The 97,301-nt window shown below is 71.6% G+C and carries 89 protein-coding genes; 43 read left to right on the top strand and 46 right to left on the bottom strand.

The features are described 5' to 3' along the window. Nucleotides 1–696: 696 nt before the first annotated feature. Together VGK78_RS07095 and VGK78_RS07090 are read right to left on the bottom strand one after the other, a co-directional pair. Nucleotides 697–1,032 carry a hypothetical protein gene (locus tag VGK78_RS07095; RefSeq protein ID WP_331526868.1) on the bottom strand — a complete coding sequence of 112 codons (336 nt, stop codon included), beginning with the start codon at nt 1,030–1,032 and terminating at the stop codon, nt 697–699. Nucleotides 1,033–1,037: 5 nt separating this feature from the next. Further along, nucleotides 1,038–1,433 carry a pyridoxamine 5'-phosphate oxidase family protein gene (locus tag VGK78_RS07090; RefSeq protein ID WP_331526866.1) on the bottom strand — a complete coding sequence of 132 codons (396 nt, stop codon included), beginning with the start codon at nt 1,431–1,433 and terminating at the stop codon, nt 1,038–1,040. Between the two features lie 88 nt (nt 1,434–1,521). Here VGK78_RS07090 and VGK78_RS07085 point away from each other — a divergent pair, with 88 nt between their 5' ends. Together VGK78_RS07085 and VGK78_RS07080 are read left to right on the top strand one after the other, a co-directional pair. Then, nucleotides 1,522–1,974: a helix-turn-helix domain-containing protein gene (locus VGK78_RS07085; RefSeq protein WP_331526863.1), complete on the top strand. Its 453-nt coding sequence runs from the start codon at nt 1,522–1,524 to the stop codon at nt 1,972–1,974. 166 nt (nt 1,975–2,140) lie between these two features. Beyond that, nucleotides 2,141–3,037 carry an LLM class flavin-dependent oxidoreductase gene (locus VGK78_RS07080; RefSeq protein WP_331526861.1) on the top strand — a complete coding sequence of 299 codons (897 nt, stop codon included), beginning with the start codon at nt 2,141–2,143 and terminating at the stop codon, nt 3,035–3,037. A 150-nt stretch (nt 3,038–3,187) separates the two neighbouring features. Here VGK78_RS07080 and VGK78_RS07075 read toward each other — a convergent pair whose 3' ends face one another. Then, nucleotides 3,188–3,598 (bottom strand): nuclear transport factor 2 family protein, encoded by a 411-nt coding sequence (locus VGK78_RS07075; protein WP_331526860.1) that lies wholly within the window; start codon nt 3,596–3,598, stop codon nt 3,188–3,190. Next, nucleotides 3,583–4,500: a 2-oxo acid dehydrogenase subunit E2 gene (locus VGK78_RS07070; protein ID WP_331526857.1), complete on the bottom strand. Its 918-nt coding sequence runs from the start codon at nt 4,498–4,500 to the stop codon at nt 3,583–3,585. Before VGK78_RS07070 ends, VGK78_RS07075 begins: the two co-directional genes overlap by 16 nt. A 278-nt stretch (nt 4,501–4,778) precedes the next feature. On the opposite strand from VGK78_RS07070, the gene VGK78_RS07065 reads away from it, so the two are divergent. Next, complete coding sequence (locus VGK78_RS07065) at nt 4,779–6,089, top strand: hypothetical protein (RefSeq protein ID WP_331526855.1); 1,311 nt, start codon at nt 4,779–4,781, stop codon at nt 6,087–6,089. Nucleotides 6,090–6,196: 107 nt separating this feature from the next. Further along, nucleotides 6,197–7,315 (top strand): Vms1/Ankzf1 family peptidyl-tRNA hydrolase, encoded by a 1,119-nt coding sequence (locus VGK78_RS07060; RefSeq protein WP_331526852.1) that lies wholly within the window; start codon nt 6,197–6,199, stop codon nt 7,313–7,315. A gap of 182 nt (nt 7,316–7,497) precedes the next feature. Here VGK78_RS07060 and VGK78_RS07055 read toward each other — a convergent pair whose 3' ends face one another. The 5 genes from VGK78_RS07055 to VGK78_RS07035 are packed head-to-tail and all read right to left on the bottom strand — an operon-like array spanning nt 7,498 to nt 11,658. Then, nucleotides 7,498–8,460, bottom strand: a complete 963-nt coding sequence (locus VGK78_RS07055; protein WP_331526849.1) for a zinc-binding alcohol dehydrogenase family protein — start codon at nt 8,458–8,460, stop codon at nt 7,498–7,500. 8 nt (nt 8,461–8,468) lie between these two features. Then, on the bottom strand, nt 8,469–8,828 hold the full coding sequence (locus VGK78_RS07050; RefSeq protein WP_331526847.1) for a hypothetical protein: 360 nt from the start codon (nt 8,826–8,828) through the stop codon (nt 8,469–8,471). Further along, entirely contained in the window at nt 8,825–9,688 is an 864-nt protein-coding gene (locus VGK78_RS07045; RefSeq protein WP_331526845.1) for a hypothetical protein, read from the bottom strand. The genes VGK78_RS07050 and VGK78_RS07045 overlap by 4 nt, the downstream gene beginning before the upstream one ends. A 3-nt stretch (nt 9,689–9,691) precedes the next feature. After that, complete coding sequence (locus VGK78_RS07040) at nt 9,692–10,495, bottom strand: citryl-CoA lyase (RefSeq protein WP_331526843.1); 804 nt, start codon at nt 10,493–10,495, stop codon at nt 9,692–9,694. Further along, complete coding sequence (locus VGK78_RS07035) at nt 10,492–11,658, bottom strand: CoA transferase (RefSeq protein ID WP_331526842.1); 1,167 nt, start codon at nt 11,656–11,658, stop codon at nt 10,492–10,494. Before VGK78_RS07035 ends, VGK78_RS07040 begins: the two co-directional genes overlap by 4 nt. Before the next feature lie 136 nt (nt 11,659–11,794). Between VGK78_RS07035 and VGK78_RS07030 the strand changes: the two genes are divergently transcribed. From VGK78_RS07030 to VGK78_RS07015, 4 genes are all read left to right on the top strand, one after another. After that, the gene (locus tag VGK78_RS07030; protein ID WP_331526840.1) at nt 11,795–13,258 is read left to right on the top strand and encodes an amidohydrolase family protein; all 1,464 of its coding nucleotides are present in this window, start codon (nt 11,795–11,797) and stop codon (nt 13,256–13,258) included. 11 nt (nt 13,259–13,269) lie between these two features. Then, nucleotides 13,270–14,097 carry an IclR family transcriptional regulator domain-containing protein gene (locus tag VGK78_RS07025; protein WP_331526838.1) on the top strand — a complete coding sequence of 276 codons (828 nt, stop codon included), beginning with the start codon at nt 13,270–13,272 and terminating at the stop codon, nt 14,095–14,097. A 119-nt stretch (nt 14,098–14,216) separates the two neighbouring features. After that, nucleotides 14,217–14,480, top strand: coding sequence for a PspC domain-containing protein (locus VGK78_RS07020; RefSeq protein WP_331526836.1), 264 nt, complete (start codon nt 14,217–14,219; stop codon nt 14,478–14,480). 203 nt (nt 14,481–14,683) lie between these two features. Further along, complete coding sequence (locus VGK78_RS07015; protein WP_331526834.1) at nt 14,684–15,187, top strand: hypothetical protein; 504 nt, start codon at nt 14,684–14,686, stop codon at nt 15,185–15,187. Here the strand turns inward: VGK78_RS07015 and VGK78_RS07010 are convergent. Then, nucleotides 15,103–16,152, bottom strand: a complete 1,050-nt coding sequence (locus VGK78_RS07010; RefSeq protein ID WP_331526832.1) for a YihY/virulence factor BrkB family protein — start codon at nt 16,150–16,152, stop codon at nt 15,103–15,105. The genes VGK78_RS07015 and VGK78_RS07010 overlap by 85 nt on opposite strands. A 139-nt stretch (nt 16,153–16,291) precedes the next feature. Next, the gene (locus tag VGK78_RS07005) at nt 16,292–16,792 is read right to left on the bottom strand and encodes a hypothetical protein (RefSeq protein WP_331526830.1); all 501 of its coding nucleotides are present in this window, start codon (nt 16,790–16,792) and stop codon (nt 16,292–16,294) included. Nucleotides 16,793–16,995: 203 nt separating this feature from the next. Between VGK78_RS07005 and VGK78_RS07000 the strand changes: the two genes are divergently transcribed. Together VGK78_RS07000 and VGK78_RS06995 are read left to right on the top strand one after the other, a co-directional pair. Next, a complete protein-coding gene (locus VGK78_RS07000; RefSeq protein ID WP_331526829.1) occupies nt 16,996–18,195 on the top strand; it encodes a sensor histidine kinase in 1,200 nt (399 codons plus the stop codon). Further along, nucleotides 18,192–18,890: a response regulator transcription factor gene (locus tag VGK78_RS06995; protein WP_331526827.1), complete on the top strand. Its 699-nt coding sequence runs from the start codon at nt 18,192–18,194 to the stop codon at nt 18,888–18,890. Before VGK78_RS07000 ends, VGK78_RS06995 begins: the two co-directional genes overlap by 4 nt. A 44-nt stretch (nt 18,891–18,934) precedes the next feature. Here the strand turns inward: VGK78_RS06995 and VGK78_RS06990 are convergent, their stop codons facing one another. After that, nucleotides 18,935–21,169 (bottom strand): MMPL family transporter, encoded by a 2,235-nt coding sequence (locus tag VGK78_RS06990; protein ID WP_331526826.1) that lies wholly within the window; start codon nt 21,167–21,169, stop codon nt 18,935–18,937. Nucleotides 21,170–21,360: 191 nt separating this feature from the next. On the opposite strand from VGK78_RS06990, the gene VGK78_RS06985 reads away from it, so the two are divergent. The 4 genes from VGK78_RS06985 (at nt 21,361) to VGK78_RS06970 (ending at nt 26,314) form a co-directional block, all read left to right on the top strand. Beyond that, nucleotides 21,361–22,572: a sensor histidine kinase gene (locus tag VGK78_RS06985; protein WP_331526825.1), complete on the top strand. Its 1,212-nt coding sequence runs from the start codon at nt 21,361–21,363 to the stop codon at nt 22,570–22,572. Next, entirely contained in the window at nt 22,569–23,249 is a 681-nt protein-coding gene (locus tag VGK78_RS06980) for a response regulator transcription factor (protein WP_331526824.1), read from the top strand. The genes VGK78_RS06985 and VGK78_RS06980 overlap by 4 nt, the downstream gene beginning before the upstream one ends. Before the next feature lie 92 nt (nt 23,250–23,341). After that, the gene (locus VGK78_RS06975) at nt 23,342–25,588 is read left to right on the top strand and encodes an MMPL family transporter (RefSeq protein WP_331526823.1); all 2,247 of its coding nucleotides are present in this window, start codon (nt 23,342–23,344) and stop codon (nt 25,586–25,588) included. 45 nt (nt 25,589–25,633) lie between these two features. Further along, nucleotides 25,634–26,314 carry a TetR/AcrR family transcriptional regulator gene (locus tag VGK78_RS06970; RefSeq protein WP_331526822.1) on the top strand — a complete coding sequence of 227 codons (681 nt, stop codon included), beginning with the start codon at nt 25,634–25,636 and terminating at the stop codon, nt 26,312–26,314. Here the strand turns inward: VGK78_RS06970 and VGK78_RS06965 are convergent. Both VGK78_RS06965 and VGK78_RS06960 read right to left on the bottom strand, forming a co-directional pair. Beyond that, on the bottom strand, nt 26,311–27,198 hold the full coding sequence (locus VGK78_RS06965) for a DUF427 domain-containing protein (RefSeq protein ID WP_331526821.1): 888 nt from the start codon (nt 27,196–27,198) through the stop codon (nt 26,311–26,313). The two genes, VGK78_RS06970 and VGK78_RS06965, sit on opposite strands and share 4 nt — an antisense overlap. 46 nt (nt 27,199–27,244) lie before the next feature. Beyond that, entirely contained in the window at nt 27,245–27,712 is a 468-nt protein-coding gene (locus VGK78_RS06960; protein ID WP_331526820.1) for a VOC family protein, read from the bottom strand. Nucleotides 27,713–27,799: 87 nt separating this feature from the next. Between VGK78_RS06960 and VGK78_RS06955 the strand changes: the two genes are divergently transcribed. The 3 genes from VGK78_RS06955 (at nt 27,800) to VGK78_RS06945 (ending at nt 32,188) form a co-directional block, all read left to right on the top strand. After that, nucleotides 27,800–28,327: a CGNR zinc finger domain-containing protein gene (locus VGK78_RS06955; protein ID WP_331526819.1), complete on the top strand. Its 528-nt coding sequence runs from the start codon at nt 27,800–27,802 to the stop codon at nt 28,325–28,327. A gap of 10 nt (nt 28,328–28,337) precedes the next feature. Further along, the gene (locus VGK78_RS06950) at nt 28,338–30,080 is read left to right on the top strand and encodes an MOSC and FAD-binding oxidoreductase domain-containing protein (RefSeq protein ID WP_331526817.1); all 1,743 of its coding nucleotides are present in this window, start codon (nt 28,338–28,340) and stop codon (nt 30,078–30,080) included. 74 nt (nt 30,081–30,154) lie between these two features. After that, nucleotides 30,155–32,188 carry a Na+/H+ antiporter NhaA gene (locus VGK78_RS06945; RefSeq protein ID WP_331526816.1) on the top strand — a complete coding sequence of 678 codons (2,034 nt, stop codon included), beginning with the start codon at nt 30,155–30,157 and terminating at the stop codon, nt 32,186–32,188. Here VGK78_RS06945 and VGK78_RS06940 read toward each other — a convergent pair. The 3 genes from VGK78_RS06940 to VGK78_RS06930 form a co-directional block, all read right to left on the bottom strand. Further along, a complete protein-coding gene (locus tag VGK78_RS06940; RefSeq protein ID WP_331526815.1) occupies nt 32,176–32,556 on the bottom strand; it encodes an ester cyclase in 381 nt (126 codons plus the stop codon). The two genes, VGK78_RS06945 and VGK78_RS06940, sit on opposite strands and share 13 nt — an antisense overlap. 14 nt (nt 32,557–32,570) lie before the next feature. After that, on the bottom strand, nt 32,571–33,005 hold the full coding sequence (locus VGK78_RS06935; RefSeq protein ID WP_331526814.1) for a hypothetical protein: 435 nt from the start codon (nt 33,003–33,005) through the stop codon (nt 32,571–32,573). Nucleotides 33,006–33,210: 205 nt separating this feature from the next. Beyond that, nucleotides 33,211–33,651, bottom strand: a complete 441-nt coding sequence (locus VGK78_RS06930) for a VOC family protein (protein ID WP_331526813.1) — start codon at nt 33,649–33,651, stop codon at nt 33,211–33,213. A 159-nt stretch (nt 33,652–33,810) separates the two neighbouring features. On the opposite strand from VGK78_RS06930, the gene VGK78_RS06925 reads away from it, so the two are divergent. From VGK78_RS06925 to VGK78_RS06915, 3 genes are read left to right on the top strand one after another with little or no spacing between them, the layout of a single operon-like run. After that, nucleotides 33,811–34,356: an ArsR/SmtB family transcription factor gene (locus VGK78_RS06925; RefSeq protein ID WP_331526812.1), complete on the top strand. Its 546-nt coding sequence runs from the start codon at nt 33,811–33,813 to the stop codon at nt 34,354–34,356. Next, nucleotides 34,353–35,597, top strand: coding sequence for an MFS transporter (locus VGK78_RS06920; protein ID WP_331526811.1), 1,245 nt, complete (start codon nt 34,353–34,355; stop codon nt 35,595–35,597). Before VGK78_RS06925 ends, VGK78_RS06920 begins: the two co-directional genes overlap by 4 nt. A gap of 44 nt (nt 35,598–35,641) precedes the next feature. Next, complete coding sequence (locus VGK78_RS06915) at nt 35,642–36,514, top strand: alpha/beta fold hydrolase (protein ID WP_331526809.1); 873 nt, start codon at nt 35,642–35,644, stop codon at nt 36,512–36,514. A gap of 11 nt (nt 36,515–36,525) precedes the next feature. Here VGK78_RS06915 and VGK78_RS06910 read toward each other — a convergent pair whose 3' ends face one another. Together VGK78_RS06910 and VGK78_RS06905 are read right to left on the bottom strand one after the other, a co-directional pair. Next, nucleotides 36,526–38,658 carry a SpoIIE family protein phosphatase gene (locus VGK78_RS06910; RefSeq protein ID WP_331526808.1) on the bottom strand — a complete coding sequence of 711 codons (2,133 nt, stop codon included), beginning with the start codon at nt 38,656–38,658 and terminating at the stop codon, nt 36,526–36,528. A gap of 82 nt (nt 38,659–38,740) precedes the next feature. Then, complete coding sequence (locus tag VGK78_RS06905) at nt 38,741–39,565, bottom strand: class I SAM-dependent methyltransferase (protein WP_331526806.1); 825 nt, start codon at nt 39,563–39,565, stop codon at nt 38,741–38,743. Nucleotides 39,566–39,734: 169 nt separating this feature from the next. On the opposite strand from VGK78_RS06905, the gene VGK78_RS06900 reads away from it, so the two are divergent. Further along, nucleotides 39,735–40,409 carry a helix-turn-helix domain-containing protein gene (locus VGK78_RS06900; protein ID WP_331526805.1) on the top strand — a complete coding sequence of 225 codons (675 nt, stop codon included), beginning with the start codon at nt 39,735–39,737 and terminating at the stop codon, nt 40,407–40,409. A 299-nt stretch (nt 40,410–40,708) separates the two neighbouring features. Here VGK78_RS06900 and VGK78_RS06895 read toward each other — a convergent pair whose 3' ends face one another. Beyond that, nucleotides 40,709–41,812: a DNA glycosylase AlkZ-like family protein gene (locus VGK78_RS06895; protein WP_331526804.1), complete on the bottom strand. Its 1,104-nt coding sequence runs from the start codon at nt 41,810–41,812 to the stop codon at nt 40,709–40,711. Between the two features lie 43 nt (nt 41,813–41,855). Next, complete coding sequence (locus VGK78_RS06890; RefSeq protein WP_331526803.1) at nt 41,856–42,314, bottom strand: hypothetical protein; 459 nt, start codon at nt 42,312–42,314, stop codon at nt 41,856–41,858. A 173-nt stretch (nt 42,315–42,487) separates the two neighbouring features. Between VGK78_RS06890 and VGK78_RS06885 the strand changes: the two genes are divergently transcribed. After that, a complete protein-coding gene (locus tag VGK78_RS06885) occupies nt 42,488–42,706 on the top strand; it encodes a hypothetical protein (protein WP_331526802.1) in 219 nt (72 codons plus the stop codon). Further along, nucleotides 42,703–42,843, top strand: coding sequence for a response regulator transcription factor (locus VGK78_RS06880; protein WP_414690641.1), 141 nt, complete (start codon nt 42,703–42,705; stop codon nt 42,841–42,843). Before VGK78_RS06885 ends, VGK78_RS06880 begins: the two co-directional genes overlap by 4 nt. A gap of 13 nt (nt 42,844–42,856) precedes the next feature. Here VGK78_RS06880 and VGK78_RS06875 read toward each other — a convergent pair whose 3' ends face one another. After that, complete coding sequence (locus VGK78_RS06875) at nt 42,857–44,368, bottom strand: MFS transporter (protein WP_331526801.1); 1,512 nt, start codon at nt 44,366–44,368, stop codon at nt 42,857–42,859. Nucleotides 44,369–44,438: 70 nt separating this feature from the next. On the opposite strand from VGK78_RS06875, the gene VGK78_RS06870 reads away from it, so the two are divergent. The 3 genes from VGK78_RS06870 to VGK78_RS06860 all read left to right on the top strand — a co-directional run bounded on the left by VGK78_RS06870 (nt 44,439) and on the right by VGK78_RS06860 (nt 48,381). Next, complete coding sequence (locus tag VGK78_RS06870) at nt 44,439–45,083, top strand: TetR family transcriptional regulator (RefSeq protein ID WP_331526875.1); 645 nt, start codon at nt 44,439–44,441, stop codon at nt 45,081–45,083. 125 nt (nt 45,084–45,208) lie between these two features. Next, on the top strand, nt 45,209–46,075 hold the full coding sequence (locus tag VGK78_RS06865) for a S1 family peptidase (protein ID WP_331526874.1): 867 nt from the start codon (nt 45,209–45,211) through the stop codon (nt 46,073–46,075). 194 nt (nt 46,076–46,269) lie between these two features. Further along, on the top strand, nt 46,270–48,381 hold the full coding sequence (locus VGK78_RS06860; RefSeq protein WP_331526800.1) for a M36 family metallopeptidase: 2,112 nt from the start codon (nt 46,270–46,272) through the stop codon (nt 48,379–48,381). Nucleotides 48,382–48,437: 56 nt separating this feature from the next. Here the strand turns inward: VGK78_RS06860 and VGK78_RS06855 are convergent, their stop codons facing one another. From VGK78_RS06855 to VGK78_RS06825, 7 genes are all read right to left on the bottom strand, one after another. Next, nucleotides 48,438–49,829 (bottom strand): serine hydrolase domain-containing protein, encoded by a 1,392-nt coding sequence (locus tag VGK78_RS06855; protein WP_331526799.1) that lies wholly within the window; start codon nt 49,827–49,829, stop codon nt 48,438–48,440. Nucleotides 49,830–49,882: 53 nt separating this feature from the next. Continuing rightward, a complete protein-coding gene (locus tag VGK78_RS06850) occupies nt 49,883–50,632 on the bottom strand; it encodes a VOC family protein (RefSeq protein WP_331526798.1) in 750 nt (249 codons plus the stop codon). After that, complete coding sequence (locus VGK78_RS06845) at nt 50,629–52,569, bottom strand: PAS domain S-box protein (RefSeq protein ID WP_331526796.1); 1,941 nt, start codon at nt 52,567–52,569, stop codon at nt 50,629–50,631. The genes VGK78_RS06850 and VGK78_RS06845 overlap by 4 nt, the downstream gene beginning before the upstream one ends. Before the next feature lie 195 nt (nt 52,570–52,764). Continuing rightward, nucleotides 52,765–52,953 (bottom strand): hypothetical protein, encoded by a 189-nt coding sequence (locus VGK78_RS06840; RefSeq protein ID WP_331526795.1) that lies wholly within the window; start codon nt 52,951–52,953, stop codon nt 52,765–52,767. 46 nt (nt 52,954–52,999) lie between these two features. Then, nucleotides 53,000–54,511 carry a hypothetical protein gene (locus VGK78_RS06835; RefSeq protein WP_331526794.1) on the bottom strand — a complete coding sequence of 504 codons (1,512 nt, stop codon included), beginning with the start codon at nt 54,509–54,511 and terminating at the stop codon, nt 53,000–53,002. 118 nt (nt 54,512–54,629) lie between these two features. Next, nucleotides 54,630–55,286, bottom strand: coding sequence for a response regulator (locus VGK78_RS06830; protein ID WP_414690642.1), 657 nt, complete (start codon nt 55,284–55,286; stop codon nt 54,630–54,632). Further along, complete coding sequence (locus VGK78_RS06825; protein WP_331526872.1) at nt 55,280–57,100, bottom strand: sensor histidine kinase; 1,821 nt, start codon at nt 57,098–57,100, stop codon at nt 55,280–55,282. The genes VGK78_RS06830 and VGK78_RS06825 overlap by 7 nt, the downstream gene beginning before the upstream one ends. 170 nt (nt 57,101–57,270) lie before the next feature. On the opposite strand from VGK78_RS06825, the gene VGK78_RS06820 reads away from it, so the two are divergent. The 3 genes from VGK78_RS06820 to VGK78_RS06810 all read left to right on the top strand — a co-directional run bounded on the left by VGK78_RS06820 (nt 57,271) and on the right by VGK78_RS06810 (nt 58,959). Further along, the gene (locus tag VGK78_RS06820) at nt 57,271–57,852 is read left to right on the top strand and encodes a hypothetical protein (RefSeq protein WP_331526792.1); all 582 of its coding nucleotides are present in this window, start codon (nt 57,271–57,273) and stop codon (nt 57,850–57,852) included. Nucleotides 57,853–57,939: 87 nt separating this feature from the next. Further along, a complete protein-coding gene (locus VGK78_RS06815) occupies nt 57,940–58,416 on the top strand; it encodes a DUF6069 family protein (RefSeq protein WP_331526791.1) in 477 nt (158 codons plus the stop codon). 24 nt (nt 58,417–58,440) lie between these two features. Then, nucleotides 58,441–58,959, top strand: a complete 519-nt coding sequence (locus VGK78_RS06810) for a pyridoxamine 5'-phosphate oxidase family protein (RefSeq protein WP_331526790.1) — start codon at nt 58,441–58,443, stop codon at nt 58,957–58,959. A 2-nt stretch (nt 58,960–58,961) separates the two neighbouring features. Here the strand turns inward: VGK78_RS06810 and VGK78_RS06805 are convergent, their stop codons facing one another. Beyond that, entirely contained in the window at nt 58,962–59,615 is a 654-nt protein-coding gene (locus VGK78_RS06805) for a hypothetical protein (RefSeq protein WP_331526789.1), read from the bottom strand. Nucleotides 59,616–59,772: 157 nt separating this feature from the next. Here VGK78_RS06805 and VGK78_RS06800 point away from each other — a divergent pair, with 157 nt between their 5' ends. The 4 genes from VGK78_RS06800 to VGK78_RS06785 all read left to right on the top strand — a co-directional run bounded on the left by VGK78_RS06800 (nt 59,773) and on the right by VGK78_RS06785 (nt 64,727). Then, nucleotides 59,773–60,399, top strand: coding sequence for a TetR/AcrR family transcriptional regulator (locus VGK78_RS06800; protein WP_331526788.1), 627 nt, complete (start codon nt 59,773–59,775; stop codon nt 60,397–60,399). Between the two features lie 257 nt (nt 60,400–60,656). Further along, complete coding sequence (locus VGK78_RS06795; protein ID WP_331526786.1) at nt 60,657–62,795, top strand: DEAD/DEAH box helicase; 2,139 nt, start codon at nt 60,657–60,659, stop codon at nt 62,793–62,795. Between the two features lie 105 nt (nt 62,796–62,900). After that, nucleotides 62,901–63,938, top strand: a complete 1,038-nt coding sequence (locus tag VGK78_RS06790; RefSeq protein ID WP_331526784.1) for a hypothetical protein — start codon at nt 62,901–62,903, stop codon at nt 63,936–63,938. A gap of 84 nt (nt 63,939–64,022) precedes the next feature. After that, entirely contained in the window at nt 64,023–64,727 is a 705-nt protein-coding gene (locus tag VGK78_RS06785) for a hypothetical protein (protein WP_331526783.1), read from the top strand. Between the two features lie 74 nt (nt 64,728–64,801). Here VGK78_RS06785 and VGK78_RS06780 read toward each other — a convergent pair whose 3' ends face one another. The 3 genes from VGK78_RS06780 to VGK78_RS06770 form a co-directional block, all read right to left on the bottom strand. Further along, a complete protein-coding gene (locus VGK78_RS06780) occupies nt 64,802–67,723 on the bottom strand; it encodes a hypothetical protein (protein ID WP_331526781.1) in 2,922 nt (973 codons plus the stop codon). Between the two features lie 113 nt (nt 67,724–67,836). Beyond that, a complete protein-coding gene (locus VGK78_RS06775) occupies nt 67,837–68,730 on the bottom strand; it encodes an intradiol ring-cleavage dioxygenase (protein WP_331526780.1) in 894 nt (297 codons plus the stop codon). A 111-nt stretch (nt 68,731–68,841) separates the two neighbouring features. Next, nucleotides 68,842–70,263, bottom strand: coding sequence for a DHA2 family efflux MFS transporter permease subunit (locus VGK78_RS06770; protein ID WP_331526778.1), 1,422 nt, complete (start codon nt 70,261–70,263; stop codon nt 68,842–68,844). 178 nt (nt 70,264–70,441) lie between these two features. On the opposite strand from VGK78_RS06770, the gene VGK78_RS06765 reads away from it, so the two are divergent. The 3 genes from VGK78_RS06765 to VGK78_RS06755 are packed head-to-tail and all read left to right on the top strand — an operon-like array spanning nt 70,442 to nt 72,234. Then, nucleotides 70,442–71,467, top strand: a complete 1,026-nt coding sequence (locus tag VGK78_RS06765; protein ID WP_331526777.1) for a sigma-70 family RNA polymerase sigma factor — start codon at nt 70,442–70,444, stop codon at nt 71,465–71,467. 24 nt (nt 71,468–71,491) lie between these two features. Continuing rightward, nucleotides 71,492–71,848: a hypothetical protein gene (locus VGK78_RS06760; protein ID WP_331526776.1), complete on the top strand. Its 357-nt coding sequence runs from the start codon at nt 71,492–71,494 to the stop codon at nt 71,846–71,848. Further along, on the top strand, nt 71,845–72,234 hold the full coding sequence (locus VGK78_RS06755; RefSeq protein ID WP_331526775.1) for a hypothetical protein: 390 nt from the start codon (nt 71,845–71,847) through the stop codon (nt 72,232–72,234). Before VGK78_RS06760 ends, VGK78_RS06755 begins: the two co-directional genes overlap by 4 nt. Nucleotides 72,235–72,347: 113 nt before the next feature. Here VGK78_RS06755 and VGK78_RS06750 read toward each other — a convergent pair whose 3' ends face one another. The 4 genes from VGK78_RS06750 to VGK78_RS06735 are packed head-to-tail and all read right to left on the bottom strand — an operon-like array spanning nt 72,348 to nt 76,198. Further along, complete coding sequence (locus VGK78_RS06750) at nt 72,348–72,842, bottom strand: VOC family protein (protein WP_331526774.1); 495 nt, start codon at nt 72,840–72,842, stop codon at nt 72,348–72,350. 28 nt (nt 72,843–72,870) lie between these two features. Continuing rightward, nucleotides 72,871–73,722, bottom strand: coding sequence for an NYN domain-containing protein (locus VGK78_RS06745; RefSeq protein WP_331526773.1), 852 nt, complete (start codon nt 73,720–73,722; stop codon nt 72,871–72,873). Next, on the bottom strand, nt 73,719–74,840 hold the full coding sequence (locus VGK78_RS06740) for a zinc-binding dehydrogenase (protein WP_331526772.1): 1,122 nt from the start codon (nt 74,838–74,840) through the stop codon (nt 73,719–73,721). The genes VGK78_RS06745 and VGK78_RS06740 overlap by 4 nt, the downstream gene beginning before the upstream one ends. A 20-nt stretch (nt 74,841–74,860) precedes the next feature. After that, complete coding sequence (locus VGK78_RS06735; RefSeq protein WP_331526770.1) at nt 74,861–76,198, bottom strand: 2-oxo acid dehydrogenase subunit E2; 1,338 nt, start codon at nt 76,196–76,198, stop codon at nt 74,861–74,863. A 210-nt stretch (nt 76,199–76,408) separates the two neighbouring features. Between VGK78_RS06735 and VGK78_RS06730 the strand changes: the two genes are divergently transcribed. Together VGK78_RS06730 and VGK78_RS06725 are read left to right on the top strand one after the other, a co-directional pair. Beyond that, nucleotides 76,409–77,722, top strand: a complete 1,314-nt coding sequence (locus VGK78_RS06730; RefSeq protein WP_331526768.1) for an aminoglycoside phosphotransferase family protein — start codon at nt 76,409–76,411, stop codon at nt 77,720–77,722. A gap of 66 nt (nt 77,723–77,788) precedes the next feature. Then, complete coding sequence (locus tag VGK78_RS06725; protein ID WP_331526767.1) at nt 77,789–79,180, top strand: amidase family protein; 1,392 nt, start codon at nt 77,789–77,791, stop codon at nt 79,178–79,180. An 82-nt stretch (nt 79,181–79,262) separates the two neighbouring features. Here VGK78_RS06725 and VGK78_RS06720 read toward each other — a convergent pair whose 3' ends face one another. From VGK78_RS06720 to VGK78_RS06710, 3 genes are all read right to left on the bottom strand, one after another. Continuing rightward, complete coding sequence (locus tag VGK78_RS06720) at nt 79,263–79,745, bottom strand: hypothetical protein (RefSeq protein ID WP_331526766.1); 483 nt, start codon at nt 79,743–79,745, stop codon at nt 79,263–79,265. Nucleotides 79,746–79,929: 184 nt separating this feature from the next. Beyond that, nucleotides 79,930–81,168 carry an acyl-CoA desaturase gene (locus VGK78_RS06715; RefSeq protein ID WP_331526765.1) on the bottom strand — a complete coding sequence of 413 codons (1,239 nt, stop codon included), beginning with the start codon at nt 81,166–81,168 and terminating at the stop codon, nt 79,930–79,932. A 65-nt stretch (nt 81,169–81,233) separates the two neighbouring features. After that, nucleotides 81,234–82,373 (bottom strand): ferredoxin reductase, encoded by a 1,140-nt coding sequence (locus VGK78_RS06710; RefSeq protein ID WP_331526764.1) that lies wholly within the window; start codon nt 82,371–82,373, stop codon nt 81,234–81,236. A gap of 104 nt (nt 82,374–82,477) precedes the next feature. Between VGK78_RS06710 and VGK78_RS06705 the strand changes: the two genes are divergently transcribed. Continuing rightward, nucleotides 82,478–83,662: a helix-turn-helix domain-containing protein gene (locus VGK78_RS06705; protein WP_331526763.1), complete on the top strand. Its 1,185-nt coding sequence runs from the start codon at nt 82,478–82,480 to the stop codon at nt 83,660–83,662. A 12-nt stretch (nt 83,663–83,674) separates the two neighbouring features. Here the strand turns inward: VGK78_RS06705 and VGK78_RS06700 are convergent, their stop codons facing one another. Both VGK78_RS06700 and VGK78_RS06695 read right to left on the bottom strand, forming a co-directional pair. Further along, a complete protein-coding gene (locus tag VGK78_RS06700; protein ID WP_331526762.1) occupies nt 83,675–85,150 on the bottom strand; it encodes an amidohydrolase in 1,476 nt (491 codons plus the stop codon). A gap of 104 nt (nt 85,151–85,254) precedes the next feature. Then, complete coding sequence (locus VGK78_RS06695) at nt 85,255–86,619, bottom strand: FAD-binding oxidoreductase (protein ID WP_331526761.1); 1,365 nt, start codon at nt 86,617–86,619, stop codon at nt 85,255–85,257. A gap of 223 nt (nt 86,620–86,842) precedes the next feature. On the opposite strand from VGK78_RS06695, the gene VGK78_RS06690 reads away from it, so the two are divergent. Next, the gene (locus VGK78_RS06690; protein WP_331526760.1) at nt 86,843–88,450 is read left to right on the top strand and encodes a LuxR C-terminal-related transcriptional regulator; all 1,608 of its coding nucleotides are present in this window, start codon (nt 86,843–86,845) and stop codon (nt 88,448–88,450) included. Here the strand turns inward: VGK78_RS06690 and paaN are convergent, their stop codons facing one another. Continuing rightward, a complete protein-coding gene (paaN, locus tag VGK78_RS06685) occupies nt 88,451–90,112 on the bottom strand; it encodes a phenylacetic acid degradation protein PaaN (RefSeq protein ID WP_331526759.1) in 1,662 nt (553 codons plus the stop codon). 80 nt (nt 90,113–90,192) lie between these two features. On the opposite strand from paaN, the gene VGK78_RS06680 reads away from it, so the two are divergent. Continuing rightward, a complete protein-coding gene (locus VGK78_RS06680) occupies nt 90,193–91,014 on the top strand; it encodes a hypothetical protein (RefSeq protein WP_331526758.1) in 822 nt (273 codons plus the stop codon). On the opposite strand, the gene VGK78_RS06675 is transcribed toward VGK78_RS06680, so the two are convergent. After that, nucleotides 91,011–92,468 carry a serine/threonine-protein kinase gene (locus VGK78_RS06675; RefSeq protein ID WP_331526870.1) on the bottom strand — a complete coding sequence of 486 codons (1,458 nt, stop codon included), beginning with the start codon at nt 92,466–92,468 and terminating at the stop codon, nt 91,011–91,013. The genes VGK78_RS06680 and VGK78_RS06675 overlap by 4 nt on opposite strands. A 95-nt stretch (nt 92,469–92,563) precedes the next feature. On the opposite strand from VGK78_RS06675, the gene VGK78_RS06670 reads away from it, so the two are divergent. Together VGK78_RS06670 and VGK78_RS06665 are read left to right on the top strand one after the other, a co-directional pair. After that, the gene (locus VGK78_RS06670; protein ID WP_331526757.1) at nt 92,564–93,118 is read left to right on the top strand and encodes an RNA polymerase sigma factor; all 555 of its coding nucleotides are present in this window, start codon (nt 92,564–92,566) and stop codon (nt 93,116–93,118) included. Further along, on the top strand, nt 93,118–94,587 hold the full coding sequence (locus VGK78_RS06665) for a M1 family metallopeptidase (protein ID WP_331526756.1): 1,470 nt from the start codon (nt 93,118–93,120) through the stop codon (nt 94,585–94,587). Before VGK78_RS06670 ends, VGK78_RS06665 begins: the two co-directional genes overlap by 1 nt. A gap of 115 nt (nt 94,588–94,702) precedes the next feature. Here the strand turns inward: VGK78_RS06665 and VGK78_RS06660 are convergent, their stop codons facing one another. Together VGK78_RS06660 and VGK78_RS06655 are read right to left on the bottom strand one after the other, a co-directional pair. Beyond that, nucleotides 94,703–96,130, bottom strand: a complete 1,428-nt coding sequence (locus VGK78_RS06660; RefSeq protein ID WP_331526755.1) for a dihydrolipoamide acetyltransferase family protein — start codon at nt 96,128–96,130, stop codon at nt 94,703–94,705. 22 nt (nt 96,131–96,152) lie between these two features. Next, nucleotides 96,153–97,151 (bottom strand): alpha-ketoacid dehydrogenase subunit beta, encoded by a 999-nt coding sequence (locus VGK78_RS06655; protein ID WP_331526753.1) that lies wholly within the window; start codon nt 97,149–97,151, stop codon nt 96,153–96,155. Between the last annotated feature and the right edge of the window lie 150 nt (nt 97,152–97,301).

The raw sequence follows: 97,301 nt of genomic DNA, 5'->3' as shown, positions 1-97,301 counted from the left end.
CTGAGCGCGGCCGCGACCCTCATTCGTTCGACGCCCATGGCGGCCGGAGCGACGCCGGAGAGCCGTGCGGTCCTGGCGATACGACGCGCATTGAGATCGCGCCGAGCTCCGGCTGATAGTGCGGTACCTACGAGTCACCAGGTGGCACACGGGTACCGCACTGGTGATCCGGACCGGGCGCCGGTTCACGTCACACCCCCCCAGGCCGAGATCTACCCACGCGGCCCGGGCGCGCGATGAAGACTCGTGTGTGAGCGTCGCTTCGACGGAGGCGGTTCTCCTTCTTCCTCGGTGTGTCAGGGACGCACTGACAGGCAGGGCTGGGCTGGGTCAGGCTTGGCTGCTTTGCCACGATGGGCTCGAACAGGCCCGAGCTCGGTGGAGGCACCATGGGGCACAACGCGGAAGCGGGAACAACCGCCATCCATGCGCCGCCGACGCCGAGACGCCCGGGTGCCGCGCAGAATCAGGCAGCACTCCTCCCGGCCGCACATACCTCCGGCTGGTATCTCTCATCGACCTGGAGCGATAACCGGAGAGTGGCTGCATGAGTAGTCGGTCGACGCGCGCCGACAGCCGGCATGACGCGTCCTCGAGAGGCACCTCATCGCGGCATAGCGCTGCCCCCGATCTCGGTAGCTCAGCGATCGGCTCCCGAGCCGGTCGCGGCGGAGCGTCTGTGCTTGCTGGATGAAGTCACCCGGGCAGGGAGTCGCCGGGGAATCCGAGGCACGGGAGCACGTCGACGGTCATCATCCCGGCCTGCACGCACGGGTCGGCGGCCATGGTTGCGCGGGCTTGCTCCACGGTCTGGGTCATGATCGCAACCCCGCAGAGTCCTTCGGAGAGGACCGGGCAGAGGACGGCGATCGTGCCCTCGGCACGTAGCGACACCATCCGGCGTTGGTGCTCACGCTCGATCGCGTCGGCGCCCGACTGGTGCCGACCCGGCGCCCAGCTCAGCTGGACCAGGCTGTAGGGCTTGCTCGTCGCGGCCAGCTCCTGGATCTGCTCGTCGGTGACGGCGTTCACGGCGCTCACATTCCCATCCGGTGGTGGTCGACCGCGATCAGGGCGACAACCCGCTCCTGGCTGCGGTCGTAGGGCGCGTGGATGTACTTCTCGGCGATCGCGTCGACGACGGCCCATCCCTCCTCGCCGGACAGCCAGGTGACGACACGGCCGCGCAGGACCACTGGGTAGAAGGGGTTGTCCGGCGGTGTCAGGGAGATCGCGACGCGTGAGTCGCCTCGGAGGTTGCGCGCCTTCTGCGAGCCCGGCCCCGTCATGATCACGACATGGCCCTCGTGGGTCCCGACCCAGACGGGCACCGAGTGCGGTGCTCCGTCGGGCAGGACGCTCGCCAGGTGGGCGATGGGGGTGCCGTCGAGCACGGAGACGAGGTCGGGGTCGAGGGCAGAGAGGGTGGTCATCGTCGTTCCTTTCGGAGTTCCCTGAAGAGACTCGATGACCGTAACATGCGAAGTTCCTTGAGGGAACCCCGACTGTTAGGCTGATCCCATGCAGCGCACGAACTTCGGCGACATGGCGTGCTCGATCGCCCGCACCCTCGCCGTGATGGGGGAGCCGTGGACGCCGCTGGTGATCCGCGATGTCTTCGTCGGGATGAATCGCTTCGAGCAGATCCAGCGGGACCTCGGCATCTCTCGCAAGGTCCTGACCGAGCGGCTGAACCACCTCGTCGAGCACGGAGTTCTCGAGCGGCGCCCCTACGACAACAGGCCCCGCTACGAGTACCACCTGACCGAGCGGGGAACCGAGCTCTTCGAGGTGCTCATGGCGATGGTCCGATGGGGCGACAAGTGGCTCGCCGGGAAGGCCGGACCGCCGGTCTTGTATCGCCACCGCGCGTGCGGCGAGATCAGCCACGTCGACCCGCGGTGCGGCCACTGCGGGGAGCCCATGCACGCCACGGACATCGACGTGCTGCCCGGGCCCGGAGCCGCAGCCTGAGGGCGCGCGGGCAGCCGACGTTCGAGCCGTCTCGCGGCGAATGGACGCGGGACGAGACCGCGCCGACTCCCGGCGGAATGCAGCTGGTCGGGATCCGAAAGCGCTAGCCACGGTCGGTTGCTCGATGCGGACTCCGAGGCAGCACCTAGATCCGTAGGGTTGCTCCATGGCGCGCCCGTGCAAGGTCGGTGTCCAGCTGCCCGAGGTGGAGAGGTTCGTGCCGTGGCCGGAGTACCTCGACCTGGCGCGGCGGGCCGAAGCGGTCGGATACGACTCGGTCTGGGTCGGCGACCACCTGATCTACGACCTGCCGGACGGATCGACGCGTGGACCTTACGAGGCGTGGACGACTCTGGCCGCCATCGCGGCTGTGACGGAGCGTGTGGAGATGGGGCCGCTCGTGGCGTCGACGAGCTTCCATGCGCCCGCGATGCTTGCCAAGCAGGCCGCCACGGTCGATGCGATCTCGCAGGGAAGGCTGATCGTCGGCCTGGGAACGGGTTGGAACCGACGGGAGTTCGACGCCTTCGGCTTCGCCTACGACCGGCGGGTGTCGCGGTTCGCTGAGGCCCTAGCGGTGATCGCCCCGTTGCTGCGCGACGGTCGGGCGAGGTTCCATGGTGAGTTCTACGACGTCGACGACTGCGTGCTCGATCCTCCGCCGGCGCGCGAGGGCGGGCCGCCGATCATGCTGGGCTCGAACAGCCCGCGCATGCTGAGCATCGGGCTGCCGGTCGTCGATGCCTGGAACGTCTGGTGGAGCATCTACGACAACTCCGTCGAGCGGTTCGTGGAGATCAAGGCCGAGGTCGATGCGGCCATGCCGGAGGGGCGGAACGTCGACGCGACCGCCGCGGTGCTGGTCACGCTCCCGGGCGGCCGGGGACGCGTGATGGGAGAGACGTACGACGCGCCGGTCACCACGGTCACGCCGGATGACCTCGGCGAGCACGTGCGAGGGCTGGGTGCTGCGGGGGTCACGCACGTGCAGCTGGTGCTGGATCCGATCACGGCAGAGTCCATCGAGACGGTCGGTAGGGTGCTGGCTGATCTGGATCGGTGAGCCGCTCAAGTATGAGGGCCGGATGGTTTCGAGACGCTCGCAGAGCTCGCTCCTCAACCACCGGCCCAGAGCTCGCTCCTCAACCAACGGCGCAGAGCTCGCTCCTCAACCAACGGCCCAGAGCTCGCTCCTCAACCAACGGCGGCGCGGTCAGGTGCGCTTGGTGTAGTACTCGGTGAACTCGCGGCAGCGGTCCTGGTCGTCGAAGCGCATCACGAAGCAGTTGTCGAAGACCTTCGTCGCCGGGCCGCCGGGGCTCTCGGTGTAGGTCGAGGTCCCGGTGGCGACGACGACATCGCCGTCGACGGCGATCGGCGTGTACGTCGCGTCGTAGGTGCCGGGCTCGTCGCGGGTGGAGCTCTGCGCATCGGTCGACTCGCCCAGCCAGCTGGCTACCACGGCCTCGCGGCCGACGACCCAGTCGGCGTGGGGGTAGTAGCGGTAGCGGACGTCCTCGCTGAAGAGCGCGGCGATGTCGGCTTCGTCGTAGGACTTCCAGGCGGCGACGTAGCGGTCGAGCCAGGCTTGGGCGCGGGCGTGGTCCATCAGTCGATCAGCCACTCCGGTCGTTCGAGGAGGGCCACCAGGACGGCCAGCCAGCGGGACGCCTGCACGTCGTCGACCCGGCCGGCGCGGATGGAGAGGGTCAGGGTCATCACCTTCCCCGGGATGACGGCGCCGGCGTCGATGACCGGCTCGTCGCGGACCGCGCCGACGGCGAGCGCCGCGGCCTCTCCGTCCGGCACCACGGCTGCGGCCTCCTCGACGCCGAACCGGCCGGGGTAGGTGACCGGGATGCCGACCTGGGCCGCCTTGTCGTCGGCGATCCGGGCGACGCCGAGCTGCGGCACCTGCCGGTGGGCGGCGACCACCGAGCGGGCGACCAGGTCGAGCACGCTGGATTCGGGCCGGTCGCGCTCGAGCCGGGAGGAGAGGGCGACGAGCCGGTCGACCCGGACTCGCGCGCGGATGTAGTGGTGCTGGAGGTCGGTCTCCGAACGGTTCGGGGGGCCCTCCTCACCCACCGAGGGACGGGCCAGGGCGCCTCCCTCGATCACCGGTGCTGCGCCCGCGTCGAGCACCGAGGTGCCGGCTTGCTGGACCAGCGGCGACACGAGGAGGGGCGGCCGCTCGGCGCGGTGGCCGCCGACCGGTGTCTCGAGCAGGGAGGAGGCCGTGACGCGCTGGCGGCGTACCAGGCCGAGCTCGGCCAGCACCTCCTCGAGGTCCGCGACCTGCTCCCCCAGCTCGCCGAGGATGCCGATGGGAGTGCCGGGCTCGACCCGGGTGCCGGGCTCGACCAGGGTCTTCAGCAACAGTCCGGGGCGCCCGGCCTCCACGCTGAACAGCTCGTCCTCGGTCTCGACGTACGCGATCGTCTGGGCAGCCTCGAACCGCGCCGACTCCTCGACGAGCCAGGAGGCGAGTACGCCCTCGCCGGAGTCGGCCGCGACATCAGGCATGCGGAGTACCCGAGGCAAACGGTGATCCCCCAAAGAGATTGCGGGCCGCACCACGCTCGGCGATGCGTGGTGCTCGAAGTCGGAAGCCAACATAGGGGAGCCCCGGTGGTGGGGCCACCCCGGGTAGGTATCGATCGGGCGTCGACGGCGGGTGCCCGCCCAACTCCCTGCCATCCGATTGCAAAGCCGGTTGCAGAGCCGGTTGCAGAGCCGATTGCAACCTCTGCGCCCGACGCCGCGTCTTGCTCCCACACACCTGAACTTCTCAAGGAGCAGCCATGACCACGCACCACCGTTCCACCCGTCTGCGAACCCCGGCCGTCGCGGCCGGCCTCGCGCTCGCCGCTGCGGCCACCACCCTGATCGGAACGGTCGATGGGGCGTACGCCGCGGCATCGCACAACGAGCAGGTCGTCCTCGTCAACGGCACCGACGCCCAGGCCGACGCGAAGAGCATGAGCAACGGCACCGCCCAGGTGGCGTCGGCCGACGGTCGCTTCGTCGTCTTCTCGACGGCGGCGGCGCTGGTGCCGCAGGACACCAACGGCCTCGACGACGTCTACCTCCGCGACACCGCCGACGGCATCACCGTCCTGGTCAGCCGCAAGGGCCGGACCGTCGGCAACGACTACAGCTTCGAGCCGACGATCTCCAACGACGGCCACTACGTCGCGTTCACCACCTACGCCACCAACCTGGTGCCGGACACCAACGGCAGCGTGCTCGACGTCGCCGTCAAGGACATGTTCACCGGCAAGCTGCGGCTGGTCTCGGCCGACAGCAAGGGACGCCAGTACAAGAGGAACAGCTTCTTCCCGGTGATCTCCGGCAACGGCAAGCGCGTCACCTTCCAGTCCTTCGCGCCGTTCGGCAAGAAGGACCAGGACCGGCGCGAGGACGTCTACGTCCACGACGTGGCCAAGGGCTGGACGGCGCAGGCGTCGCTGACGCCGAAGGGCCGCGACGTGGCGACTTCGGTCGGCGACGGTGACATCTCCGACGACGGCACGCTGGTCACCTTCGGCAACGACAACGACCTCTGGGTGCGCAACGTCGCCACCGGCAAGACCACGCGCTTCTGGCACGAGCCGGACTACGCGCCGTGCTCCGGGTTCCCCGCGGGGAGCGCCGGGCGGCCGGTGATCTCCGGTGACGGTCGGTACGTCGCGTTCTCGACCTGCTCGACCAAGATGCCCGGCGCCGACGGTAAGTTCGAGCAGGTCTACCGGATGAAGCTGGCCGACCGCTCGGTCCGCGTGGTCAGCGCCACCGGGCACGGGCCGGCGAACGCCGACTCCTACCTGCCGAGCCTCTCGCGCACGGGCCGTTTCGTCGGCTTCGGCTCCGACGCCACGGACCTCGCGCCCGACACGGACGTCGACCCGGACGCGTTCGTGGCCGACCTCCGCGGCGGCACGATCACCCGCGCCTCGCAGTCGCGGGACGGCACCGAGAGCAACAACTGGAGCGCCAGCACCGCCGCAGCGATCAGCAGCGACGGCCGGAGCCTGGTCTACGAGTCGTACGCGACCAACCTGGTCGACGGCGACCAGTACGACTGGGAAGAGGTCTTCGTCTGGAGGCGCTGACTCCGGACCTGCCCCACCGGGTCGTCCGCCTGAGAGGAAGCGATAGGTGCCTCTCAGGCGGACGACCCCTTCCGCGTGGACGGGCAGGCATCGGGTACGGACCCGGCATGGACCTGGAACGACTGCGCACCGTGTTCGAGACCCCCGGCCCCTACCTGACCCTGCACGTCGACGTGAGTCGCAACAACGAGAACGCCGCCGAGCAGGTCGAGTCGCGGTGGACCAGCATCCGGCACGAGCTGGAGCGGGCCGCCATACCCGACTCGCTGGTGCCCGAGATCGACGAGCGCATCCACGAGAACACCCACGTGCAGGGAGAGGTACGCCGCACGATCGTCGCCGCCGCGGACCGGATCCTGCTCGACGACGTCCAGGCCGGGCACAACCCGCACCCGGAGGTCGTCGACGTGGCCGACCTACCCGACCTGGCGCCGTGGATCGACATCGAGGACCAGGCCTACCCGTTCGTCCTCGCCGTCGTCGACCGGACCGGCGGCGAGGTCTCGGCGTACCGTGCGGCCTCGCAGGAGCCGGTCGACGAGGAGACCGTGACCGGCGCGACGTACTACATCACCAAGGTCCCCGAGGGTGACTGGGCGCAGAAGCAGTTCCAGCAGACCGCAGAGAACCGCTGGCACGAGAACGCCGAGCTGGTCGCCGAGGCGGTCCGGTCGGCCGCACTCGCCGATCGGGCGCGGGCCGTGCTCGTCGCCGGTGAGGTCCGCGCACGAGCCGAGGTGGTCCGGGCGGTCGAGTCGCTGGACCACGGCTTCGACGGGGTCATCGAGATCGAGTCCGGTGGACGCGCCGAGGGCGCCTCGGAGGAGGCGCTCTGGGGCGAGGTCCACGAGAAGCTCCGGCAGCTCGTCGCGGCCGAGGACGCCGACGTCGCCGCCCGGCTGGACCAGGGCCGCGGCCGCGGGGAGGGCGTCGCGACCGGGATCGACGAGGTGCTCGGCGCGCTGGTCAAGGGTCAGGTCGAGCAGCTGGTCGTCGACCTCGCCGCGTTGGCCGAGAAGAGCGTCAAACCGGGACAGTACGACGGGCTCCCGCTCCCCGCCTCGGCGGCCGACGCCGACGAGCTGCCGGCCGACCGGGTCCTGGTCGCCGCGGCGGCGCTGACCGGCGCCGATCTCACCGTGCTGCCTGCGTCGATGGCGCACGGCGGTGGCGCCTCGGCGCTGCTGCGTTGGGACGACTCAACAAAGTCCGGTTCTGAGGTGTAGACCGCCTCAGAAGTGGGTAGGACCACGGCGATAGGCCTCTGGAGCGTTCCCCGGCCCCGGCTGATGCAGATGTACGTCGCGGCGCTGCTGCCCGCCGACGCCATACCCGCCCGGCCGATGCGTACGGCCCGCCGTCATCCCCCACGGCGGGCCGTCGGGCGCTCACCCGCAGAGAACCGGGCTCAGGGGACGAAAACGTTGCGGGTGCTCGACTCGCCTCCCGCGAAGCGCGACCACACTTGCTCCACCTCGGCCAGCGGGTGGACGTCGTACTGCATCCGGATCCGCCCGGCGGCGGCGTGGGTGAGGACCGCGGTGATCGCCTCGCGCCGCTGCTCGGGCGTGATCGCGTTGTTCGTGTAGCCGAGGAGGGAGGCGGTGCGGCTGCGGAGGGCCGAGGAGGAGTACGTCGCGAGGTCGCTCGAGGAGCCGCCGAGGTTGACCAGGCGCCCGAACGCGGCCAGGTTGCGCGAGGCCGCGGTCGAGGCGTCACCGAACACCGGGTCGAGCACGACATCGAAGGGTGCGTGCTCCGCGAGCGCCGAGGTGAGCGCGTTGACATCCCCCTCGAGCGGTACGACGACGTCCGCGCCGGCCGCCGAGGCCCGTGGCACCGACGCAGGCCGTGCCACCGACACCACCGTCGAGGCGCCCAGCACCCGCGCGGCGCCGATCCCCACCTGACCGACGGCTCCGCCGCCACCCAGCACCAGCGCCCGCTCCCCGGACTGCAGCCGGGCCCGCCACGACAGCGCCATCCAGGCCGCCACCCCTGACAGTCCGAGGGCGGCCGCCATCTCGTCCGGCACCCCGGCCTCGATCGGGACCACGTCCGCGTCGGGAACGGCGCACCACTCGGCGAGCGAGCCGTCGCCGGGCTGCATCCCGGCGGTCGCCAGGAACCACACCCGGGTGCCGGCCCCGAGCGACTCCGACGACTCGACCACTCCGACGCCCTGGCCACCCGGCACGTACGGGGTGGCCGGCACGCCGAAGTAGGACTCCCCCGAGGCGCACATCAGGTCGAGCGGCACGACCGGGGCCGCCGACACCCGCACCACCGTCGCCCCCGGCGAGCTTGCCGGCGCCGGGTGCTCGCCGTACGACGGTGGCTGTCCCGGCGTGTGCAGGACGGCGGCCCTCATCGCCGGGCTCATGTGGCGATGTCCGGGTAAGGGAGGTCGAAGTGCTGCAGCCGCCGGCCGAACCCGATCTGGTACTCCAGCGGACCGTGGTCGCGCTCGAACATCGCGATGAAGAGGGTCAGGGTCAGGAACGGGTGGGCGCCGAGCTCGAACAGCCGGACGTGGTCGTGCCGGACCAGTACGTCGCGCTCCTCGTCGGTGAAGGCCAGCCAGGTCGACCGCTCGTGCGAGTGGCAGTTGAGGATCGAGTTCGCCATCTCCTCCTCCCACCAGGCGACCGTTCCGGCCGGGTCCTCGCGGTAGCGCTCGACGAGCTCCGGGTCGCGGTCGACGGTGTAGAGGAACTTGTCCAGCAGGTACTTGCTCATCGGAGGGCCCCCTCCGGGTACCAGGTGAAGTACGCCTCCATCGTGTGGAACAGGTCGAGCGAGTCGACGTAGTCCGCCTTCACGCCGTCCCCGGCGACGCCCATCATCAGCATGAAGTCCATGAAGCCGTGGGTCGCGTTGCCCGGCAGGTTCAGGCTGTCGAGGGTCACGTCGGCGCAGCAGCCCTCGATGTCGCCGTTCGCGATCCACTCGACCGCCTGCCGGTCGAACTCGGGGTCGGGCCCGTGCTCCCCGAACTGACGCGGCCCGCCGAGCTCCAGCGAGAGATGGCCGGTGCCGATGATCGCGACCCGCTTGTCGCTCTCCCACGACTCCACCATGTCCCGGATCGCCTGCCCCAGCTGGACGAACCGCTTCGGCTGCGGCATCGGCGGCGCGAAGATGTTGGTGTAGACCGGCACGATCGGCAGGTCGGCGTCCGGCCGCAGCGTGATGATCGGGCAGGTGATGCTGTGGTCGATGCGCAGCTCGTTGCTGAACGCGAGGTCGAAGTCGCGGTCGAGCCCGCCGCGCAGGAGGTGCTGCGACAGCTCCTCGTCCCCCTCGAGCCGGAACCGCGGCAGGCCGAACTCGCGCTCCTCGTTGTACCAGTTGGCGTCGTAGAACGGCGCCTTGCCGACCAGGAATTGCGGCATGTTGTCCAGCCAGAGCTGGTGGAAGTGGTCGCTCCCGACCATCACCAGCACGTCGGGCTCGGCGCGGGTCAGGGTCTCGCGGAACGCCTCGATCTTCGCCTGCCACTCGTCGGCGAACGGGGGCCGCTCGTCGCCGGTGCTCGTGCTGGCGCGGTAGTAGAAGGGATGGTGGGTCGAGGCGATGACCGCGGCGACGGTGGCCATGTCCTACTCCTCCGTTCGGGGTGACGTGGGATCGACGTAGACGGCGTTGCGGTCGACGGTGAGGTAGGCGTCCATCCCGATCGGACGGCGTGCCTCCTCGGCCAGCTGCCCGAGCAGACCGGCGGCGCGGGCGAGCAGGGCGAAGCCGCGCAGCAGCTCGACAGGCAGCCCGAGGTCGGCGAGCGCCGCGCCGCAGACACCCGCGCCGTTGAGCGGCAAACGGCGCCCGAGGACCTGCTCGTGTGTACGCCCGATCGCCTCGAACAGCCGCAGGTGCGGGCCGCGCAGCCCCTCCTCCTCGGCGATCGCGACCAGCCGCGGGGTGCGCGGATCGAGCTCCTTGTGCACGGGGTGGCCGAGGCCCGGGACGTACCGGCCGGCCTCGCGGGTACGGCGTACCGCCTCCAGGGCCAGCGCGTCCCAGCCGTCGTCGTCCGAGGGCAGCTCGGTCCGCCCCTCGAGTACGTCGTGCAGGTACTGGCCGCAGTCCTCGGTGACGCCCAGGAACCGCGAACCGCCTCCGAGCAGCCCGGAGGCCAGCGCACCCTGGAGCGAGTCGGGCGCGGACAGGTAGGTGAGCCGCGCCGCGATCGCGGTCGGGGTGAACCCGTGGTCGGCCAGTGCGACCAGCACCGCCTCGAACACCCGGACCTCCGACGGCGTCGGCCGGCGGAGCGTCACCAGCCAGAAGGCCAGCTCGCCGAACCCGACGTTGCCCATCAGGTCCTCGGTGAGGTTCTGCCCGAGCAGCCGGATCTCGTCGGGCGTCGACGTCCCGAGCGACGTCGGGAACTCCAGCTCACTCATCGGTCACCACCTCCACCGGAGAGCCAGGCCCGTATCTCCGCTCCGTGCTCGTCGAGCGCGGGGGGCGGGTAGCGGTAGTCCGCGGGCGTCTCGGAGAGCGTGATCGGATGCCGCACCGACGGCACCATCGCCTCGCCCTCGCCGACCTCGACCACCGGCTCGAGCCCGATCTCCTCGGCGAACCCGACGCCCTGGGAGACGTCGTTGATCGGCCCGCACGGCACCCCCGCCGCGATGATGTCGCGGAACCACTCCATCTTGGTGCGGGCCTTCAGTCGCTCGACCAGCAGGGGCCGGAGCTCCTCCCGGTGCGCGTTGCGCACCGCCATGCTCGTGAACCGCGGGTCGTCGGCGAGCTCGGGAGCACCGAGCACGTCGCACAGCTTGCGGAACTGCACGTCGTTGCCCGAGGTGATGATCAGCTCGCCGTCGGCGCACGGGATCGGCTCGTAGGGATAGAGGCTCGGGTGGCTGTTGCCCATCCGCTGCGGGACGACTCCGCCCGCGACGTACGCACTGGTCTGGTTGACCATCCCGGAGAGCGCTGAGGAGAGCAGGTTGACTTCGACGTGCTGGCCGCGGCAGGTCTCGTGGCGGGCGTTCAGCGCAGCCAGGATGCCGATGGTCGCGTGCATGCCGGCCATCACGTCGAAGACCGAGATCCCGGAGCGGAACGGCTCGGTGTCGGGGGCACCGGTCAGGCTCATCAGGCCGGACATCGCCTGGACGATCAGGTCGTAGCCGGGGAGCACGCGGCCCTTGTCCGTCGTACCGAAGCCGCTGATCGAGGCGTAGACGATGCCCGGGTTGCCGGCCGCCACGTCGTCGTACCCGAGCCCGAAGCGCTCGAGCCCGCCGGGCCGGAAGTTCTCGATCATCACGTCGGCGCGACCGGCCAGCTCCCGGGCCAGACCCCGATCGTGCTCGTCCTTGAGGTCGAGCGCGACCGAGCGCTTGTTCCGGTTGACCGCGAGGTAGTACGTCGAGATGCCGTCGCGCACCGGCGGGGTCCAGGCCCGGGTGTCGTCGCCGCCCGGGGCCTCGATCTTGACCACGTCCGCACCGAGGTCGGCCAGCAGCATCGTGGCGTACGGCCCGGCCAGCACCCGGGAGAAGTCGGCGACCAGGAGCCCGGAGAGCGGTCCGGTCGGACGGTCGGCCAAGGTGCGGTCCTTTACCTCAGTTCGGACAGGTGTCCGCCCGAGTCCACCAGCGCCGATCCAGCGCGTCAAGGCCTTGACACCGCGCCGGCACAGGTCGAGATTGACCGGTGAGCGGACAACTGTACGGGAGGGCCCCATGACCGACTCGATCGTCCTCCGCGGCGGCACCGTGCTGACCATGGACGACAGCCACACGATCCACCAGGCGGCCGACGTCCTGGTCGTCGGCGACAAGATCGAGGCGGTGGGCCCGAGCCTGGAAGTGCCCGACGGCACGCAGGAGGTCGACGCGTCCGGCGGCATCGTGATGCCGGGGATGATCGACACCCACCGGCACATGTGGCAGACCGCGATGCGGGCGTACGGCGCGGACTGGACGCTGACGCAGTACTTCGTCTGGTACTACCTCGAGCACGGCAAGGCGTTCCGCCCCGAGGACATCCACGCGGGCAACCTGCTCGCGGCGTGGGAGTCGCTCGAGGCAGGCGTCACCACGACCGTCGACTGGTCGCACGGCCTGCAGACGGTCGACCACGCCGACGCGGCCGTCGACGCGCTGCAGGCGACGCCGGGCAGGTTCGTGCTGGCCTACGGCAACATCCAGGCCGGGCCGTGGGAGTGGACCGCCGACCCGGAGGTCCGCAAGTTCTTCGAGCGACGGCGTACCGGCACCGGCGACATGCTCGGCTTCCAGCTGGCCTTCGACGTGACCGGCGACCCGTCGTTCCCGGAGCGGGCGGCGTTCGAGGCGGCCCGCGAGCTCGGGCTCCCGGTGACCACGCACGCCGGCGTCTGGGGCGCGACCAACGACGACGGCATCCGGCTGATCCACGAGAACGGCTTCGCCGCCCCGGAGAACATCTACGTGCACTCGGCCACCCTGACCACCGACTCCTACCAGCGGATCGCGGCGTCCGGCGGCTCGATCTCGGTGTCGACGGAGTCCGAGCAGAGCGCCGGGCAGGGCTACCCGCCGACCTGGCAGGTGCGGCAGTACGCCATCCCGGTGTCGCTGTCGCAGGACACCAGCGTGTGGTGGAGCGGCGACCTGTTCTCGGCGATGCGGAGCACCCTCGGCGCCGACCGGTCCCGCGAGCACCTCGAGGCCCACGTCAAGGGCGACACCGTCACGGCCCTGTCGCTGCGCGCCGAGCAGGTCGTCCACTGGGCGACCCGCGGCGGCGCCCACGCGCTCGGCCGCGACGACCTCGGCCGGATCACCCCCGGCGCCAAGGCCGACGTCATCCTGATCAAGAACGACGCCTCACCCGTGTCGTTCCCGCTGCTGAACCCCTACGGCCACGTCGCCTTCCAGGCGCAGCGCGGCGACGTGCACACCGTGATCGTCGACGGCCGCGTGGTGAAGGCGGACGGGAAGCTGGTGGGGTTCGACGCCGCCGCCGTACGCCGGAGCGTCGACGCCACGATCGCGCACCTGCGCTTCTCGATGGGAGAGGAGACCTGGCAGGCCGGCATGCATCCCGAGATGCCCGCGGGGAGCAAGGTGCTCGACAACCCCTACCAGTACACCGACTTCCAGTCCGAGAAGACCCACGGCGCCCGCGGATCGATGTTCGGCGAGCCGGGCTCCGGATCGTAGGGTCTGCACCCGTGGCGGGACGTGGCTCGGGACCGGACTTCGTCGAGGCGCTCGCGCGCGGTCTCGACGTACTCCGGTGCTTCGACGCGTCCCACCGCTCGATGTCGCTGGCCGACGTGGCGTCGGCGACGGGTCTGGCCCGGCCGACCGCACGACGTCTGCTTCTGACGCTGGAGGAGCTCGGCTACGTCCGGTCCGCCGACGGGGCGTTCTCGCTGACGCCGCGGTGCATCACGCTGGGCACGGCGTACGTCGCGTCGCTCGGCCTCTGGGACGTCGCCCGCCCGCACCTCGAGGCGCTGGTCCGGCAGACCGGCGAGTCCTCGTCGATGGCTCAGCTCGACGGCAGCGACATCATCTACGTCGCCCGGGTGTCGGTGCCGAAGATCATCGCCCTGCGGGTCGACATCGGCACGCTCTTCCCGGCACCGCAGACCTCGCAGGGCAAGGTGCTCCTCGCGGCCCTTCCCGCCGACGAGCTGGCCGCCGTCCTGAGCATCCCCTCGCGCTCCGGCCTCCCGCCGTACATCGGCCACGCGCGCGAGGACCTCGATGCCGAGCTCACGCAGATCCGGGCCCGCGGGTGGGCACTGGCCGACGAGGAGCTCGCTCCCGGCGTCCGTTCGGTCGCCGTCCCCGTCCGCGACGGCACCGGCGCCGTCCGCGCCGCCATGAACGTCACCGTCCACGCCGCCGAGACCTCGACCGAGCACCTCCTCGAGCACCACCTGCCCCGGCTCCTGCGCACCGCCGGGGACATAAGCGCCGACTGGGCGACCTGGCAGTCGCGCCCGCATCACGAGGTGCCGGCGGCCTCCGAGAGACGCGCGACGAGCTGACCCCGAGTCCCCCTGGTCGAGAGGCGCGGGTCGGCTCAGGGGGCCACCGGATGTGGCGGTCCCGTCGTACGACGCAGAGTGGAGGCAGCAGGGAAACGCCCTGCGTGAAAGGCTTCATCGTGAACGACATCCGCCAGACCTTCGCCCGACACGGACTCGTCCGGACGCGCGACCGACGAGTCCTCGGCGGCGTGGCTGCCGGTCTCGGTCGCCGGTTCGGCCTCGAGCCCTGGACCGCCCGCGTCCTCTTCGTGCTGCTGCTCCTGGTGATCCCGGGCAGCCAGTTCCTGGTCTACCCGGTCCTGTGGATCCTGATGCCGTCCGAGGAGACCGTCGACGCATCCGTCCACCACCCGGCACCCAGGCCGACGCCCACGGCCTGAGAGAAGGGGCCGCCGTATCGCGGCGGCCTTGGACTCTTCATCGCGAGACTCACGCGGGTTCGGAGGCTCCCCGGTGCCGGGCTCCCGCAGGCCGCGCGTGTCATGCCGACGAACTCGCATGGGTTCGGGACCAGCCGCTGGGCGGACGACACACCGGCCGCGGGACGACTACCGTGCACTGGCCCGGGAAGGGTGGGTGGGCCGTGAAGATGTCCGTGACGCCGGGCCGCACCGAGATCGAGCAATCGTCGGCGGACGTGCTGGGTCTGCCGATCCTGGGCGGCATCGTGCTGGTCGCGATCGTCGTCAGCCTCTCCCGGTCCGAGTCCGGTCGTCATGTGGGTCTGTGCCGGGGGGCGGTGCTGGACGTCTGGCTCGCCTTCCACCTCCTGCAGCGTGACCGGGCGACGTTCGTCGTGACCGCGGACGACATCGCCTTCAGCCGCGGCCCCGACAGCAGGAGCACCCACGTCATCCAGCGCACGCCCGACAGCAAGCTGAGCTTCCGCCTGCAGTCCAACGGGTTCGTCGGAGGTCAGTCCCAGTTCCTGCTCAATCTGCGCGACGACGCGACGAGCTCGGACGCAGGGCTGGACGTTCTCGTGAGCGTCGCCGACGGTGTTCACTCCGGGTCGGGCGGGTCCTCGAAGGTGACCTGGATCCGCTCGAACCCCTTGTGCCGCTGGGCTTTCGCGTACTCCCGGTAGACCTTCCGGTCGGCGTCGGTGAGCTGTACGGAGTCCGTGAACGGTGTCAGCAGCGCCCGCGGATACAGGTGCTTGCCGAGGACGACGTTCGTCTCCAGGCCGAGCATCGCCATCACGCTGGCGATGTAGAGCAGCGCCACCAGTCCGAGGACGACCGCGAACACGCCGTTCATGTCGCCGGCGTTCGCGATCACGTGGGAGACGTACACGCCGCCGACCAGCTGCAGGACCTGCCACAGCACGGCGATCACGACCGCGCCCGGGAGCACGTCGGGGAGGCGGTCCTTCTGCGGTGTCGACAGCCGCATCATCAGGGCGAGGACCGCCGCATCGACCACGACGGTGGCGGCCACGACCAGCCACTGCAGGCCGGCGCTCGCGTCGGCGCCCAGGATCTCGACATGGCTGGTGACGCTGCTGAGCACGGCGATGAACATCAGGGCGAGCCCGGCCAGCACGAGCCAGACCAGGCTCCGGAGCCTGCTCACCACGGGGTTCAGTCGACTGTTGCGGGGGATCGCCCACACGACGCTGACGGCGTTCTGCGCGGCCTGCCCGAGACCGATCGCGCCGTACGTCGACGCCACGGCGCCGATCGCCACCGCCCACCCGCTGCCCTGGAGCCCGCCGGGCTGTCCGATCTGGCTGCCCACGATCGGGAACTGCGCCAGCGCGGAGGTCAGGATCTGCTGCTGGAGGTCGGGATGACCCTGCAGCACGAAGCCCAGCACCGACGAGGCGATCAGCAGCAGCGGCAGGATCGCGACGAACGCGTAGTGGGTCACCACGGCCGCGAGGTAGCCGCCCTGGTCGTCGAAGAACTTGTAGACGATCGCGATCGGGATCCCGACGACCGGACGCCGTCGCTGGAAGGAGTCCACCCGGTCGACGACCTCGGAGACCGACCTGCGCCCGCGCTCGGACGCACCCTCCCGGAGGGGCGGCACCTGCGGCTTGGTGGTCATCGGTCCCCGTTCCGTCCTTCGGAACGTACCCCGGACGCCTTTCCTCCACGCTCGGCACGCCGCCGACCGGAGACGCCCGACCTCCCCGCGGCCGGACCTGCGGGGCCGACGGGGAGGTCGCCGAGGGCTCAGCCCTCGATCAGCTGAGCGAGACCTGGATCGGGAACGACCCGCCGCTGGACGAGCTCACGGCGATCTGACCGCCGGCGCCCAGGTACCGACCGGTGCCGCCCAGGATCGGCAGCGCGAACGTGCCGGGGCCGGACCGTCCCGCACGCAGGGCGCCGGACGCGGTGATCTGGCCCCGCCCCAGGTGGAGGACGAACTCGCACAGCTGGTCGGCGGTCGTCGCGACGCGCACGGTCGTGCAGTTGCCGACCAGGCGACCGACGTGGTGCCCGCCCCGGGTGAGCGGGGCGACGACCAGGTCCTCGTCCCCGGCGCTGAAGCCACTCCTACCGAGGTCGATGTCGGTGCCGGCGCCGCGGTGGACCCGGACCGTGAACGACGTGGCCGACGACCGTGCGGACGACGCCACCGTGCCGGCGGACGCCGTACCGGTCGAGACCAGGACGGCCGTCGCTCCAGCGCCCGCGGCGACGACGGTGACACCGGTGATGAGATTGCGGATCGTGCTCATGACGGTTACCCCTTCGTGTGCGCCGCGACCGTCGCGGCTGCCGGAGAACCTAGGAACGACGGCCGGTCGCGCGCCTCGGTCCAGGGTCGAGATCCGTGCGGCGGGAGACGGATTCGACGACGCCGCCGATCCGGCGCGAGGCGGAACGACGACCCGTCCCCAGGAGGACGCGGAGCGATCCGGCCCGGGGCTACCGTGCCGCCATGGACCGACGTGACCTCGCCCTCCGGCTGCGCCGCATCGCGCTGGACTGGGTGGCGCCGCTCACGATCCTGGGGATCGGCATCGTCAACCTGTCCTCGTCACCGCACTCCACGGCCTACCCAGGCCCGCCGGTCCGCCACCTCGCCTTCCTGGTGGTCGCGGTGGCGGCGCTCGGCCTCCGGCGCCGGGCGCCGCTCCTGGCGCCGTGTGTCGTCATCGTGGTGTCGACGTGGTGGAGCGCGCTGTGGCCCGACCAGAGCCAGGGCCCGTTCGAGGGGTTCCTGCTCCTGGTCGGCGCCGCCTACTGCCTGGGATCGGTCAAGGGCCGGCGCCGGCTCGCCATCGGCGCCGGCGTGGTCGCCGTGTGGTTCCTCCTCGGGCTGCTCGTCGGTCTGGTCGGCGGCCGGGCCGGGGACGTCGCGCCGATCGCGGTCTGGCTGGCCGTCGGTTTCGCGGTCGGCTACCTGATCAGTCGCCGCACCGAGCAGGCCCAGCAGGCCTGGGCGGCCCATCGAATCCTGGCCGCCGAGCAGGAGCGGCAGACGGCCCGGGCGATCGAGGACGAGCGGGCCCGGATCGCTCGCGAGCTGCACGACGTGGTCGCCCACGGGCTCTCGGTGATCGTGGTGCAGGCGGCGGCGGAACGCCGATCCCTGCACGAGCCGGAGCTCGACGCGACCTCCGTCGACGCGGTCCTCGGCGCGATCGAGCGCACCGGCCGGGAGGCGTTGGTGGACCTACGCCGCCTGCTCGGGCTGCTCCGGCGCACCGACGACGCCGTGGCCCTGGCCCCACAACCGGGACTGGCCCAGCTCGACGACCTGCTGACGTCGGTGCGGGAGGCGGGCCTCCAGGTCAACGTCGACGTCTCCGGTGACAACCAGGAGCTGCCGCCGGGCCTGGACCTCACGGCGTACCGCATCGTGCAGGAGGCGCTGACCAACGTGCTCAAGCACGCCGACGCCACTCACGTGCGCGTCGGCATCGGGTTCCAGCGCAACCACCTCGAGCTGGAGGTGAGCGACGACGGCAGGTCCGGCAAACGGGGTGGGCTCTCCACCGCCGGTGCGGGCCACGGCCTGATCGGGATGCGGGAGCGGGTCGCCGTCTTCGGAGGCACCATCAGCACGGGTACGGCGAGTGGTGGCGGCTGGAGCGTGCACGCCCGGCTCCCGGTCGCGGCGGTGGCGGTCGGATGAACACCGAGGACCCCGATCCCGGTGTCGATCTCAGCGTCGTGATCGCCGACGACCAGCTCCTGCTGCGCGCCGGCTTCCGCAAGCTCCTCGATGGCGAGGACGGCCTGACCGTGGTCGGCGACGCCGCCGACGGGCAGGAGGCACTCGTCCTCGTCGAGCGGCTGCGGCCGAGCGTCGTCCTGATGGACATCCGGATGCCCGTGCTCGACGGGATCGAGGCGACCCGCCAGATCAGCCGTCGGTTCCCCGGCACGGCGGTGCTCGTGCTGACGACGTACGACCTCGACGAGTACGTGTTCGCGGCGCTGGACGCCGGCGCCAGTGGCTTCCTGCTCAAGGACTGCCCGCCCGACGAGCTCACCGCGGCCATCCGGGTGGTCGCCCGTGGTGACGCGCTGATCGCTCCCTCGATCACGCGTCGCCTGATCGCCGAGTTCGCCGGCCGCGCCTCTCGCACCGGACTGCGCGAGCTGCCTCCCATCTCCGACCGTGAGCGGGAGGTGCTGGTCGGCGTCGCCCGCGGGCTCAGCAACAGCGAGCTCTCCGCCCAGCTGTTCATCGGCGAGGCCACGGTCAAGTCCCACGTCAGCAGCCTGCTCACCAAGCTCGGCTGCCGCGACCGGGTCCAGCTGGTCGTCGCCGCCTACGAGGCCGGCCTGGTCACGCCGGGCGTCAACGACCCACAGGGGGCTTGAGACCACCCGCGACATCAGGACGTCGGGGAGGCAGCAGGTCGGGGCTAGGGAGTGGCCGGCAGGAACGCCTCGGAGCGTCCTTCCACGTGCAGGTGCGGGATCCACCGGTCAAGCGGACCTGGCAGCCACCAGTTGCGGCGGCCGAGGAGCCGCATCACGGCGGGCACCAACAGCATCCGGACGAGGGTGGCGTCCACCAGGATCGCCGCGACCATACCGACCCCGAACGACTTGAACGTCACGTCGGGGAGGGCGATCAAAGATGCGAAGACCACGATCATGATAGCCGCAGCGGCGGTGATCACCCGGCCGGTCCCGGCCAGTCCGGAGAGGATGGCGCGGTCGTTGTCGCGGGTGCGCACCCAGGTCTCGCTCATCCGGCTGATCAGGAACACCTCGTAGTCCATCGAGAGCCCGAACAGCAGGGCGAACATGATCACCGGCACGTAGCCGGCCATCGGCGCGGGCGCGTCGATGCCGATCAGCTGTCCGGCCCAGCCGCCCTCGAGGAAGAGCGCCAGGACGCCGTACGCCGCCCCGACGGAGAGCAGGTTCATCAGCGCGGCGGTGAGTGCGATCACCACGCTCCGGAACGCCACGAGCAGCAGCAGCATCGACACCAGGACGACCCCGCCGATGAGGTAGGGCAGCCGATCGACGATGGAGGAGTTGAGGTCGATCGTCGTGGCGGTCCGTCCGCCGACGTGCGCCTCCACGCCCGTGCCGGCGAGCGCCTCCGGGATCACGTCGTCGCGGACCGAGCGCACCAGGTCCACCGTCGCATCGTCCTGCGACGACGTGGTGGGGACGACCGTGATCAGCGCGGTGTCCCCGGCCGGGTTCACCTGTGGCGGCGAGACCGTGGCGACGCCGGGTGTCCGCTCGAGGTCGGAGTCGAGTCGCGCGAGGGCGCCGGCACCGTCCGACCGGCCGAGGTCCGCGACCACCAGCAGCGGTCCGCCGGCGCCCGGCCCGAAGCCCTCGGCCAGCATGTCGTAGCCCCTCCGGTTGGAGGAGTCCGCCGGGTCGTTGCCGGCGTCCGGGATCGCGAACCGGACGCCGAGGAACGGCACGGCGAGCGCGACCAGCACGATCACGGCTCCGACCGCGGCGAAGGCGCTGCGGCGCTCCACGAACCGGCTCCAACGCACCCATGCGGCCGGCGGCACCAGGTGGCCGTCGGGCGACACGGCCGCGGTGGTACGGCGTCGCAGCGGCAGCCGCAACCGGTCGATCCGGCTGCCGGCGTACCCGAGCAGCGCGGGGAAGAGCGTGAGCGCGGCCAGCAGCACGACCAGCACGGCCACCATCGTGACGACCGCCGTGCCGTCCATGATCGACAAGCCCATCGCGAACAGTCCCGCCATGCTCACGATCACCGTTCCTCCCGCGACGAGGACGGCACGGCCGGCGGTGTCGAGGGTGGCCACGGTCGCGGTCTCGGGATCGAGTCCCACGGCGCGCCACTCACGGAACCGGGTCACCATCAGCAGCGCGTAGTCGATGGCGACCGCGATGCCGAGCATCGCGCCGATCAGTGGCGCGAAGGTGGGCACGTCCACCACGGCCGCCATCAGTCCGACCAGGCTCGAGCTCACCATCAGCCCGCCGATCGCGACGGCCAGGGGCAGCCCCGCGGCCACCACCGAGCCGAACGTGAACAGCAGGATCACCGCGGCCGCGAGCAGCCCCAGCATCTCGGCGGTCCCGGTGCGCGGCTCCTCGGCGAGCTTCACGGCCTGGCCGGTCAACGCGACCTCCAGACCGTCGCCGTCGGACGCGTCGGCCGCATCCAGCAACCGCTGGGTGTCCGCGACCGGCATGTCGTTGGGGTTGGCGACGTCGAGGTAGGCCCGCGCCACCAGCGTCCGGTGGTCGGGTGAGATCGCCGACCCCGCGGCGTACGGGTCCGCCACCTCGGCGACGTGGGGAAGCCCCCGGATCTCCCTCAGCAGCCCGTCGACCCTCGCGCGTACGTCGCCGTCGCGCACGTCCGCGGCGTGCACCACCACGTCGATGCGGTCCCCGGCCTGCGCCGGGAAGCGACTGTCCAGCAAGGTCTGTGCCCGCTCCGAGTCCGAGCCGGGCAGTGTTGCGCCATTGACCTTCTCCCCGCCGAACGCGGCGGACAGCCCGATCGCGAGACCAAGACCGAGGAGCCACGCCAGCAGCACCACCCCACGGCGTCGGAAGGAGAGCCCGGCCAGGCGCCCCAACGGGCCCGGCGGGATCGGCCCGGCGCCGGTGGCGCGGTCGTCGGTCAGGAAGGTCTCGGACATGGCGGCCCCTTTCGTCGATGAGCTGACCCGTCCGATGGTGGGGTCGACGACCGGGTCGGGGCCTCGGCCGGGCGGCGTCACGTCGTACGACGTCCGGCGCGGCGATCCCGCGGCCGACCGCGCTCCTCGACGTAGGCCGCTACGCCCGTCGACGGAGTCGGGGGGACGCGGCGCGAACCTATGATCTCGTCATGAAAGCCCGCGCACGGTGGTCACAGGTGCCCGCGGTCGCGCTCGACGTGCTCCTCGCGCTCTTCATCACGGTCATGCAGGTGCAGGGCACCGTCTCGCGGGCGACGGGCGAGCCCACGGCTGTGCTGCGGCCGCTCGCGGACCTCGGGCACCTCGGCTACGTCCTGCTGATCGTCAGCGGCGTGGCCATCGCGGTCCGGCGCCGGTTCCCGGTCACGGTCTTCGCGATCGCGGCAGCCGCCAGCCTCACCTACTACGTCCTGGACTACCCGGACGGGCCCGGCTGGCTGGCGCTCTTCGTCGCCCTCTACACCCTCACGGCGTACGGCGACGGGCGGCGCTCGGTGCTGATCGCCGGCGTCGGCATCACGGTGCTGACCGTCGCCTGGCTGGCCTCCGCGACCGACATCGAGCCGCGCGCGGCCATCGGCTGGGTGTTCTTCCGGATCGGTGCATCGGTGATGAGCGCGGCGCTCGGCGAGTCGGTGCGCAGCCGGCGTGTCATCGCCGCCGACGCGCTGGAGCGAGCCGAGCTGGCCGAACGGACCCGCGAGGAGGAGGCACGGGCCCGTGTCGACGCGGAGCGGCTCAGGATCGCGCGCGAGGTGCACGACACGGTCGCGCACGCCATCGCCGTCATCAACGTCCAGTCCGGAGTCACCGCGCACCTGCTGGACAAGCGTCCTGAAGGGACCCGAGCGGCGCTCCGGACGATCGAGGAGACCAGCTCCCATGCGCTGCGCGAGATGCGGTCCATCCTCGGCGTGCTCCGCGAATCCGAGGACGCGATCGCTCCGCACCCGAGCCTGGGGCAGCTCGACGAGCTGGTCGCGAGCTCGCGTGAGGCAGGGCTCGACATCGTCCTCGAGACCGCCGCGCCGACGGCGACGCTGCCCAGCGCCGTGGACAGCGCGGCGTACCGGATCCTCCAGGAGTCGCTGACGAACGTCATCCGCCACGCGGGCCCGACCCGGGTGACGGTCGGCCTCGACTACGGCGTCGACTCCCTGCGGCTGCACGTCACCAACGAGTGCAGCGGCATGGGTCGCGGCGTTACGTCGTCACCGGCCGACCCCGGACGCGGGATCGCCGGCATGCGCGAGCGGTGCCGGCTCCTCGGCGGCCAGCTCGACGCGCGGCCGACCGACGGCGGCGGCTTCGCGGTGACGGCTCGCCTGCCCCTCGCGCCGGTGGGCGGGACGGCCCTGTGACCGGGTCGTGCGACGGCGTACCGATCAAGGTCCTGCTCGTCGACGACGAGGTCCTGGTGCGGTCGGGCTTCCGGTCGCTGCTGGAGGCGGAGGACGACGTCGAGGTCGTCGGCGAGGCCGCCCACGGTGGGCAGGGGGTCGAGCAGGCGCGGGCCACCCGACCCGACGTCGTCCTGATGGACATCCGGATGCCGACCATGGACGGCATCGCGGCCACCCGGGAGATCGCCGCGACACCGGGACTGCAGCACGTGCACATCCTGATCCTGACCACCTACGACACGGACTCCTACGTCTTCGAGGGGCTCGAGGCCGGCGCCAGCGGCTTCCTGCTCAAGGACGCCGGCCCGGCCGAGCTGCTGCACGGCATCCGGGTGGTCGCCGCGGGTGAGTCCCTGCTGGCGCCTCGGATCACCCGCCGCCTGATCGCCCAGTTCACGACGCAGCGCACCGCCGACCGGGCCGCGCGGGAGCGGCTGTCGGTGCTGACCGATCGTGAGCGGGAGGTCGTCGGCCTGGTCGGGCAGGGGATGAGCAACGACGAGATCGGCGCCGCGCTCTTCCTCAGCCCGGCGACGGCCCGCACCCACGTCAGCCATGCGATGGGCAAGCTCGGGGCCCGCGACCGGGCCCAGCTCGTGGTGGTGGCCTACCAGACGGGGCTGGTCGCTCCCTGAGGACGAGCCGGATCGAGGTGTGCGGAGCTAGGTTGACAGCGCTAACTTAGCGTCGCTAAGTTAAGCTCTCGCCCACGCCAACGGGAGGACCCGTGCTCACTCGACTCGCCGACCTCGGCATCGCCGCCCCACGACGCGTCCTCGCGGTCGCCGGTCTCCTGTTCGTCCTCGGCGCCGTGTTCGGCAGCTCGGCGGCCGATCATCTGTCGTCTGGCGGGTTCCGCGACCCGGGTGCCGCGTCGACCAAGGCCGAGGACCTCCTGCAGCACGACTTCCGGGCCGGCGACGCCAACCTGATCATCGAGGTCACCTCCCCGTCCGGCGTCGAGGACGCGACCGCTCGCGCACAGGGGATGGCCGTCGTCCGCGCGGTCCACGCGTCGCCGTACGCCAGCCAGGTCCGGTCCTACTGGACCGAGCCCAAGAGCCAGGCGGGGGCGCTCCGCAGCACCGACGGCAGGTCCGGGCTCGTCGTGGCGCGGATCGCGGGCGATGACAGCCAGGCGCCGGAGCGCGCGGCGGCGCTCACCGAGCCGCTGGCCGGCACGCACGACGGCGTCACCGTGCTCGGCGGCGGCATCGGCAACGCCTACCAGCAGGTCAACGACCAGACCAAGCGCGACCTCGCCGTCGCCGAGGCGATCGCGATCCCGATCACCGTGGTGGTGCTGATCTGGGTGTTCGGCAGCGTGGTGGCGGCACTCCTGCCGCTGGCCGTGGGACTGAGCGCGATCGTCGGCACGATGGCAATTCTGCGGGGCCTGGCCGGCGTCACCGACGTGTCGGTCTACGCCCTCAACATGACCACCGCCATGGGTCTGGCCCTGGCCATCGACTACAGCCTCTTCGTCGTCAGCCGCTACCGCGAGGAGACCCGTAAGGGCGCGCCCTCCGACGTGGCGGTACGCCGCACCATGCAGACCGCGGGCCGCACCGTCCTGTTCTCGGCGCTCACCGTCGGACTGTCGCTGGCCGCGATGCTCGTCTTCCCGGTGTACTTCCTGCGCTCCTTCGCGTACGCCGGGCTGGCCGTCGTCGGGCTGGCCACCGTCGCCGCGCTGGTCCTGCTGCCGGCGCTGCTCACGCTGCTCGGGTCGCGGGTGGACGCGCTCGACCTGCGATTCGGGATCCGGCGCCTGCTGCGCCGTCCTCCGCCCGCCGTCAAGCCACTCGAGCAGACCTTCTGGTACCGGTTCGCCCACGCCGTCATGCACCGCGCGGTACCGGTGGGCCTCCTGGTCACCGCGGCCCTCGTCCTGCTCGGCCTGCCGTTCACGCGGGCGCACTTCGCCTACCCCGACGACCGGGTCCTACCGACCTCCGCCCAGGCACACCAGGTCGGCGACGACCTGCGCACCAGGTTCGGCTCGAACGCCTCCTCGACGATCTTCGTCGTCGCCCCCGACACCGGCGACCGGGCCGGCGCCGTCAGCGGGTACGCCGCCGACCTCTCCCGTCTGGACGGCGTCACCGCGGTGAGCTCGGCCGCGGGCACCTACACCGACGGCGACCGCGTGTCTCCACCCGACTCGTCGATGAGCCGCGGGGACACGACGTACCTCTCCGTCCACACCAGCACCGACCCGCAGTCCCCGGCGGCCAAGGACCTGCTGACCGGCGTCGAGGCGACTCCCGCCCCCTGGCCGACGCTGGTCGGCGGTGAGACCGCTGACAACCGCGACAGCCTGCAGGCGCTCGCCGGCGCGCTGCCCTATGCGCTCGCGTGGATAGCGATCGCCCTCTTCACAGTGCTGTTCCTCTTCACCGGGAGCGTCGTGCTGCCGCTGAAGGCGCTCGTGCTCAACACGCTGTCGCTCTCGGCGACCTTCGGCGCCATGGTGTGGATCTTCCAGGACGGACACCTCGGCGGGCTCTACCCCGAGCTCACCACGACCGGCTACCTGGTGCCGACCATGCCCCTGCTGATGTTCTGCGTGGCCTTCGGGCTCTCCATGGACTACGAGGTGTTCCTGCTGTCGCGCATCCGTGAGGCGTGGCTGGACTCCGGGCGGACCTCGGCGGACAACCGGCAGGCCGTCGCGGTCGGCCTCGGGCGCACCGGCCGGATCGTCACCGCCGCCGCGGTGCTGATGGCCATCGTGTTCGCGGCGATCGCGACTTCGGGCATCTCGTTCATGATGATGTTCGGCACCGGCCTGACGCTGGCGGTACTGATGGACGCCACCGTCGTCCGCGGCACCCTCGTGCCGGCGTTCATGCGCCTGGCCGGCTCCTGGAACTGGTGGTCGCCGCGGCCGCTGGCCCGGCTCCATCGGCGGTTCGGCCTCTCCGAGGAGCCCGCGGCGGCTCGGGAACCGGAGCCGACCGGGGCACACTGAGCTCCTGCACACGAGGCTCGCACACACGAGGAGGAGAATGTCCGCGTGAGCGCACCCGCGGTACGACGTACCAGGTCCAAGCGCGGGTCCGGCGACCAGCTGCGCGAGGAGATCGTGGTCGCCGCCAAGCGACTGCTCGCCGAGGCCGACCGGGCCGACGACGTACCGATCCGGGCGGTCGCGGAGGCAGTGGGCGTCACCACGCCGTCCATCTACCTGCACTTCGCGGACAAGCAGGAGCTGCTGGCGGCCGTCGTCGCCGACGTCTTCCGCGAGCTCGACGACGCGATGATCGCGGCGGCCGCCCACGAGACGACCCCGCTGGGCCGGCTGCGGGCCTTCGGGCTGGCCTACGTCCGTTTCGCCCTCGACCATCCCGAGCACTACCGGCTGGCCGTGCTCGAGCCCTGCCCCAAGCCCAACATCGAGGTCGACGAGGTGCTGCACTCGTCGGCGTTCTCGCACATGCAGGCGACCGTGGAGGAGTGCATCGCCGCCGGCATCTTCGCGGGCGACCCCCTGGGCATCACCTTCGAGATGTGGGCGGTGGCCCACGGCGTCGCTGCGCTGATGATCGCGAAGCCGTACCTCCCGTTCGGCGAGGCCGAGGAGTTCGCCGACCGCACCTTGTGCGCCGCGGCCCTCGGCCAGGCCGCCCGCTCCCTCGTCGGCGCCGACCCGGACCCCGGCACGGTGTCCGACTGGCTGGCCCGCCAACGCCCCTAGGGACCCGGGCGAGACCGGGTCGCGGCGGTCGCCAGGAGCTCGTCGGGATCCAGGCCGCGGTCGACGCCGTGCGGAACGACGGTCTGCCCGGGCGCGAGGTGCTGCCGGACGCCGTCGAGGTAGACCTCGACCTCGTCCGCCTCGAACGAGACCATCCCCGAGACGCGGCCGACCTCGGGCCAGGCGTCCACGTAGGACCAGGCCGCCCCGCGGTGCTCGCCGATGTCGTAGTAGCCGGCAAGACCCTTGTAGGGGCAGAACGTCTGCCCCTCGACCGGCGTCAGCGCGGTCTCGTCGACGTCCTCACGAGGCACGTACCAGCGCGGGGCGAACCCCGACTCGTAGAGGACCAGCGGCCGCGTCGAGTCGGCGACCACCTGTTCACCGTCGCGGACCACCAGGTGGCGCGAGGTCTGCCGGATGTCGATGCGGTGGTAGGGATCGGCGGCGTGCCCGACGATCCGTTCGTCCTCCTCGTAGAACGCCTCCATCGCGCGCCAGGCGAAGGCGACGCGGCCGGCCAGCACGTCTGCGTACGCCGGCGGCGCGGCGTACTGCCATGCGGCGCGCGCCGTGCTCTCGCCACCGGCCGCGACGGTGAACCACGCGGTCTCGCCCAGCTCGGCGTGCTGCGTCACGCGATCCTCGGCCCGGAGCACGCCCGGCTCGACGTCGGTGACCGGGAAGTACGCGACCGGGTAGCGGCCCGGCTCGTGCAGGAGCCAGACGTCCTCGCTGTCCGCGATCCACTCACCCCCGAACCGCACCCGCATCCGCCGGCGTAGTGGCTCGGCGTAGAGCAGTCGCTCGGGGAGGGGTTCGGGAGTGAGGAACCGGCCGACCGGCCCCCGTCCCAACGGTCCTTGCTGCCATGACAGTCCCATCTCGGTGTCCTTTCCTTCGTTGATGCCTGGCGGTGTCGGGTGTTTCTCACTCGACTGCGTGGTGGCCGCGCTCCTGCAGGACCCACCCGTTGCCGTCGGGGTCGGCGAGGTCTGCGAAGCTCGCGTAGTCCCGCCGCTCCGGGTCGAGCCCCGGCGCGAAGTCGCCTCGCCAGTCGGGCAGGCCCGCCTTGTGCCGGATCGGGCCCACCGCCGCGCCGTGCTCGGTGAGTCGGCGGTGGGTCTCCGCCAGATCGGTGACGACGAGGTACAGCCCCTGGAGGCTCCTCGGCGTCGCGCCGGTGAGCCCCACGCCGAGCTGGATCGAGGTCGCCGACCCCGCCGGCGTCAGCTGGACGACACGGAAGTCCGGCGTCGGCGCGTAGTCGACATCGAGGCCGAATCCGAGCACGTCGCGGTAGTACGCCGTCGCCCGGTCCACGTCGTTCACGGGAACCGTGACGACCTCGATCGCGTAGGACGGGGTCTGCTCCACTGCGGATTCGCTGTCCCTCATGATGCCTAACCTTCACAATCGATGTACCTGGTTAGATGCAACCTAGGCATCTGTGCTATAACCTGTCAAGAGAACTTTGGAGGTTACATGTCAGTTCTGGCGACGACCGACGAGGTCGCCGACGACCAGCTGTTGCTGGACCTGCTCAACAGCACGCCGAGGGCCGACGGCGTACCCACCGACGCCTTGGACGACCGGGCGGCCTCGCGGGCCTGGCAGATGGCCCATGGAGGGCGGGGTACGCCGGCCGAGCTCGCCCGGGTGCGCGCGGCACGCGACGTGCTGCAAGGAGTCGTACGCGACCTGGAGTCGCCGTCGTCCTTGGCGCCGTTCACCGAGAAGGTCCACTACCGGCCCGTCGCCACCGACGACGGTCTGGCCTGGACGCTGGACGTGGCGGCCGACGAGGCCCTCGCCGTACGCGCGATCCTCGCGTGGGACCGACTCCGGCAGACCGCGCCCGGGCGTCTGCGTCCGTGCGCGAACGACGAGTGCTCGCTCTTCCTGCTCGATCGCAGCAAGGCGAACACCGCGCGGTGGTGCTCGATGGCCGTGTGCGGCAACCGGATGAAGGCCCGGCGGCACTACCAGCGCCGCCGCGAGCTGCAGGACTGACCGGCACGCCATGGCGACCCTGGTGTCGGTCAACGTCGGGATGCCGAAGGACGTGACCTGGCGCGGCCGCACCGTGCACACCGGCGTCTGGAAGAGCCCGGTCACCGGCCGACGGATGGTGCGCCGCCTCAACATCGACGGTGACGGCCAGGGCGACCTGAACGGGCACGGGGGCGAGCAGCGGGCCGTGCTGGTGTACCAGCTCGACTCCTACCGGCACTGGCAGGAGTTCTTCGGCCTCGACCGGCTCGAGCACGGCGCGTTCGGCGAGAACTTCACCGTCGACGGCCTGGGCGACGACGAGGTCTGCGTCGGCGACCGGTTCCGGATCGGTGAGGCGGAGCTCGAGGTCACCCAGCCCCGGGTCACCTGCTTCCGGGTCGGGATGCGGATGGGTCAGCCACAGCTGCCCTCCCTGTTGGTCGCCCACCTCCGGCCGGGCTTCTACCTGCGCGTGCTCACCGAGGGGTACGTCGAGCCCGGCGACGAGATCGTCCCTCTCGCGCGCGGCCGGCACGAGATGTCCGTGTCCGAGATCGACGCGCTGCTCTACCTCCCCGAGCCGGATCGCGAGCGGGTGGAGCTGGCCGCGGACATCCCGGCGCTCAGCCCCGGCTGGCAGGCGTCGTTCCGCGCGATCCTCGACGCCGACCCCGACTCGGAAGTGCGGTCACCGGGCGGCGTGTTCACCGCCCCGCCGCCGGCGTGGGCCGGCTTCCGGACGCTCCGGGTCAGTGACGTCAGGCACGAGAGCGAGACGGTCTCGTCGTACTACCTCACCGACGACGGCGGCGCGCCCGTGCCCCGTGCGGTCCCCGGCCAGTACCTCACTTTCCGCATCCCGGGCGCCGGCGACCCCGTCCCGGTGCGCACCTACTCGCTGTCCGGCGGCGCCGACCAGCCGGCGTACCGGATCAGCGTCAAGCGCGAGACGCAGGGCCGGGTCAGCCCCTACCTGCACACGCACCTGCGCCCGGGTGACCAGGTCGAGGTGGCGGCGCCTCGCGGCGACTTCGTCCTCGACCGGCGCACCAACCCCCTGCTGCTGATCTCCGCGGGCATCGGGGTCACTCCGATGCTGGCGATGCTCCATGAGCTCGCCGAGAGCGGGAGCACCCGCGAGGTCTGGTGGATCCACACGACGCACGACGCCGCGAGCCACGTCTTCGGCGACGAGGCAGCCGACCTCGCCGCGTCGCTGCCGTCCGCGCGGTCGCTGGTCTACTTCACAGCCGGCGCCGAGCCGCTCCCGTCCGGCGTGCTGGCGGGACGGCTCACCTCAGAGCTCATCGCGGGGCTCGGCCTCCCGGTCGACGCCAGCGCGTACATCTGTGGCCCCGAGCCGTTCATGGACGACGTGACCGCGGCACTCGTCGCCGCCGGCGTCGCCCCGAGCAGCATCCGCACCGAGCGGTTCGGCTCCCGGTCTGCGATCAACCCGGGCATCGTCGGGGCGGTCGCCCCACCGCCACACCAGCCGCCGGGGCCGCCCGGCACCGGTCCCGAGGTCACCTTCGCCCGCTCCGGTCTCAGCGTCCGTTGGTCCGACGACTACCCGTCGGTGCTCGAGCTGGCGGAGGCGTGCGACGTACCCACGCAGTGGTCGTGCCGCACCGGCGTCTGCCACACCTGCGTGACCTCGGTGCTGGCCGGCGAGGCGGCGTACACCACGCCGCCGATCGAGCCGCCGAGCCCGGACGAGGTGCTGATCTGCTCCTCGCGCCCGGTCCGGGACCTCGTCCTCGACCTCTGAGGCATTCTAACCATCCAATGTCTCTTGACAGGTTATACATGCCTGGTGTTCGCTACTAACCATCATCAGACTTGATGGAGGTTAGTCAGATGCACGGGTCCTACTCACTCTCCCCCGCGGCGCCGTTCCTGGACGGGCTCACCGAGCAGGTCGAGCTTCTGCCACCGACCGGACCCTCGGTGCCGATCGGGCCGGCGGGATCCTCCGAGGAACCCGGCCCGGTCCCGATGACCCGCCTCACACGTGGTGCCGACCGGAGCAACCCACTGCGCCGCTTCCTGCGCACCGAGACCGCGAGCGCCGGACTCGTGCTGGTCTCGGTCGTGGCGGCCCTGGTCTGGGCGAGCGTCGCCACGGCGGGGTACGCCGGGTTCTGGGAGGGCCCGATCGCGGTGCGGCTGGGCGACTGGGTCGGCACCGTCACGGCGCGCGACGTCGTTAACCAGGGGCTGATGACCGCGTTCTTCCTGGTCGTGGGCCTGGAGGCGCGCCGGGAGTTCGACCTGGGAGCGCTGCGCGAGCGGCGCAAGGCGGCAGTGCCGCTGATGCTCGGTGTCGCCGGGATGCTGGTGCCCGTCGGCATCTACCTGGCCGTGACGCACGGCTCGGCCGGCGCGTCGGGCTGGGGTGCCGCGATGTCGACGGACACGGCGCTGTCGCTGGGCGCGTTGACCGTGCTCGGGCGCTCGATGCCGGCGCGGGTCCGCACCTTCCTGCTGACCGTGCTGGTCGTGGACGACATCGCGGCGCTGCTGGTGATCGCCGTGGTGTACAGCCGCCCCCCGCAGCTCACGCCGCTCGCGGTCGCGGCGGCGGCGTACGCGACACTGCTCGCCACCCGCCGCCTACCGTTCCAGCAGCGCCGCACGGCGTACGCCGTCTCCGGCATCGTCATCTGGGGCGGGCTGCTGACGGCGGGCGTCGACCCGGTCGTGGCCGGGCTGCTGATCGGGCTGGCGACGTCCGCCGAGACGCCGAGCCGCGGCTCCCTGGAGGAGGCGACCACGCTGGTACGCCGGTTCCGCGAGCGGCCGATGCCCGAGCTGGCGAGCGCCGCGCGCACCGGTCTGATCGCCTCGCTGTCGGCGAACACCCGGCTCCAGTACGCGTTCCACCCGTGGGCGAGCCGCGTCGTGGTCCCGCTGTTCGCGCTCGCGAACGCGGGCGTGCCGCTGACGCCGGCGAGCCTCGCGCACGCACTGCGCTCGCCGATCGGTCTGGGCATCGCCCTGGCCTACGTCGTGGGCAAGCCGCTCGCGATGACCGGCGGCTCCTGGCTGGTCGGCCGGGCCAGCCGGGGATCGCTGCACCCGCAGGTCGGGCTCGGCGCCGTGGCCGGCAGCGGCGTCACCGCCGGGATCGGGCTGACCGTCTCACTGCTGGTCGCGGACCTCGCCTTCACCGGCGCCGACCTGCGGGACGCCAAGATCGGGCTGCTGGCGGCCGCCTTCACCGCCGGCCTGCTGAGCTCGGCGGCGTTCCGCTTGCTCGCCGCCCTCCCCGAACCGCTCCGCGCCCGCGCGGTCCACGGCTCCGACCGTGACCCGATCGACCTGGTCGAGCCGGTGGATCCCCGGACCGACCACGTGCTCGGCACCCGGACACCGCTGGTGACGATCGTCGAGTACGGCGACTTCGAGTGCCCGTGGACCGCCATGGCGTCCCCCACCTCCCAGGAGATCCTGGCCGCCAACCCGGACGTCCGGTACGTCTGGCGGCACCTGCCCCTCACCGACGTGCACCCCCACGCCGAGATCGCCGCCGAGGCGGCCGAGGCGGCGGGCGCCCAGGGTCGGTACTGGTCGATGCACCATGCGCTGCTGGCCGACCAGGGTGCCTTCGAGCTCGAGGACCTGCTGTCGCACGCGAGCCGGCTCGGTCTCGACCTCGGCCGGTTCCGCACCGATCTGACCTCCCACCGCCACGCCCTCCGCGTCGCCCGTGACATCGACTCCGCTGACGCCAGCGGCGTCGCCGGCACCCCGACGTTCTTCATCAACGGCCGCCGGCACGACGGTCCGCCTGACATCGCGACCCTCACCGGAGCGATCGCCGAGGCCCGCACCCGGCTCCTGGCAGTCGAGGGGGAACTCGCTCAGGCCAGCTGATCCCGCAGCGCCGCGAGATCGCCGAGGACCCATGCGGACGTCAGCCGGCCTCGGTCGGCGGTGAAGAAGGCGGCACCGGCATAGGCGAAGCGGCGTCCGGTCGGTGGCAGGGCGGCCAGGTGGCCGGTGTGTGTGCCGGTGTAGCGCAGCCGGGCCGCCGCCCGGTCCCCGTCGGCGACCAGCGTGACCAGTTCGTTGTGGAAGTCGGACGAGCCCGCGCGGATCGTGTCGCGGTAGGCGCGCCACTCGGCGCGACCCCTCGTCTCGACGCCCAGCGAGCCGCGGAAGCGGAAGTCCTCGTCGAGCACGTCGTCGACGGCTTCGTCGTCCCAGCGGTTCCACAGGTCGTCGTAGAACCGTCCGACCATCTGCTCCACCGTGGTCACCGGATCGTCTGCAACGCGGTCGCCAGGACCAACACCACTGTCGCCACGGCGAACAGGCCGTGGCCGAGCACCGCCGGCGGCGGGAAGTGGTCCTCGGCGGCGTGGCGCGGACCGGAGACATGACGGCCGGCCGACCGGCCGCGTCCGGATTTCAGCCAGAGGCCGAACATCGTCGCGCCCAGCGTCGCGACCAGAACGAGGTCCCCGAGCGCGGCCCAGGCCAGGGCCTCGGTCGCCAGGAACAGGTAGGCGACCCACACGGCCAGCCCGGTGGCGGCCAGCCCGCCGTGCCCGAGGATGAGCTGGGGCGCGAACCGCGACTCGCGCTCACTGACGCGGCGACGCAGGCCGCCATAGGCGATCCAGGTGGCGAGGAGGTAGCCACCCATGAGCGCGGCGAGAACCCACGTGGCCAGGGCCGCAAGCCGCATGGGGCCATCTTGCTGCATCCGGTACGCCGGGCGACACCGGTGGCACGGGCCGACCCCTCCGTGGTCGGTGAGGTCCTCGTCCCTCCATCACCGCGAGTCGACAGCAGGTGTCAGGCGCACCACGGTCGACGTCCGTGCCGAAGGAGGCCGAACCAAGCTCGTGGGCGATCCCATCCCGACCCTCGACGACCGAGTGCCGACCGCGTCAGCCGATCCGTTCGGCCAGCGCGACGACGATGCCCTCGGGTCCGCGGACGTAGGCCATCAGCCATTGGTCCTCGTGACGGCCGATGCCGCCGACCAGGCCGTAGCCGTCGTCGGCGAGGCCGTCGATCCTCGCCTTCAGGTCGTCGATCTCGAAGCAGACGTTGCGCAGTCCCAGCTCGTTCGCCATCGCTGCCGGCGATCCCGGCTCGTGGTCCGGCCTCTCGAAGCTCGACAGCTCGATCCCGGTGCCTCCGCCCGGCGGCCGCAGCATCACGATCTCGGTCCGAGCGTCCGGAATGCCGGTGACGGTGTCCAGGAACTCGCCCTCGACGACCATGCGGCCCTCGACCTCGAGACCCAGCCCGACGAAGAACGCCGTCACCGAGTCGAGGTCGTCGACGGTGATCCCGATGTGGTCGAAACTCTTGATCGCTGACATGGCGGCCATCCTCCAACGTCGGTCCGGTGCTGTCGCTGAGGGAACGGAGCCGACCCGGCATTCTCGACATGCTCGGGCATGCGGCAGACACCCGCGCCGGGGTTGACGCTCCACATGGTCCGTGCCACCCTACCCCCCAAGAGTTATTGGGGAGTAGCGATGGCAGATGAGCGGATCAGCGCACTGCGCGCCATGGCGCACCCGCTACGGGTGCAGATGCTGTCCCTGCTGACGGGGGTCGAGATGTCAGCCGCGGACGTGGCGCGAGAGCTCGGCATCAGCCACGCCAACGCCTCCTACCATCTGCGGACGCTGCATCAGGCCGGACACATCGTCGTCACCGGCCAGGAGCGAATCCGTGGAGGTGTGGCGAAGCGGTACCGCTACGTCAGCGAGGACTCCCCGCCACGGCCTCCGACGCGAGGCCGTCGGCGCTCCCGGGAGGACCTGGTCGCCTACGCCGAGGCCGTCGGCGTCGAGCTCAAGCGCCGCCTCGCCACGGCGCCACCGACCCGGGGGCAGTTCCACAGCGACATCGAGGCGTGGGTGGATCCCGAGGTCTGGGCCGAGGTCGTCGACCTTCTTCGCCGCGCGAGCCGGCTGCTGCACGACGGGGCCCGTCCACCTCGCACTGCCGGGACGCGACACGTCAGCGCGACTGCGTGGGCCTTCGCGATGGACGACCCCGGCGTGGAGGGCCGATGAGCAGGGCCTCCTCGCTGGCGCCGCTCCGGCAGCGGGACTTCGCCTGGTACTACGCCTCGCGGTCGGTGAACCAGAGCGGAAGCGTGATGGCCGGGATCGCGCTGACGTTCGCCGTGCTCGACCTGACCGGGTCCGCCAGCGACCTGGGGATCGTGATGGCGGCACGGATGACGCCCATGGTGGTCCTGCTGCTGTGGGGCGGGGTCATCGCCGACCGGTTCTCCCGCTCCTTGGTGATCCAGGTCAGCAACGTCGTCTCCGGGCTCACCCAGGCCGCCATCGCCGCGCTGGTGCTCACGCACACCGCCCAGATCTGGCAGATCGTCGTGCTCTCGCTGGTCAACGGCATCTCCTCGGCGTTCAGCTTCCCGGCGCTCGCGTCGGTGATGCCGCAGCTCGTGCCCCGTGACCAGCTGCAGCAGGCCAACGCCCTCATGTCGATCTCGCGGAACGCGCTCATGGTGCTCGGTCCGAGCGTCGGAGCGCTGATCGTGGTCACCGTCGGCTCGGGCTGGGCGCTGGCGGTCGACGCTGCCACCTGGCTGGTCGCGGCCGGCCTCCTGCTGCCGGTGCGGCTGCCTCCCGTCGACCGGTCCCACACCTCCGCCGGCGTGCTCGCCGACCTGCGCGAGGGCTGGGGCTACTTCGTCGGTACGACGTGGCTCTGGGTCGTCGTCCTCGCCTTCGGCGCCATCAACGCGCTCACGGGAGTCTGGCTGGTCGTCGGCCCGGCGGTCGCCCAGGACACGATCGGCCGGCAGGGGTGGGGGCTCGTCCTCTCCGCCGAGGCGATCGGCCTCCTGCTCACCGCGCTGATCCTGCTGCGGGTCCGGCTCTCCCGCCCGTTGCTGACCGGGATGGTGGGGACCGCCGTCGGCGCCGTGCCCATGATCACGCTCGGACTCGACCCGCAGCTGGCCCTGCTCGTGGTCATCGCGCTGATCGCGGGCATGGGCAGCGAGCTGTTCGGACTCGGCTGGAACCTGGCGATGCAGGAGCACGTGCCCGAGGAGATGCTCTCCCGGGCGTCCTCCTACGACGCGCTGGGTTCGCTCATCGCGACCCCGCTGGGCACGATCGCGGCCGGCCCGCTGGCCCTGGCGGTCGGCGACAGCACCACCCTGGTCGGCGCGGGTGTCCTCTACCTCGCGATCTGCGCCGCCGTCCTGATGTCACGAGCCGTGCGCACGCTTCCTCGAGCCGACGCCCAGCTGCCGTCGCCCTCCCATGTACCTCGCTGACCGGCGCGTTCGCTGCTGGCGCGACGGCCGGGTACAAACGGCCCATGACCTCGAGCGACCCAGCAGCGGCGGGCACCCGCGAGCGCATCCACACGTTCACCCATGACTCGCTGACCTTCGACGTGCTCGACGACGGGCCCCTCGACGGACCGCCCGTGGTGCTGCTGCACGGATTCCCCGAGCGCGCGTCGCACTGGCAGGAGGTCAGCGAGATCCTGCACCGGCACGCGCTGCGCACGCTGGCACCCGACCAGCGCGGGTACTCGCCCGGTGCGCGACCGCGCGGGCGAACGGCGTACCGCACGTCGAAGCTGGTGGGCGACGTCGTCGGTCTGATCGAGCGGTACGGCGCGCCGGTCCACCTGGTGGGGCACGACTGGGGCGCCGCAGTGGCGTGGGCGACCGCGGCCGGGCGGCCGGACCTGGTGCGGACCCTGACCACGGTGTCGGTGCCGCACCCCGTGGCGTTCCTCGCGTCCCTGACCAGCAGCGACCAGGCGCGGCGGTCGTGGTACTTCCTGGCGTTCCAGCCACCCCTCGTCGTCGAGACGTTGGCGAAGCGGGCGCCGCACGTCATGGAGGGATGGCTCGGCAAGGGCGGGCTGAGCGAGACCGAGCTCGCGCGCTTCCGGCAGGAGATCGTGGAGTACGGCGCGCTGCCGGGAGCCCTGGGCTGGTACCGCGCCCTGCCCTTCTCGCTGCGGACTCGGACCGGTCGGGTACAGGTGCCGACCACCCACGTGTGGAGCGACCGGGACCCCGCTCTCGCCCGGCGGGGTGCCGAGCTGACCGAGGACTTCGTCGACGCGCCGTACGAGCTCGTCGTCCTGCACGGCGTCAACCACTGGATCCCGACCCAGGCACCGGAGGCGCTGGCCCGGGCGATCCTGGCCAGGGTCGACAGCGTCGCAGCCTGAAGCCGAGCAGGTCAGCCCAGCCGGCGCACGACCAGCGCGGCGACGTCGTCGCTGCGCGAGTGGTCGCGTACGCCGTCCACCATCGCCGCGAGTCGGTCCTCGAGGGATGCACCGGCCAGGGCCGGCAGCGCGTCGAGGAGGCGCCGCTGTCCGACGTCGATGTCCTCGCCGCGCCGCTCGATGAGCCCGTCGGTGAAGGCCAGCAGCAGGTCGCCGACAGCGAGGTCGAAGTCGAAGGTCTCACGCCGATCCGCCTCCATCCCCAGCGGCGGCCCGCCCGGCGCGGACAGCTGCTCCGCACCACCCCGGGCGCGCAGCACCATCGGAGGCGGGTGTCCGGCGTTCGTGATCCTGCCGTGCCCGGCGGTGTCGGAGACGACGTAGACCATCGTGACCAGCCGGCTGACGTCGTAGGTCGTGAACAGGCCGTCGAGCTTGCGCAGCACCTGGCCCGGGTCGGGGTCGACCGAGATGTAGGCCCGGACGGCCGCCCGCATCTGCGCCATCGCGGCAGCGGCCCGCACGCCGCGTCCCATCACGTCGCCGACGAACAGCGCCAGCGTGCCGTCCGGCAGCGGGACGACGTCGAAGAAGTCGCCGCCGACGTCCGTGCGGCCGGCCGGACTGTAGAAGGAGGCGATCTCCCAGCCCGGCACCTCGTGCGAGAGCTCGGGCAGGACCGCACGCTGCAGCCGGACGGCCGCCTCCAGGGTCTCGGTGTGCAGCCGGCTGTTGTCGATCGCGATCGCGGCCCGGTGACCGAGATCGCTGGCGAACGGCACGTCGTCGTCGTGGTAGCGACGGTCGGACCCGGCCATCACCCAGGACATCACGCCGAGGACCACTCCGCGCGCGATCAGCGGCACCAGGATGATGCTGCGCAGCTGGAGCCGGAGCAGCAGGTCACGGTGCTCGTCGTCGACCGCTGCCGGGGCCACCATCTCGTCGGTGATCTCCGGAACGAGCAGCGGCTGGCCCGTCCGCACCACGGTCCACACGCCACCTCCGTCGCGCGGCGCGGGATACCGGCGTTCCAGCTCGACCGCCACCGCCACCTTGTCCGGGTCGATGTGCTCGACGGCCAGCCGCTGCAGCCGACCGTCCTCCAGGAGGTCGATGGCACACCAGTCGGCGAAGTCCGGCACCGCCATCCGGGCGACCTCGGCCAGGGTCTGCTCGTAGTCGAGGCTCTCCGACATCGTGGTGGTCGCGTCGGCGAGGAACCGGACCCGCGCCGCCTGTCTCGTCGACTCCTCCTGCGCGCGGATGCGCACGATGGCCTGGGCGCAGGTGTCGGCCAGGAGCCCGTAGAACTCCATCTCCTCCACGTCGATCCGGCGTCGCCCCGGGAACGACCAGGTCACCACGCCGATCGTGCGACCGGTCAGCCGCAACGGCAGGGCGATCATCGAGCGCTCGCCCTCCGCGGCGCGCTCCAGATCGGGATAGCGCTCGCGGATCGCCTGGCGGCCGATCAGCACCAGCCGCTCACCCGAGCGGACGACGTCGCCGGCCGGCGTCGGGTCGTGGACGGAGTAGCGGGTCCATCGCTCCCTGACACCGGCCCGGCCACCACGGATCCCGCCGAGGACGAGCGTGTCGGGGTCGGCGAGCAGCGACAGCGACCCGACCGTCGCTCCGACCACGTCGGCCGCCTCGTGGATCACGATGTCGGTGACCCGCTCCAGGTCCTCGGCGGTGGCGAGCTCGGCCGCCACCCGGGCCAGCCCGGTGAGCCGGTCCGCGAGACGGTGCGCGGTGCGGACGCGCGAGAGCGTGCCGCCGAGCTCGGTCAGCACGCAGGCCAGACCGGAGACGGTGCCGGCACGGCGAACCGCGGCGCAGCTGACCTCCGTGCGCACCGTGTTCCCGTCCGCGCGTACGACGGCGAGCTCGCCGGTCCACTGGCTGCCGCAGAGCACCTGCTCGGACACCTCGCGGAACGGGTCCTGGTCGACGGCGCTGAACACGGCCTCGGAGAGTCCGCGCCCGAGCAGGAGGCCCCGCCGCAGCCCGAGCAGCCGCTCGGCGGCGGTGTTCAGGAAGACGACGCGGAGGTCCGCGTCGGTGATCACGGTCGCTTCCGTGAGCGCGTCGAGGTACCCGAGCTCAGCGGCCTCCACCGGGCCGTCGCCACCAGGCACGCCCCGGATCATGTCACCGATCGGGCGGGCGGGGGCGGACAAGCCGCAGAATGCCTCCCCAGGGGTGGGCGGGCGTGGTCGCTCAGCGCTTCTCGGCGGTGACCACCAGGTAGTCCCAGTCGCTGACGAACGTGCCGTCGAGAGCGCGGTTTGCCTCGGCGGCCAGCCGCACCATGTCGTCGCGCAGGGCGGCACGGCCGGGTTCGTCGAGCCGTGAGACGGCGGCGTACGTCGGCCCGTAGTGGGTGAGGAAGAAGTCCGCGAAGGCCTCGCCCGAGGCGAACCGCTCGGTCACGGAGGCGGTGTACGACGCGACGTCGTGCACCCGGTCGCCGAGCAGGCCGGCAACGACCTCCTCGGTGCCCCAGCGCGTGGGCGGCTGGGCCTCCGGCGGCGGTGGCACGTGCTTCCCGACCGCCTTCAGCATCTGGCCGACGAAGCCGGTCGGAGTCCAGCACGCGAGCCCGATCCGGCCGCCCGGCCGGCACACCCGGACCAGCTCGGCGGCCGCGCGGTCGTGGTCGGCGGTGAACATCACGCCGATCGCCGAGAGCACGACGTCGAACGACGCGTCCGCGAACGGCAGGGCTTCGGCGTCGGCGACCCGGAAGTCGACGTCCAGCCCCTCCGCCTCGGCCCGCCGCCTGGCGACGTCCACGAGCGCTGGGACGTAGTCGATCCCGGTCGCCTCGCACATCGTGCGCGCCGCCTCGAGCGCCACGTGCCCGGTGCCGGTCGCGACGTCGAGCACCCGCGACCCCGGCCGCAGCTCGACGGCCTCGGCGAGCTCCCGGGCGATGGGCACTGTGATCCAGGCGATGCGCCCGTAGTCGCCGCTGCTCCAGACCTTCTGCTGCTTGGCCTTCAGCTCCTCGAGCGCCGACGGCACGGTCTCCGTGGAGGTCATCTCGACCCTTCCTCTCCTCCTCCCGGCGACCCCGGCGGCCGGCGGGCATGCCCCGAGGATCGGGCCGTCGGCGTAGGCCGGGTCAGTCCTGGATCTGGATCCGTCTGCTACTGGATCTGTACTAGGCAGGCGCTGCTTCCGGTCCTAGCGTGGGGACGGGAGGTTCGCGATGGCGGGGTACGGCCAGTTCTGTCCGGTGGCCAAGGCGATGGAGCTGCTCGACGAGCGGTGGACGATGCTGGTGATCCGCGAGCTCTTGTGCGGCAGCCGGCACTTCAACGCCCTGCGCCGCGGCGTACCCCGGATGTCACCGTCGCTGCTGTCCGCGCGTCTGCGGACGCTGGTGCGCGCAGGGGTGGTGGAGCGGTACGAGGACGGCAAGCAGGTGACCTACATGCTGACCCCCGCAGGCGAGCAGCTGCGGCCGATCGTCGAGGCGCTCGGGCAGTGGGGCCTGCGCTGGGTGCCGGAGCTCGGCGACGAGGACTACGACCCGCACCTGCTGATGTGGGACCTGCACCGCAACGTCGACCGCACCGCCGTGCCTCCCGGTCGCACGGTGCTGCTGTTCACCTTCCCGGAGGTCGCGCCGGAGGAGCGGAGCTGGTGGGTCGTGATCGACCCCGACGGCGTCGACCTCTGCCGATTCGACCCCGGGCACCCCGTCACCGCGACCGTCGAGACCGACCTGCGCACGCTGACCAAGATCTGGCGCGGCGAGCTGAGCTGGCCCGGCGCCCAGCGGTCCGGCGCCCTGCACGTGCACGGGCCGGCGTACGTCGCGCGCAACCTGCCGCGGTGGCTGCCGAAGCAGGCGATGACCGTGTCTCCCCAGCCGGTGTGAGGCGGGGGCGGCTGCGCACGAAGCGGTGACCTGGGACCCATCTGGAGCACCCGAAGCGATCCCAGCTCACCGCCACCTGAAGCGCCGGGCCCACGGCGCAGGGAGCGGTGAGCTGGGACCCATCTGCCCAGCCCGGACCGCTCCTGGCTCACCGCCACCTGAAGCGCCGGGGCCCATGGCGCAAGGAGCGGTGACCTGGGACCCATCCGGCGCACCCGAAGCGATCCCACCTCACCGCCCACACGAGCCGGAGCGCGCCGGAGGATCTCAGGTGACTGAGATCTTCCGACCCCGACGGCTCACGTCTCCCGGACTGTCAGCCGGCGCGGCCGGCCCAGGATCGCGGCGATGCGCTCGACCTCCTCGGCCAGTGCGGAGCGCGGCACCCGTCCGGCCTCGGCGAACCACTCCACCACGACCCGCTCGCCGGTCGCCCTCCAGGTGCCGCTCACGACACCGCCGGCGACGACCAGGTTCGCCTTCCGGGTGACGAGGTCGCGCCGGGATGGCGGGATGACGTGGACGTCCTTGGTACCCGGCCCCATCACCCACTGGTCGTGGCCGGGCAGGAGCCGCACGGCCGGTGACGCGGTCGTCGCGAGCAGGTCATCGACGTCCTCGCGCACGACGTACGCCGTCTCTCCCTCGACGTCGACGGCCGCCAGCCGGTCCTCGAGCTCGGCCAGCCACCCGTTGATCCGCTTGCGGCCGGCGCTGAGCCCGTCGCCGAGCCAGTGGTGGACGTGGTCGAAGGTGGCCGGCCCGTAGGTCCGGAAGTACTGCCTCACGGCGTGCCGACCGGCGTCGTCGAGGTCGGGGACGCCCTGCCAGCACGGGTTGGTGTCGAGCCGCCGGAACGTGTGCCGGCCGTCGCGCGGCGTTCCGAAGCTGAGGTCTCCCTGCCAGCTGAGGGGCTTGATCAGCGTGCCGGCGCCCTCGTCGAACACCGGCCGTAGGTGCCGGTATCTGCGGTGGCCCGTCACCACCGCCCCGAGCTCGGCGATGGTCAGCGGCCCGTCGACCAGCGCGTCACGGACCGTCTCGCGGAAGGCGGGCCAGTCCCGGGGCTCCAGCCTGTAGAACTCCCGCCAGCTCGGGAGCTCCCACTGGCGTCCGGCCGCGCGCAGGGCGAGGTAGGCACCGCCGTCTTCGGGCGACAGGTAGTGCATCGAGCCCCGGAAGGCGAAGGCCTTGATCACCCGTCCCTCGGCGAGCGCCCGGCGGAGCTCGCCCGTCCGTGACGTCGTACGTCGGGCGCGCACCGCGAGCTCGGCCAGGGACTCGTCCATCGCGAGCACCGCTCCGAGCCGCCGCACGACGTCCTCGACCGACTCCCTGCCGACCGGGTCGAGCAGGTGCCGTCGCATCCGCCAGGCGAGGGCCTGCGCCCAGGTGATCGGCATTCCGGCAGGCTAGCCAAGGGCCTGGACAGTCAGTCCGGGACAGTCAGATCCCCGCCAGCCAGAGCGCCGTGCCCCCGACGCACGCCAGCACGCCCACGACGACGGCAGCGGTCGCCATCCGGCCGCGGCCCAGGTCGGCACGACGACGGCCCTCGAGGCCGAGGGTCGCCGCGATCCCGCCGAGGACGATCGGGGCGCTGAGGAAGAACGCCACGACACCGGCCACCGAGGCCAGCGACAGCACCAGGCCCACCGGCGCGGGACGGTTGCGAGGTCCGCGCCAGGCCCAGCGCCCGATGGTCCCGGCGAGGACGAAGGGCAGCGCCACCACGATCGGCAGCAGGACCCGCGCCTCGGGGTCGAGGTACCAGATGTGCGCATGGTCGTAGATCACGGCGTTCACGCGCGGCGCGAGGCCGGCGAGCACGCCGGTCGCGAACGCACCCTGCCAGAGCAGGGTGGTCGATCGGGCGGTGGTAGATGTGGCGGTGATGGTGGTCATCGGGTCCCTCCTGGGGTACGGCGTTCGGTCACCGCCCACGGTCGCCGCGGCAGCCGGCGCGACGCATCGCCGCCAGGAGCGGACCGCATCGCTCCCCCGAGCGGATCCGAGGCCGACGTAGATCGCTCGCAAGAGCGAGGACGCGGGGGTCCGCGCGGACCTACCATCGCCGCGTGTCGATCCGCGCCGGCGTCGAGGCCCACCTCGACGCGCTCGTCGCCGGCGTCCTCGGTGTCCTCTACGTGAGCGAGGTGCTGTTCAGCGGCGAGCTGACCCACGACCGGGGTGCCGGGGTGGCCGTCGCGATCCTCTTCGCCTCCGCCTTCCTGGCACGACGGGCCATCCCCCTGCTGCCCCTGCTCGCAGCGGTGGCCGTGATCGAGGTCTGGTGATCAGCGAGCACACCACCAAGACCCACGTCGCCAGCCTGCTGCAGAAGCTCGGCCTTCGGAGCCGGGTGCAGGCCGTCGTGCTCGCCTACGAGTCCGGACTCGTCCGCCCCGGAGCAGGCCAACAGGATGCGCGCTGACGGAGGGGACCGGTCACAACCGGTCGGCGCGCGACGAGAGCTGCAGGGCGAGCACGCCGACGGCGGCCACGAGCAGAGCAGCGGCGCCGACGACCAGAGCGATCCGGAAGCCGTCGACGAACGAGTTCGCCGCGCTGGCGGCCACCTGAGGGCCGAGGCGGAGGGCCAGGGCCAGCGAGGAGCGGGCCTGGTCCGCTGCCGGCGCGGACAGGCCGTTGACGTCGAGGTTGCTGCGGTAGACCGACTGCAGCACGCTCCCGAGCACCGCGATGCCCAGCGCTCCACCGAGCTCTCGGGCGAGGTCGTTCGTCGCCGAGCCGACGCCCTGCTTCTCCCGGGGCAGCGCGTCGGTGATCGCCGCGGTCGCGGGCGTCATGGCCAGGGCCATCCCGGCACCCAAAGGCACGAGCCCGACCAGCAGCGGCCAGTAGCTGCTGCCCGAGTCGAGCGTCGAGAGCCAGCCGAGGGCGGCCGAGGCGATCACCAGACCGGCGACGGAGGTCCGCGCCGTACCGATCCGGTCCGCGAGGCGTGGCGCCAGGACCCGCGCGGTCGGCATCAGCCCGAACGCCAGCGGGACCAGGCTGAGTGCTGCCACGAGGGGGCTGTCGGCCAGTACCAGCTGGAGGTACTGCAGCACCAGGAAGATGAAGCCGAAGAACGCGAAGAACTGCACGGTGATGGTGAGCGTGCCGGCCGCGAACCCGCGGTAGGTGAACAGCCGCGGGTCCAGCAGTGGCTCGGCCCGGCGAGCCTCGACCACGACGAAGCCCGCCAGGCCGACCAGGGCGGCGGCCAGCCCCACAACCGTCCGGACGTCGGTCCAGCCCCGGGTCGGTGCCTCGATGATCGAGTACACGAGCACGGCCAGGGAGACCAGCGCGACCAGGGCACCGGTGAGGTCGAGACGCGGTGCCTCGGGGTCCGCCGACTCCGGGACGGCGCGCAGCGTTCCGACGACGGCCGCCACGGCGAGGACGACGTTCACCGCGAAGACCGCGCGCCACGACCACCACTCCAGCACGACGCCCGAGGTGAGCAGCCCGAGGATCGCGGACGCCCCGGCGACACCCGCCCAGGTGCCCACGGCCTTCGCCCGCTGCGCCGCGGGGAACGTCGAGGTGATCGTCGACAGGGTCGCCGGCATGACCAGTGCGGCACCCAGGCCGAGGACGGCGCGCATCGCGATCAGCCAGGTGGCGTCCGCCTCCAGCATCGCCGCGGCCGAGCCGGCGCCGAAGACGGCCAGACCGACGAGCAGCGCCTTGCGTCGCCCGAACCGGTCGCCCACGGCACCACCGGGCAGGAGGAGAGCCGCGAACACCAAGGCGTACGCGTCGACCACCCAGGACAGCTGGGTCAGGGTCGCGTGCGTGTCGCGGGCGATGGAGGGGATCGCGACGTTCAGCGACGCGACGGCCGAGACGACCGTCGCCAGCGCGAGACACATGACCACCAGCACCGGTCCGTGCCCGGCGACGCGTGGGCTGCTCTGCTCGGTCACACCGCGGGTCTCGAGTGACATGGCGGGTGCTCCTTCTCGTTCGGTGTCCTGCGGACAGTGCGCCACGTCGTACCGGTAGATTTCAACCTTGATGAATAAAGCGCGCAACCGTGGCAGGCCCAGGGGTACGACGACCACGCGGGCCGACATCCTGGCGGCGGCCCACCGACGCTTCCTCGAGGACGGGTACGACCGGGTGACCCTGCGCGCGGTGGCGGCCGACGCCGGCGTCGACGTGGCCCTGATCAGCTACTACTTCGGGTCGAAGAAGGGTCTCTTCGGCGCGGCGATGGCTCTCGCCGCCAACCCACCGGACCTCCTGGCCCGCGAAATGCACGGTCCGTTGAATTCGCTGCCGGAGCGCCTCGTCCTCACCGTGGCCCGGGCCTGGGACGACGCCGAGACCGGGCCCTCGCTCCGGACCTTCCTCGAGGCGGTCGTGCGCGACCCGAACGTGGCGCGCGGGTTCCGCGAGATGATGGAGCAGGAGATGCTGCCCTCGATCGCGGACCGGATCGGTGGCGACGCGGCCGCGACCCGCCGGGCAGCTCTGGTGGCCAGCCAGCTCGCCGGCCTGATCCTCACCCGCTACCTCCTGCGCGTGGAGCCGATCGCCTCGATGCCCGCGCCGGAGCTCGCCCGGTGGATGGCCCCGAGCCTTCGGTCCGCCCTCGCCGGGCCCACCCCGCCACCCGAGTCTCGGAGAGCGCGACCGGCTGCCCCGGCGCGGAGGTGAGAAGGTCCCGCCACACCGGCGGGTGGCCCCTCCACCCTTTCGAGGGTTTCCAGGACGGGCGGTCGGTGGGAGTCTCCCTGTGACACATCGGCTCTCTCACGTTCTCGGGAGGAATCGTGGCCACCATGTCCCATCGCAGGCGCTCCATCACCAGAGTCATCCAGATCCTCGCCGTGCTGGTCGGCCTCGTGGCCACCACGACCCTGCTGCAGTCCCCCGCGTCCTCGGTGTCGCGGCCCGGCGACGACGCGCGACTCGCGGCGGCGAGCCACGGCGTACTCGCATCCGGCGTGCGTGGCGTCGCGTGGTACGTCGACTCCGCCACCGACCACGTCGTCGTCACCGTCGACCGGACCGTGTCCAAGGCGGAGGTGGCCGCGATCCGGAAGCCGGCCGGCGCCGACGCCTCCGCGCTGGTGATCCGCCACGTGAGCGGCAAGTTCCGCCCGCTGCTCAGCGCCGGTGACGCGATCTACGGCGGACAGTACCGCTGCTCGCTCGGCTTCAACGTCACCAAGGGCGGGACCTACTACTTCCTGACCGCCGGCCACTGCGGCAAGGTCGCCAAGACCTGGTACACCGACGCCCAGCACCGCACCCTGATCGGCCCCACCATCGGCTACAGCTTCCCGGGCAACGACTACGCACTCGTGCAGTACCAGAACACCTCGCTGTCCCACCCGGGCGGCTACAGCGCGGCGAACGCGTTCGTCGGCGAGAGCGTCACCCGCGACGGCTCCACCACCGGTGTCCACTCCGGCAAGGTGCAGGCGCTGAACGTGACCGTCCGCTACCAGGGCGGCGGCAAGGTCTCCGGGCTGATCCAGACCAACGTCTGCGCCGAGCCCGGCGACTCGGGCGGTCCGCTGTACGACGGCTCGAAGGCGATCGGCCTGACCTCCGGCGGCAGCGGCGACTGCAAGTCCGGTGGGACGACGTTCTTCCAACCGGTCACCGAGGCCCTGAGCGCCTACGGCGTCTCCATCTACTGACCGACGCTCGAGCGCAGGCCCGACGGGATCCCCGCCGGGCCTGTGTCTCGTCTGCTGAGGAGCCATCGGCCCTCACCGACGGGGGGGCCGCCCGACGTGCTCGAGCGGCGGACATTTGTCCATCCGGGGCTCTCGCCGCAGTGGCCCCGAACGACTACGTTATGGCGATCCTCAGGAACTAGGAGACCACCGGTATGAGTACGTCGTCCTCGAAACGCCGCGCCGCCGCCCTGGCCATCGCAGCCCTGACCGTCGCCGGCCTCTCGGCCATCTCGCAGACAGCGTCCGGCCAGCCTCGACCACATGCGGTCGACGCCCACACCCGCATCCACTGGGCCCACGGCAAGGCCCTGGGCGCCGCCTCGAACAAGGGAGCCACCGCCGCGGTGCGGGGCTACCTGGCGAACCACGGGCTCGGCAAGGCCACCGCCGACTCGTTGCGCAATACCGGTGGCTGGACCGTCAAGGGAGTCACCTACCTCCGCCTCCAGCAGTACGTCGGTGGCCTTCCTGTCGTGGACAGCGACGTCAAGGCGGCGCTCGACAAGCGGGGCCGGGTCATCAGCGTGATCGAGAACGCCTCGCAGGCCGGGACACCGGCCGTCGCCCACGTGACCTCCGACCAGGCTCGGTCGGCAGCCGTCGACTCGATCTACCACGGCCGCGCCGTGCGCTACCTGCAGGCGCCCACGGTCCAGCGGGTCGCCGTACCCATGAGCAACGGCCGCCTCGCCACGGGCTTCCTGGTCACGACCTGGGACACCGACAACCAGCTGCGCGAGACGGTCGTCGACGCCTGGGGCCGGGTCGTCCGTTCGACGCTGCGCACGGCCCAGGACACCTACAACGTCTTCAAGGAGGACCCGGACAAGACACCACAGGCACCGGTGACCGACCCGGCCGACCTGACGGCGTCGCCGAACGGCTGGCTGGACGGCCTGGACCAGCACATCGACCAGATCTTCGGCAACAACGCCCACGCTTACATCGACGCGAACGCCGACAACAAGCCCGATCCGGCGGGTGCGGCCGACAGCGACGGCGTCTTCGACAAGGTCTTCGACCCGACCACCCAGCCCTCCACCGACAACAACAAGGCAGTGGCGGTCCAGAACCTCTTCTACCTCAACAACCTGATCCACGACACGTTGTTCGAGGCCGGATTCACGCCCGCCGCGGGCAACTTCCAGGAGGACAACTTCGGCGAGGGTGGCCGTGGCGGTGACCCGGTCCTCGCGGAGGCCCAGGACGGCAGCGGCACCGACAACGCCAACTTCGCCACGCCGCGCGACGGGAAGTCGGGGCGCATGCAGATGTACCTGTGGAGCGTGCCCGGCACCAGCGAGGTGGTCCAGAACGGCACGTCGTACGACGCGCCGGTCGCCGAGTTCAGCGCCCCGCTGACCGTCGCAGGCGTGACCGGACCGCTGGTCGTCGCCGACGACAGCACCGGCACCACCTCCGACGCCTGTGAGACCGTCGCGCCGGTCGCGGCGGGCAGCATCGTGATCGCCGATCGCGGCTCGTGCACCTTCGCGATCAAGGCGAAGAACATCAACGCCGCCGGCGCCGCCGGGATGATCGTGGCCAACAACGCGCCCGGCTCGCCGATCGTGATGGGTGGCACGGTCCACCACTTCGACCTGCCGGCGGTGATGGTCAGCCAGGATGCCGGCACCGCGCTGAAGGCGAACACCGGGGACGACACGACGATCCGCCTGGTCGACCCGGCGCCACCGATGAAGGACGGCGACCTCGACTCCGACATCGTCTGGCACGAGTACGGCCACGGCCTCACGTGGCGGATGATCGGCCAGATGAGCGGAGACGTCGCCGGCGGCATCGGCGAGGGCATGAGCGACGTGCTGTCGATCATCGTCAACAACGACCCCGTCGTCGGCGAGTACGCCGCCAGTGATCCCAACGGGATCCGGACGCACTCCTACCAGGACTACAACCGCACCTACTCCCAGATCCCGTTCAGCGAGGTGCACGACACCGGCGAGCTGTACGGGGCCATCGGGTGGCAGCTGTGGACGGAGTACAAGGCGGCCGGTCTCACCGACAAGTCCGTCATCCTGTCCGACCTGGTCGAGGGCATGAACTTCACGCCCGCGAAGCCGTCCTTCGAGGACATGCGCCAGGGGATCCTCGACGGCCTGGTCGCCACCAACCACGCCGACCGGCAGTGCATGGTCTGGGACGCGTTCGCCAAGTACGGCGTGGGCGTGGGCTCGTCGGCCAAGGTGACCGGTGCCGGGGCCAAGGTGAACGAGTCGTTCGCAGTGCCGGCCGAGTGCCAGTAGGACACGGCCCGGTCGGGGAGTGATCGTCACTCCCCGCCCGGGCCGGTCAGCACTCCTCAGGCGTCCGCGCGGGCGTGGGCGCGGCCGGTGTGCAGGTAGGTCGTGTGACCGCCGGCATCCACGTCGAGGAACGCCATCAGGCGGTGCAGGCCGGTGTCGCGTTCGCGGGTGATCAGGGTGTCGCCGGCGTACTGGACGAGCTCCCAGCGCTGCGGCTGCTCACCGAGCTCCTCGGACAGCTCGTCCGTGGGAATCACGTCCAACCACACGGCACCGTCGTCCACCTGGCTGACCTCGAGCGTGACCGACGAGCTCGCGTAGGTGCCGACGTACCGGCTCGCGTCGACGCGCGGCGGGTCGGGCGGCGGGAGCGGCTCGTCGGGGAGCGACCGGCCGGTGAGCTCGCGGAGGGCGTGCCCGGCGACGTCGCGGAACAGCAGTCCGGCACTGCCACCGTTGGTCAGCAGGACGACGGCGACGCCTGCGTCCGGCACGATCCGCAGGAACGCCGACTGGCCGATGGTGGTGCCGTCGTGGCCGACCAGGTCACCGGTCGGCAGGTCGAAGCGCTCGAAGCCGAGGCCCCAGGAGGTGCCGAGGTGGCCGAGGTAGGGCAGGTCGGCCTGCTTGGCCCGCATGAGCGTGGGGGTGCCGGAAGCGAGCACCTGGGTGCCGTCGGCGGCCTTCCCGTCCTCGAGGTGCATCCGCGCGAAGGCGAGCAGGCTGCGGGCGCTCATCGCGAACATCGAGCCGGCCGGGACGTTCGACCGGACCAGTGCCCAGATCGGCGTCGGGTGGTAGCCGGACCCCGGCGCGTCCTCGTAGTGGCCGACCGCGGCGCGGAACAGGATCGCCTCGTAGGGGCTGGTCGCGGCGTGGGTGATGCCGAGCGGCTTGATCAGGTGCTCGCGCAGGGCTGCGTCGTACGTCGTGCCGCGCAGCACTTCGACCAGCCGGCCGAGGACGCAGAAGCCGGCGTTGTTGTACGACCACATCGCGCCGGGCGGGAAGAGCTGCGGGACGTCGTGGATGACGCCGAGGTACCTCTCGACCGCGTCGTCGCCGACGCCGGTGTCGGTGAAGATGTCGCCCTCGAAGCCCGACGTGTGGGTGAGCAGCTGGCGGATCGTGATCCGGCTCGCGGCTTCCTCGTCGGCGATCCGGAACTCGGGAAGGTACTTCTGGACGACGTCGTCGAGGTCGACCTTCCCCTCGTCCACCAGCTGCATCACCAGCGAGCTCGTCCAGAGCTTGGTGATCGACCCGATCTGGAACACCGAGTCGGTCGTCGCCTCGACCCCGGTCGCGGTGCTGAGCACGCCGGCGGCATGGTCGACGACCTCGCCGTCGGCCAGGACCGCCACGGCGGCCGCGGGTACGTCGTACTGCTCGAGCAGGGTGGGGAGGTGCTCGGCGATCCAGTCCGAGACCTCCGTCAGCGTCGTCATGCGGGTCAGCGTGGCACCTTCCGCATCGCCGACGCCACGGGCCCGACGACGCGTCAGCCGATGTCGCGGTGCGGGGTCGACTCCGGGGAGTTCAGGGTGGCGCAGAAGAGCTGGCCGGCGGGGTCGCGCATCACGTGCCATCCGCCGGCACCGCGGCCGATGTCGGTGGCGCCGAGGGCGAGGATGCGGCGTACCTCGGCGTCCAGGTCGTCGGTGCCGTGGTCGAGGTGGGCGCGCACGGAACCCTCCGGCTCGTCGAGCTGCTGGAAGAGGAGCTGGACCGGGGAGCCGGCGTCGTCGTGCCACTTGCCGGCGAACTCCGGACGACGAGCGTCGGCCCAGCGGCCGGGAAGCAGCTCCCGCCAGAAGGCGACCTCGGCGCCATGGGCCGCGCGTGGAGAGTCGATGCACACCTGGACCATCCGGGCGCGGTGCCCGTCGGGGAAGGCCACCGGCCCGGGCGTCTCGTGCTCGCGCGCTCCGAGCACGCAGAACGGGAGTCCGCCGGGAGAACGGAGCGTGGTCCAGTGGTCGTGCTCGGCCACCGGCGTGGCCCCGAGGTCGAGCGCGTGCGCGACGGTCTGCTGAGGCGCCTCGGACTCGACGTCGACGTGCACCCGCGGCGGCCCGTCGATGCGCTGCAGGTGGAGGTACGGCGTACCCGACGGCGGCTCGAAGCTGCACAGCTCCGGGTGGTCCGGCCACGGCGCACCGACCGTCCAGCCGAGCACCCCACCCCAGAAGCCGGCGGTGGCGGCGTGCTGCTCCGCCGGTACGTCGAGAACCGCGTGGACCCAGCTCACGTGGCGGCGTCGTGCCGGCGCGGGATCGTGATCTCGAACGTCGTCGGCTGGTTGCCGGCGGGTGCCCGGTAGGTGACGTCGCCGCCGTGCCGCCGGGCGATCTCGCGGACCAGGTGGAGGCCGAGCCCGGTGCCGCCGGAGGGGCCGATGACGGCGAAGCGCTCGAACAGGTGGGGGACCAGCTCGTCCGGGACCCCGGAGCCGGCGTCGGTGACGCAGATGCGGACGACGTCGTCGACGGCGCCGATCAGACCGACCGGGGGCGTTCCGTGGCGGACCGCGTTGTCGAGCAGGTTGTCGAGGGCCTGGGCCAGCCGGCCGGGGTCTCCGGAGAACTCGCCCTCGCGAGCGATCTCAGTGACGATCTTGATGCCGGCACCGGCGGCCTGGGCGCGGGCGGCGGCCGTCCGCAGGGTCTCGACGAGCGACACGGTCTCGAGCCGCTGCGGGAGGGTGTCGACGGCGGACCGCGCCGCCGAGGAGAGATCGGACGCGAGGAGGCGCAGGCGGTCGGCGCTGCCCCGGATGCCGATCAGGAGCCCCTCGCGCTCGTCGGTCGACATCGCGTCCCACGTCGCCAGCAGGGCGCCGGCGGAGCCGTCGATGACGGCGGTCGGGTTGCGGAGCTCGTGCGCGGTCAGGGCGAGAAGGTGGACCCGCTGCTCGAGGAAGCTCCGGCGCTCCTCCTCGTGCTCACGTTGCTGGCTCTGGTCGCGGGTGACCTTGGCGTACCCGACGTGCTTGCCCGCGTCGTCGTACACGGCGGTGAGCGTGGCCCTCGCCCAGAACCGGGTGCCGTCCTTGCGCACCCGCCACCCCTCCTCGGCGTAGCTGCCCTGGAGCATGGCCATCTCGAGGTTGTGCTCGGGGTGGCCGTCCTGTCGGTCCTCGGGCGTGTAGAAGACCCGGAAGTTCTGCCCGACGATCTCGCTCGCGGTGTAGCCCTTGATCCGCTGCGCGCCGGAGTTCCAGCTGATCACCACGCCGTCGGCGTCCAGCATGTAGATCGCGTAGTCGCGGACGGCGGTCACCAGGCGCCGGAAGTTCTCCTCGCTGCGTCGCAGCTCACTCTCGACGGTGCGCTGGGCGGTGACGTCGTGGACCTGGGCGAAGACGTAGAGCACCTGCTGCTTGGCGTCCCGGATCGGGGCGAGGGTGGCCCGGACGATGCGAGTGTGCTCCTGGCCCGGCGGGGCGGGCAGATGGTGCTCGAACGACGTGAGGTCCTCGCCGAGGGTGCAGATGTCCTCGAGCTTCCGGTCCAGCTCGTCCCCCATGCCGACCGTCAGCCGCCCGTAGTCGACGCCCACCAGGTCGTACGGGCTGCACGACATCAGCGAGGCGAGTGCCCGGTTGGCCCGGACGATCGTGCCGCTGGAGGTGAGGGTGGCCATCCCGATCTCGGCCCGGTCGAACAGCTCCCGGAACTGCTGGACGTGCTCGTTGAGCACCGCCTGCTCCTGCAGGTCGGCACTCTCCCGATGGACGGAGTGGGCGCTGTCGGCGTACGTCGTGCCGCCGGCGCCCGCGTTCAGGCTCGGCTGGACCCGGGGCGCGTCGAGCGCCCTCGCCAGGCGCTCGGGAAGTTCCTCGAGGCGGATGGACTTCTCGACGTAGTCGGAGGCGCCCAGCTCGCGGGCGCGTGCGGCGAGCCCGGGCTCCTCGAACCCGGTGAACATGACCACCTTCGTCTCCGGGCTCAGGGCGAGGATGGCCGGCAGCGCCTCGATCCCGTCCACCTTCGGCATCGACGTGTCCAGGAGCAGGAGCTCGGGCTGGTTGCGGAAGGCGAGGATGATCGCCTCGTCGCCGTCGCCACCCTCCCCGACGATCTCGAACCCCGCGGACTGCAGCAGCCGATGGACGACGGCACGGACCTCCTTCGAGTCATCGACGAGGACGACCGAGGGCCTCGTGCCGCCGAGGGGGACGTTCACATCGTCCCAGTGCCCACCTTCCACCCGAACATGTTGTCATCTGCCCGCTCTGTGGTCGCGGAGTTGTCGATGTCGTCATGCCGAGGGCTCGGGATGCTGAGTGGGTGGTCACACCCGCTGGCGGTGAGCCAGCCACACTCCGGTCGCGTACGAATGTGGCTCAGCCACCGCCGACCCGACGCCGAGGGCGGGTCCTCAGGTACGCCGGCGAGCGCCGTACGCGGCGGTCACGACCCCGATCACGGCGACAATGGGGCCGATGATCGCCCAGAGCGTCTTGCCGCTCATCCCCGATCCACCCAGCACGTCGATGCCCTGGAGGAACCAGACGGCACCGACCACCACCAGCAGCACACCGATACCCAGCAGCATCGGGCGAGTCACGTGATCACGGTACGCCGGGGGCAAGCCACCTCCGGGCCACACACGGTTACAAGGGTTCGGGTGAAAGTCGTTCGATCGTCTCTGGCGGTTCCCCATTCACGGAGCCACCATCCGCCGTCAACGCCAGCTCTCCAGGTCCGGCCGAGCCGGCGGGAACCGGAGCCGGCTCCGGCCGATAGGCAGGGTCGCCGACTTCATCAACACCTGGCGATGACTTTGCGTCGTCTTGAGATGAATAGTCCGTGGACCGCAAACCCGAAGCGACGTACTGATCAAGGTCCTCGGGCGTCGGCTGGCGATCTCTGAGTCTGGGCGGGGCCGCCGACCACGCGCGTAAGTTGCCCAGCACCTCTTTGTAGAAGAGATCAATTCCGTCCATGACCGAGTCGATGAAGGACCCTCGACCTCGTCCCCGCTTCGTCCCCATCGGTCGGGTCATCGCCACCCGGAATGAGCGCAGTTCCCTGCTGGGGTCCACGATCAAAGACGCCGGATTCTCCCGCACAACGGAGAGCAGCTCCGCGGCTGAGGACCCTCGTGCGTGAGCGACGAAGGATTCGATGCGGAGATTGTCAGAAGACTCCTTCAGCTGCCTGAGGAGCCAATTGACGCGAGTCGTTGGTCTGCCCTCGGCCGGTGCGTCGACATTGACGTGGAAGTCAATCTTCGAGGCGCGCACGTCGACGGTCACAACGAGGTGACCCACTGTGCCGGGGATCCGAATGGCCCCGCTGAGCTGACCGGTCCGGCACAGAGAAGTCGTCAGCGCCTGAGCGCGCAGCCCGGGCTCAGCCATCTCCTTCCGGCTCAGCACCGGCACGACTTCCGTCCCCAGTTGCCGGCCCAGTTGAAGACTGGCGTACCGAAGCAGCGCGTCGAACCGGGACACCAGATCGGGGATGCCGTTGTCAGTGGCGCGAAGGGTTCCTGCCGCCATTGCCTCGCGGACCGGCACCCATGAGTCGCCCATGTCGTCGAACTCGAGAGCGCCGGACTTACGATGCTCGAGATAGCGAACCAGTTCGCCCAGAATCCACGCCTGGTCCGGATCTGCCACGCCACGGAACTCTTTCTGCATCACAGCCTCGGCAAGGACCTTCGACCAGGACAAGTGATGGAGTGCGACCTTCTTGAGCTTGCGTCTGTCGACACGCGTTGGATGTTGCCCCGCAACCGGCGGTATCTCGTTCGAGATGGTGATGACGGCGTCGAAGCCGTTCTCACGCGCGATGTCCAGATAGTTCTCCAATTGCTCGGTCTCGAGTCTGTTCGTACCGGTCTTCACCTCGACGAGCGCGGTCCAGCTCTTGGAGCCTCGCGTCATGCGTACGAGACCGTCCGGATAGAGACGGCGTTCACCGAGCACAAAAGGCACCTCGATGTAGCAGAACGGGGCGCCTGCGGGAGCACCCAGAGGACCGAGGAGAGCTCGATTGAACTCTTTGACGGCCGACAGAACGGCGAGCAGCGCCGACGTGGCACGGCGTTCCTGTTCCTCAGCCCCGTTGATTCCCGATGTCGGGATCAATCTCGCCTCATGCCAGGCCTCTTCTGCCATTTCTGCCCCCGATCCGAGCCCGTCGTCCGCAGGAGTGGGACAACGCGCCGTCGACGATAGCCACCGCAGGGCCGACCTGCCGGCAGAACCGACGGGATTCCATCCCGGCGATCTCCGCTCAGCCCAGGCCGGCCTCGTGGGCGACGATGGCGGCCTGGACCCGGTCGCGGAGGCCGAGCTTCATCAGGATCCGGGCGACGTGGGTCTTCACCGTGGTCTCGCCGATGAACAGCTCCCGCGCGATCTCGGCGTTCGAGCGGCCACGGCCGATCAGGCCGAGCACCTCGAGCTCGCGGGCGGTGAGGCGGTCGAGGCCGGCGATCACGGGCCGCGAAGGGGCGCAGGCGAACCGGTCGAGCAGCCGGCGGGTGACGGCGGGCGCGAGCAGGGCGTCGGCGCCCCGGGCGGCCTGGCGGATGGCGGTGACGATGTCCTCGCCGGGCATGTCCTTGAGCAGGAAGCCCGAGGCGCCGGCGCGCATGGCGCGGTAGACGTACTCGTCGAGGTCGAAGGTCGTCAGCATCAGCACCCGGGTGGCCGCACCGCAGCCGGCGATCCGCTCCATGGCGGCGAGGCCGTCGACGCCGGGCATCTGCACGTCGAGGAGCAGCACGTCCGGCTCGGCGGCCTCCACGAGTGCGGCTGCCTCGGCGCCGTCCGCGGCCTCGCCGACGATGCGGAGGTCGGCCTCCCCCTCGACGATCATCCGCAGCCCGCTGCGCACGAGCGGCTGGTCGTCGGCGATGGCGACGTCGATGGTCGGCGTGCTCACGATGTCACCACCGGTCGTACGGCGGGAAGCAGCGCCCGCAGCTCGAAGCCACCGTCGGCGCGCGGACCCCACGCCACCTCGCCCGAGCAGGCGGCGACCCGCTCCCGCAGCCCCGCCAGGCCGCGGCTCGTGCCGGGGCCGGCGCCGGGAGCCTCCGTGGCGGAGTTGGCGACCGCGACCTCCACGCCCGCGTCGCCACGGCGTACGACGACGCTGACCCGGGAGCCGGGAGCGTGCCGCAAGGCGTTGGTCAGCCCCTCCTGCACGACGCGGTAGGCGACCAGCCGGTACGCCGGCTCGAGCAGGACGTCGTCTGCGAGATCGGCGTCGAGGAGGAGCCCGGTGGCTGCCACCCGCTCGACCAGCGACGCGAGGTCGGTCGACCCGTCCGCGGCCAGGGCCTCCGCGCCGTCGGCGGCCGCCGCGGCCACGGTCCGCATCACCTCTCGGGCGCCGGCCGGGTCGCGGTCGGCGAGCCGGCGCGCGGCGCCCGCCTGCAGCGCGACCACCGTCAGGCTGTGGCCGATCGCGTCGTGGATCTCGCGCGCCAGGCGCAGCCGCTCGTCCAGCACCGCGCGCGTCGCCGCCGTCGCCTCCTGGCGGGCGAGCAGCTCGTTGTTCGCGCGCGCCTGCTCGACCAGCCGGCTCACCTCGTTGACTGCCACCCCACCGAGCCAGCAGACCAGCAACATCAGGCCTTCGCCGAGCAGGTCGCCGGTGCCGACCCCGACCAGCTGCCCCAGCCAGCACACGAGCAGTCCGACGACCGCGGTACGACGGGGCGACAGCGCGGCGACCGCGAATGCGAGTGTCAGCGAGAGGGCTGTCTCGCTCAGGCTTCCGTCGATCGGCGCCACCGAGCGGGCGTACGCCGCGGTCGCGACCCAGGTGAGCGTGACCGCGACGATCGGCCGCCACCAGGTCATCGCGAACGGGATCCCGACGGCCAGCGCGGCCGGCAGCACCACCCAGTCGGGAGCCGTCAGCGGCAAGGTCGAGGCGGACTCCGCCGAGAGCCCGACCACGACGGCTCCGGCGGCCAGCACGGTCCAGGGCTGGGCCGCGGCACGCAGCGCCTGCACGTGGTCGACGGCGAGCGGATCCTCGATCGGCGGGGTGGCGACCGGCGCCGTCAGCGCCACCACCTCCTCGCGGGTGCGGCCGAGCAGGGCACGCGCCGACGCCTCGACGTCGCCCGGATCGGCACCGGACTCGGCGGCCGCGGCGATCTCCGCCAAGCCGTCCACCAGGGTCGGCTGCAGCCGCTCGCTCGCCCGCAGCCTCTCGGCCAGCACGGCCGACTGCTGCTGGGCACGCTGCGCCTGCACGATCCGACGGTGCTGGTCGCGCAGCGCGGCGAGCCTTTCCCGGCGTACGCGCACGAGCCGGCCGACGGCTGTCGGCAGCGCCCCGATGAACAGCGTCACGAACACCATGCCGCTGATGCGATCCCACCCGCTCCGGGTGGTCAGGTCGGCACTCGACACCACCACCAGCGGCAGCAGCACCCCGAGCAACACCGGCCGACCGGACCCGTGCGCGCCGAGGGAGTACGACGCGAGCAGCATCGCCAGGATCCAGACCCCGCCGCTGTCCGGGGCGTCGGGCCAGGCCAGCGCGGTGACCGTCGTACCGACCACGCCGCCCACGGCGATCACGCAGATCGACACGAGCGGGTGCGTCCGGCGTACGGCCAAGGACACCAGCCCCACGGCGCCGACGGCGTCGAAGACGAGCAGGCCAGGAGTGCCGCGCTGGACGACCACGGCCTCGGCGACCGCGGCCAGCACGAAGCACGCGGCCACCGCCGCATCCATCCTGCTCACGCCCAGCACCCGCTCAGGGTAGGAGCCCACATCGCCTCCCGGGTCCTCCTTGCGAAGGACGCCCCCCGGCGGACCGGAAGTGGCTCGACGGACGGACGACCGGCGCTCGAGCCGCTCCTAGCGTCCTGTCACATCACGTCTCGCCGTCGAAAGGACGACCCATGACCACCTCCACCGCCACCGCGCCGACGCAGGCCCCGACCGACACGACCTGGCTGCGGCTGGTCCAGGCATCGATCGCCGTCGGAGTCGTCGGGCTCGTCGTGTTCGGGTACGTCGGAATGGCCTTCACCACGATCAGTGAGGGCGACTTCGAATACACCGCCGACTACTGGTACACCGGCTGCGGCCTCCCGATCGCGCTCGCCGGCATCGGCATCGCGCTCGGCGTCCACCGGCTGCAGCACGGCGCGGACGGCCGCCTGGGGCGCATCGGGGTCTGGGTGAACACTGTCGCCCTCACCGAGCTCTTCGTGCAGCTGGGCTGCTCGGTCGTCGTCGGGAGCGAGCTGCGCTGGGGTCCGTCGTACGTCGTGGCCTCGCTGCTGACCTTCGTCGGCACCGCCCTGCTGGCCGCAGGCTCCTGGCGGGTCGGCCTGCTCCCCCGCTGGATGCTCGGGGTCTGGCCACTGATCTGGATCCTCGGCTCGTTCGCGGGCACCGGTCCGGTGCCGTTCCTGCTCGCGGGGTTCCTGGTCCTCCTCGGCGTCATCCTCGCCCGCCGGGTCGACTCCCGGAGCTAGCGAGGCCTGTCGAAATGTCCGCGGCTCGCTCGACGTAGGGGCAACCACCGCACCTCCCGGGTGCGGCCCCTACCTCGAGGAGTCGCCATGACCACCACCCAGACCACCCGGACTCGCCGCATGACCGCGCACGCCGAGCCCGCCCGGGCGTCGCGTCCCCGGGCACGACGCGTCCTGGCGGGCGGCGTCGGTGCCTCCGCCGCCGGTGCCGTCGTCCTGCTCGGGTACGGCGCCCTCGCGGTCGCCCTCCACGGCCCGATGCAGGCCGGGGACCCCGGAGCCGCCGACGCCACCCCGATCAACGCAGCCAGCTTCCCGATCGGGCTGCTCTTCTGCGCGGTCGTCGCCATCCCGCTGGCCGTGGCGATCGGGCGTTTCGCCTCCCGCCCGACGCGGACGTTCCGGCACACCGCGATCGTCCTGACGGCCGTGTCGCTGGTCGCGCCGATCGGGGCCACGCACACCGACGTCGCGACCCGCTTCCTGCTCGCGGGCGGCCACGTCGTCGCCGCGGCCGTCGTCATCCCCTTGATCATCCGGGCGCTCCGTACGACGCTCGATTGACCACGCACACGAAGAGGTGGACCGATGCCTGAGCGCGAGCCCGTCGACACCACGAACCTGGACCAGTACCAAGACACGCCGCTCGTCTGGAGCAGAGTGCGTGACCTGCTCGTCGCCGAGCGCGGCGAGGCCCGCTCGTACTTCCTCGGGACCATCGGATCCGACGGTCGGCCGCACGCCGCGGGCGTGGGCGCCGTCTGGGTCGACGGCGACCTGTACGTCGTCGCGGGGCCGGGCACCCGCAAGGCGCGCAACCTCGAGGCCAACCCGGCCTGTACCGCGTCGGTGTCCCTGAGCGGGATGGACCTCGTCCTCGAGGGCGACGCCTCCCGCGTCCACGACGCCGAGACCCTGGAGCGGCTGGCCGCGGTCTACCGCGAGTCGGGCTGGCCCTGCGAGGTGCAGGGCGACGCCTTCACCGCGCCGTACACGGCACCGAGCGGCGGACCGCCGCCGTGGAACCTGTACCGCGTCACCGTGCACACGGCGTTCGGGGTCGCGAGCGCCGAGCCGCCGGGCGCCACCCGCTGGCGCTTCGGCTGAGGTCAGACCGGGCGTCTGGCCAGGGCCACGCCGGTGATCAACACGAACAGAGCCCACACCAGGAACCCGGCGAGCCCGACGAACAGCCAGGCGGCTCCCTCGGCGATCGGCACCGCGAACACCGAGGCCACCAGCAGGCAGGCAGCGCCTGGCAGTGCCAGTCCGGCGAGCCACGCGGGGACGAGCCCGTTCGCGCGGGCCGCGCGGGACAGGCCCAGGAGAGCCACCGCGATGGCGGCCAGGTTGAGCCCGAACGCGGCGCCGTCCATCGCCCACATCGCCGAGGCGACCTCCGGCGCGGAAGCGAGGTCATGAAGGTCAGCGACGAGCGCCGCCTCGACCAGGTTCACGACGGAGAACAGGGCCGCGATGGTCACGACGGACAGCGTTCCCAGCTGCGCCCACCAGCGCGCGTTCCGGTCGGCACGGGTGGCCGAGACCACCCCGGCGGTGAACGCGAAGAGCCCGATCAGACCCAGCGGAAACAGCGCGATCGGCACCACCATCGCGGTCCGGTGGCCCTCGGCGTACGCCGTCACGGAGGCGCCGGAGGCCCCGAAGTGTGGCGCTCCGGCGCGGATCGCATTGTCCACCACCAGCAGCAGGACGAAGAGCAGACCTCCGCCCCCGGAGATCCGGCCGAGCCGACCTCCCACGCTGCTGCTCCCTGTCTGGGACGTGGTCGCCTCTCCAGCGGTCGCCGCGGTCATGGTGTGCCCCTGAGTAGAGTCCGGTTCAGGGCGAGAGAACGTGAACTCTCTGATCTGAATACAATTCTATTCAGTAGAACATCGATCTAGCGAGGTGTCAACGATGCCTGCCCCACGCCCGAACCGGCGCGAGGTCGCGGCCCTCGCCACCCGGGACGAGATCCTGCGCGCAGCGCGCCGGCTCTTCGCGGCGGAGGGGTACGCCGCCACCTCGATCCAGCAGATCGCGGCCGAGGCCGGGGTGTCGGTGCAGACGATCTACTCCAGCGTGGGCTCCAAGGCCGCCCTCGTGCTCGCCCTGAACGACCTGATCGACGAGGAGGCCGGGCTGCGTGAGGCCGCGGCCGCACTCGAGGCCGAGGACCGGCCGGAGCAGATGATCGCCCTGGGCGTGCGTCTCACCCGCCGGCTGAACGAGCGCTGCGGGGACCTGGTCCGGGTCCTGGTGAGCACCGCACCCTCCGAACCGGACGTCGCCGCCACCTACGAGGAGGGGCTCCGGCGTCATCGCAGAGGCGTGACCGGCCTGACCGCCAGGCTGGCCGAGATGGGTGCGCTCTCGCCGGACATGACGGCCGATCGAGCCGCCGCGGCGTTCTCGATGATGACCTCCCCCGCCAGCTGGCTCCAGCTGACCGGTCCCGACGAATGGAGCTTCGACGAGGCCGAGACGTGGATCGCGAACTCGCTGTCGACGCTGTTGCTGGGGGGACGCAAGCGGCGGCGTTGACCGCGGTTTCCCGGCCGAGGCAGCGAAACCGCATCCGACCTCGTACACTTGTCTCATCGGCACCGGCGGGTGGCCGACCGATCTGGTCCCCACTCAGCGCCGGGTGTCCGCCGTCAGGGCGCGACACGGGCCGAGGGGTTCCGATCCGGGATCGGATCGGGCTGTCGAGATCAGACCCCGCCGAGGTTGGCGGGACGCCGGCGGCGGGCTCAGCTCGCCGGCGACGGGGATTCGCGCTTGAGGAAGAGAGCGACTGGTTGGCCACACAGCGTCGACGCCGGTCCGGGAGCACCCGGACAGGTCAGCGGTCCGGCAACCGCGTCCGGAACCGCGACAACGAGGGCATCATCCCGGTGCTCGCGATGGCGGTGCGCGAGGTCGAGCGCGCGGTCGCCGGACGGCAGCTGACGTCGGGTCAGCGGGCACGGTTCCAGGCCGCCGCGCTGCTGGCGCGCGCCGAGCGGGCGAACGTCCGCAGCGACGAGTCGCTGACACCGGCGCAGCGTGACACCCAGCTCAAGCGGCTCGAGGGACTGGCCACGATCCTCGCCCAGATCGCGACCCGAGAGCCGTCGCTGTTCTCGCTGCTGCAGGAGGACGCCGAGGTCTCCGACGCGACGCGCCGGCTCGAGCGCGAGATGCAGCAGCAGGCGGGCATCGAGGTGGAGGACGAGCCGGAGCCGGAGCCGACGTACCCCCTCGTGGGGCGCGACCGGACCGCGCTGCCGCAGTCCGTCGTCCAGGCGCAGCTGGCCAACCCGTTCCAGGTTCCCGACTTCAGCCAGACCGCGCCGAAGGTGCACGGCTATCTCGCCGGGTGGGAGCTGATCGAGCCGCTGCTGAACTCCTTCGAGCAGGCCGCGCCGGGCGCACCGGCGAGCATGTCGCTCCCCGAGCCGCGGCCGATCCTGCTGCCGGACGGCCTCGATCTGATGCCGCACCAGGCGCGGCTGCTGGCCGCGGTCGCCGAGGGTCACCGCACCTTCCTCCTCGCCGACGAGCCCGGCCTCGGCAAGACCGCGCAGGCCCTGCTGGCCGCGCAGGCGGCGAACGCCTTCCCGCTGCTGGCGATCGTGCCGAACGTCGTGAAGACCAACTGGGCGCGCGAGGCGAAGATGTGGACGCCGAGCCGTTCGGTCACCGTCGTGCACGGCGACGGCCTCGACGTCGACGGGTTCGCCGACATCGTGGTCGTCAACTACGAGGTGCTCGACCGGCACGTCGGCTGGATGGGCGAGCACGGCTTCCGGGGCCTGGTCGTCGACGAGGCGCACTACATCAAGAACAAGAAGTCGCAGCGTTCGCAGAACGTCCTGGAGGTCTCCGACCGCATCCGGCAGCGGGTCGCGCGGCCGCTGCTGATGGCGCTCACCGGGACGCCGCTGATCAACGACATCGACGACTTCCGCGCGATCTGGCAGATGCTGGGCTGGATCGACGAGAAGCGGCCCGGCAACGTGCTGATGGCCGCTCTCGAGGAGACCGGCTTCACGCCGGCCGACCATGCGTTCTACCCGGCCGCGCGGCAGTCGGTCGTCGACCTCGGCATCGTGCGTCGTCGCAAGGTCGACGTCGCGGCCGACATCCCGGCCCGCCGGATCGCCGACCTGCCGGTGGAGCTCGAGGGTGCGATGGGCCGCTCGATCCGCGAGGCCGAGGAGCAGCTGGCCAAGCGGCTGGTCGGTCGCTACCGGGCGGCGCTCGAGCACCGTCGTACCGGCTACTCGATCGTGGGTGTCGACGGCATCGACCACGAGCTGGTACGCCGCGTGGCCGAGCGCGAGATCGCCGAGGGGTCGGAGTCCAAGACAGGCGACAACGTCTTCACGATGGTCCGCAAGATCGGTCAGGCCAAGGCCGAGCTCGCCACCGACTACGCCGTGCAGCTCGCCCGCAGCGCCGGCAAGGTGGTGTTCTTCGCCAAGCACCTCGACGTGATGGACACCGCCGAGGAGATCTTCGCCCGCCGCGGCGTAGGGGCGACGTCGATCCGTGGCGACCAGACGCGCAAGGCGCGCGACGAGGCGATCGACTCGTTCGTCAACGACCCCGACACCCACGTCATCGTGTGCTCCCTGACGGCCGCCGGGGTCGGGATCAACCTGCAGGTCGCCTCCAACGTCGTCCTGGCCGAGCTGTCCTGGACGAACGCCGAGCAGACCCAGGCGATCGACCGGGTCCACCGGATCGGCCAGACCGAGCCGGTGACCGCCTGGCGGATCATCGCCGCCCAGACGATCGACGCCAAGATCGCCGAGCTGATCGACAGCAAGGCCGGCCTCGCCGCGCGCGCCCTGGACGGTGCCGACGAGGAGGCGACCTCGACCGCCGACGTCCAGGTCGAGACCCTGGCCGCGATCCTCACCGAGGCGCTCACCGAGGCTGCCGACGACTGACGCGGAGCCGGGCCTTCTCACAAACTGGCCCACAAACGGCGCCATGGGTGGGCCGGGAGAGTCGTCTGTGGGCCAGTTTGTGCGCCAGCCCCTAGAGTCCCGAGGGTGAGCATCCTGCCCCTGCTGCCCACCTCGTTGGTCGGCAGCTACGCCCAGCCGGACTGGCTGATCGACCGGGCCAGGCTGGCCGGGCGGTTCCCGCCGCGGGTGCGGGCCAAGGAGCTGTGGCGGGTCGACCCGGAGCACCTCGACCAGGCCCAGGACGACGCGACCCTGCTGGCGATCCGAGCCCAGGAGCGGGCCGGGCTCGACATCGTCACCGACGGCGAGATGCGGCGTGAGTCGTACTCCAACCACTTCGCCACCGCGCTCGACGGCATCGACATCGACAACCCGGGCACGGCGCTCGACCGCAGCGGCCATCCCAACCCGGTGCCGCGGATCGTCGGCCCGATCGAACGGCCCCGGCCGATCGAGGTCGAGGACCTGACCTTCCTCCGCGAGAACACCGACCACACGATCAAGATGACCGTGCCGGGCCCGTTCACCATGTCGCAGCAGGCCCAGAACGACTTCTACACCGACGCCGAGTCGGCCGCGATGGCGTACGCCGCGGCGGTCAACGCGGAGATCAAGGACCTGCACTCCGCCGGCGCCGACATCGTCCAGATCGACGAGCCCTACATGCAGGCGCGTCCCGAGCCGGCCCGCCAGTACGGACTGGCCGCGCTCAACCGGGCCCTCGAGGGGGTCACCGGCACCACGGCGGTCCACATCTGCTTCGGGTACGCCGCGATCATCCACGAGAGGCCGGAGGGCTACTCCTTCCTCCCCGAGCTGGCCGGCTGCACCGCCGACCAGATCTCGATCGAGACCGCGCAGTCGGGTCTGGACCTCGGCGTCCTGGAGGACCTCAGCGAGAAGACGATCATCCTCGGCGTCATCGACCTCTCCGACCACGAGGTGGAGTCCGTGGAGACGGTTGCCGGCCGAGTACGTCGCGCTTTCGACCACATCGCTCCCGACCACGTCACCATCGCCACCGACTGCGGCATGAAGTACCTCCCCCGCGCCAGCGCGGAGGGCAAGATGCGCGCGATGGCCGGGGCGGCCGCCGTACTCCGGGCCGAGCTGTCGAGGTAGCCCCCCGGGGCATTCGCGCCACCGCGTTGTGCCGTGCTCGCGCCCGGGTCACACTGGAACGCAGAACCCTCCGAGGTGAGTGCGATGACGCACGGACACACGCTGACGATGACCGTCGACGCCACACAGCGGTCGCTGGACCAACGGCTACGACACGCGCTGCTGCCCCACGACAACCCTCGGCGGCCGCGCGACCACTACGCGGCCACCGACACCTTCCTCGCCGCCACGAGCCGTCACCTGGCCGCCGTCGAGGCGGTCCTGGTCGCGGAGGTGCGCCGGTCGATGCCGGACGGCGAGAGCCTCTGCCACGACTACCTGCACACCGCCCGCGAGCTCGAGCTGACCCTGGCCTGGGTCAAGGGGAAGCTGTACGGCGAGGCGCACGCGATCTACCTCAAGTGGCCCGAGCTCTGGGCGGACGTCCGGTCGCTGCTCGACGAGCACAACCGCCTCGAACGTCGCATGGTCGCCGAGCTCATCCGGCACGGCGACCCGCGAACCGTCGACGGACTCGCGCGGCGGATGTTCGACGCCGAGACGCACGGCCCGACCCGCCCCCACCCGCGCACGCCGCACACCGGCCTCCTCGGCCTCGCCTCACGGCGGATGTGGGCCCTGGCCGACCGGGTCTGGGACGCCGCCGAGGGCCGGGTGATCCCAGACCCCGTGCCGCCCACGCCTCATCGCCACGACAGCCTCGTCGCGCAGTACCTGGTGGCAGACCCGAAGTTCGACGCCTCGGCGACCGTCGTGGACCACCACAAGCGGCACACCTCGAGCGACTAGCTCGAGTGGTCCGTGATATGCCCGGGGACGCTTCGTAGCGCGTCCCCGGGCACACGACCTGGCCGGAGCGAGGGTCAGTCGCAGTCCTCGAGCTCGATCTCGACGATCAGCTTCTTGATCTCGACCTCGCGCACCTTCTGCTGCCGCCGCTCGAGGGCCCGGATCAGCGACTCGGCGAGGCCGTCGACCTTCGGGTCGTCCTCGCAGCCGCAGTCGTCCGAGTGCTCGGGGTGGCCGGTGCCGGGGTCGGGCTCGTCCTGCCCCGGGCGGTTGGGCCGGGTGATGGTCGGGTCGAGCTGGTAGGACATGCCGCCGACCAGGATGCCGTTGACCCGGGCAGCCACCTGGATCGTCCGCTGCTCGGCCGCCTCGACGTCCTGCGGCCCGAACTCCTGCCCAGGAACGAGCCGCATGTGGACCTCGCGGCTCTCGCCGGGCTTGAGCTCGAACGCGTCCCCGCCACGGTTGGTGAACAGGAGCTTCCAGCCGCGCTGGACCAGCAGGCCGGGCAGCGTGTGCTCGAGCGTCACCACACCGGCGGTGGTGAGCGGGTTCTTCGCCTCGAACGTGAGGTCGGAGAACTCGTCCACGAGCCCCGTCGTACCACCGGGCACGGGCGCGACGTTGCGCTGGCCGATGTTGTTGTCGTGTGGCACCAGCCGCCACTCGGGGATGGAGTCGCCGGCCGCGATGTGGTCGACGTTGGACTCGTCGCCGGTCGCCGAGACGATCATGAACATGCACTCGTGCCCCACGTGGCGGGGTGTCCACTCGAACGGTCCGACCACGATCTCCCCGGAGCTGTTGGCCGGCACGTTGGCGGCGCCGAGCTGCGCGGTCGTCATCGGGAGCCAGTCGTTGGGGTAGGACAGGCCGGCCGCGGGGTTGGCGTGGTAGGCCTTCACGACCACGTTGGTCGCGGTCTGGGTGCCGCGGTTCTTGATCTTCACGTAGGCGTAGTTGGTGCGGTTGGTGATCGGGTCCTCGTGCGTGGTCCCGCCGTCGGCGTGCCGCCGGTTCCAGATGCTCTGGTTGTCCCAGAACACCGGCTGGTAGGTGTACTCGCCGTGCCGGCCGTCCTCGACGTACACGTCGACCGCGGGCGGCGCGCCGACGTTGTTGTTCGGCGTCGACGTGCCCGCGGGCTGGAACATGCCCTGCTTCTCGAACGCCCAGCGGATGACCTTGCGGTAGGCGCCCCCGGTGATGTTCTCGCTGACCCAGTCGCCGGCGTCCGCCGTCTCGAGGGCGGCCTCGAAGCCGACCGCCGAGCCCGGGTTGGTGGACGGTGTCAGGGTGCCGATCGCGCGCATGATCAGGTAGACGGCCATCCGCGCCGCGAACCGCTGCGTGTTCACGTCGGTCGAGTCGCCGCCGATCGAGCGGTACAGGCGGAACAGCGTGGTCGACAGGATCTGCTCGTTGTTGTAGCCTCCGCCGTCGCCCGAACCGAACGGATTGAGCGCGATGCTCCCCGCCCAGCCCCAGCCCGCGGCCGGCGTGCGGTCATGGCGCCGCGCGATCACCGAGGAGATCCACGGGAACGTCAGGAACCGGTCCGAGGCCTGGGTCCCGGGGTCGGTGAGGATCGCCGCGACGCTGTCGCCGGCGCTGTGCGCGAAGCCGAAGTTGGGCGAGTGCACGTGGTTGTAGAGCACGCCGTGGCCCCCGAGCTCGTGCAGCACCACCCTCAGGTCGTCGGCGATGCCGACCGGGTGGCTGGTGTCGCCGCCGTCCGCGAGCTGGAACGTCGTCCGCAGGATGCCGGCGCCGCTCGACGTACCGATGCAGTGGGCGTTGACGGTGTTGGGTCCACCGGTGAAGCCCCGGAAGTCCACCGAGGTCGGGAACGTCGTGCCCGGCAGGTACGCCGAGCGCGTGAACCCCATGCCGTCGAGCAGCCGGAAGAACCAGTCGCAGTGGACGTAGGCGTTGACCGCCGAGAACTCGTTGGTGCGCGAGTCGTAGTCGAAGTTGTTGCCCGCCGGCCTGGTCGGTGGCGCGACGGTCGGCTCCTCCGAGTCGATCAGGGCGACGGTGTCGCCCGACAGGGCCTGGACGCCGTTGGCCGGCGCGCCGAGACCGAGCAGGGTCCTCGAGACCCGGTAGGGGTTCAGCGCCGTGCTGGTGGCGCTCGCCGCAGGGCCGGCGGAGGTGGACGGGTCGATCTCGAAGACCAGACCGGTGACGTCGTCGACGAAGGGCCGGACGTAGAGCGCGGTCAGGGTGTCGACGTCGATCAGCGCCGTCCAGTTGAGCGCGCCGTACCCGGGCATCGCGAGCCTGAAGTCGACCTTGGCGCACACCCGGTGCTCGCCGGGCCGGATCGAGTCCGGCACGGCTGGCAGCGGGAGCCGCGGCTGGCTGCTGTCGGAGTCCGTGAGCTCCTCGGCGGCCACGGTGATCACGACCCGCTCGGGGTCACGTTGCCGGTGCTGGGGGTCGAAGCGGTGGACGACCAGCGTGCGGCGATCGATCGCGATCGAGCGGCGTACCGGCTGGCGCTCGCCGCCGTCCTGCGCCGGGATGCCGAGGACCTGGGACAGCTGTGGCCCGGTCAGCGCGAGCGCACGCTTGACCTTCTTGGGGTCGGGCTGGGCGACGTTCACGTCCTCGTGCTGCGTCGACTGGGAGCTGACGACCCGGAACGGCGCGGAGGTCAGCTGGACCGCGACGCCCGCCTCGAAGACCGGGAGGCCGAGGACCGTCTGCTGGTAGGCGACCGTCGTGGTGTCGAACTGCGCCTTCTCGCCGGAGAAGCGCAGCTCCACGGGAGCGTCGACGGGCGTGGTGGAGGGCGACTCGGCCAGGGTGGCCAGCGCCGTCGGCGTCAGGCCCAGGATGTCGCCGAAGCTGTGCAGGTAGCGGGACGCAGCCAGCTGCGGAGTCGCGGCCGGTACGGCGTAGGGCGAGCCGAGGTGGCGCAGGTGCAGCACCTGCCCGTCGGTGTCGCGGTCGATGTAGACGTCGCGGGCGACGTCGAGCTCTTGGATCATGGTTGCTTCTCCCGTTTGGGCACCGATCCCCTGCCGGTGCTTGGGACGAGGAGCCCCGGCGCCTCACCCCTGATACGGCCGGGGAGGCCCGGATCCGCCGGGCTCGGAGGCGATCAACGTTCCGGTGCGAGCACCAGGTCGAACGCGATCCGCGCCCACGGGCCGGCGATTTCCCGGCCGTCCGGGGTCGGCGTCGTGGGGATCTGCTGGTGGACGTCGACGACCAGGGAGTCGCGGACGCCGAAGACGCTGTCGGAGTCGAGGTGGGCGTCGCCACGCGGGAAGACGTGGGTGACCAGGGTCCGGTAGCCCTCGGCCACGACCATCAGGTGCAGGTGCGAGGCGCGCATCGGGGAGCGGCCGGTGGCACGGAGGAGCTCGCCGACGGGGCCGTCGTCTGGGATCGGGTACGGCGTGGGGGTCACCGCCCAGAAGCAGTAGCGGCCCTGGTCGTCGGTGTGGAGGTGGCCGCGGCCGGCGACCCGCTCGTCGCCGTACTGCACGTCGTACCGGCCCGCGGAGTCCGCCTCCCAGACCTCGAGGCGCGCGCCGGCGACCGGCTTTCCGTCTGTGTCGGTCACCGTGCCCTCGACCCAGCACGGCTCGCCCGGCGCACCGTGCGCGACGTCGCCGCCCGGCCCGATGTCCGGGGAGCCCTGCACGAAGAAGGGGCCGAAGACCGTGGCCTCGGTGGCGTTCGCGTAGGCCTCGTTGTTGATGGTGATCGTCTGCATCGACGCGCCGAGGACGTCGGAGAGCAGGATGAACTCCTGTCGCCGGTCGTCGGTGATGTGGCCGACCGCGGTGAGGAAGTCGATCGCCCGCTTCCACTCCTCCTCGGTCAACCGGGTCTCGCGCAGGAACGCGTGCAGGTGCCGGGTCAGCGCCTCCACCAGCTGCTTCGTGCGGGGGTCGGGGGTGTCGGCGTACGACGCCAGGACCCGCTCGACCAGCGCGGCCTCGCGCTCCTGCTGCTCGGCGGAGATCTCGCCTGGAGTGCCGTCCATGCCGGCTCCTTCCCGTGCCGCGGCCACCATGCCACGTTCCCGGGGGCGCGAGGGGGTCGGCCGCCTGAGGGGAAGCCAGGGGCTCCTCTCAGGCGGACGACCCGGTGGGGCTCAGGCGGCAGCGGCGCCTTCCGGCACCTCGTCGACCGGCGCCGACGCCTCGTCGGCCGGCGATGCCACGGTGTGCCGGTGGCGGGCGATGCCGAGGGCCGCCAGGGCGGCGAGGACCGAGATGCCGGCAGCCGTGAGGAGGGCCGGCTCGTACCCGGAGAGGGTCGAGGCGGGTGTGGCCAGCGACCCGTGAGCGTCGAAGACCACGGTCACCACGGCAACACCGGCGGCCTGGCCGATCTGCTGAAGGGTGTTGAGGACCCCGGCGGCGCGGCCGAGCAGTGCCGGCGGCGCGGCGTTGAGGCCGGAGGCGGACGGCGCGGGCAGCGCCATCGAGATGCCGACGCCGGCCAGCACGAACGGCGCGACGAACCCGCCGTACGACGCGTGCGTGTGCGCCTCGTGCAGCAGCCACACGAACCCGACGGCCTGGAGCGCCAGACCGGGCGCGGCCAGCGCCCGGGATCCGACCCGGTCGATCAGCCGGCCGGCGACGGGCGCGACGAGCAGCGGCGTCATCGTCCACGGCAGGAACCGCAACCCGGTGCCGAGCGGCGAGTCGCCGCGCGAGATCTGGAAGTACTGGCTGGTCACGTAGGCCGTCGCGAAGATCGAGGCCGCCATCAGGAACGACGTCAGCGACGACGCCGCGAAGATCCTCGACCGGAACAGCGACAGCGGCACCATCGGGGCGGGTGCCACCGACTCCCAGCCGAGGAAGGACGCCAGCAGGACGACCCCGAGGGCAAGCGCGACCAGCACTTCGGCCGACCCCCAGCCGGCCTCCGGGGCGCGGAGGACACCCCAGACGAGCGCCGCCATGGCGCCAGACGCGGTGACCATGCCCAGCGGGTCCAGCCGGGTCCGCGGGCCGAAGGTCTCGGGCAGCACCCGCAAAACCGCGACCGCGGCAGCGAGACCGAGGGGCACGTTCACCCAGAAGACCCAGTGCCAGTCCAGTCCCTCGGTGACGGCACCGCCGACCAGTGGCCCCGACGCGACACCGAGCCCGGCGACACCGCCCCAGATGCCGACGACCGCGCCCCGACGCTCGGCGGGGAACGCCGAGGTCAGCAGGGTCAGCCCGAGCGGCATCACGACCGCGGCACCGAGGCCCTGGACGGCCCGGAAGGTGATCAGCGTGCCCAGGCTCGGCGCGAGTGCGCACGCGGCCGAGGCCAGGCTGAACAGCACCAGCCCTCCGGCGTACGTGCGTCTCCGGCCGAGCCGGTCGCCGAGCGCGGCCGCGGTGATGATGCCGGCGGCGAAGGTGAGGGCGTAGGCGTTGATGATCCAGGGCAGGCTGCCGGCTCCGCCGCCGAGGTCGGCGTGGATCGACGGCAGCGCGGTGACCACGACGAGCGCGTCGAGGGTCACCAGCAAGTAGGCGCCCGCGGTGAGCAGGACGGTCAGCCGTGACATGAGACTTCCTCTCTGCCGCCGGCGACCGGGTGTCACCGGCGTACGAAAGGGCAGACGGGAGGCACGTCGGGAACTGGGCGCCGCCGGACCGCCCAGTTCCGCGGCCTGGGGACGTCTACACCTTCAGCACCCCTGTCGGCGGGGTGCGAGAGGGTCTTGGAGTTGCGAAGGTGGAGACATGGACACAGACCTCCCGCCGGATCTGCTGGGGCGGGCGCGCGCGGGCGACGAGGACGCGTTCGGCGAGCTGGTCGCGCCGTACCGGCACGAGCTGCAGGTGCACTGCTACCGCATCCTGGGCTCGCTGCAGGACGCGGAGGACGTCCTGCAGGAGACCTTGCTGTCGGCCTGGCGCGGGCTCGGCGGCTTCGAGGAACGGTCGTCGGTGCGCACCTGGCTCTACCGCATCGCGACCAACCGCAGCCTCGACGCCGTCCGCGCGGGTGCCCGCCGGGAGGGTGCGATGACCCCGCGCTTCAACGACTTCACGCCGCCCGAGCCGACCGACTACGGCGAGGTGCCGTGGCTGACGCCGTACCCCGACGACCTGCTCGACCTGCCCGACACGACGCCGGGGCCGGAGGCCGTCGTCGAGCAGCGGGAGGCGACGTCGCTGGCGTTCGTCACGGCGCTGCAGCTGCTGCCCCCGCGGCAGCGGGCGGTGCTGATCCTGCGCGACGTGCTGGGCTATCGGGCCGCCGAGGTCGCAGAGATCCTCGAGACAACGGTCGAGTCGGTGACCAGCGCCCTGAAGCGGGCGCGGGCCGCGGTCGACGCCGACCCGACACTCGTCGAGCGCCGTCACCAGGCCCCGGCGCCCGAGCCGGGGTCGGCCGAGGAGCGGCGGATGATCGAGGCGTACGTCGACGCGTTCACCACCCACGACGTCGACAAGCTGGTCGCGATCCTGAGCGAGGACGTCTGGCTGAAGATGCCGCCGCTGCCGTTCGAGTACCACGGGCGCGACGCCGCCATCGGCTTCTTCACCGCCGTCGTGCATCCCCGCCATCGCCGGCTGCGGCTGGTCCACACCCGAGCGAACGGCTGCCCCGCCAGCGGCATCTACGCCCACGACCCGGCCACCGACACCTGGCGGGCGACCGGCCTGGTGGTGGTGGTCATCTCCGGAGACCGGATCACCGAGCTGACCCGCTTCGAGGCCGGGCTGATGGGGAGCTTCGGGCTCCCCCGCATCCTGGAGTGAACGACCGCCTTCTAGGCTCGCGGCGTGACCGCGCTGCAGATCGTGCTCAGCGTGGTCGCGTTGGTGGTCGCGATCTGGCTGGTGGTGCTGATCGTGCGGGACCTGGAACCCGACGACTACCTCTACGGCGCGCTCGGGCTGCTCGAGATCGGGCTTGTCGCGCAGCTGGTGATCGGGCTGGTGATGGTCTCGGGCGACCACGGCGGCGTGAACGTCGCGGCGTACGTCGGCTACCTGGTCGCCTCTCTCGTGGTGCTGCCCGCGGCGTTCTTGTGGTCGGTCGGTGAGCGCACCCGGGCCGGCACCGGGGTCCTGCTCGTCGCGGTGATCGTCGTACCGGTGCTCTTCCTGCGGCTGCACCAGCTGTGGGGCGCCCGGTGAGCGCCTCCACGCGGACCGGCTTCGGCCGGATCCTGGTCTTCGTGTACGGCGTGTTCGCGCTCGCCGCGACCGCCCGGGCGCTCGTGCAGCTGGCGACCCAGGCCTCGAAGGCGCCGGTCGCCTACTCGCTGTCGCTCTTCTCCGGCCTCGTCTACATCGTGGCCACCTGGGCGCTGGCCACCGACCGACGCCGGGTCGCCCTGGTGACGATCTGCGTCGAGCTGACCGGGGTGCTCGTGATCGGCACCCTCAGCCACCCCTCCGACATCGACCGGGCCAGCGTCTGGTCGGACTACGGCAACGGCTACGGCTTCGTCCCCCTGGTGCTGCCGTTCATCGGCCTCTGGTGGCTCTGGAGCCTCGGCCGTTCTTCCTCGCCTGGCTGAGGCGGCGCCGGCGGTTTCCCCGGTGGACCGGGGATCCATGACGTTCTCGGGCGAAATTTCCCCCCAGAACGTCAGCCTTCCCCGGTGTACCGGGGAAACCGCCGGCCCCGTGACTACAGCACCTGGGTGCCGTACATCTCCCCCAGGGGATCGGCGAGGAGCTCGAGGCGGGCGCCGTCGGGGTCGCGGAAGTAGATCGACTTCTCGCTCTCGACCAGGTACTCGACCCCGGCCGCGTCCAGCTTCCCGCGCAGGTGGTCCCACTTCTCCTGGCTGACCGAGATGGCGAGGTGGTGCAGCCCGCCCAGCACCTCGGCGTACGGCCCGAGGTCGAGGCCGGGGAGGTCGAAGAACGCCAGCAGGTTGCCGTTCCCGATGTCGAAGAAGAAGTGGTTGGAGCCGGCGTAGTCGCGGTTCTCGAAGATCTCGGTGAGCGGGAACTCGAGCAGCCCCTGGTAGAAGTCGATGGTCGCCCGGACGTCCGAGCAGATCAGCGCGAAGTGGTGCAGCCCCTGCGCGCTGCTCGCTGGCCGGGCTCCGGGCTCCTGCAGGTAGTCGGCCCTGATCCGGTCGCGCTCGGCGTTGATCGCCTCCAGGTCGATCGTCATCTCGATCCTCCCCTCGCTGGTCGCACCATCATCCAGTGGTGCTCGCGTGCGCGCCAGGGGAGCGCCGACGCGGCCGCGCCGCCTCCCGGACGTAGAGCACCGAGAGCCCGTCGCTGCCCGACGGCACTTCCTTGACCTCGAGCCGCGGCAGGTCGGCGACCAGGGTGCTCAGCTTGGAGTAGCCGTAGTTGCGCGAGTCGAACGTCGGGTTGGTGTTCACGACGTACGACCCGACGGCGGACAGCGCGGCCCAGCCGTCGTCCTTGGCGTTGGCCTCCACGGCCCGCAGCAGCAGGTCGGTCAGCTGCTGCGCCTGGCTCCTGCTCGCCGAGGGGGTCGCGGTCTTGGCCGGCGTTGCAACCTTGGCCGCCTTCTTCGCGGCCTTCTTGGCGGTCGCCTTCGCCGCGGCCGCCTTGGACACCGGTCGGTCGCTCCCCGACGTGTCCTCACCCACCAGGACCTCGACGTAGGTGAACTGGTCGCAGGCGTTCTGGAACGCCTCGGGCGTCTTCCGCGCGCCGATGCCGTACACGCGCTTGCCGGACTCGCGCAGCCGCATCGCCAGCCGGGTGAAGTCGCTGTCGCTGGAGACGATGCAGAACGCGTCGACGGTTCCGGAGTACAGCAGGTCCATCGCGTCGATCACGAGCGCGAAGTCGGTGGAGTTCTTGCCGACCGTGTAGGCGAACTGCTGCACCGGCTGGATGGCGTACGTCGCGAGCTCGGGGCGCCAGTTCTTGAGGTGCTCGCTGGCCCAGTCGCCGTAGCCGCGCTTGATGCCGAGCGTCCCGTGCTTGGCGACCTCCCCGAGGATCGCGCCCGTCCACTGGTGGCTGATGTTGTCGCAGTCGATCAGCACCGCGACCCGCGCGTCACTCATCCCAGCTCCTCGCGATCGCTGTCGACATCGGCATCGGGATCGGGAAAGGCCACCAGGGCGCGGCCACCCTCGCCGCGCTGCATCCGCTCGAAGGCGGCCGGTACGTCGGCCAGGGTGATCCGGTCGGTGATCGTGGACGCGAGGTCGAGGCTGCCGTCGGCGACGTACGGAAGGAGGCCCTCGATGTCGCGGCGGGCGTCGCTGTTGCCGTAGATGCTGCTGACCAGCGTCCGCGAGAAGTGGAACAGCTCGAGCGGGTTGAAGGTGACCTGCTGGTCCCTCGGCCCGACCCCGACGACCACGCAGGTTCCGCCACGGCGTACGGCGGTCCAGGCCTGCCGGATCGTGGCCGCCGACCCGACGCACTCCAGCGCCTGGTCGGCGCCGCGGCCGCCGGTGAGCGCCCTGACCTGCTTGGCGAGGTCGGGCGAGGCGACCAGGAAGTCCGTCGCACCGGCGTCGAGGGCCAGCGCCTCCTTCGAGCCGGCCACGTCCACGGCGATGATCCGATCCGCGCCGGCCAGCCGAGCTCCGGCCACGGCCGAGAGGCCGACACCGCCGAGTCCGATCACCAGCACCGAGTCGCCGGGCTGTACCTGGGCGGCGTTCCGGGCGGCGCCGACGCCGGTGAGGATCGCGCATCCGAGCAGTGCCGACTCAGCCAGGGGGACGTCGTCGGGCAGCGGTACGACGGCGTCGGCACGGACGACGACCTCCTCCGCCATCGCGCCCAGCCCCAGGCATGCTTCGAAGGTCGAGCCGTCGGCCAGCGTCCCGCCCGGGGCCCCCGTCACGCCCTCGATCGTCGAGCACAGCCACGGCTCTCCGTGACCGCAGTGCCAGCAGGTGCCGCACGGGACGGCCCAGTTCAGCACCACGTGCTGCCCGAGGTGCACGCCTGTCGACGTGGAGTCGGTGCCGACCTCGGTGACGATGCCGGACGCCTCGTGGCCGAGGACCTGCGGGTACGACGGTCGCAGGGTGCCGTTGGCCATCGACAGGTCCGAGTGGCAGACGCCGACGCCGGCGATCCGGACCCGGACGTCGCCCAGCGGACGCAAGGTCACGTCCTGCACCCCGAGCTCGCCGGGACCGGTGGCCACCAGTGCCTGGGTCATGGGTCAGACCCTAGGGCCCGTCAGGTGAGGAACCGGAGCGGCTCCTCGAGGAGTCCGGCCAGGTGTGCCAGCCACCGGGCCGCGACGGCGGAGCGGATGCGCTGGGCGTCGCAGGACAGGGAGATGGTCATCACCCGGCCGGGCACCAGCCGGCCACCCTCCACCACCGGCCGCACGACCACCGAGCCGACCGTGAGCACGACCGGATGGAGCGGGGTTGCGTCGAGGTAGCCCTCCTCCACGCCCTCGGTGCCGAGGTCGACCACGGTCACGGAGGCGGGCTCCAGCTCGTTCGCCGCCAGCCGTCCCTGGCGAGCGCGCGCGTCGAGGTCGGCCAGCGTCGTGGTCAGCGAGCTGACGGTCATCAGGTTGGCGACGTGCACCACCGGGGCGACCGTGCCGCGCCTGGTCCACCGCTGCACGGCCACGTCGGCGATCGGCGACCTGTCCGCTCGCAGCGGGACCCGGCGGCTGGTCACCGCCACCGCCTTGACCATGAGCGCGATCAGCGAGACCGAGTCGAGCTTGGAGACGATCGCGAGCAGCTCGTCGGCCCGGACCACCTCGCGCAGCTGCACCCGGCGCACCGTTCCGGCGCCGTCGGCCGCTCTCGGCTCGGAGACGAGCACCGCGTCCACGACGGCCTCCGCGACCGCGTCCGCCCAGCCCACGACCCGGCGTACGACGACGGGCTCGTCGAGCGGCTCCACCGAGGCCGCCTCCACGAGCGCCTCGGCTGTGTCGGGCACGGTGTCGGGCACGGTGTCGGGCACGGTGTCGAGTCCGGTGTCGAGTCCGGTGTCGAGTCCGGTGGCCGGGTCCGGCTCGAGTCCGGGATCCAGGTCGGTGGCGGGCTCTGCTTCCGGCCCGACGTCCAGGTCCGGCTCCAGTTCGGGGTCGAGCTCCGCGTCCAGCTGGGTCTCCAGGTCCAGCTGGGTCTCCAGCTCGGGGTCAAGCGCGGAGTCGAGTCCGGCGTTCAGCCCGTTGTGCGGCGCGGACTCATGGGGCGGCCAGGTGGTGGCATAGAGCGGGTCGTCCGACGACACGGTCCGCAGATGGACGGAGGTGTCCTGCGCATCGGGTGCCACGGCCAGGCCGAGCTGGACCATCAGCTGCTCGACGTCCTCGATCACCTCGCCCGGGGCACCGAGCACGGCCAGCGGGCTGCCGGGCGCCACCGCGTCTCCAGGCTCGACCAGCGACTTGATCAGCACGCCGGGCTCGGCCACCTCGATGCTCAGCAGGGAGCTGTCCGTCTCGACGGTCGCGATGCTCTGGGCACCGACGAAGTCGCCGGACTCGCCCACCAGCCAGGCAGTGAGCGTGGCAGACGTCGGGTCGTCAGCGACCTCCGGCATGCGCAACACCCGCGCCACGTGTCCCCCCAAGGACTCGTTACGAGACAACCGATCCGGCTGCCCCCCAATGAGGTCCCGGGACCTCATCGACGAGGGCACCGTAACCCACCCCGCGACCCCCCACCAGGCACCAAATGGACTAGGGGAACAACGTGTCGCGCCCAGAATCGCGTCCACCGCGGCAGAATTCTCCGCGCCAGAGGGGAGCCCATGTCCGAGACCGACCCAGTCCGCCAGGTCTGCGTGCTGCTGCGCGACGGGCGCGTGCTGACCGACGAGGCGTCCCGGCTGCCGTCGTACGACGAGGAGCATCCCTGGATCGGCCTCGAACGCCGCGCCCGGACAGCCGGTGACCCGGGCGCCGTCCTGGTGATGCCGCAGGTCATGGTCGGCTCGGAACCGACCACGCTGCTCAGCGTCTTCGCCTCGCGGCCGGGCAGCTCGGCGGGTGGGGCCGTCGACGGGACCTGGACGGCACTGGACGACGTCGCGGAGGCCGACCCGGCGGTCCTGGCGGCGCTGCGGGAGGCCGCACTGGTCGAGGGCGGGCTCACCGAGACGCCGGCACGACGGCCGGCGTGGTTCAGCGCCGGGTGGTACGACGAGGTCGACGCCTGGATCGACGCCCGGCTCGCCGCGAGCGGGAAGTCGCGCGCCGGAGAGACGGTGCCGGTGAAGGCGTGGAGCCTCTCGGCGGTGCTCAGGGTCCCGAGCGACCCGTCATCCGTGTGGTTCAAGGCGTCGTGCCGCCACTTCCACGCGGAGCCGGCGCTGACCCGCCTGGTCGCCGAGATGCTGCCCGAGCACGCACCGACCCTGGTCGCCGGCGACGACGACCGGGCCTGGCTGCTCCTCGAGGAGATGCCCGGCGCAGCAGCGGACGACGACGACGAGGACGAGCCGTCCGCCGGCCTCGGGGTCGCGGCGGCCCGGATCGCCGCCACCCTGCAGCTGCGCTCGCTCGACCACCTCGACGAGATCGAGGCGGCCGGGGTGCCGGTGCGCGGACTGAGCGAGACGCTGCACGGGTTCGACGAGATCCTGGTCAGCAGCGTCGAGCTCGACGAGCTCTCTCGCGAGGAGCTCGCGTCCGCCCGGGGCATGCGCGACGACGTCCACGCCGTGGTCGAGGAGCTCGCCTCGCTGGGTCTTCCCGAGACCCTGGTGCACGGTGACCTGCATCCCGGCAACGTGGCCCACGACGGCGACTCGATCGTGCTCTACGACTGGAGCGACGCGGCCGTCTCCCACCCGTTCCTCGACCTCGCCCACCTCACCGGGAGGCTGCCCGAGGAGCAGCGCGACGCCGTCCGCGAGGCGTACGCCGCGGTCTGGCGCACGGCGTACCCCGACGCCGACATCGGCCGCGCCCTCGAGCTGGCCGAGCACGTCGACACGATCTACCAGCTGGTGACCTACGAGCAGATCTACCGTGCACAGGAGGACGCGTCGTACTGGGAGATGCGCGGTGTCGTCGCCCGCTCCCTCCGCAAGCTGCCGGCCAGGTTCCCGAGGCGCGGCTGACCGTCGTACGCCGGTGGTCGAGGTGCGTGCTGGCGCGGCCTCGGAAGCACTGCCAGGATCGCGGACGTGACATCGGGACCTGCACAGGACGAGGTACGCCGGCTGCTGGGGCTGATCGAGGAGCTCGACCCGAAGATCCGGTCGGTCAACGCGGTCAACCCGCACGCCCTGGCGGAGGCCGAGGGGCTCGACCGCGAGACGGCCGCCGGGCGCAGCCGGTCGCCGCTGCACGGGCGCGCGGTGCTGGTGAAGGACAACATCGACACCACCGGACTGGCCTCGACCGCCGGGTCGCTGGCGCTCGCCGACGAGCCGCCGATGCGGGACGCCACGCTGGTACGCCGGCTCCGCGAGGCCGGGATGGTGGTCGTCGGCAAGACCAACCTCAGCGAGTGGGCGAACATCCGGGACCCGCATTCGACGTCCGGCTGGAGCGCCCACGGCGGTCTCACCCGCAACCCCTATGCCCTGAACCGCACCGCCTGGGGCTCCAGCTCCGGCAGCGGCGCGGCCGTCGCAGCCGGGTTGGCCGCCTTCGCCGTCGGGACCGAGACGGACGGCTCGATCACGGCCCCCGCGGCCGCCTGTGGGGTGATCGGGCTCAAGCCCACCGTGGGGCTGGTGCCGACAGAGGGCGTGGTGCCGATCTCGTGGAGCCAGGACTCGCCCGGCCCGATGGCCCGGACCGTCGCCGACGTCGCGGCTCTGCTCGACGCGATGGCGGGGACCAGCACCCTCGACGACCTGGAGCGCAGCGTGCGCGACCGGCGGATCGGCGTACCGCGTGACCTGTGGGGGTACAGCGCAGCGGCCGACGCCGCCTCCGAGCGGGCGCTGGAGCTGCTGTCGAAGGCCGGCGCGGTCGTCGTCGACGACCTCGCGCTGCCGGCGTTGAAGGACCTCGACGAGGACATGGAGCTCACCCTGCTCCTCGTCGAGCTGAAGGTCGGGCTGGCGAAGTACCTCGCCACCCGCGACGCGGAGGTGCGCACGCTCGCCGACGTGATCGCCTTCAACCGGGAGCACGCCGAGCAGGAGCTGCCGTGGTTCGGCCAGAGCTTCCTCGAGCGTGCCGAGGAGACGGAGGGCGTCGCCTCCACGGCGTACCTCGAGGCGGTCGACGCCTGTACGGCGGCCGGTCTGGCCGAGCTCGACCGCACGCTGGGCGAGCACGAGGTGGACGCGTTGCTGGCACCGGCCATGGCGCCGGCGACGCCGATCGACCTGGTCAACGGGGACGTCTACGCGGGCGGTTCGGCGACGAGCTCCAGCGCGCTCGCGGGTGCTCCCATCCTGACCGTCCCGGTGGAGCTGGCTCGCGGGTTGCCGGTCGCTGTCTCGGTCTGGGCCGCTCGTGGCCACGAGTCGACCCTGCTGCAGCTGGGGCATGCCCTGGAGTCCGGTCGCGACGCGAGCACCGGCCCGTTGCCGGAGCCGACCTTTCCGGAGTGGGTCTGACCACGTCGGGGGGCGCGGTCTTCCACTAACTGGCATACAGACCGGACTCACGAGAGCTTCGCAGGTCCGGTTTGTATGCCAGTTAGCTCCCGGTCCCTCCCGGCGACGGCGCGGTCACCCGCTCTCGTAACCCGGCGGCGAGCCCGCCCACAGTGAGGGCGTCGAAGCCCTCACCGAGGGTGCCGGCCAGGCGACGGTGCTTGACCGGCGTGAGGCGGAGGCGGAGCTGCACGTGGGTCACCGGACCATCGGGTGCGTCGTACGCCGCGAGCACGATCGCCCAGGAGCCGAACGTGCGTCCGCGCTGGGTGGTCAGCACCAGGGCACGCGGCGGATCGACGTGCACGACCTCGAAGGTCTCGTGCCGCCCGCCCCAGTCCGGGATCACCGAGCCGACGCGGAGCACCTGGAGCGAGGGGTCGATCCTGCGCAGGGCGCGCCGCGACGGCGGGATGAGCCGTTCGACATTCGTCGGGAGGTACCACCCGGCCCGCTTCTTGCCGAGCTGGACGAACCACGGCCAGACGTTCTCGGGTCTCGCCGGCAGGTCGAACGCGCGATCCATCACCACGTCCGGCCCCGGGACGAGGTCGTCGCCCGGCAGCGCGCGGGCGACATCCTACGCGGACGCCTCGACCGACTCGAACATCCGCACCCCTGTCCAGCTTCGTGGGCGATTCGTCGGCTTCGTGGGGGGTCGCGACCCACACGAGGCTCGGGATTACCCGCCTGGGCGGGTGATCCGACCGCTACGCCGCAGGAGCGAGAGCCCGCCGTTGCTCCTGGACCAGCCGCGCCTGGAGGGCACGGCGGACCTTCGGGCTGCCGGTGGTCATCTCGTAGAGCCGCTTGAGCTGGACCGGCAGGTTCCGCGCGTTCGTCGTGTCGAGCCAGCCGTTGGGCAGGGACAACCGGATCACCTTGTGCCACGCGGAGTAGACCTGCAGCGGCAGCGGGCGGGCGCAGTAGGCGAGGTCGTAGCGCTCGAAGAGGGCCTTCACCTTCGGCGCGATCTCGCCGTAGCGGTTGGACGGAAGGTCCGGGAACAGGTGGTGCTCGATCTGGTGCGACAGGTTGCCGGTCATGATGTGCATCAGCTTCGAGCCGGAGATGTTGGCCGAGCCGAGCATCTGCCGCAGGTACCACTGCGGCTTGGTCTCGCCCTCGATCGAGCGGGTCTCGAAGGTCTCGACGCCCTCGGGGAAGTGGCCGCACATGATCACCGAGTGCGACCACAGGTTGCGGATGGTGTTGGCGGTGAAGTTGGCCAGCATCGTCGGCAGGAACGACGGGCCCGAGAGCAGCGGGTGGACCACGTAGTCCTTGGCGACCTGCTTGCGGAGCTTGCGCAGCACGGCCTTGGCGTCGTTCTTGAACTTCTCGGTGTGCCTCTTGCCCTTCCGGAGCTCGCCGCGCAGCTCGAGGTCGTAGGCCGCGATGCCGTACTCGAAGAAGAGGGCGTTGAGGAAGTTCCACAACGGCTGCCCGAGGTGCATCGGGTGCCACGGCTGGTCCTCGTCGACGCGCATGATCCCGTAGCCGAGGTCGTTGTCCTTGCCGACGACGTTCGTGTAGGTGTGGTGGAGCTCGTTGTGGCTGTGCTGCCACTGGTCGGGCGGGGTGATGTGGTCCCAGTCCCACGTCGTCGAGTGGATCTTCGGGTCGCGCATCCAGTCCCACTGGCCGTGCAGGACGTTGTGCCCGATCTCCATGTTCTCCAGGATCTTGGAGACCGCGAGGCCCGCGGTGCCGACCAGCCAGGCGGGCGGGAACAGCGACGCCAGGAGTACGACGCGGCTGCCGAGCTCCAGCGACCGCTGCGTCTTGATCACGCGTCGGATGTAGCGCGCATCGCGCTCGCCCCGGGTGTCGATCACGGAGGCACGTATGGCGTCGAGCTCCTTGCCGATCAGCTCGATGTCCTCGGGACTCAGATGGGCGATGGGGTTCGCCTGACCGATGGTCGCCTTCTTCTGGATGGTGGTCATCCGTCTACCTCCTCAAGTGCCCCGAGTAGTGGTCCGTACCCCGCAGCGCGGGTTGTGCAACGTGGTCAGTGGTCGATCTGGCACGGCCCGGCGGCCGCGTTGATGCAGGTCTGGATCGGAACGCCCCCCGCGGGCGTCTCCCCGGCGATCGCGGTGGTGAGGTCGCCGGTGCGCAGGTCGCGCACCGCGCCTTCCCGGAGCGGCAGCACGCAGGTGTAGCAGATGCCCATCCGGCAACCGCTCGGCATCAGCACCCCCGCCTCCTCCGCCTGCTCGAGGATCGGCCGGCCGCCGTCGCACTCGACGGTCCTCCCGGCCCTCTCGAACGTCACCGAGCCGCCCTCGCCGGCCACCACCGTCGACACCTTGAACTGCTCGGTGAACAGCGGCAGCCCGCGCTCCTCGTGGTGCGCCACGATCGCGTCCAGCAACCCGCCGGGGCCGCACGCGAACGTCGTCCGCTCGCCGAGGTCGGGCACCAGCGCGTCGAGGTCGGCGAGGTCGAGGACGCCGTGCTGGTCGTCGTACCTTGCCACCAGGCGGATCGCCCCGGAGGCCTCGAGGCGGCGCAGGTCGGCGGTGAAGATCGAGTCCGGCTCGCTGGGGGCGACGTGCAGCACCACGATGTCGTACGCCGCGGAGCGGGCCGGGCGGAGCACGCCGCTGTCGGTCGACGGGTAGAGGTTGCGCAGCATCCCGATCACCGGGGTGATGCCCGACCCGGCCGTGATGAACAGCAGCTTCGTGGTCTCGCGGGACTCGACGGACGACGGGGTCGGCAGCACGAACTCGCCTGCCGCCTGCTCGAGATGCAGCAGCGTGCCGGGCTTGGTGTGCCGGACCAGGTAGGGGCTGACGTGACCGTCCGGCACGGCCTTGACCGTGATCGAGATGCGGCCGTCGGTGCGGGGGCCGTGGGTGAGCGAGTAGGCCCGCCAGCAGCGGACGCCGTCCACGTCCACCCCGATCCGGACGTACTGCCCCGGGACGTGGCCGCCCCAGTCCGCGCCCGGCCGGATCACCAGCGTCGCGGCGTCGGCGGTCTCGGGGTGCACCGACACGACTCGGCCGCGCAGCTCGGCGCCGGACCGCAGCGGGGCGAACAGGTCGAGGAAGTCGCCGGGCACCAGCGGCGTGGTGGCCGCCTCGGCGATCATCCGGGCACGGGCGCGCCAACGGGTGCTGGGCGCGACTGCCGTGCTCATACCGTCCAGCATGTCGTCCGATCCGGATGCGTTCCTGACCGACACACGTGAATCGGTCGCCACCTTTTTGTTCACTGCGAACAAGTTTGGGAGACTATGTCCCTATGACCGTCCCGGACGCCCGGCCGACCCGGATCACGCTGGACCCGCGCCTCCTCGACCTGCTGCGCCGACGCCTCCCCGAGGTGGCCACCCACACCATCGCCGCGGTCACCGACGAGGTCCCGTCGTACGCCGGCGCGTTCGGCGGGCCGATGGTGGACAACGTCGAGAACGCCGTGCAGATGGCGCTCGCGGGCTTCCTCCGGCTGGCCGCGCGCGGCCGGGTCGTCGACCAGGCCCAGCCTCTCTCGCCGGCTCTCGAGGGTGCCTACGCGCTCGGCCGGGGCGAGGCCCGGAGCGGCCGGAGCGCCGACGCGCTGCTCTCGGCGTACCGCGTCGGCGCGCGGGTCGCCTGGCGTGAGCTCGCGGAGACGGCCGTCACCGCCGGCGTGCCCGCCGACATGCTGGCCGACTTCGCCGAGCTGGTGTTCGCCTACATCGACGAGCTGTCCGCGGCGTCCGTCGCCGGCCACGCCGACGAGCTCGAGACCAGCGGGCGGGTGCGCCAGGGCTACCTGGACCGGCTGGCCTTCGGCATCCTGCGCGGCGACCCGGCCGATGCGCTGGTCGCCGCCGCCGAGCGGGCGGACTGGACCCCGCCGAGGACCCTGACCGTGGTCATCCTGCCGAGCGCGCAGGTGCGACCGGTGCAGGGGCTGCTGGACCTGCGCACCCTGACCTCGGTCGGGGAGCCCGCGAACCTTCCCGACGACCTCGGCGTCCTGCTCGTCCCCGACGTGGGCGGCCGGGCCCGCACCCGGCTGATGCGTACCCTCACCGGGCGCGCGGCCGTCGCCGGGCCGGCGCGGCCGTGGCTGTCGGCCGCCACGTCGTACGCCCGGGCGCTGCGGGCCCTCGATTTGCGCGCGGAGGTCGGCGACGACGCGACGTACGACACCGAGGAGCACCTGGCCGACCTGGTGCTCGCCGCCGACCGCGAGGCGGTCTCCGACCTGCGCGCCCGGGTACTGGCGCCGTTGGCCGACCTCCGCCCGGCCACCCGGCAGAAGCTCGCCGAGACGCTGCGTGCCTGGCTGCTCCACCAGGGCCGGCGCGACGAGGTCGCGGCGGCGCTGTTCGTCCACCCTCAGACGGTGCGCTACCGGATGGGTCAGCTGCGCGAGCTGTACGGCGAGCGGCTCGAGGACCCGACGATGATCCGCGACCTCACGCTCGCGCTCGCGTGACGAGGAGTGCGCTCACAGCGCCGAGTACGCCGTCTCGCCAGCGACCAGGGTGAGCGCGACCGGCATCGACCGGAGGGCACGGGCGGCGTCCGCCGTGTCGTCGTGCTCGACCAGCGGGTCGGCGTCGAGGAGGACGAGGTCGGCCGGCATGCCGGCGTGGACGCTGCCCCGGTGGTCGACGCTCGCGGCCAGCGCCTCGCGAGCCGTCAGCGCCTGCTCCGGGTGCCAGGGCGGGCGGTCATCCGCGCTCCGGTGCACGGCGGCGGCGATCGCGAGCCACGGGTCGAGCGGTGACACCGGCGCGTCCGAGCCGAAGGCGAGGGTGACGCCCGCGTCGAGCATCCACCGGAAGGCGAAGCACCGCTCGGCACGGTCGGGCCAGATCAGCTCGGTGACGTCCCGGTCGTCGAGCAGGTGCGCCGGCTGCATGCTGGCGCGCAGCTCCAAGCGGGCCATCGCCTTGACCGCGTCGCGGGTCACCAGCTGGGCGTGCTCGATCGAGCCGGCGGCGCCGGTCACGTCGTACGCCGTGAGGGCCTCGCCCAGGGCGAGGTCGCCGATGGCGTGGGTCGCCACCTCGAGCCCGTGGTTGTGCGCGCGCTCGAGCAGCCCGGCCAGCTCCGCGCTGGTCTGGTTGGGCGCACCGGCGCCGGACCCGTCGGCGTACTCCTCGCAGCACCACGCGGTGCGCGTGTTCAGCGAGCCGTCGCTGATGATCTTCAGCGGGCCCATCGTGACCAGCTCCGGCGATCCGGGCAGCCGGTCACCGGTCCGCAGCCCGGCCCGGATGGTGGCGTCGAGTCCGTCGGCGTACGTCGCGACCCGCACCCGGATCGGGGAGTCCCGCGGCTCCCAGTCGGCCGGCGTCTGGCCGCGCTCGAGGTCCACGATCCCGGTGATGCCGAGCGCGGCTGCCCGGTCGAGGGTGCGGCGGTAGGCAGTCGGCGAGACGTCGGGCTCGAGCACGGCTTCGATGCGCGTGTAGGCGTCGTACCACTCGTTCTCGGCCACGACTCCCTCCCGCGGCGGGAGGCCCAGCCGCTCCAGGGCACGGGTGTTGAGCCAGGCGTGGTGGGCGTCGCCGGCGATCAGGACGACCGGGACGTCGGGCGCGACGTCGTCGAGCGCGGCGACGGTCGGCGCGCTGCGCCAGGTGCCGAGCCGGTGGCCGTAGCCGACCAGCGGGCCGGGCCGGCCGGCGAGATGGTCACGGACGCGGGCGACCACGTGCTCCGGCGACTCCGACCCGGCCAGGTCGAGCCGCTGACCGACCGCGGTCCACTGGGCCAGGTGGACGTGGTGGTCCCAGAGTCCCGGGATCAGCCAGCGACCGTCGGCGTCGTACTCCTCGATGCCGAGCGGCTTCTCCAGCTCGTGCCCGATGTTCTGCACGACGTCCTGCTCCACCACGACGTCGACGGGTCCCGCCCACCCCGGCCCCCGGCCGAGCTCGACGATCCGGGCGTTGCGGAGCACGAAGTCGGCCACGCGCACACCTTAGGGGTGGCGGCCGGGGGTAGTCCCTGACAAAACGGTCCCAGGTCGTGCGGGTCAGAAGGACCGTTCTGTCAGGGACTATGCACTCCCGGATCTCAGGCAGGGTCCAGCGCCGGGACGGCGTGGCCGAAGCGGAGCAGGTTGGCCGGGTCGTAGGTCGCCTTTGCACGCTGCAGACGTTCGAACGTCGGGGCCGGCCAGGGGCGAGCCCGGTCGGCGTCGTCGCCCGGGATGCCGTGGAAGTTGACCAGGGATCCGCCCGTGGACCACGGGGCCATCCCCGCGACCACCCGCCGGACGGCCGGCAGCACCGCGTCCGCGATCGGCGGCATCAAGGCACCGACCGCGAAGAGCGCGTACGCCGCGTCGCGGCCGCCGACCGCGTCGGCCCGATCGCCCGCCAGGGCTCCGCCCATCAGCCGGAGCTCCACGAGGAGCAGCGGGCACTCGGCGTCCGGGCCGGCCTGGTCGAGGATCGCCTCGATCGTGTCAGGCCCGAGCTCGCGCAGCAGGATGCCGCCCTCCTCGTAGGGGACCGGGTGATCCGGATCCATGTGGATGCGGTCGAGCGCGGTGTAGGGCATCCGACCGACCATGTCGATCAGCGGCGGCGCGACCTCGCGCATGGGCGCGACCAGCCGGTCGCCCTCGGCGTCGTCACCGATGTAGGCGACCCGCAGGTGAACGGTGAACTGGCCGCGCAGCGGCTCCGGAATGTCCGGCAGCGGCGGCAGACGGAGCAGCCCGATCGAGGCCGAGAAGTCCTCAGGGAGGGTCTCCACCCACTCGGCGAAGACCGTGAGCAGGGTGGGGGCCAGGGCACCCGGCCAGAAGATACCGCCGCCGTAGATCGTCTCGATCTCGAGCAGGTCGATCTCCATCGCGGTGACGACGCCGACGTTGCCCTTGCCACCGCGCAGCGCCCAGTCGAGCTCGGACCCGTCGCCGGTCTCCACGTGGTGGAGCCGACCGTCACCGGTGACCACGTCGAAGCTGCGGACGTGGTCGGAGCTGAAGCCGTAGGAACGGCCGAGCACCGGCAGCCCGCCACCCAGTGTGTACCCGACGACGCCGACGTCGGAGGTCGAGCCGCAGAGGCCCGCCAGCCCGTGCTCGGCGGCCGCGTCGAGGACCCGGCGCCACTTCACGCCAGCGCCCACCCGCGCCGTACGCCGTTCGGGGTCGACCGTGAGCTCGTCGAGCCCGCGGGTGTTGATCAGCAGACCCTCGGTGATCGGCACCACGGCGCCGTGACCGGTGGCCTGCACGCCGACCGGGAGTCCGCGTTCGCCGGCCCATCGCACGGCGGCCGAGACGTCCTCGGCCGATCGGGCCACGACGACGACGTCGGGCGTGTGCTGACGCGCCAGGTTGAAGGCCGCGACCTCCTCGGCGTACTGCTCGTCACCCGGTCGAAGTACCGGGCCCTGGACGCTGTCCGCGAGTGTGCTGATGTCCATCGAATCTCCCCCGTTCACGTATGGCGCCCCGAAGGGCGGCTCTGCGGAGGCTAACCCGATCGGCTCCGCGTTGACTTGGTTTCTGGTCGGCCCTCACCGGGCGACTCGATGGTGCCGTCCGCCCGTCGTCGCCGGCATCGGTGAGTGCACCTACAAATCCCCCTACTCGCGGAAGGAGGCCGGAATCCTTCCGCACGGCCACCCTCGTGCTCACAATGAGGTCGTGGATCTGGGTGCCAGCGTCGGGCTGAGCCTGCGTGCCGACGAGGTCGCCGGCGTGCGGTCCGACCTCGAGGCCATGCCGGAGTCGCCCGAGGTGCAGATGGCGCTGGGCATGATGGACTACCTGGAGGCGGACTTCGAGCTCGCGCGTCGACGGCTGGAGGCGGCGTACCTCGGGTTCCAGGCCGACGGTCGTGGACGACGCGCCGCCGTGGCGGCGGCCCACCTCGCGAGGCTCGCCCTGGCCGGCATCGGGAACACGGTGGTGGCGGCGGGCTGGCTGGCCCGTGCCGAACGCGTGCTGGGTGACGACGACTGCGTCGAGCGGGGCTGGCTCGCGCTCTACCGGATCGCCTGCTCGCGACCCGACGCCGAGGGTCTGGAGCGCGACGCGATGCTGGCGCTCGACCTGGCGCGGCGCTTCGGCGACTGCGACCTCGAGTGCCTCGCCCTCGCCGACTCCGGGCTGGCGCTCGTCAGTCGGGGCCGGCTCGGCGAGGGGATGGCGCGCATCGACGAGGCGCTGACCATGGCCGTCAGCGGCGAGTGCGACAACGTCATGGTCACCAGCCTGGCCCAGTGCTCCTTCATCTCCGCCTGCGACCGGACCGGCGACCTTCCGCGGATGGAGGGCTGGCTGCCGGAGGTCGTGGCGGATCCCTCGACACCGTTGGTGATGACCAACCACTGCCGTACCGCTTACGGGTCCCTGCTCTGCCGGGCCGGGCGCTGGTCGGAGGCGGACGAGCAGCTCCGGGCCTCGATGACGATGTCGCGCCATTTCAGTCAGGTCGTGGACGCCACGGCCGAGCTGGCCGACCTGCGTCTCCAGCAGGGACGTCTGGCCGACGCTGCCCGGCTGCTCGACGGCATCGAGTCGGCACCGGAGGCGCTGCCCGTGCTCGCCCGCCTGCACCAGGCGCGGGGGGACCACGACCTGGCGGCGGCCACGGCGCGGTCCGCGATGCAGGAGTACCGCGGCGACGTGCTGCGCGGCGTACGCCTGCACCTGCTCGTCGTGGAGTCGGAGCTCGCGCGCGGGCGGCTCGCGGAGGCGCGTCAGGCGCTGGACGTCATGCGCTCCAACGTGGCAGGACTCGGGACGAACGCCGTCCGGGCCCGGCTCGCCGTGGCCGAGGCCGCGGTGGCAACCGCCGAAGGTCGACCGGAGGAGGCCGCCCGGATCCTGACCACCGCGCTGGGCGAGCTCGGTCGAGGCTGGCCGCTGCTGTCCGCCGAGTGCCGGCTCGCCCTCGCGACGGTCCTCGCCGGCACCGACCGCACCGCGGCGATCACCGAGGCACGCCGCATCCTGGCCGAGACGCGCTCGGGTGAGTCGACCCTGCGCCTCCGGGCGCAGACGCTGCTCCAGGAGCTGGGCGCGCCCTCCGGAGACGGCTCACCCGCCTCACCGTCCTGCCTCAGCGCCCGCGAGCGCGAGGTGCTCGGCCTCCTCGGCGAGGGGCTGTCCAACCCCGAGATCGCGCGACGCCTGGTGATCTCGCCGCGGACGGCCGAGCATCACGTCGCCGCCGTCCTCCGCAAGCTGCACCTGCGCAACCGGCGCGAGGCGATCGTCTACGCCGCCACCCTGGCCCAGCCGGGGTAGTCAGATGTGCCGGCGGGATTGGACGACCCGGAAGCGCGAGGCGACGTAGGCCCCGTCGGTGTACGACGCGTTGGCCGCCGGGTTGGCGCCCGTGCCGTGGAAGTCGGAGTACGCCGCGGACTGGTTCACGAAGACCCCGCCGAGGAGGTTCTCGCTGAGCGCGACACCCGCTTCCAGCGCCGCGTCGCGCATCTCCTCGACCACCGCCTCGGAGGTCGAGTAGACCGACGCCGTCATCGCACCGTGGGCCAGCACGGTCGACCGGAACAGCGCGATCGACTCGTCCGTCCCGGAGGTCGCGATCAGGTAGGCGACCGGGCCGAAGCACTCCGTCTCGTACACGTCCGAGTCGGCCGCGGTCAGGCCGATGAGAGTGGGCGTCCGCACCGTGGCGTCGGCGTACGCCGGGTGGGTCACCGTCCGCGACGCGACGTACACCTCGCCCTTCGCGCCGGCCGACTCCAGTCGTGACAACACTCCGTCGTTCACCACGCCGCCGAGCAGCTCGACCGCGCGGGCGTCCTCGCCGAGCAGCTTGTCGAACGCCGCGCCGATGCCGGCCGCCACCTCGGCGGGCGACTTCGTCCCCTCGTCGGTCTCGACTCCCGCGGCGGGCAGGTAGACGTTCTGCGGGGCCGTGCACATCTGGCCGGTGTAGAGAGCGAACGAGAAGGCGAGGTTCTGGCACATCGCCCGGAACGACGACGTGGAGTCGACGACGACGGTGTTCACACCGGCCTTCTCGGTGAACACGATCGCCTGCCGGGCGTGCTCCTCCAGCCAGTCGCCGAAGGCGTTGCCGCCGGTGTAGTCGATCAGCTTCACCTCGGGTCGCACGGCCAGGGTCGCGGCGAGCTTGTCGGCGGGGTCCTCCGCAGCGAGGGTGACGAGGTCGGGGTCGAACCCGGCTTCGGCAAGCACCTCCTGGGAGACCTGCACCGTGATCGCCAGAGGCAGCACGGCCGACGGATGCGGCTTCACGACCACCGCGTTGCCGGTCACCAACGACGCGAACAGCCCGGGCCAGGAGTTCCAGGTCGGGAAGGTGTTGCAGCCGATCACCAGGGCCACGCCCCGCGGCACGACCGTGAACGTCTTCTCCATCGTCAGCGGCACCTTGCCGGGCTTCTCCCAGACCGCCGTGCGCGGCGTACGGCTCATCTCGACCCAGGCGTAGGCGATGGCCTCCAGCGCCCGGTCGAGGGCGTGCGCGCCACCGGCCTGGAACGCCATCACGAACGCCTGACCACTGGTGTGCTGCACCGCGTTCGCGAGCTCGAAGACCCGCGCGTGCAGCCGGTCAAGGATCTCGATGCCGACCCCGACCCGCCCCTCCGGCCCGGCGTCGCGCCAGGCCTTCATCCCGGCCTGCGCGGCGGTGAGCAGCGCGTCGACGTCGGAGGCGCGCGCGTAGCCCACGCCCAGGTCGAAGCCGTACGGCGAGCGCTCGGTGCTGACCGTGCCGTCGCTGCCGGGCGTCTCGAGCGGGAACGCCTGCCCCCGCCACGCCTCGAAGGCGGCCTTGCCCTCGCCGGCCGCGGACTCGCCGTACACCCGCGGCGACGGCGACTCGTCGTACGCCGAGTAGTACTCACGCGACGAACAGGCCGCGATCGCCGCGTCGAGCTTGTCACGGTGCTTGTCGAGGTACGGGGAGGTCATGCTGCAACCCTGACGGGTGTGACACCCGCACGCAAACGCGCGTGACCGGACCGTGACCGCCGCTGGGTAGGTTGTGCCGCATGAGCATGCGGGGACTCGTGGTCGCGCTGCTCTGCGGCGTACTCGGCCTGGGCATCGGCGTGGGCGTCGCGTACCTCGCCTCGCCCTCCGTGTCGCACAGCGCCACCGCCACGCCGATCACGGCCGTCTCACCGAGCGTGCCGATCGACGAGACGCCGTCGCGATCGCCGTACGCACCGGACATCACGTTCCCCCGCCTCGAGCCGGGGCTCCCGCTCCAGGGCAAGCACGTGATGAGCAACGAGCTCGCGCGATGGAGCTACCACGTGCCGCTCGGCTGGCGGCCGTACTGGGTCTGCTCGACGCCGAGCAGCTGCCCGGCCGGCGCGTACACGGACAAACCGATGGCGCTGAGCGCGGTCAACAAGGCCCAGGAGGTGCGGTTCCGCCCGCCCGACGAACCGAAGACCGGCGGCTACAGCCTGCGGGTGCGGATCCTCGACAACACGTTCGTCGACGTGCACCAGACCGTCGGCACCAAGATCACCGGGTTCCGCGACAGCAGCCAGATCGCCGAGTTCCACATCCTCCACAAGGACACGCACTCGGTGTACTTCGAGTACCGCGACGCCCCGTCCAACCTCCACCGCTTCAACTACTTCCAGTGGTTCGCGGTGCCGGGTCACACCAACGCGACCCTGGAGATGTCCGTGTCGGGTCGCTCGGTGGACGTGCCCGGCCTGAAGGCGCTCTTCAACCGGTTCGCCGACAACCTGCTGGGCACCGTGCCGCCCGCTGCGCCCCCGACGACCCAGGAACCGAGCAGCCCGAGCAGCTCCAGCGCCCCGAGCAGCCCGCCCTCGTCAGCGTCCTCGTCCTAGCCCAGCGATCCGCGGGTCTGGACCGACGCCAGCACCTGCTCTGCGGTCTTCTCGTCGTCGCTGCGTACCTGCACCCAGAGCAGCCTGGTGCCGCTGACCTGGGTCACCCGCTCGATGATCACGCCCGGACAGCCGGTGGAAGTGGCGATCATGGTCGGGTCGCCCTCGGTGCTGCTCCGGAGCCTGCCCGGGTGGCTGCACGAGGGATGGAGCGGCAGCGTCTTCGGCAGCTTCGACTCGGGGAGCAGCCCCACGAAGACCCCCTGGCCCGACGTGCGCCAGGAGCTGCCGTCACCCACCGAGAGCGCGGACTGGGTGTACGGCGAGTCCGGCGGCGTCCAGCCCTTCAGCGAGACGTCGCGCCCCCATGACGACGGCACGGTGACCGAGAGGATCCGGTCCTCGTCGGTGAACGTCTTTGTCGAGTGCGTCCCCCGCCAGACGGCGAATCCACCGACGCCACCGGCCACCAGCAGCACGAGCCCCAGCGCCGCCGCCGCCCAGCGGTGCCGCCGCGTGGGTGGGACCGGCTCGGGCAGCTCCGCGCGGTCGGGGACCAACGACGGCTTGTTGCCGGGCTGGGTGAGCTCGGGGTCGATCGGCAGCCAACGCTCGGGCAGCGTGCCCACGGCGTCGTCGCCGAGCGCGGCGCGGAAGGCCGCGACGTACGCCGGCAGGTCCGGATAGCGGTCCTCCCGGTCCGCCGAGAGCCCGCGTCGTACGACCGCCTCCACCTCCGGGGGGAACCACAGCCCGGAGCCGCCCATCGGCTCGGGCGGCGACGGGTTGGCCGCGGCCGACAGCGTGCTGTGCGAGTACGGCGGCCGACCGGCCAGCATCAGGTAGGTCAGCGCCGCCAGCGAGAACTGGTCGGCCCGCGGGTCGAGGTGCTCGCCCTGCGCCTGCTCCGGCGCCACGAACGACGGGGTGCCGGCGATCATGGTGAGCCGCGACGACACGTCGAGCGCCTTGCCGAGGCCCAGGTCACCGACCATCGCCCGTACCTCCGTGCCGTCGTGCTCCGGATCGACGGTGCGGAACAGCACGTTGGCCGGCTTGATGTCGCGGTGCAGCACGCCCCGCCGGTGCAGCGCATGGAGCCCGTCGCCGATCTGCCGCACCACCTCGCCCGCCTGCGGCAGGGTCAGCCCGCCGGCCTCCAGCCGGTCGGCCAGGGTCCCCTGGTCGGCGTACGACATCACCAGGTAGGGCCGGTCGTCGTCCAGCGAGCCGGCGTCGTACACGGTGACGACGTGGGGTGACTCGACCTTGCGGAGGTAGCGGCCCTCCTCGAGGAAGCGCTGGCGGACGTGGGAGTCCTCGGTCCAGTTCTCGGCGAGCACCTTGATCGCAACCGGAGAGTCGAGCTGCTCGTCATAAGCGAGCCAGACGGTGGCGAAGCCTCCCGATCCGATGCGCCGGCGCACGGCGTAGCGACCGAGACGGGCTGGCATGGACACGCTCGGCATTATGGTGCAGGCACGCAAAGCGCCCCTCAGTGACAGGGGGCGGCACGGGGAGGCGGGAATCGGGCATGACCCGGGACGGCATGAGTACCGAGCTGACGCCGGACGACGTCGACGAGCTCGCCAGACGGGCACAGGACGGCGACCGGGACGCCCTGGAGGGGCTGCTCGCCGCCGTCCGGCCGCGATGTCTCAACGTGTGCCGGCAGGTGCTGCCGTACACGCCGGACGCCGAGGACGCCTGCCAGGAGGCGCTGATCAACATCGCCAACAAGATCGGCTCGTGGGGGCGGCAGGGGCGCTTCACCACGTGGATGCACGTGGTCGCCGTCAACAGCGCCCGCACGACGTACCGCCGGATGAAGAACCAGGCGATCGCCAGCGACGTGCTGCCCCTGGAGAAGCCCGACCCGCGCACCACCAGCGTGATCGCCGGCACCCGGCTCGACCTGCTCGAGGCGATGGAGACGATCGAGCGCGACCACCCGCAGTTCGTGGAGCCGCTGATCCTGCGCGACGTCTACGGGATGTCGTACGACGACATCGCGCAGCAGGTCGGCGTCCCCATCGGCACGATCAAGGCGCAGATCCACCACGGCCGGAGGCTGGCCCGGCCGCTCCTCCGCGGGAACGACTGATGCCGCAACGCGGGCGCGGCCTGGCGGCCGCGCTGGCGCTGCTCGGGATCGTCGCGGCCGGCTGCGGCTCGGGCTCGACCGATGCGCCACCCGCCCCGCACGTCGGCGGCGCCTCCGGCGACACCGGCACTACGGCGTACGACGCCGGGATCAGCGAGCCGCGGGAGGACTCCGTCTATCCCGACGTCGGCGACCCGGGGGTCGACGCGCTGCACTACGACCTCGACCTGAGCTGGGACCCGAAGACGGAGCGGCTGACGGCGACCGAGAGCGTGCTGCTCCGGGCCGCGAGGACCGCCGACCACCTCCAGCTCGACCTCGCCCGCCAGCTCGTCGTCGGCCATGTCTGGCTGGACGGGAAGGTCGTGCCCTTCCAGCACCCCAGCAAGGACCTGGTCGTCGCGGCGTCCGTCACGAAGGGCAGCCGCCACCTGCTCCAGCTCACCTACTCCGGGACGCCCGAGCCGGTCACGGCGCCGACCGACCGCAGCGACTTCGACACCACAGGCTGGACGATCGCGGACGACGGAACGGTCTGGACGATGCAGGAGCCGTACGGCGCCTACAGCTGGTACGCCGTCAACGACCACCCGTCGGACAAGGCGTTCTACGACATCACCATCCACGCGCCGGCGGGGCAGGTCGGTGTCTCGAACGGCGAGCTCCGGTCGCGCAGGACGGTCGCCGGCCGGACGGTCACCCGATGGCGCCTGCCCGAGCCGGCCGCGTCGTACCTGGTCACGATCGCGATCGGGCACTTCACGGAGACCGAGGACACGGGGCCGCACGGCCTGCCGATGAGCTACTGGACGCCGACCGGGCGGCCCGGGATCCTGCGGCGCGTCCGGTACGCGCCGCAGGCGGTCGCCTACCTCGAGTCGCTGGTCGGGCGGTACCCGTTCCCCTCACTCGGCATCCTGGTCGTGCCGGCGAACAGCGCGATGGAGACGCAGTCGATGGTCACGCTCGGCGACAACCGGTACACGCTGTCGCGCGACGTGATCGTGCACGAGATCGCACACCAGTGGTACGGCGACACGGTCACGCCCTCCGACTGGAGCGACCTCTGGATGAGCGAGGGGATGGCGACGTACCTCGCCGAGGGGAACTGGACCGCCGACCACGGACCGGGCACGCTCGCCGGCGTGCTGAGGCAGTTCCAGGGACTCGCGAAGGGCTCGCGCGAGGTCTACGGACCGCCCGCGCACTACCGGCCCGGGTCGTTCGGCGAGGGCAACGCCTACTACCCGGCGGCGTTGATGTGGGACACCGTCCGGCAGCGGCTCGGCGACCAGGAGTTCTGGTCGCTGGCCCGCCGGTGGCTGACCTCGCACCGGTTCACCAGCCAGGACCGCGACACGTTGGCTGCCTGGTGGAGCAAGCAGTCGGGGCAGGACCTGAGGCCGCTCTTCCACGCCTGGCTGCTGGGTCGCCAGGAGCCCGCCTGGTCCTCCGGCTCGCGGGACTGACCTCGTCACAGGAGCACCAGGGCCCCGTCGCGAGGGCACTCCTGCCCTTGTCGGGTATTGCAACCCCCGAGAAAGCGACGGGATCCCCGGCTCGCCGGGGAACCCTGCAGACGCCTCAGTACAGCAGGGCCGACGCAGGATCCTCGAGGATGCCCGCGACGTCGGCCAGGAACCGTGAGCCCTTCTCACCGTCGACGTGGCGGTGGTCGAAGCTCAGGGCCAGGGTGGTGACCTGACGCGGCACGATCTGGTCGTCGACGACCCACGGCTGCTTCCGGATCGCGCCGAAGGCGAGGATCGCGGACTCACCGGGATTGATGATCGGCGTACCACTGTCGACGCCGAAGACACCGACGTTGGTGATCGTGAAGGTGCCCCCACTCATCTCCGCGGGCTGGGTCTTGCCGGCCCGCGCCGTCTCGACCAGCTGGTTGAGGGCCTGGGCCAGCTCGAGCAGCGACAGCCGCTCGGCGTCCTTGACGTTCGGCACCACCAGGCCGCGGGGGGTGGCGGCGGCGATGCCGAGGTTGACGTAGCTCTTGTAGACGACCTCCTGGGTGGCGTCGTCCCACCACGAGTTGATCTCCGGTGTACGTCGCATCGCGAGCATCACGGCGCGCGACAGCACGAGCAACGGCGAGACCCGGACGTCGCGGAACTCGCGCCGGGTCCTCAGCCGATCGACGAACTCCAGCGTGCGGGTCGCGTCGACGGTGACCCACTCGGTCACGTGCGGCGCCGAGAACGCGGACTGGACCATCGCCTGGCCCATCATCTTGCGCACGCCCTTGATCGGCTCGCGCCACTCGCGCTCCCCGGTCGGCACGTCGTACGACCTGGCCGTGGAGACCGGTTCGGATGAACGTGCGTCGTCCCCGGCCGCCTCGACGTCCTCGCGCGTCACCGTGCCGTTCGGGCCGGAGCCCGCGATCGTCGTCAGGTCGACGCCGAGGTCCTTGGCGAGCTTGCGGACCGGGGGCTTCGCGAGCACCCGGACGTTGCCGCCCGTCGACTCGGCACCGGGCGCGGCCGAGGTCCCCGGGACCACCGGGCCGTCGGAGTCGTCCTCCTCGTCGAGCTCGATCGGCGCGGTGTCGGAGGTCGGCTCGAACGCCGCCTGGGTCTGCACCGCGGCCGCGCTCTTGCGTGCCCGGCGCATCGCGGCTCGGTCCGCCTTCATCCGCCCCACCAGCGACTCGCCCTCGGCGGAGCCGCTCGCGGCCGGGTTGGACAGGTCGATCTCCACCGTCCCGATCTGCGGCTCCGCGGCCGGGTCGGCGGCCTCGGGGACCGGCGCCTCGGGCGCCGACGCGTCGCCGATCGCGATGATCGGCGTACCGACCGGCACCGTCTCGCCCTCGGGCACCAGCAGCTTCTGCACGGAGCCGGCGAACGGCGACGGCAGCTCGACGAGCGACTTCGCGGTCTCGATCTCCACCAGGATCTGGTTGATGGCGACGGTGTCGCCCTCCTTGACCTTCCAGGTCACGATCTCGGCCTCGGTGAGGCCCTCGCCCACGTCGGGCAGCTTGAACTCGGCCATGGCTCAGGCGGTTCCTTCCAGGTCAGAAGTCGAGCGTGCGATCGACGGCGTCGAGGACCCGGTCGAGGTCGGGAAGGTAGTCCTCCTCGATGCGCGACGGCGGGTACGGCGTGTCGAAGCCGCCGACGCGGAGCACCGGCGCCTCGAGCGAGTAGAAGCACTCCTCGGTGATGCGCGCGGCGAGCTCGGCGCCCAGGCCGAGGTTGGTGTGCGCCTCGTGGGTGACCACGGCCCGGCCGGTCTTGCGGACCGACTCGACGACCGGGGCCATGTCGAGCGGCGACAGGGTGCGCAGGTCGATGACCTCGAGCGAGGTGCCGTCGTTGGAGGCGGCCTCCGCGGCCTTCAGCGCGGTCTTCACGGTGGGGCCGTAGGCGAGCACGGTCGCGTCGGTGCCGCGCTTGACCACGCGCGAGGTGAACAGCGGCTCGGGCGTCGCAGACTCGTCGAGCTCGGCCTTGTCGGCGTGGTACTGCCGCTTCGGCTCGAGGAAGATCACCGGGTCGGGCGCCGCGATCGCCTGCTGGATCATCCAGTAGCCGTCGACCGGATTGGAGCACGCGACCACCTTGAGACCGGGCGTGTGCGCGAACTGCGCCTCCGGCGACTCGCTGTGGTGCTCGACCGCGCCGATGCCGCCGCCGAACGGGATGCGGATGACGATCGGCAGGGGGGTGCGGCCCTGGGAGCGGAAGCACATCTTCGCGACCTGGCAGACGATCTGGTCGTACGCCGGGTAGACGAACCCGTCGAACTGGATCTCGACGACCGGCTTGTACCCGCGCAGTGCCATCCCGATCGCCGTGCCGACGATCCCCGACTCGGCCAGCGGGCTGTCGATCACACGGTCCTCGCCGAAGTCCTTCTGCAGGCCGTCGGTGATGCTGAAGACGCCACCGAGCTTGCCGACGTCCTCGCCCATCAGGAGAACCTTCGGGTCGTCCTCCATCGCCTTGCGCAGCCCTTCGTTGAGGGCCTTGGCCATTGTGATGGGGCCGGTCGGCCGTCCGGACGGGCTCATGCGTGCGCCTCCTCGAGCGAGGAGACGAACTCGACGAACTCGTCGCGTTGCTCGATCGTCTCGTCCGGCAGGTCGACGTAGAGGTCGTCGAAGGGCGACTGCGGAGTCGGGTTGGGCAGTGCCCGGCACCCCGAGCGGATGTGCTCGGCG

Origin of the sequence: Nocardioides sp. (assembly GCF_036503465.1) — a bacterium.
GTDB lineage: Bacteria > Actinomycetota > Actinomycetes > Propionibacteriales > Nocardioidaceae > Nocardioides.
Note: the sequence above shows the minus strand (reverse complement) of the source record. Positions and strands in the feature narration are given on the sequence as shown.

Coding starts and splice junctions, on each gene's coding strand:
- VGK78_RS07090 (WP_331526866.1), bottom strand. CDS start 1,433: ATGACCACCCTCTCTGCCCTCGACCCCGACCTCGTCTCCGTGCTCGAC.
- VGK78_RS07085 (WP_331526863.1), top strand. CDS start 1,522: ATGCAGCGCACGAACTTCGGCGACATGGCGTGCTCGATCGCCCGCACC.
- VGK78_RS07080 (WP_331526861.1), top strand. CDS start 2,141: ATGGCGCGCCCGTGCAAGGTCGGTGTCCAGCTGCCCGAGGTGGAGAGG.
- VGK78_RS07070 (WP_331526857.1), bottom strand. CDS start 4,500: ATGCCTGATGTCGCGGCCGACTCCGGCGAGGGCGTACTCGCCTCCTGG.
- VGK78_RS07065 (WP_331526855.1), top strand. CDS start 4,779: ATGACCACGCACCACCGTTCCACCCGTCTGCGAACCCCGGCCGTCGCG.
- VGK78_RS07060 (WP_331526852.1), top strand. CDS start 6,197: ATGGACCTGGAACGACTGCGCACCGTGTTCGAGACCCCCGGCCCCTAC.
- VGK78_RS07055 (WP_331526849.1), bottom strand. CDS start 8,460: ATGAGGGCCGCCGTCCTGCACACGCCGGGACAGCCACCGTCGTACGGC.
- VGK78_RS07050 (WP_331526847.1), bottom strand. CDS start 8,828: ATGAGCAAGTACCTGCTGGACAAGTTCCTCTACACCGTCGACCGCGAC.
- VGK78_RS07045 (WP_331526845.1), bottom strand. CDS start 9,688: ATGGCCACCGTCGCCGCGGTCATCGCCTCGACCCACCATCCCTTCTAC.
- VGK78_RS07040 (WP_331526843.1), bottom strand. CDS start 10,495: ATGAGTGAGCTGGAGTTCCCGACGTCGCTCGGGACGTCGACGCCCGAC.
- VGK78_RS07030 (WP_331526840.1), top strand. CDS start 11,795: ATGACCGACTCGATCGTCCTCCGCGGCGGCACCGTGCTGACCATGGAC.
- VGK78_RS07010 (WP_331526832.1), bottom strand. CDS start 16,152: ATGACCACCAAGCCGCAGGTGCCGCCCCTCCGGGAGGGTGCGTCCGAG.
- VGK78_RS07005 (WP_331526830.1), bottom strand. CDS start 16,792: ATGAGCACGATCCGCAATCTCATCACCGGTGTCACCGTCGTCGCCGCG.
- VGK78_RS07000 (WP_331526829.1), top strand. CDS start 16,996: ATGGACCGACGTGACCTCGCCCTCCGGCTGCGCCGCATCGCGCTGGAC.
- VGK78_RS06995 (WP_331526827.1), top strand. CDS start 18,192: ATGAACACCGAGGACCCCGATCCCGGTGTCGATCTCAGCGTCGTGATC.
- VGK78_RS06990 (WP_331526826.1), bottom strand. CDS start 21,169: ATGTCCGAGACCTTCCTGACCGACGACCGCGCCACCGGCGCCGGGCCG.
- VGK78_RS06985 (WP_331526825.1), top strand. CDS start 21,361: ATGAAAGCCCGCGCACGGTGGTCACAGGTGCCCGCGGTCGCGCTCGAC.
- VGK78_RS06965 (WP_331526821.1), bottom strand. CDS start 27,198: ATGGGACTGTCATGGCAGCAAGGACCGTTGGGACGGGGGCCGGTCGGC.
- VGK78_RS06960 (WP_331526820.1), bottom strand. CDS start 27,712: ATGAGGGACAGCGAATCCGCAGTGGAGCAGACCCCGTCCTACGCGATC.
- VGK78_RS06955 (WP_331526819.1), top strand. CDS start 27,800: ATGTCAGTTCTGGCGACGACCGACGAGGTCGCCGACGACCAGCTGTTG.
- VGK78_RS06950 (WP_331526817.1), top strand. CDS start 28,338: ATGGCGACCCTGGTGTCGGTCAACGTCGGGATGCCGAAGGACGTGACC.
- VGK78_RS06945 (WP_331526816.1), top strand. CDS start 30,155: ATGGAGGTTAGTCAGATGCACGGGTCCTACTCACTCTCCCCCGCGGCG.
- VGK78_RS06940 (WP_331526815.1), bottom strand. CDS start 32,556: ATGGTCGGACGGTTCTACGACGACCTGTGGAACCGCTGGGACGACGAA.
- VGK78_RS06935 (WP_331526814.1), bottom strand. CDS start 33,005: ATGCGGCTTGCGGCCCTGGCCACGTGGGTTCTCGCCGCGCTCATGGGT.
- VGK78_RS06930 (WP_331526813.1), bottom strand. CDS start 33,651: ATGTCAGCGATCAAGAGTTTCGACCACATCGGGATCACCGTCGACGAC.
- VGK78_RS06925 (WP_331526812.1), top strand. CDS start 33,811: ATGGCAGATGAGCGGATCAGCGCACTGCGCGCCATGGCGCACCCGCTA.
- VGK78_RS06920 (WP_331526811.1), top strand. CDS start 34,353: ATGAGCAGGGCCTCCTCGCTGGCGCCGCTCCGGCAGCGGGACTTCGCC.
- VGK78_RS06915 (WP_331526809.1), top strand. CDS start 35,642: ATGACCTCGAGCGACCCAGCAGCGGCGGGCACCCGCGAGCGCATCCAC.
- VGK78_RS06905 (WP_331526806.1), bottom strand. CDS start 39,565: ATGACCTCCACGGAGACCGTGCCGTCGGCGCTCGAGGAGCTGAAGGCC.
- VGK78_RS06900 (WP_331526805.1), top strand. CDS start 39,735: ATGGCGGGGTACGGCCAGTTCTGTCCGGTGGCCAAGGCGATGGAGCTG.
- VGK78_RS06895 (WP_331526804.1), bottom strand. CDS start 41,812: ATGCCGATCACCTGGGCGCAGGCCCTCGCCTGGCGGATGCGACGGCAC.
- VGK78_RS06890 (WP_331526803.1), bottom strand. CDS start 42,314: ATGACCACCATCACCGCCACATCTACCACCGCCCGATCGACCACCCTG.
- VGK78_RS06875 (WP_331526801.1), bottom strand. CDS start 44,368: ATGTCACTCGAGACCCGCGGTGTGACCGAGCAGAGCAGCCCACGCGTC.
- VGK78_RS06870 (WP_331526875.1), top strand. CDS start 44,439: ATGAATAAAGCGCGCAACCGTGGCAGGCCCAGGGGTACGACGACCACG.
- VGK78_RS06865 (WP_331526874.1), top strand. CDS start 45,209: ATGTCCCATCGCAGGCGCTCCATCACCAGAGTCATCCAGATCCTCGCC.
- VGK78_RS06860 (WP_331526800.1), top strand. CDS start 46,270: ATGAGTACGTCGTCCTCGAAACGCCGCGCCGCCGCCCTGGCCATCGCA.
- VGK78_RS06855 (WP_331526799.1), bottom strand. CDS start 49,829: ATGACGACGCTGACGGAGGTCTCGGACTGGATCGCCGAGCACCTCCCC.
- VGK78_RS06835 (WP_331526794.1), bottom strand. CDS start 54,511: ATGGCAGAAGAGGCCTGGCATGAGGCGAGATTGATCCCGACATCGGGA.
- VGK78_RS06825 (WP_331526872.1), bottom strand. CDS start 57,100: ATGGATGCGGCGGTGGCCGCGTGCTTCGTGCTGGCCGCGGTCGCCGAG.
- VGK78_RS06820 (WP_331526792.1), top strand. CDS start 57,271: ATGACCACCTCCACCGCCACCGCGCCGACGCAGGCCCCGACCGACACG.
- VGK78_RS06815 (WP_331526791.1), top strand. CDS start 57,940: ATGACCACCACCCAGACCACCCGGACTCGCCGCATGACCGCGCACGCC.
- VGK78_RS06810 (WP_331526790.1), top strand. CDS start 58,441: ATGCCTGAGCGCGAGCCCGTCGACACCACGAACCTGGACCAGTACCAA.
- VGK78_RS06800 (WP_331526788.1), top strand. CDS start 59,773: ATGCCTGCCCCACGCCCGAACCGGCGCGAGGTCGCGGCCCTCGCCACC.
- VGK78_RS06785 (WP_331526783.1), top strand. CDS start 64,023: ATGACGCACGGACACACGCTGACGATGACCGTCGACGCCACACAGCGG.
- VGK78_RS06780 (WP_331526781.1), bottom strand. CDS start 67,723: ATGATCCAAGAGCTCGACGTCGCCCGCGACGTCTACATCGACCGCGAC.
- VGK78_RS06775 (WP_331526780.1), bottom strand. CDS start 68,730: ATGGACGGCACTCCAGGCGAGATCTCCGCCGAGCAGCAGGAGCGCGAG.
- VGK78_RS06770 (WP_331526778.1), bottom strand. CDS start 70,263: ATGTCACGGCTGACCGTCCTGCTCACCGCGGGCGCCTACTTGCTGGTG.
- VGK78_RS06765 (WP_331526777.1), top strand. CDS start 70,442: ATGGACACAGACCTCCCGCCGGATCTGCTGGGGCGGGCGCGCGCGGGC.
- VGK78_RS06750 (WP_331526774.1), bottom strand. CDS start 72,842: ATGACGATCGACCTGGAGGCGATCAACGCCGAGCGCGACCGGATCAGG.
- VGK78_RS06745 (WP_331526773.1), bottom strand. CDS start 73,722: ATGAGTGACGCGCGGGTCGCGGTGCTGATCGACTGCGACAACATCAGC.
- VGK78_RS06740 (WP_331526772.1), bottom strand. CDS start 74,840: ATGACCCAGGCACTGGTGGCCACCGGTCCCGGCGAGCTCGGGGTGCAG.
- VGK78_RS06735 (WP_331526770.1), bottom strand. CDS start 76,198: ATGCCGGAGGTCGCTGACGACCCGACGTCTGCCACGCTCACTGCCTGG.
- VGK78_RS06730 (WP_331526768.1), top strand. CDS start 76,409: ATGTCCGAGACCGACCCAGTCCGCCAGGTCTGCGTGCTGCTGCGCGAC.
- VGK78_RS06720 (WP_331526766.1), bottom strand. CDS start 79,745: ATGGATCGCGCGTTCGACCTGCCGGCGAGACCCGAGAACGTCTGGCCG.
- VGK78_RS06715 (WP_331526765.1), bottom strand. CDS start 81,168: ATGACCACCATCCAGAAGAAGGCGACCATCGGTCAGGCGAACCCCATC.
- VGK78_RS06710 (WP_331526764.1), bottom strand. CDS start 82,373: ATGAGCACGGCAGTCGCGCCCAGCACCCGTTGGCGCGCCCGTGCCCGG.
- VGK78_RS06705 (WP_331526763.1), top strand. CDS start 82,478: ATGACCGTCCCGGACGCCCGGCCGACCCGGATCACGCTGGACCCGCGC.
- VGK78_RS06695 (WP_331526761.1), bottom strand. CDS start 86,619: ATGGACATCAGCACACTCGCGGACAGCGTCCAGGGCCCGGTACTTCGA.
- paaN (WP_331526759.1), bottom strand. CDS start 90,112: ATGACCTCCCCGTACCTCGACAAGCACCGTGACAAGCTCGACGCGGCG.
- VGK78_RS06680 (WP_331526758.1), top strand. CDS start 90,193: ATGAGCATGCGGGGACTCGTGGTCGCGCTGCTCTGCGGCGTACTCGGC.
- VGK78_RS06675 (WP_331526870.1), bottom strand. CDS start 92,468: ATGCCAGCCCGTCTCGGTCGCTACGCCGTGCGCCGGCGCATCGGATCG.
- VGK78_RS06670 (WP_331526757.1), top strand. CDS start 92,564: ATGAGTACCGAGCTGACGCCGGACGACGTCGACGAGCTCGCCAGACGG.
- VGK78_RS06665 (WP_331526756.1), top strand. CDS start 93,118: ATGCCGCAACGCGGGCGCGGCCTGGCGGCCGCGCTGGCGCTGCTCGGG.
- VGK78_RS06660 (WP_331526755.1), bottom strand. CDS start 96,130: ATGGCCGAGTTCAAGCTGCCCGACGTGGGCGAGGGCCTCACCGAGGCC.
- VGK78_RS06655 (WP_331526753.1), bottom strand. CDS start 97,151: ATGAGCCCGTCCGGACGGCCGACCGGCCCCATCACAATGGCCAAGGCC.